Below are 115,343 nucleotides of genomic sequence, written 5' to 3' on the forward strand. Positions count from 1 at the left end.
ACTTGGCTTTTTGGACGTAAAGTTAATGATGGAAGTTGGAGACGAAAATACGTGGTTTACCGAATGCTTACAATGATTTTGCCCACTTCAAAATAATTAATAAATTTGTACGTTGTCTTTCAATATTATAGCTCTTATTTTAATTGTTTCAACGACAAAAATGAATACCTTTAAACTAATTACAGCCATCGCTTTACTACTATGTTTAGCGCCAATGCCCTACGGATATTATATTTTAGTCCGCTACATTGCAACTATTCTATTCGGAATAATGGCATACCAATACTATCGGGAGAAGAAAGAAGCACTGATGATAGTATTCGGTGCTTTGGCAATATTGTTTCAACCAATAGTCAAAATTCCATTGGGACGGGGAATGTGGAACGTGGTAGATGTCGCCATGGCTGTGATTCTTATTATTTCACTTCTGAAAAATAAGAAGACTCCAGAGGAACCCAAAATACAAGAACCTGAAAATAAATTTGATAAATATAGCGATGCAAAAGCAAACAACCCTCGCTTGGCTGATATAGGAAGCAATTTTATAACTTCCATATCAAGATTGCCTTCCATAAAAGAGTTAGCCAATCTGAATATTTTATTGGAATACTTACCCGGATTATCTCTGGATGAACAGTATGTATTGGATGATTATAATCCGTCAAGACCTCGTAGCATTGGGAAAAACTTAAGTCTTTATGCCCGCTTAAAGACTGTGGAGAAGCCTCGTGATATAGATTTCCCAGAAATTTATGATCGGATACATCGTGAGATAGAGATAAGATCGAATTCAAAAGCCAAAGCAGATGAAATGCTTGGCGAAAGAAAACCGTTACCCGAAAGAGAAGACCCTTTCAAGCACATCACTTTGCCTTTTACAGAAGAAGCTATATGGCGAGCCTATTTATTAAAGCAAACCGACCACCTGATAGGAATGTATTGGCACGGTTTATATAATAAAAGAATTTTTATAAACAAAGCTGAAGATATAGACAGCATAAGCCCAATCCACTGCGACTATGAACTGAAGAATCTGGATATAATCAAAGCCGAAGCGAAAAAATGTTGGTCGGATAACATGTGCCCCTTAGTTGTATTAGATGGAGATAAAGCATACGTCAGCCATTATTGGTTCGACCATTGGCACGGGCTGAAGCAAGTGCAATGCTTAGTCAGCTATGACCATACATCGCACACGATTACAGATTTCCAAATAAAAGAATGTGAGCCAATCATACGCTATCACGGCGGAGTATACTATTAAAATCAGGACGTTCCCAAGCACGCCAAACGCTACCCATAGAACGAGTGAGTCTTCCGAATAGAATTACCTGATTCTACCGCAAGAGTTGGTCAACACTAACGGTAGCGTTTTTCGGCATACATCGGTGGTTAAATTTCTTTGCTCCACAGCCTTGCCGCCGCGCTGGGTATGCACCAAGTATTCATGCAGAAAGGCGACATGCGTCTGACTGATTGGGGCGCATTCTAACTGAATATCCTTATCTGTTATACTCCACCCGCGTTTGAACTCCGCATTGCTGTTCAGGTGCGGGTGTTTTATTCTCAGCATATTTGGAAGGAGATACCCCGAACATGTCCATGAAATGCTTGCGGAACGTAGGTAAGTCATTGAAGCCTACCCGTTCGGCAACTTCCGTGACCGACAGGCTGGTTTCCATCAATAGGAAAGCGGCTTGCGTCATACGTATGTGGCGAATCAGCTCTACGGCAGAAAGGTCGGTGTGCTGTTTCAGCTTGCGGTAAAGCGTAGCCTGACTCATGTGTAACTCTCCGGCCAGTACTTTGACGTTGAATTCGGGATTGTTTGCGTTGCTCTCGATACACGACAGCACTTTTTGCATGAACTCACTTTCTGTTCTTTCGGGTTGCTCTGCTGATACGGTAGAAGTATGTAACAATGTGCGGGTATAGATTTGTTTAAGACGGCATCGCATATCAAGCAAATGAGCCACTTTAGCCAACAATATTTCCGGATTAAATGGTTTACGCACATAGTCATCAGCTCCGCGGTAAGAAGCCTCCACGCTGTCCTTGTCTTCCGCTTTAGCCGTAAGCAGCAGAATGGGAATATGGGCTGTTTCTTTCCGTTTGCGCAATGCAGCACAGCAGGTAAAGCCGTCCATAACGGGCATCATCACATCCGACAGAACCAGATCTGGCACTTGTTTTACTGCCATTTTCAGTCCTTCTTCTCCATTCTCCGCTTCAAGTATCCGGTAATGTTTCTTCATCAGGTCTCGCAGATAATTGCGCATATCCGTATTATCTTCTATAATGAGTACTGTTTGACGGGCGGCGGTATGTCCTTCTTCCGTTGTCTGTGGTATCTTTTCCGCTTTTTGCAGCAACATCAGGTTTGGAATACTTTCTCTGACCGTCTCCTCATCGTTTGTCTCGGAGGTTTCATCCCATGTACAGTCGTCTTCTTCAAAATGAGATTTCCCTTCGGGGAGATACACAAAAAACGAAGTACCTTGTTCCGGTTTACTCTCCACGTTTATCCGTCCGTGATGCATTTCTACGATATGTTTTACGATTTTTAGACCTATTCCCATGCGAGTGGACATTGACGGGTCTGTATCGCCGGTCACAAAAGGTTCAAAGATATGCTGCAACAGCCCGGCATCTATTCCTTTTCCGGTATCAGTCACTGAAATACAGCAGAAGAATTTCTGATCGAATTCTTTCCTTTCTACTGAAAGGCTTATTTTCCCTCCTTCAGGCGTATATTTGAAGGCATTGGAAATCAGGTTTTGAATGACTAACGACAGTTTCTCCCGGTCGGCCCATATCGTGACATGCTCCGAACCGTGCATCCATCCATACATTATATGATGTTCGGCAGCTAACGAGTGAAAGCCTTCGGATACGTCTTTCATTAAGGACAGAACGTCTATCTTAGATAAACGTAACTTTACCATGCCTGCTTCTGCTTTTTGAATGTACAGCAGGCGGTCGGTCAGAGTATGTAATCCTTCGGCATACTTGAACATAATGGATAAACGTCCATAGAACGGATGTATGGGCGAGATTCTGGAAAGTATCTCACGCAGCGGAGACAAGATAAGGGTAAGCGGTGTGCGCAACTCATGGGCAGCCATCGTAAAGAAGGCTTCACGCTCTTTGCGAAGTTCCATCTCCTTATTTCGTTCCATATTGACTGTAAATAACTCATGCTCCAGACGTAATTCATACTGTATCCGCTTTTGTTTTAGTCGTAGGCGGTGTACATATATTAATATGATACTGACCAGCCCTGTCGCAATGAGCAGACGGAACCAAAGAGTTTCGCTCCAGTGGGGAGCAATTATCACTGTCAGTGCACTGACATCACCTTCACTCTGATCTTGAAAAATAGTTTTTACTTGAAAAGTATAGCTACCGGCTGGCAGGCGGTCGTATGAGATTTTTTCTCCTTCATTGGCCATAATCCATTCCTTCTGATATGGGTACAAACGGAAAAGGTATTTTTGGAGTTTGGACAGATACAGCAAGTTGGTAAACGATAGTGAGAAATTGCGATTTTCATGCGTCAGATGCAATTTAGAGGTATAAAGCAACGACTGAGGCAATACCACTTGCCCATTAACATTTTGTCCGATTTGTACAGGGCTATGGTTCACTTCCAAGTCTGTGAAAATCACCCTTCCCTTTTCTTTTGGGTAATTAAAACGCAGGTCAGAAGGACGGAAATAAGTCAGCGTACTGTGATTTCCCCAAAAGAGAAAATCCTTTCCGAAAAATACGGAGCGGTTACTCCCTGAAATATAATAATTGTAAAACGATTGCAAATGGCGGCTCAGGCGGGAAATTCCGGAATTGGAACCCACCCAAAGAGAATGGTCACTGTCTTCAACCAATGCAGTTACGAAATTGCTGCATAAACCTTGAGTGGTAGTGTAACAGGTCAGGATGCTGTCTCCTTCCGGGGAATAGGATGCCAAACCATTTCCTGCATATCCCACCCACAATTTTTTGTCTTTTCCCCATAACAAGGCACGGACTTCAATCTCAGTGTCCGGCATACCAGCTTTTGCTTCATATCCGGCATGTGTCTGTAATACCTTGTTGCCACTCAGCCAAAGGCGCAACAATCCTCTGCCGGTTCCTAACCATAAGGTTTGATCATCTCCTGCAACTAATGTACGTACCTGTATATGATCTGGAATTTGTGGATTATTCCAGCTGATGTGCCTTGAAGTTCCTTGTCGAAAATCTACCCAATACAGTCCATTGCTGGTACCTGCCCAGCATTGATCATCCGTAACCATAAGCAAATTCCATATCACAGGAGAAGGCTGTTTGGGTATATCAATTCGCATATCATCCCACTGTTGATTCTTTCCGTAACGGAATATCCTTCCGTCTTTAGTACCAAACCAAAGACTTCCATTCTTATTTAAGGAGCTACAAATGGCAGTTTTCAGTTGGGGAATATGGGGACCAAACGATTCAAACGACAACGGATGTGTCACATCAAAAGGTTGTGTGCTACGTAAGACACCTTTATGAAAAGTAGCTAGCCAGATGTAACCATCACTATCCATTTGGATGCCACAAATCTCATTTGAACGTTTTTGAGCATATTGATGATAAAACGACTGGCGCAAGTCAGAAAATAATACTCCTCCTCCTTCTGTGCCAATCCACAGTAGTCCTTCTTTATCGTAGTAACCCGAAATCATACGGGTTTCGAAATATTGTTTCCCATTATGAAGGAAGGAGTGGAAGTCTCGCAACTCGATTTCCCGTTCTGAAGTAAGACTCAATAGCGTATATCCATTCCAAGTTACAGCCAAGTATTGGGCATTACCTATCGGGAGCAAACGAAATACATCGTTATGAGATAATTGGTTTTCCGTCTTTTCTGAAATATATTGCCAATGGTGTAATTTCCCGTTTGTCAAGTCATAACCATACAATCCGTCGCCTACAGTAGAAATCCAAATAAACGAATTGTCGTTCAGCAAAGAAGATACCCACCAGCTGGACGGTAATTGCCCGTCGCAGACCTTCTGCAATTTCCTTTGTCCGGGTGTAAAACGATAGACTGTTCCCTTCTTGCTTGCACAATATAGCATTTTGCCATCTTCTCCCGTGCACAACACTGTGAACGAATCGTTTTGCAAATTTTTCGCCACATGACGTACAGAAACAAATGCAGTATCCTTTGCAAGGGGAAATGGAAACGTTATCTTTGACAGCTCATTGGAAAATACTCCCCAGCAACTACCATTGGGAGCTGCTATAAAGTCAGAGAACATAATAGGTTGCTTGCTCACAGAATCGCATACGGGAAGGAAGCGTTCGTATTTCTTGTTGAACAGAAACAAATTCTGTTCTGAGCGGATAAGCAAGTAATCTCTATTCAGCGATACCACTTTGTCAATTCTTCGGTAAGAGCTCTCTGATATCCGGAATATTTTAAAAGTACGTCCGTCGTAACGGTTCAGTCCGCCTCCCGTTCCAAACCACATGAATCCTTCGGTATCTTTTGCTACGGAATGGATGTCATTGTCAGATAATCCGTCATTCACATTCAAAACCTGAAAATCTTTTTCAGAAAGCACTTGTGCTTTTATGGGAAAAAAGCGAAGAAATACAAAGAAAAATACAATAAGTTTAGAGTCTATGTTTTTCATACTTGAATCAAGATGTCTATTTTGTCGCAAAGGAACAAAAAAAATATCTAAAAAGTCGGAATACTAGTGAAAAAACGGTTTTTATTCGCAAACTGAGAAGAATACCGACTGTTAATGCAATGTTTACCCACTGCCTCCGAGAAGTTTATTTCGGAGATTTGTGACAAAACAAATACTTCTTTATTATCAATTAAACTAATACTTAAAATCATGAGTCGTATGAAAACACAATTCATTTCTCTGCTCATAGCTTTGCTGGCAGGGCTTTTGCCGCTGTATGCGCAACAAATGAGCATCTCCGGAATTGTTACAGACAAAAAACTGAATGAACCCATCATTGGGGCTTCAGTGGTAATTAAAGGAACCAGTAATGGTTGTATCACTGATTTGGATGGAAACTTCCAGCTTAGCAATGTAGCTGTTGGAAGTACATTAGTAGTATCCTATATTGGCTATCAAACTCAGGAAGTATCTGTACAAAAAGGAAAGACTTCCTATCCGGTGGTTTTATCGGAAGATACTCAGGCACTCGATGAAGTAGTTGTAGTAGGTTTCGGTACGCAGAAAAAAGTAAATCTGACCGGTGCCGTGGCGTCAGTAGACAACAAAAAGTTGGAGTCTCGTCCTGTAACTTCTGTAGGTCAGGCTTTGCAGGGAGTAGTTCCGGGACTGAATGTCAGTACTCCTGATGCCGGAGGTAAACTGGATGCCAATCCTTCTTTTAATATCCGTGGTACAGGGAATTTAGGGACAGGTTCCAGTGCTTCTCCCCTCGTGTTGATTGACGGTGTGGCAGGTGATTTGAACTCATTGAATCCGCAGGATATAGATAACATTTCGGTCTTGATGGATGCAGCTTCTGCTGCGATCTATGGTTCTCGTGCTCCGTTCGGTGTTATTTTAGTTACTACCAAAAAAGGTAAACAGGGTAAGACGAGTATTTCATATTCTAACAATCTGCGTTGGTCTCGTCCGACCAATATCCCCGACATGCTAGACGCTTATACATTTGCGCAGTATTTCAACCGTGCTATTGACAATACCGGTTCTGGTGAAGCGCATTTTTTCTCGGATATTACCATGGAACGTATCCAGCAGTATATGCGCGGTGAGATTACCACTACTGCAGACCCATCTCTTTCACAAAACGGAAACTGTTTTGCCTTTAATCAGAACTCTAATGACAATCAAAACTGGCCTCGTAACTTCATTGACAAGACCGCTTTCGGACAAGAACATAACATCAGTTTGTCTGGTGGTAATGAGAAAATACAATACTATGTATCAGGTGCATTCTTGAGTCAGGACGGACAAATGAACTACGCAAACGATAACAAGAAACGTTACAATGCTAGCGCCCGTATCAGTACTGAAATTACCAAGTGGATGCGCTTGGAATTCAACAGCCGTTTCATTCGTGAAGACATTGGTATGCCGACTTTCTTGAAGCTGTATGGCGATCGTTTCTTCTCAGAAACAACCAAACTTCATCCTAATATGCCGCTTTACGATAACAATGGTCACTATACCCGTAACCCGAAATTGATGCAACTGACTTCCGGTGGGCGTTCCAATACGCAAGATGATACTTACTTCACACAAGGTAGTCTGATTCTTACTCCGATGAAGGGATTGACCATTCACGGTGACTTGGCTTTGCGCACAGGTAGCTTCGAACATTTATACAATGTAGCCAGAGTATATCTTTATGACAAAGACAACAATCCCATTCCTGAGCAGTGGCTTGGCGGAGATGCTGACTTGGCAGCCGGAAAAACATGGGCTTATAGCGAACAACAGCGTGAAACAATGATTACTTCTTCACTCTATGCTGATTATAGCTTCAATTTCCTTGAAAAACATAATTTTAAAGTAATGCTCGGTATAAATAGTGAAAGTTTCCGCTACAATAATGTTTGGGCTAAGCGTTCGGATGTAATGAACGACAATAATCCCGATGTTAATACTTCTACCGGAACACAAAGCAACGGTGCTTATCGTGGAGAATGGTCTTCTTTAGGTTATTTCGGACGTTTGAACTACGACTTTGACGGACGTTATCTGTTTGAATTCAATATTCGTCGTGATGGTTCTTCTCGTTTTCGCGCAGACAATCGTTGGGCTACTTTCCCGTCTGTATCTGTAGGCTGGAATATTGCACGTGAATCTTTTTGGGAACCTTTAAGCAAATGGGTTAATACTTTGAAACCCCGCTTCTCTTATGGTAGTCTCGGTAACCAGAATACTAATTCCTACTATCCTACTTATGCTATTCAGAATGTAACTGTAGGTAGCCCTGATGCAGGTGGACGCTGGCTGCTTGATATGGCCAATAAATCAAATATTGCAAGCACTCCGGGATTAGTAAGTTCTTTGCTGACATGGGAACGTGTGTACAGTTATAACTATGGTGTAGACTTTGGTGCTTTCAATAATCGTTTAAGCGGTTACTTCAACTTCTTTATCCGTGATACGAAAGACATGGTAGGGCCGGCACAGGAAATTTCTCCAATAGTAGGTGCAGATGCTCCTAAACGGAACAATACATCTTTGCGTACCAAAGGATGGGAACTTCAATTGAACTGGCAGGATCGCATTGGTGAATTTAATTACAATGTAGCGTTCAATCTTTCAGATTCACGTACCAAAATTACGGAATATCCGAATGCCAGCAAATCACTCTCCACTTATTACACCGGACAGTATTTGGGAGAAATGTGGGGATATGAATCTATTGGCATGGCCAAGACAGACGAAGAAATGGCTAAGCATTTGGAGGAAGTAGACCAAAACACCATTCCTAATATTACCCTTGCCGCTTCCGGATGGAAGGCCGGTGACATGATGTATGCCGATTTGGATGGTGATGGAAAAATTACAAACGGAGAAAATACAGTGGACAATCCGGGAGACCTTAAAGTAATCGGTAACAGTACTCCACGTTTCCGTTTCGGTTTGAATATTGGTGCTGAATGGAAAGGTTTTGATCTGAGTATTTTTTTCCAAGGCGTAGCTAAGCGTGATTATTTATTAAGTGGCATGATATTTTGGGGAATAAACGGTGATGCATGGTCTTCTACTGGTTACAAGGAACATTGGGATTTCTTCCGTCCAGAAGGTGACCCGTTGGGAGCAAATACCAATGCATATTATCCGCGTCCTCTTTGGAAATCTAACCAGAATCGCCAAAGTCAGTCTCAGTTCGTACAGAATGCAGCCTATATCCGTTTGAAGAATTTGCAAATCGGTTATACCCTGCCTAAAGCATGGACAAATAAAGTTGGATTGGAACGTGTCAGAGTATTCTTCTCTGGTGACAACTTGTGGACGGGTACTTCCATTAATAAAAATTTCGATCCGGAGGCATTATATCAGAACGGTATGACTTACCCGTTGAGTCGTACACTCTCTTGTGGCGTAAATGTAACCTTATAAAACCAATAAAAGCATCTATGATTATGAAACTAAAATATATATTTTTATTTTCGGCTACTTTGCTGATGGGAGCTTCCTGCTCTGACTTTTTGGATAAAGCACCTATTTCAGATAATGTAGATGGTAACTTCTTTACTGCAGAAAACCAGTTAGAACCTTATTGTAACAATATGTACGGCTTATTGCCCGATCATGGTACAGGTACAGGTACTTTCGGATACTTTACTACTGATAATAATAGTGACAATATGACGACAGTCAATCAGGTAGATAATTTTCTTCCCCAGCGTGTTCAAGTACCTTCTAGTGGTAGTTATGGTGGTTTTGCCAACATTCGTAACTGTAACCTTTTTTTAGAACGTACTGAAGAGAATATAAAAAACGGTACATTGACTTCAAGTGACAACGTGATGCATTATATAGGTGAGATGTACTTCTTCCGTGCCTATGCTTACTTCAATTTGCTGAAGGCATACGGTGATCTTCCCATTTTAACTGAAGTGCTGAACGATGGTGACTATGCAGCCAATGTGGAAGCCAACAAACGCAAACCGCGTAACGAGGTAGCTCGCTTTATCTTAAGCGATTTGGATAATGCCATTGAGCGGTTATACCCCAAGACAGAAGGATTTACGGCACATCGTTTGAACCGTGAATGTGCTTTATTGTTCAAATCACGGGTGGCTTTATATGAAGCTACATGGGAAAAATATCATGCAGGTACAGCACGTGTTCCGGGTGGACCGGGATGGCCGGGTGATGCTGCTTCTTTTCATACCGATATGAATAAAGAAATAGAATTCTTCTTAGACGAAGCCATCAAATCCGCCAAAGAAGTAGGGCTTGCTTCTTCATTAGTGCAGGATTATGCCAGCTTGTATAATCAAACCGATCTTTCGGGAGAACGTAACGAAGTTTTGTTATGGCGTATGTATAGCGAAGATGCCAAAGTACAGAATCAGGTAGTAGGAGCCACTCACGGATATGGTGCCATTGACGTGACGACAGGGACTGGAGATGATGCCCGAATAGACACTTACATTTTCGTACATGGTGACAATACCGGGTTTACCCGGTCGTTGGTAGACAGTTATCTGATGGACAACGGTCTGCCCATTTATGCAGCTGGCAATTATTATCAGGGTGACAAGAGCTTAGAGAGTACCATGAAAAACCGTGACCCACGTCTGGTAAGTTCTGTTGCAAAACCGGGTGACAAACTCATCACCTCCAATGGGAAAGACATTATGTATCAGTATCCCGGATTGATTGCTGCCAGTGGTATCCGCGTAACCAGTACAGGTTATATTCCGCGTAAAGGCTGGATGGACAACGACGTGACCTATAACAGCGCCTATCCTTTGGCTCTGCCTATTTTCCGTGCTGCTGAGGCGTATCTGAACTATATCGAAGCCTATTATCTGAGATATAATACGCTGGAAGATGAAACGCTAAATAAGTTTTGGACAGAACTGCGTACCCGTGCTGGCGTAGATGCAGATTATAAAAAGACCATTGAAGCTACCGATTTGACTAAAGAAATCGACTTGGCACGTTATTCAGGTACCGAGTTGGTAGACAAGACACTCTACAACATTCGTCGCGAGCGTCGCAGTGAGTTTATTGCCGAAGGTATGCGTAAGGACGATTTGTATCGTTGGCGTGCATTAGACATGATGCAGAACTATTGGATGGAAGGAATGAACTACTGGGAAGAATTCCATACCAAGTTTGAAGATGCTTGTACAGCTTGTAAACTTGACTATACAGCTCCCAATGAAGCATCCGTCAGTAAATATCTGCGGCCGCAAGGTAAAAACGAACTGGTAAAGAAGTATAACGGATATTGTTTTGAACAAGCTAACTATCTTTCTCCTTTGTCATACGATGTATTCCGTATGTCTACTCCTGAAGAAGGTGGAGACGTTTCTACTTCTGTAGTTTATCAGAATCCGGGATGGCCTGTGAAAGCTGGTAGCTTTGCTAACCAATAATAATAGAACTCTTTTTAATCTATTATAAATGAGGCGTGCCAAAGATGGGGGAATACTTAATCGGAAAATTTAAGCAGGTTCTAAGTATTTTTCCTATCTTTGGTACGTCTCTTTTTTTACATTAGAAACTGAAATCATAAATTAAATAGAAATTTGGTTCTTCCTTAATATGAAGCTGATACAATTCGTTTATACCTCTGCTTTGGGTGTTGTATTTCCGCTTTCGGTATGTTCCCAACCGGAATCCAAGCCTTTGCGTCCCAATCTGGTTTTTATTATGGCCGATCAGTTCAGGGGCGATGCCATGGGATGTATGGGAAAGGAACCTGTGCAAACACCGAACCTTGACCGTCTGGCTTCCGAAGGTATTCTTTTCACTGATGCCGTAAGCAGCTATCCGGTATCTTCGCCTGCGCGAGCCATGCTGATGACGGGGATGTATCCGACTGCCAACGGAGTGACGGGTAACTGCAACTCACAGCACACCCCTTACGGTGTGGAGCTTTCGGAAGATGCTGTCTGTTGGAGTGATGTACTGAAGAAAGAAGGTTATCGCACCGCTTACATCGGTAAATGGCATCTCGATGCCCCTCATCGGCCGTATGTGGATACTTATAACAATCGGGGAGAGATAGCTTGGAACGAATGGTGTCCGCCCGAACGCCGGCATGGTTTCGACAAATGGATTGCTTACGGTACTTACGACAATCATCTGAGACCTATGTATTGGGATACGGAGGCCGGACGAGAGGAGTTTTACTATGTTAACCAGTGGGGACCGGCTTACGAGGCCGATCGCGCCATCGAATTTATCCGTTCTGAAGGCACACTTCCTGACCGTCCCTTTGCTTTGGTGGTATCCATGAATCCCCCGCATACGGGTTATGAGTTAGTGCCCGAATCGTATAAGCGGTTGTATGATTCGATTGATGTGGAGGCATTGGCCCGACAGTTGCCTTACATTCCGGAAAAGGGCACGCCCAAAGGCGATTATTTCCGTGAAAACATCCGCAATTACTACGCTTGTATCACCGGGGTGGATGAACACGTAGGACGTATTATCCAAGCTTTGAAAGATTGCGGTATATATGACAATACCATTATCATTTTTACTTCCGACCACGGTGTATGTATGGGCGGACACGGAGTGGAAGGCAAGGACGTATTTTACGAGGAATCTATGCGTATTCCTATGATTTGTTGCTGGAAGAACAAGCTGCATCCGCAGAAAAGCAATCTGCCTGTGGCGTTTGCCGATCTGTATCCAACCCTGCTTTCGTTGATGGGAATGGAGGCACAGATACCGGCCTGCGTGCAGACACGAAACTGGAAACGACTGCTGCTGGATGAAGAAATTCAGACGCCTGAAGATGCTTTCCAACCTTATTACTACTGCATACCTTCGGATTCCACTTCCGGAAGACGCGGTATTCGAACCTCCCGCTACACGTATGTGACGGAGGTGGAAGAAGGTCGGCCCGTGCGTGTATGGTTGTATGACCGACTTCGTGACCCGAACCAGTTACATAACATTGCGGAAAGCCAACCGGCTCTTTGTGATTCGCTGAAACGAACTCTTTCCTCATGGCTCGAACAGACCCATGACTCATTTGCAAAATACTTGAAACAATGAATATGAAAAAGACATTATTGACTCTGCTGACATTGTTCGCCTTCTGTGCGACAACTATCGTTGCCCGAAATACCGACCATGAGGGGCCCTGTCCGGCTCCCCATCAGCTTAAATGGCATGAAGCCGAACTGGGGGTGGTATTCCATTATGACCTGCACGTGTTCGACGGACTGGTGTATGGACAAGGCAACAACCGTATCAACCCGATTGAAGATTATAACATTTTCCATCCCGACCGGCTCGACACCGACCAGTGGATAAAATCGGCCAAGGCTGCCGGAGCCAAGTTTGCTATTCTCACGGCTACCCACGAAACCGGATTCGGGCTGTGGCAGAGTGACGTAAATCCCTACTGTATGAAAGCATTGAAATGGCGCGACGGAAAGGGAGACATCGTGCGTGACTTTGTGAACTCCTGCCGCAAGTACGGCTTACAGCCGGGCATTTACATCGGTATCCGCTGGAACTCTCTGTTAGGTATCCATAACTTCAAGGCAGAAGGTGAAGGTGAGTTTGCCCGTAACCGTCAGGAGTGGTACAAACACTTGTGTGAAAAGATGGTGACAGAACTCTGTACCCACTACGGAGACCTTTTCATGATTTGGTTTGACGGCGGTGCCGACGATCCGAAGGGGATGGGCCCCGATGTGGAACCCATCGTCAACAAATACCAGCCTGAATGTCTGTTCTATCATAATGTAAACCGCGCCGACCTCCGCTGGGGTGGTTCGGAAAGCGGTACCGTGGGTTATCCCTGCTGGTCGAGCTTTCCTTATCCGTACAGCCACAGTAATGCTACCGATGGAGTGGCCGACCATAACAAGTTGTTGGCACACGGTGACCCTGACGGTAAGTTTTGGGTGCCTGCTATGGCCGACGCGCCCCTGCGCGGATACAACGGGCGGCACGAATGGTTTTGGGAACCGGGTGATGATGACAAGGCCGTTTATCCGCTGGAAAACCTGATGGAGATGTACGAAAAGTCAGTAGGTCGCAACGCTACGCTGATGATAGGTCTTACTCCTAACCCCGACGGACTGATTCCGGATGGAGACGTGCGCCGCCTGCAGGAATGGGGAGCTGAAATATCCCGCCGCTTTGGTCAGCCGCTGGCGCAGACTTCGGCCACGGGCAAAAAGAAAGTGTCGCTTTCAGTCAGCAAGGCACAGCCAGTGAATTACTATCAGATTCAGGAAGACATTACCGGCGGAGAACGTATCCGTGCTTACCGGGTAGAAGCTCTGGTGAATGGCAAGTGGACCACCGTGGCAAAAGGTACTTCCGTAGGGCACAAGCGTATTGAATCTTTTCCTGCCGTAGAATCCAAATCCTTTCGTCTGGTGGTGGAACAGTGTACGGCGGAACCTCTCATCCGAAATTTCAGTATTTATCATGTAAACTCTAAATAGAAACACAGATACCATGAATAAAAAATTATTGGCACTTCTTGGAATAGCTCCCGTGCTTTCTCCATTACATGCCCTGACCGGTGAATGCCCCGATTCGCGTCCGAACATCATTTTCTTTTTGGTGGACGATATGGGATGGCAGGACACTTCGCTTCCTTTCTGGACGGAGAAGACAATGTATAATGAACGTTACGAAACACCTAACATGGAGCGTCTGGCCCGTCAGGGAATGATGTTTACGCAGGCTTACGCTTCGAGCATCAGTTCTCCCACCCGCTGCAGCTTGATGACGGGAGCTAATGCTGCCCGTCACCGCGTGACTAACTGGACTTTGCAGAAAGACAAGACCACCGATGCCTCAAGCGATGTGCTGCAACTGCCTGACTGGAATTACAACGGTATTGCTCAAGTAGAAGGTACGAACCATACTTTTGTAGCCAAGTCGTTTGTGCAATATCTGAAAGACAGCGGCTATCATACGATTCATTGCGGAAAGGCGCATTGGGGAGCTATCGACACTCCGGGAGAAAACCCCTGCCACTTCGGTTTTGAAACGAACATTGCCGGACATGCGGCAGGCGGACTGGCAACTTACCTGAGCGAACAGAGTTACGGACACGATGAGAAAGGCAATCCCACCTCGTTAATGTCGGTGCCGGGACTGGAGAAATACTGGAAAACGGGTACTTTCATCACCGAAGCACTGACAAAAGAAGCCTTGAAAGCTCTTGACAAGGCCAAGAAATATAATCAGCCGTTCTATCTCTATATGTCTCACTATGCCATCCACATCCCGATTGACAAGGACATGCGCTTTTATGACAAATACAAGAAAAAAGGCATGTCGGATAAGGAAGCTGCCTATGCTTCCCTCATCGAAGGCATGGACAAGAGTCTGGGCGACATCATGGATTGGCTGGAAAAGAACGGGGAGGCTGACAATACCATCATCCTGTTCTGCGGTGACAACGGAGGATATGCCACCGGCAGAGAATGGAGGGACGAGCCGCTCTATACGCAGAATGCACCTCTTACCTGCGGGAAAGGTTCGGCTTACGAAGGCGGTATCCGCGAACCGATGATTGTGAGCTGGCCGGGCGTGACACAACCCAACACCCGCTGCGACAAATATGTTATCGTGGAAGACTATTTTCCCAGTATTCTCGAAATGGCGGGTATTACCGACTGGAAGGCACCGCAGACCGTGGACGGCGTGAGCTTTGTTCCTTTGCTTAAGCAGACCGGCGATCCGTCGGAGGGCAGAAGCCTTTATTGGAACTGTCCAAACTTGTGGGGAGAACGAGGACCGGGCATCGGAGCCACCTGCACCGTGCGTCAGGGAAAATGGAAACTGATTTATTTCTATGAAACGGGTAAGAAAGAATTGTATGATATTCCAGCCGACATTAGCGAGAAGCATAATCTTGCCGATCGTTATCCGGAAGTGGTGAAATCTCTTTCAGCCAATCTCGGCGAGTTTCTCCGCAGTTCGGGTGCACAGCGTCCTTCATTCAAAAAAAACGGAAAGCCCTGTCCTTGGCCGGACGAAATATGACCTTGTAGAAAACGTGCTTGCGCTTGGTTTTATGCGTAAGTACATTTCCAAACACACCAAAAACGCTACCCATAGAGTGGCTGAGTCTTTCGAATAGAATTACCTGATTCTACCGCAAGAGTTGGTCAACACTAACGGTAGCGTTTTTCGGTATAAAAGAAAACATTGATATTCGCCGGAAAACTTTTATCTTTGCGTCTGACAAAACGCAATAATCATGGGTAAGCAAAGTGACAAATATGTGTGGATATTGGCGGGTGTCTGTATCCTTTCGTTATTTCTTTTTCTTGGCGAATCGCTGTTCAATACGCGGGGCGAACCGCGGGAGGCGATAGTTGCCTACTCGATGCTGGACAAGGGGAACTGGATTCTTCCGGTGAACAACGGGGTGGATATGGCGTATAAACCGCCTTTGTTCCACTGGTGCATCGCGCTGATTTCTTCCATCGTGGGTGGCGTTACGGAGTACACGTCGCGTATGCCTTCGGCACTGTCGCTGATGGTAATGGTTATGGCGGGCTATGCTTTCTATGCCAAACGGCGGGGGAAGGAGCTTGCCTTCGTCATGGGACTGATTACGTTGACCAACTTCGAGGTTCACCGCGCAGGGACGAACTGTCGGGTGGATATGTTGTTGTCCGCACTCATGGTGTTGGCACTTTATCAGCTCTATAAATGGGGAGAAAAGCGTTTGCAGGGTGTTCCGTGGATAGGTATTCTCTGCCTGAGCGGGGCGTTCCTCACCAAAGGTCCGGTAGGAGCCGTGTTGCCTTGCTTGGTGGTAGCGGTCTTTTTATGGATTCGCGGCATGAAGTTTTGGCGAATCTTCTATTCTTTCTTCGGGGTATTCATTGCCTCGTGTGTGCTTCCGTTCGTATGGTACTGGGCGGCTTACCAGCAAGGAGGCGATAAATTCTTACAGTTGGTTTTGGAAGAAAACGTACTGCGTTTCCTCGGCAAGATGACGTACGAATCGCACGAAAATCCGGCGTATTACAACGTAATTACGGTAGTGGCGGGATATGTTCCTTATACCCTGTTGGTGCTGATATCTTTATTTGCACTGAAATATAAGAAGATACAGGGGAAGCCCCGCGAATGGTGGACGCGCTTCCGCACGTATATCCGACAGATGGACGACGCCCGGCTGTTTTCGCTGCTCAGCATCGTCCTCATCTTTGTGTTCTACTGCATCCCCAAGAGCAAACGCAGCGTGTACCTGCTGCCCATTTATCCGTTCATCGCTTACTTCTTGGCAGAATACATCCTTTACCTGCTGCGCGTGCGCCCGGTGGTGATAAAGGTTTTCGGCAGCATCATGGCTTCGCTGGCAATCATCCTGTTGGCGGTATTTTTCTCGCTCCGTATGGGATGGATACCTGAAACCATTTTTTCAGGACGACATGCGGCAGAGAACGTTGCTTTCATGCGGGCGCTGGGAACGGTTCCTTTGGGATTTGTTTCCTACACCCTGATAGGAATCATGCTCATCGCCATCAAGTCTTTCTTCTCGACGATACGGAACACGAAATTCGACAATACAAGGCATTACGACGTTATAGTTCTGATATTCTCCATCTTCCTGCTGCTCGACGGACTGCTTACTCCTACCGTGCTGAATGTAAAGTCCGACAAGCCGGTGGCGGAACAGATTGCATCGTTCGTACCAGAGGGTACTCTTTATGTTTACATGCCCAACCAAGTAAAAGGCAACCCGATGCGCCCGTTTACGGTGAACTTTTATTTAGGCGACCGCATCGTACCCTTTGAAGATTTCATGCCGGAGGAAGGTTACCTGATAATCGGAGAAGAGAACATCGGAACGTTTACCGAAAATTATGGAGGCTATCAGATAAAAGAGGTTTATAACAGCCATCACCGCAGTTGCGACGACCGCAAAACCATCTGTCTGTATCAGTTCAGAAAGGAATAAGCCATGAGAAACAAACAGTGGATAGGCGAAGCGGTGCGTTTCGGCATTGTGGGCGTGGGGGCGACTGCCCTGCATTACGGCATTTATTACCTCTTACAGCAGGTTATCAACGTAAACGTGGCTTATACGGTGGGTTATGCGGTTTCGTTTGTCGCCAATTTTTACGCCACGTCTTACTTTACGTTCGGCACGTCTCCTTCGTGGAAAAAACTGTTCGGTATGGGAGCTGCCCACGGTGTGAATTACCTGCTTCATATTCTGCTGCTGAATGTTTTTCTTTGGATGGGCATCCCGAAGGTGTGGGCGCCGTTTCCGGTGTTCGCCGTGGTCATCCCGGTAAACTTTCTGCTTGTGAGATTTGTATTTAAACGTAAATAAGATACTATGAAACTGATAATTGTTGTTCCCTGCTATAACGAGGAGGCTGTGTTGGCGGAAACCACTTCGCAGCTGTCGCATGTCATTGCGACGCTGAAAGAGCAACACAGCATCGACAGCGGCATCATCCTTTATGTCGACGACGGGAGCCGCGACCGTACGTGGGAACTTATCGAACGTTTCTCTGCCGAGCACGACTGCGTGGCGGGGCTGAAGCTGGCGCACAACGTGGGACACCAGCAGGCGCTTTGGGCAGGGTTGGAATGGGCTTCGGCTCATGCCGATGCTGCCGTGTCGATTGATGCTGACCTGCAAGACGATGTAAACGCCATTTATCCGATGGTAGACTATTATAACAAGGGCATCGACATTGTTTACGGCGTTCGCAAGGAGCGGAAAACAGATACTTTCTTTAAGAAGAACACGGCATTGGCTTTCTATCGGCTGATGCACGGACTGGGCGGTGAGATTGTTTATAACCATGCCGATTTCCGGTTAATGAGCCGCCGCACGCTTCAGGCGCTTGTTTCCTTTCCGGAGCGTAACCTGTTTTTGCGCGGCATGGTTTCATCGTTGGGATATCCTTCCGCTATGGTGTATTACAACCGTAAGGAGCGGTTTGCCGGCGAATCGAAATACCCGCTGAAGAAGATGATAAGTTTTGCACTCGACGGCATTACATCTTTTTCCGTTCGTCCGCTGCGTTACATTACTTATTTGGGTTTGTTTTTCATATTGGTAGCGATATTCGCCATCGTTTACGGGCTCTGTTCTTATGCCGGAGGAACCACCATACCCGGGTGGACTTCTTTATTGGTCTCTCTCTGGTTTATCGGGGGAGCCATCCTGCTGGCTTGCGGGATAATCGGCGAATACGTGGGTAAGATTTACAAGGAGGTAAAACGCCGTCCGCGTTACTTTGTCGAGCGGGTTACCCCATCGCTTCACTCAGATCTCCCGGCGTAAGGAAAGGCGTGTTCCCTTATTCGGCTGCAATAAAAAAGGCTCGTGTCTCATCAAAAACACGAGCCTTTCTGTATCGTACGCCGTCAAGCGATTATTTCGCTATCAGCAAATAATAGTTTTTCTTTCCGCGCTGAACCAGCAGGTATTTGCCGTCCAACAAATCGGCTGCGGTAATCACTTGGTCGGGAGCAGACAGTTTCTCTTTGTTCAAAGAAACGCCTCCGCCCTGAACCAGTTTGCGCATTTCTCCTTTCGAGGGGAACACGGCAGCCTTTTCGGTAAACAAGTCGATGGCTTTCACGCCGTTTTCGATTTCAGCTTTTGATACTTCGAACTGCGGAACGCCTTCGAATACTGACAGCAGCGTGTCTTCGTCCAGTTTCTTCAACGCTTCTGAAGTAGCATTTCCGAACAGAATACCTGATGCTTCTACGGCTGCATTGTAATCTGCTTCAGAGTGAACCATGATGGTTACTTCCTTAGCCAGACGTTTTTGCAGCGGACGCAAGTGGGGAGCTTCCTTTTGTTCGGCTACCAATGCCTCGATTTCTTCTTTGCTCAGCATGGTAAAGATTTTGATATATCGTTCAGCGTCTTCATCGCTTACGTTCAGCCAGAACTGATAGAACTTATACGGTGATGTATAACGAGGGTCTAACCAGATGTTTCCCGACTCGGTTTTACCGAATTTGCCTCCGTCGGCTTTGGTTATCAGCGGACAGGTCAGCGCGTAGACTTCGCCTCCGTTGGTGCGGCGAATCAGTTCGGCTCCCGTGGTGATGTTACCCCACTGGTCAGAACCACCCATCTGGAGCTTACAGTTTTTAGTTTCGTATAAGTGGAGGAAATCGTAACCCTGCAAAAGCTGATAAGTAAATTCGGTGAATGAAAGACCATCGCGTGCTTCACCGTTCAATCGCTTCTGAACAGAGTCTTTTGCCATCATATAGTTTACGGTGATATGTTTTCCCACCGTACGGGCAAAATCAAGGAAAGTGAAGTCCTTCATCCAATCGTAGTTATTAACCAACTCTGCCTTGTTGGGAGCATCCGATTCAAAATCGAGGAATTTGCTCAACTGTTTTTTGATACATTCTTGGTTGTGGCGCAGGGTTTCTTCGTCCAGCAGGTTACGTTCTGCCGATTTTCCCGACGGGTCACCAATCATACCGGTTGCGCCGCCTACCAAAGCCAACGGCTTATGTCCGCAACGCTGAAAATGTTTCAATATCATCACGCTTACCAAGTGGCCGATATGAAGTGAATCGGCAGTAGGGTCAATACCTACGTAAGCGGTTACCATCTCTTTTTCCAGTAATTCTTCCGTGCCCGGCATCATGGTGTGAACCATTCCGCGCCATCTTAATTCTTCTACAAAGTTCATCGAATGAATTTCTTAGTTTAACAATAAAGGTAGGGGCAAAAGTACGACACTTTATCTGAATAACCAATTTTTAACGGCTAAAAAAGAGGCGATTAATATTTTCGCCGACCAAAGCCGTCAGTTTGTTTGTGTCTATGCCGCGTACTGCCGCCGCCCGGCGGTAAAGCTCGCAGATGTCGACAAGACTGTCATCGGTTTCGAGCAGCAAACGTTCTGTGGCAACCGTTTTCATCGCTTCCGACTGGTATTTTTCTCCGAAAGAGAGGTAGAAGCCTTGCGACTGGAGGCTCAGGGCAAGTTCTTTTTTACCTCGGAATCCATGAATAATCCACGGTTGTTTCGGGCGGTACTCTTTCTTCAGTGCAATAACTTCGTTAAACGACTTGACACAGTGGATAAAAAGAGGAAAGCCGTGTATCTCCGCACGTTCGATAACGCCACGGAATGCTTTGAGCTGGAGGGAGAAAGGTGTATCGCACAACTTGTCTAATCCAGCTTCACCCAATGCCACGGTACGCGGGTCAAGCATCATCTCGTCAAGCCATTGAAACTGCAACATACAATCGTCTTCGGAAAGAAACCACGGATGAATCCCCACGCTAAGAAAACGAGCCGTGGAGATATCTGCATGTCCTTTGTCATCCATGCGGCAGGAAAGAAAGGATAGCCCGGCAGACGAAGCCAAACGATGGGTATGAACATCGAAACATTCCATACGGTTCTGTTTATTGGTTAATAACAGGTCAGGGGACTGGGTCGTAACCCGATCCTCCCCACGGATGGCAACGTAAAAGACGACGGATGGCAAGGTATAATCCTTTTATCGGACCGTGCTTTTTTATTGCTTCAACAGCGTATTGTGAACATGTTGGAGTAAAACGGCAAGAAGGAGGAGTGAACGGTGAGATACAATTCCGGTAAAAGTAGATAGGGAGTAAGAGCAGAAATGTGAATACTTTTCTCATGGCAAGCGTTCGGTAATCAGTTGAAGCAGCTTTCGTACTTTCAAGTCTACCTCTTCGGAGGCATGAAGTTCGTTGTCTAACCAGATAAAAGCTATTGCCAGCTTTGTACCGGTATTTGCCAATGGTTCGGTCAATATCTGTTTGTTTTTCCGGAATGCTTCACGTATCTGGCGCTTCACCCGGTTTCGCTTTACCGCCCGTTTGAAACGCTTCTTAGGTACACTGATAAGTAATGAAACAGGAGGAAGATGATTTCCCTCCACAGGAATATACACCACACGCAAAGGAAAAGCCGGAAACGATTTGCTTCCGCCTGCAAAAAGTTTTTCTATTAAGATACGGCTGTTCAGACGTTCCTTTTTGGGTAAGGTATGTGTGTGGGGAGATTCCATAAAAGTATATTAGGCACGGATAACACATTCGTTACGGTAGAATTATGATTCATGTCCGTAAAAAGCGTGTTATCTGTGCCTATTTTGCTATCTTTACTTATTACGTTCGCGGATAAACATATCCAAAGCTGCTGTCATCGACGGAGCTACGGTAGTGGGAGCTTCCAAATCAAGACGAAGTCCTGCTTCTTTTACAGCTTTTGCCGTAGTAGGACCAAAACAGCCTATGGCTATTTCTTTTTGTTCAAACTGTGGGAAGTTTTTCATTAGCGACTGAATGCCGGCAGGACTGAAGAATACCAGCATGTCGTAATCGAACTTCTCTTCGGGAGTGAAGTCATTACTTACAGTGCGATACATGACTGCCTCCGTATGCTGGATTTTGTTTTTATCCAACAAGTCCTTCACTTCGTCGTTATGAACGTCGGACATCGGAATAAGATATTTCTCTGTATTATGCTTTACTATCAGCGGTAACAGATCGATAAATTTTCCGGTTGCTCCGAAGAACACTTTACGTTTGCGGTATTGCACGTATTTTTGGATATACAACGCAATAGTCTCAGACGTACAGAAATACTTCATCGTTTCTGGAACGGTGATACGCAATTCGGCACAAAGACTAAAGAAATGATCAATAGCATGGCGCGAAGTAAACACAACGGCTGTATGATCTAAAATAGAAATCTTCTGTTGTCTGAATTCTTTAGCAGACAAACTTTCTACTTTTATGAACGGGCGAAAATCTATCTTCACTCCGTACTTCTCAGCAATGTCGAAATAAGGTGACTTTTCCGACGATGGCTTTGGCTGAGAAATAAGTACTTTCTTTATTTTCAATGTACTAAAATTTTAAAATCAATACCTTGTTCATATAAACTATCCCTTTCCACAAAAGTAAATCGGGAACCATTTCGAGGGTGCAAAAGTACAGAATTAAATGTAAAATGCCATGAAAATGATTAAAAAAGTTCCTAATACATTTATAAAATAACAATATTTTAATAAGAAGTAGCGTTATAAGGATTAAAAGACGTGATGGAGAGCCCGACAGATTGAAAAAGACAATGAGCAAAACTGTGGGGAAAAGTAGGAATCCGGTGACGATTATTACATCGAAATAGGCTTCCGTCCAAGCTGTGGTTCGCTCTTTGTCAAAAAAAATCCGGTTCGTAAATGTATATGTCCCCCATTTGTAAAGAACAAGCAAGACAGACGAGAGGATGTAAAATCCGAGAAGCAGATGCGGAGATACGTATTCTGTCAATAGAGGAATGTCGTCTAAAAAATAATCGAACAGGCATACGCCGCTTAAAACGCATGTAACGCCTGTCAGAATCAATACGAATAATGGGGTCGATTCGGTTGCAACGTCATCGAACAGATTGGAACGCTTTTTATTCGAGAAAAAAGTCTTTATGCGCTGGTGCAGGTACTTTTGCCGGCGGTTTATTGAGTAATACAGAAAGAAGAAGCAAAGGAACATCAGGCAGGTTACTGTCCAATCGTTATTCAGGCGGTAGGGCAATAACTCTCCCTCCATGCCCGAAAGCTGTACTTCCTGCATGTGTCTTACGAGCGCACTGTCCAGTCGTTCTTGTTGTTGCGCTTGCAGTTCCTCTATCAGTTTAAATCCTGCCCGGCAAACATCGTTCATACGGCTGCAAATTTACGAATTTCTTTGTTCCAAACAGGAGTTACGTATAATAAATCGACGGCTTCTTCGGGAGTTGAGGCTACCTGCCAGATGTTTTCGTGTTCGCGGCGCATGAAATTTTGTCCGATAGCCTGTTTCAGCAGGGTGAGCAGAGGGTCATAAAATCCGTCGGTATTCAGTATGATGATGGGATTCAGGTAAAGTCCCAGCTGTTTCCAAGTGATGATTTCCAGCAGTTCTTCCATTGTTCCGCATCCGCCGGGGAGTGCGATCACGCCGTCTGAGAGTTCGGCCATCAGTTGTTTGCGCTCGTGCATGGTTTCTGTTTCGATGAGCCGTGTCAGCCCGTGGTGATGCCATCCTTGCTCCACCATGAAGTGGGGGATGACCCCTGTTACGGTTCCTCCGCAGGCAAGTGTGGCGTCGCTTATGCGGCCCATCAGTCCCTGACGCCCGGCCCCGTTAATCAGATTGATGCCCTGTTCGGCTAAGAGTTGCCCCAAACGTTCGGCGGCATCGAAATAAACAGAAGGAATTTTCGTGCTGGATGCACAATACACGCATACGTCTTTTATTACATTATTCATAGATTATCAAAATACGAGAAGAATAAATTTGTTTTTTTAATCGCCTTATTAATGCTGTTTAGGCACGAACCACACAATGCCTGCGTAATTCGTGCCTAATGTTACAGCAAAAAGCCCCTTGTCAGAGTCCGAAAGCAGCTTTTACTTTATCTACGTAATCCAGTTTCTCCCACGTAAAGAGTTCTACTTCTACGTCTTTATTGCCTTCGTAAGCCGATTCGAAGTGTTTTACCACCGTTTTCGGTTCACGTCCCATGTGTCCGTAAGCAGCCGTTTCGCTATAAATCGGGTTACGCAGCTTCAGGCGTTCTTCGATGGCACGCGGACGCATGTCGAAGATTTCGTCTACCTTTTTGGCGATTTCGCCGTCGCTCATTGCCAGATGGCTTCTGCCGTATGTATTCACATAGATGTTTATCGGGCGAGCCACGCCGATGGCGTAAGAAACCTGTACCAACACTTCATCGGCAACACCCGCTGCCACCAAGTTCTTGGCGATGTGGCGGGCTGCATAAGCCGCACTGCGGTCTACCTTGCTGGGGTCTTTGCCAGAGAAAGCTCCTCCACCGTGGGCGCCTGCTCCTCCGTAAGTGTCGACGATGATTTTGCGTCCTGTCAGTCCGGTGTCGCCGTGCGGCCCTCCGATTACGAATTTTCCGGTGGGATTCACAAAGTACTTGATTCCGTCGTTAAACAGTTTCAGAACTTCGGGGTTATGAATTTCGGCAATGACGCGCGGCATCAGGATTTCGATGACATCTTTACGGATTTGTGCCAGCATCTCTTCGTCTGCTTTAAGCTGAGCTTCTTGAGAATCGTCGGCAGGGCGGATGAAATCATCGTGTTGCGTAGAAACCACAATCGTGTCGATGCGCACCGGGCGGCGGTTGTCATCGTATTCGATGGTTACCTGACTCTTTGAGTCGGGGCGCAGATACGTCATGAACTTTCCTTCGCGGCGGATTTCAGCCAATACCATCAGCAGCTTATGTGCCAAGTCGAGCGACAGCGGCATGTAGTTTTCTGTTTCGTTCGTAGCATATCCGAACATCATACCTTGATCGCCGGCGCCCTGATTCATAGGGTCTTCACGCTCTACACCGCGGTTGATGTCGGGGCTTTGTTCATGGATGGCAGAGAAAACACCACATGAATTTCCTTCGAACATATATTCGCTTTTGGTATAACCGATTTTATTGATAACTTCGCGTGCCACACGCTGAAGGTCGATGTACGCTTTTGTTTTTACCTCTCCTGCCAGTACCACTTGTCCGGTTGTCACCAGTGTTTCGCAGGCTACTTTCGAGTTGGGGTCGTAAGCCAACAGTTTGTCAAGTACAGCGTCGGATATTTGGTCCGCCACTTTATCGGGGTGTCCTTCCGACACTGATTCGGATGTGAATAAGTATCCCATAGTTACCTTAAAAAAATTAAATGTTTATATAGATTGTATATATCCGTGTACGGACAGAGTAGGAAGGAATCAACAAGGAATCAAATTTTATGTGTTTTAGCATTTTTTTCCGTGGTTGCAAGCTACTCAAATCTTTCCACTTTTATATCGGCTGCAAAGATAGATATATAAATCGGAATAACGATGCGTATGATGGGTATTTAACATATTTATCCCTGAAAAACGCTACCGTTAGCGTTGCCCGACGCAAGCGGTAGCGTAACCCGACGCTACCCATAGGACTTGCCTGCGCTACGGGTAGAATTTTCAGGGGCATTTTATACATAAAATCAGAGTTCGTTTAGAGCCGGTTTAAATTTGGGCATACGCCGGAGGATATACGTAAAATTTCGTATTTTTGTGCGACGAAAAATAAATCATTCCGAATGAAAAAGATTATTTTAGTAACCGGCGGACAACGTTCCGGGAAAAGCGGCTACGCCGAAAAGCTGGCACATCGCCTTACCGGTTCGCCTGTGTATATTGCCACGGCACGTGTTTGGGACGAGGAATTCCGCCGCCGGGTGGAGCATCACCGGCAAAACCGGGGAGCGGAATGGACCAACATTGAGGAAGAGAAGCTGTTGAGCCGTCACGACATCAGCGGAAGGGTGGCTGTGATTGATTGCGTCACGTTGTGGTGTACCAACTTTTTCATGGAGCAGAACGATGTACGCCTCGCCCTTGAGGAGATAAAGGCGGAGTTCGACCGTTTTACGGCTCAAGATGCTACTTTTATTTTTGTAACGAACGAAATAGGACAGGGAGGCGTTTCGCCCAACCGGCTGCAACGCCAGTTTACCGACCTGCAAGGCTGGACAAACCAATACATCGCTTCGAAAGCCGATGAGGTTATTTTAATGGTAAGCGGTATTCCCGTTAAAATCAAATAAAGATGAAACAGTTTTCCATACAGCGTATCGCCAACGAGCGGTTAGAAAAAATGGTAACCGATAAGATTGACAATCTTACCAAGCCCAAAGGTTCACTGGGGCGTTTGGAGGAATTGGCATTACAGGTCAGTCTTATCCAGCAGACACCTTTCCCCATTCTGAAACATCCTTGTAACATTTTGTTTGCTGCCGATCATGGCATTACTGAGGAGGGGGTCAGCAAATCGCCTAAGTCCATTACGTGGCAACAGCTTTATAACATCCTGCGGGGTGGGGCAGGCATCAACTTTCTATGCCGCCAGCATGACTTCGATTTGCTGGTGGTAGACGCAGGCGTGGATTATGATTTTCCGCCCATGAACGGACTGCTCGACATGAAGATACGTAAGGGAACCCGAAATTTCCTCCACGAAGCAGCCATGACTTCCCAAGAAATGGAGCGTTGCATCACCGTGGGTGCACAGTGCGTAGAGCGCGTACACGTGCAGGGAGGCAATGTAGTGAGCTTCGGCGAGATGGGGATAGGAAATACATCGGCTTCGTCGCTCTGGATGACTTGCCTGACGGGGATTCCCTTGCAGCAATGTGTGGGTGCGGGCAGCGGGTTATCCGACGAAGGAGTAGCCCACAAATACCGTATTCTTCAACAAGCGCTCGACAATTTTCCCGGTACGCATACGCCCGAAGAAATAATATGCCGATTCGGAGGTTACGAAATGGTGATGGCGGTGGGAGGTATGCTCCGTGCTGCCGAATTGCGCATGGTCATCCTTGTCGACGGATTCATTATGACGAACTGCCTACTGGCGGCTTCGCAGTTCTGTCCTGAGGTGACCGATTATGCCATATACGGGCATCAAGGTGAGGAAAGCGGACACAAGCTCCTGTTAGAATATCTTCATGCCCGTCCGTTGCTGAGCCTTAACCTCCGGTTGGGCGAAGGGAGCGGAGCCGTATGTGCTTACCCGATAGTAGACTCTGCGATACGGATGATAAACGAAATGGAAACATTCTCAAACGCATCGGTCACCAAATATTTTTAGTCTCATGAATAACCTGCTTGCTGCCTTGATGTTTTTCACCCGCCTTCCGTTCTGGAAGATAAAGACGGTTCCGGCGGAATGTTTTAAGCATGTGGTAGAGTATTGGAGCCTGACAGGATGGCTTACGGGGGGTACAATGGCGCTGGTGTTCTGGCTGTCTGCACTGGTTTTTCCGGCAGATGTGGCGGTGATGTTTGCGCTTGCGTCGCGATTGCTGCTCACGGGCGGACTTCATGAAGACGGACTTGCCGACTTTTTCGACGGTTTCGGCGGAGGGAAAGACCGTGAGAGTACGTTACGCATCATGAAAGACTCCCATATCGGAAGCTATGGCGTGTTGGGGCTGATTGTTTATTACCTGTTGGGGTATGCGTTGCTTTGTTCGCTCCCTTTGTCGCTGACTCCCGTTGTACTCTTTTGTGGCGATGCGTTTGCCAAGTTTGTTTGCAGTTTTGTAATCAAGCTGTTGCCGTATGCCCGCAGGGAAGAAGACAGTAAAGCGAAAGTGGTTTATACCCCCATGCGGAGCTTGGGGATATTGTTCACAGCTGCGGGCGGACTGATACCGCTGATACCTTTTGTGGTGTTTCTTCCCTCCTTCTATGTTTGGGCGTGTGTGCTTCCTGTGCTGATATTTGCGGAGTTAGTGTATTTGTTCAAACGCCGTATCAACGGATATACCGGCGATTGTTGTGGGGCGTTGTTCCTGTTGTGTGAGCTGGGGTTTTGGACTGGAACTGTTTTTGTCACTTATTATTCACATTAAATAAATGATTGCGTATGAAAGTATATTTGATTCGCCATACTTCGGTAGATGTTCCTGCGGGAACGTGTTACGGACAGACCGATGTTCCTCTTCGCGATAGTTTCGAGGAAGAAGCCGATGCCGTTTTCAATCGTATCGAAGGAATGAAGTTCGATAAAGTATATACCAGCCCCTTGTCGCGCTGTCTGCGTCTGGCTTCATACTGCGGATATACCGATGCCAAGCGCGACCGCCGTTTGAAGGAAATAGATTTCGGTAAATGGGAAATGCAAAAGTTCAGCGAAATCAAGGATGCGCGTATCGAAGAATGGTATGAAGACTTCCTCCACGTACCGGCTACGGGAGGCGAATCGTTTATGGATTTGTACGGACGTGTGGCTTCGTTTCTCGACGAACTGAAGCAGGCTGATTACCGGAGGGTTTTGATTTTTGCCCACGGCGGCGTGCTTATCTGTGCGCAGGCTTATGCCGGAGTAATTGACATCAGCCGGGCTTTTGATGCGCTTTCGCCTTACGGAGGAATGGTGGAGATTGATTTATTATAATACGGAAAGAATGTGTAACTTTGCGTCTGCATTAAACAAGAAAGACAGATGAAGCCACAATTACTTATCGGAGCTATAAATTCAGCGAGTGGGAAAACCGTGCTGACCGCAGGGTTGCTGCGCGCGCTGAAGCATAGGGGATTGCAGGTGCAACCCTTTAAATGTGGTCCCGATTACATCGACCCGCAGTATCATGCGGCTGCTTCCGGACGCGAGTCTGTTAATCTTGATACGTGGCTGGCATCAAAACAACATGTGCAGCAAATCTATAATCAATATGCCGAGAATGCAGACGCTTGCATCGCGGAGGGGATGATGGGGCTTTTCGACGGCTATCGGCGGACGCAAGGCAGCAGTGCAGAGATAGCCAAGCTGTTGAACCTTCCGGTAGTGTTGGTGGTCAATGCCCGTTCGCTCGCCTATTCGGTGGCTCCGATGTTATATGGTTTCAAGCATTTTCATTCTTCCACACGGATTATAGGTGTAATCTTCAGTCAGGTTGCTTCGGCTTCCCACTATTCGTTCCTGAAAGAGGCTTGTGCCGATGCCGGACTGGAAAGTCTGGGATATCTGCCTGCCGACGAGTCATTGCGTATGCCCTCGAAATACACGGCACTGACGCAGGCGGCAAAACAAGAGATGGACGAACTTGCCGAACGTGCCGCCGTCTGGGTGGAGAAACATATCGATATAGACAAATTGCTGAACCTTTGCATCCGTCCTTTTCCTTGTTCTTACCGCTTGCCTTACGTGCAAGACATGCCGGCAGATTGTGCACGTCGCACCGTGCCTCGTCTGCAAATCGCCGTAGCACGCGATGCTGCTTTTAATTTCATCTATCATGAGAATTTAGACCGTTTGCAGGAGGTAGGAAAACTCACCTTTTTCAGTCCGCTGTACAGTAAAGACCTTCCGAAAGCCGACATCGTTTATCTTCCCGGAGGCTATCCCGAACTGTTTGCCCGCCAACTTCACCGCCGCAAGGCAATGATGGAGCAGCTGCGCGACTACGTAGAATCCGGTGGAAAAGTATGGGCCGAAGGTGGGGGAATGACGCTCTTCTCTCGTTCGATAACCACGCAGCGGGGCACTACTTACGAAATGGCAAATATTCTTCCATTGACTTGCACACTGGAGAACGCTCGTCTTCACTTAGGCTATCGGACCGCTGAATATAACGGAGTGGTTTTACGCGGTCATGAATGTCATTATTCCTCTCTCTTAAACTCCGATGCCTTACCTGCTGTCTCACAGCTCTATAATGTACGTGGAATAAAAGTCAACACACCTTTATACCGCTATAAAAATCTGATAGCCGGATATACTCATTGGTATTGGGGAGAAACAGATATTTTAAAGGTGTGGGAATAGTCTTGCCCGACTCAAAAATTTAAGCCGTAGAGTTACACAACGCATCCGCTTGCGTTGAAGCAAACAAGCGGATGCGTTGGCACGTGCTTCCGCATGAATTTTTCAGCGGTCATTATCGCTTATATCCCGGATGACATGACACGGACAACCGGCTGCAAGCACGCCGGCAGGAATGTCTTTGGTTACTACGCTTCCGGCGGCTATTACACTGTTATCCCCGATGGTAACGCCCGGCAGAACGCTTACGCCTGCGCCTATCCATACGTTGTTGCCTATTTTGATGGGGTAAGCATATTCCAATCCCGCATTACGTTGTTTCACATCGAAAGGATGCCCGGCGGTATAGAAACCACAGTTCGGTGCAACGAAAACATTGTCGCCGAAGGTGATGGATGCACCGTCAAGCATGACACAGTTGACGTTTGAATAGAAATTTTCTCCGATGTGAATATTATAACCGTAGTCGCAGTAAAAAGGCTGTTCTACACAAAAATCTTTTCCCGTACTGCCAAACAGCTGACGGATGATTTGTTCGCGCTCTGCTTTTTGTGAGGGGCGTAACCGATTGTAGTCGTAACAAACCTCCTTGCAATGATTGCGCTCTGCCACTAATTCGGTATCATAGTTGGCATCGTAAAGTTTGCCTGCTTTTGCTTTTTGTTTTTCTGTTTCCATTGTATCGTTTTTCTTTTGCGTCGTCTCTTTGTTGGTAGAACAAATTTATGCGTTTTTCGGGATTTTCTCGCTAATTGTCGAAAAGATAACCGTTTATTAAAATATTTTTGTACATTTGAAAGCGTTAACTACTAAAATTATGAAGCGGCTTTTTCTTTTCAGTTTGTGGATATTGAGTGTGATTCTTGTTTCGTCTTGTTCGGAAGAAGAAAGTGGTGGCTTTTCCATTGACATCACGGAGGATGTGGTGTTGACTTCCGAAGAGGGTGCAAGAGCCATCGTGAGCTTTACGAGCAATCTCGGCTGGATGGCAAGTGTATCGGCAGACTGGTTGGAAATCTCACCTGACGAGGGACAGGCCGGCAGCAACGCGATACTTATTACCGCACTGACAGAAAACGATTCAGACAATGCACGCACGGCTACGCTGACGCTGATGTCGGGAGGCGTGCGCCAAGAAATAACCGTAAGACAGGAATCTGTGAACGATATCCAACTGGAGCAGACCCGGTATCAGGTGGGTGCGGAAGGCGGTACGCTTGATATTACTTTCTCGACTGCCATCAGTCTGGACAATTTGACAATTTGGAGTACTGAAAGGTGGGTGAATCAAGATAATCTTCCGTCGCGCTCGCTTACTGACTACCAGCTCATATTAAACGTGGAAGCAAATCCCGATCATCAGAGCCGCAGCGCCTCTGTGATTTTTGCAAAGGAGGAAAACGGTGAACAGACGGTTTTAGATACTGTAACCATCATACAGGAGGGTACATCGGGAATCGAGTCGGAAGACGATTCGGAAGATGGGGTTATAAACGTCCTGCAAGAGGCTACGGTAGGAAACGGTATTCCTATCGTCATCATGGGCGACGGATTTATAGATACCGAGATAACCGACGGTACTTACCTGCAAGTAATGCAGCAAGCCTGCGAGAATTTGTTTACCGAAGAGCCGATAAGCTCGTTACGAGACTATTTCGATGTATATTCGATAACAGCAGTCTCGGCCAACAATCTTTTCGGTAACGGATATGATACGGCATTCGACTGTGAGCTGGAAGGAAACGGCACGACAGGTATCAGTGGAGATGAAAATGCGGTAAGACGTTACGTCAACCGCGTAGCGCAAGCATATAACATCAATGCTGACAAGGCTCTGGCAGTGGTTATACTGAATACCCATGAGTATGCAGGCACTACCTATTTCGGCTACACGAACACCCTGACTCAAAGCGTGATTGATTTCGCCATAGCCTACTGTCCGGTAATCGACAATCTGAATAGCGAATCATTCAGGCAAGTGCTTGTGCATGAGGCTGTAGGTCATGGGTTCGCTAAGTTGGAAGACGAATACGCCTACGAAGAAAATGGTGCGATACCTGCCTCAGAGATAGCCGATGTCCGTTACCTCCAATCCTTAGGATGGGCACAGAATGTTGACTTCACTACTGACAGGTCTGCCGTACTTTGGTCAGAATTCCTCTCCGACGACCGCTATACCTCCGAAGGGTTGGGTATTTACGAAGGATCATGTACCTATATAAAAGGAGCATACCGCCCCACGGAAAACAGCATGATGAACGAAAATACGAATGGATTTAATGCTCCGTCGCGCAGAGCCATCTACAACCGAATCATGGAAGACGGAACAGGAAATACCCCGACTTATGAAGACTTTTTAACATTTGACCAACAGCACCGTTCCCTTCTTTCCCGAGGCTCGGCAAGCACTGAAAAGCGTATTCCTTTCGCTCGCCCACGGTTTGTAGGAAAATCCATATCGGCCTCAGAATAGCTTCTAAGGTGAATTGTCACCCTACTGTGTACATTTGTCCACCGAACCGATTCAGATTCAGTTCGATAAATAACTCGGAGATAGGTAAAAGAGATACACACTGATTTTTATTAAGCGAGCCACAACCCGACTGATTCCGGTGAATCATCTGTCGGGTTCGTGGCTCGCTTTTTATATGCAATTTGTATTCGCCATCCTATGAAAACGCCATAAAAAATCCGTATCTTTGCAATTCCAAATAAAAAGATAATAAACAAGATAGAATAATATAATTATGGCTTTACAATGCGGTATTGTCGGCTTGCCGAACGTAGGCAAATCGACGCTTTTTAATTGCTTATCAAATGCAAAGGCACAGGCTGCCAATTTCCCTTTCTGTACTATCGAACCGAACGTGGGCGTGATTACCGTGCCTGATGAGCGGTTGAATAAATTGGCGGAACTGGTTCATCCGGGACGCATCGTGCCTACAACGGTGGAAATTGTAGACATCGCCGGACTGGTGAAAGGGGCAAGCAAAGGAGAAGGATTGGGTAACAAATTTTTGGCGAATATTCGCGAAACGGATGCGATTATCCACGTTCTCCGTTGTTTTGATGATGATAATGTAACTCATGTCGACGGGACGGTGGACCCTGTGCGCGACAAAGAGATTATCGACACGGAACTTCAACTTAAAGATTTGGAAACCATTGAAAGCCGCATTCAGAAAGTGCAAAAGCAGGCACAGACGGGAGGCGACAAGTTGGCAAAACAGACTTATGAGGTGTTGGTACGGTACAAAGAGGCATTGGAGCAAGGCAAATCGGCTCGTACCGTGCAGTTTGAAACAAAAGACGAACAGAAAATCGCCCATGAACTTTTCCTTCTTACTTCGAAACCGGTGATGTACGTATGCAATGTAGATGAGGCAAGTGCCGTTACAGGTAATCAATACGTAGAGCAGGTGCGTGAGGCTGTGAAAGATGAGAATGCAGAAATATTGATTGTGGCTGCAAAAACCGAAGCTGATATAGCTGAACTGGAAACGTATGAAGACCGCCAGATGTTTTTGCAGGAAGTGGGACTGGAAGAATCGGGTGTTAACCGTCTTATCAAATCGGCATATAAGTTGCTGAATCTGGAAACTTTCCTTACGGCAGGCGAAATGGAAGTGCGTGCATGGACGTATCACAAAGGTTGGAAAGCTCCGCAATGTGCCGGTGTTATTCATACCGATTTTGAGAAAGGTTTCATCCGTGCCGAAGTCATCAAATACGAAGACTACATCAAATATGGCAGCGAGGCTGCTGTGCGCGAAGCCGGAAAACTGAATGTAGAGGGTAAAGATTATGTGGTGCAGGATGGTGACATCATGCACTTCCGGTTTAACGTATAAACCGTTATTCCTTTTATTTTTTTATCTGAATTTGTAAGGAGCTTGTTTTAAGGCTTTTACCTTTTAGCCGGGAGCTTGGAAAATTCTAACGGTAGAACCGGGCGGTTCTATGGGTAGAGTTAGTGAACGCTACCGCATGGATTGGGTAACACTACCCGTAGCGTTTTGGGGGGTATTCCGGCAGGGATTTTCCGCTTGTGCTTTTGTAAGGCAAGACGGTTAAAAGAGGTTCTTTATCATACAGTCGGGCAAGTTGATTGGAACAGATTTCATCTTTTAGGAATTCCTAAAGATGTAATATGCTCTAATCAACTTGCCGATTTTTTATATGCAGGCACATCCGGCCTTTTCTTTTCACCCAATGAAGGGCGAGTTTATGAGAGTATAAACTTTATCCTGTGAGGTTACCGCTTTTATATGTCGTAGAGTTATCTATTATCCGTTTGTCCTCTTTTTCTTTTTTGCGTTTTTATATCTTAAATGTGCTTAAAATCAGAGTATTGATACATATCCCGGCGGGAGATTTTTGAACATCGGAAACTTTTTTTTATCGTCTTGACAGGTCTTGTTTTGGGTAGTTTATCCACCAATAAAGTCCATTTGTCCACCTCCCTTCCCGTTCTATTTACCTAACTTTGAGGCGCTATTAAAAACAGTTTATTACAGTTTATTGCTCATTCACAAATTCTTGACTATGAAAAACAACAAAGGAATGGTTCTTGGTACCATCAGCAGCATTTGTAGGATTCGATTTCCCTCATTTTACACTACTGATGTATGTCGGCGAAAGCGTTTTTGCCCGAAAGAGTTTGCATACGACATCGTTTCAGCAGGCTTTAAAGCGGCAAGAGCGGGCAGATAGTGTTGCATCAGAAAACAAGGCTGAACCTAAGCCGGATATCATGAAGATTAATAGCGACTTTAATTTATTGATAATTTAATTTAATACCTTTGAAAAATGAGAAAGCAATTTATTTTTTCCGCAATGCTTGGCTTGTGTGCCTTTGGCGGTACGGCGGTGTATGTTACACCTGCCATGGCTGCCGTGGCACAGTCACCAACCATCAAGGTCAGCGGTAAGGTTATCGATGAACTTGGCGAACCATTGATGGGTGCTACTATCAGAATTAAGGATGAACAAGGCGGAACGACAACCGATTTAGACGGTAATTTCCAACTGGAAGTGTCCGGTAAGGCCGTCCTTGTGATAAGTTATGTCGGTTACAAAGACCGTGAAGTTGCCATTCGTAACCGTGCCATCCTTGAACCTATCCAGCTCGACCCCGATAACCTAATGCTTGAACAGGTGGTGGTAGTGGGTTACGGTACGCAGAAAAAGGCCGACTTGACCGGTTCTGTGGCAGTAGTGGATGCCGAAGCCTTGAAACAGGTATCCCATTCTAACATTTCCAGTATGCTTGAAGGTAAGGTAGCCGGTGTGCAGATTACCTCCGACGGTCAGCCCGGTGCCGACCCTACTGTACGTATCCGTGGTATCGGGTCGTTTGGTGATACCTCTCCGCTTTATGTCATCGACGGTGTTCCGATGGGAACTTCCATCCGCGACTTCTCTTCTAATGATATTGAAACCATTCAGGTGTTGAAAGATGCCTCGGCAGCAGCCATCTACGGTTCACGTGCTGCCAACGGTGTGATTATCATCACCACCAAACGCGGTCAGAAAGACCAACCGCTGAAAGTAGACTATAACGGATACTTCGGTGTGGATTATATTCCTTCGGGAGTTTACGACGTGATGAACGCCGACCAGTACAGCCAGTATTTGGGTCAGGCAGCATCCAACTCGAATACACCGCTGCCGGGAGGATACAGCCTCGACAGTGCAACAGGTGCTTACCATTTTATGGATAATACCGACACAGATTGGTTTAAAGAAGTGTTTAAGACGGGTATCCGCCAGAACCACAACGTAAACCTTTCGGGTGGCGGTTCCAAAAACACTTATAATGTAGCGTTGGACTACTTCAGCCAGAAAGGAACGTTGGAAGGAGCAGGACCTAATTTCGAACGTTTCACTGCACGTGTCAACAATACCATGGAAACCAAATTCATAAAGTTCCAGACCAGCGTAGTTTATTCGCACTCCGACCAAGATAACATGGCATTGTCTAATGCGAACGAATACGTACAGGGATTGTATGGCGATGTGAGCAACGTATTGCGTTCTACCTTGTTGATGCAGCCTACCATCAAGGCTTACGACTCTTCTACATGGGTGCTCGATGACGTGGTGGGAGCCGCAAGCGATTATAATTACGATGCATACGGCTATGGCGTTTATTATGATAATATTCATGGCGATATTTCGGCTTCCAACCCGCTGTTGGTCAACAACCTGTTGCAGCGTAACACACGTGTAGACCGCTTCGTGGGTACAGGTTCTGCCGATGTAGACCTGCTCAAGATGTTAGGCATCGAAAACAAGAACCACAAGCTGAATTACCGTCTTAACCTTTCGTATAGCAAGACCCATTGCAAAGATTTTACGTGGATTCCCGCATGGATACAGAGTAACCGTGTCTATCTGGCGAAGAGCAACGAACGCTTGGAAAAGGCTTCACGCGACTATTCGGATGCGTTGATTGAAAACATCCTTACGTATGATGGCACCATCGACAAGCATCATATCAATGTAGTAGTCGGTCAGACTTACGAAGAAGAACATACCGAATTGCTGAACGGATGGGGACTTAACTACACCGAGCCGTATTTCCTGCAACTCCAAAACGGTGCGAATACTTATTCTTCCAGCTACGACTACAAACATGCCATTTTCTCTTATATCGGCCGTATCAATTATAACTATGACGACCGCTACTTATTCTCGGCAACAGTTCGTCGGGATGCCAGCTCACGTTTGTCGAAAGACATCCGTTGGGGAACATTCCCTTCAGTTTCTATCGGTTGGCGCTTCGATAAAGAAAGTTTCTTCCCCTTCAACCCCAGCGTGGTAAACATGTTCAAGGTTCGTGCCAGCTACGGTGAATTAGGTAATGAGAACATTGGTGAGTATGTATATCAAGCCGTAATGTCACGTAATAACATGACGTACAGTTTCAACAATTCTGCCGTGACCGGTTCTGCCGTTTCAACGTTTGTTGATAACAACCTGTCTTGGGAAAAGAAGAAGACTTATAACGTAGGTGTTGACCTTGCTTTCTTGGATAACCGCTTGGAATTTACGGCTGAATGGTATAAGAATACAAACAACGACTTGCTGTATGATGTCCCTGTCCCCGAACAGGCAGGTGTATCAAACACGACCGTTACGATGAATGCCGCTTCGATGGACAACTCCGGTTTCGAGTTTGCTGCTACCTATCGTAACCGCGACCATGCGTTCAAATATGAAGTATCGGCTAACCTCAGTACGCTGAAAAACAAAGTAACCTCGTTAGGTTTTACGGATGAAGCATATATCACCGGTGCTTATATCACAGAAGTAGGTCAGGAAATCGGTAAGTTCTACGGCTGGGTATACGAAGGAATCGCACGCACGCAGGAAGACTTGGATAACCATGCTACGCAGCAAGGTGCTAACGTAGGCGACTGCCTCTACAAAGATATAAACGGTGACGGTGTGATTGACGAAAATGACCAGACGGTATTGGGCAGCGGTCTGCCTAAAATCAACTTCGGTTTGAATGCCCGTTTCGAATACAAAGGATTCGACTTGAGCATTGCTACCTTTGGTGCTTTGAACTATCATGTAACCGATGATATCTACAATTCATTGAACTCTTGTTATGGCTATTCCAACAAGGATGTAGCAATATTGGATGCCAACCGCTGGAGCGAAGACGGAAGCACTTATATCTCTAACGTACCGCGTACTTACATTACAAACAGCGCGACATACGCATGGAACGACTTGTTCAGCCAACGTAAGATTCAGAATGCGGCTTATTGGAAGATTGCCAATGTTGAGTTGGGCTACAACTTCCCCGACAAATGGTTCGGCAAATATGTATCGGATGTCCGCTTCTACGTATCTGCACAAAACCTCTACACGTTTACCGGTTATCATGGATATAACGTAGACTATGCAGGAGGCACCTTTACTCCGGGCTATAACTTCTGTTCGTTCCCGACGGCACGTACCTTTATGTGTGGTCTTCATTTCTCATTCTAATTCTAACTGTTAAAAAAATTATTGTATGAAACTACTAAAATATTCACTTGCTTTTCTGTTCGGAGTCGGAGCACTGACTTCTTGCATGGACAATTTGGATGTGGTGAATCCTAACCAGCAAACCACAGCTACTTTTGGCAATACAGTCGATGATTTGGAGGAGTGTGTGATTGCTGCCTATAACCATATTCGTATGGAAGGGTCGTATGCCCGTGTAGGCTATACCATTGATGTATGCCGTGGCGATGAGGTGTGGAACTCTTCGCAAGTATGGTACTTGGAATTTGATGACTTTACCGTATTGGTTACGGGTGATATCGCATGGTGGCCGTGGCGTGAATGGTATTATACCATCAATGTATGTAACTTTATTCTATCGCGCACCGGTGACGATGATTCCCAGCTTTCGGAAAATATGAGACGCATCAAAGGGCAGGCGCTCTTTATCCGTGGACTGGCTTATTACAATTTGGCAGGCTATTATCAGAATCCGCCTCTGATTACGAGTTATGAAACCTATTCTTCACTGGATGGACTTTATGGCGCTAACAGTACGTATGATGAAGTGCTTGACCAAGTGGAAGCCGATTTCCAGCAGGCAATGGAGTTATTGCCTTCGCGTGATGAAGGTAGCGAATGGGCTGGCGGTCGTGCTACCTGTGGTTCTGCGGCAGGCTTTTATGCACGTACACTGATGGTGCGCCATAAGTTTAGCGAAGCGCTTACGGTGTTGGAAGACATCATTAGCGGACGCTATGGCACCTACCGCTTGATGGACAACTATGGTGATAACTTCCGTGAAGGTACAGCATACGAGAACAACGATGAAAGCTTGTTTGAAGTACAGTTCTTGGATTATGCTTCACAAGGTACCGATGATGAATGGACACCGGTGAATACCAGCCCCAATGCTACGCAAGGATCGGCTATCGAAAGTAATTTTGCTCCGGGCGATTTTGGCGGATGGGCCGACCTTTCTGCTACTAACTGGTTATATGATCTCTTTAAGAGCGAACGTACGACAAGCGGTACTCTCGACCCGCGTCTCTATTGGACATTGGGTACTTATGAAGCCGACTGGGAAGGTTTCGAATACGGAAACGTTGCTTACACGGAGACTCTTACGGCTTCCGATACCATTCGGACCAACAACAACTACGGTGGTATTCCTATCGCTAAATATACCAATCTCCGTACCGGTCTGTATAGCACGGTGGTTACCGGTTTGCACGATGGTATCAATGTTCGTTTGATGCGTTATTCGGATGTATTGCTTCGTGCGGCAGAATGTGAAAATGAAGTGAACGGACCGACTCAACGTGCCATTGACTGGATTAACGAAGTGCGTAACCGTGCTGACCTGCCCGACTTGCAACTTTCTGACTTTGCCGGAAATGCCGACAAGCTCTTCGAGCAGATTGCCAATGTGGAACGTCCGAAAGAATTCGGTTGTGAGTTTGGCCGTGGCTTCGACCTTATCCGTTGGGGATTCTTCTACGATGCCGATCGTCTGCAACAGATGAAAGAACACTCTGTAGTTCGTATCACTGCCGATAAAAGTAAAGTGCTGCTTCCTGTCAGCTACAGCGACATCGACTCTGACTCGGAACTGAAAAGTGGATTCGATACTTATGTGGCTGGACATGAGTTCCTGCCTATCCAGCAGCAGCTGACAAACAATAACCCGAATCTGCAAGGTAACTCGGCTAACTATGGTACGGACAATTCTTCTTACTTCCGTGACAACGGTTGGACGGTACGTCCGGTTGTAGATTTGGACGATTAATCATTACTAAAACTAAAAAAGAAACAGTCTCCCTCTCCTGGCAGTTTTGCTCAGGAGAGCGGACGATTTAAAATCAATCATTTTACATTTAAGACTATGAGACATTTCAAGAAAATAGCATCCGTTTGCTGTTCCATTGCTTTGGGAATGTTGGCATTGACCGGTTGCGAAGACGAACATTTCTCTAACATAAATGCACCCGACTGGCTTTCTGAAAAGGTAGACTCCATTGCCAATGCGCAGAAAGGAGACGATGAAGTGTTGGAAGGTATGATGGAAGATGTGTACACCATTGGAAATACGGATTATTCTTCCGGATGGTGGACTGTTTTTTCGAAGTATTACGTGATTCCCGAAGGGAAGAAGTGGAATGCGGTGTTTAATCTTAGCATTAACCCGGCTGCATCTAATACTTATAAGAATTTTGCATTAATCATTTGCAATGATAATGAACGTGAAGGCGAAGGATATTTGGAATATGGAGCAATACGTTACGATAACCAACCTTCAGGTAACTCTGAGTGGGGAGATTATATCGACCGCTCTTATGTTCAGAGTACACTTACTTTCGAGACTGATACCGATGAGGGGATCTCACAATTAGGAGGAAAGGTAACGCTTACCGTCGACAGGTCCGACCCCGAATCGTTCAGAGTCACAATAACCAACGGAACGGTTACCAAAACTTACAATCAGCCAAGTCCTTTGGTTAATCTGAATGCCGATGAAAGCAATACCAACATCCGTTGCTTCTTGGCACCCGAAGGTTCGTACATCAATTTCCAACAGACCAACATCGAACCTATCGGCGGATTGACCTCTGCCGAGGATAAGAACCCATTATCCATGACGTTGCAGGGAGTACCCGATGAGGTGGATTTAGGTGTGCCTCTTGATTCGGCTATGGCGGATGTTACAGCCGTTGTCACGTTCGAGGAGGGGGTAACAAAGACCGTTACGGCTGAAGAACTGAGCTTCTCTTCAATCCCCGACATGGATACCGAAGGCGAAAAGACACTTGTAGCCATCTATAACAAGACCTTTAAGGGCGAGAACTGCGAACAGCCTATTATGGCAAGCGCAACCTTTAGTGTGGTAGAAAAGATTGCTTCCATTGAGGTTACGGCACAGCCTTCACGCAAGAATTACTACTATTATACTTCGCCTGCTACCGAAGGTATGACTGGACGTACATTGGCTTTCGACCCGACGGGTATGGAGGTTACTGCAACCAGCGTGACGGGTACAGAAAGGGTTATGGATAACTCAAAACTTACTTTCTCTACCATTCCTGCAACGGTAGGCGACCACACTGTTACCATTACTGCCGCTGAGGGAGTAACCGCAACGGTAAGCGTCAACGTTTCAGAGTCGGTTGATTCGGAAGTACACAACAGTACCAACATGGTAGGGGCTGAAGATAACAGCACTGCATGGTGGACTGTGTTCTCTGATGATTTTAATGTACCTGCGGGAGAAACAAAATTTATCTCATTTACCAATTATACCAACGGGGTAAACAATTGGAATAACTATTCTGTGGTTCTTCGCAAAGCAGATCTTACAGAATATGCGGTAGTCCGCGCCGATAATTATGGTTGGGGTGCAGGATATGAAGATAATGTAAACCTTCAAACCAGCGGCGGTCAGTCTGATTGGGCTGCTTGGCTTGCCGAAATGAACGGTGCGAAAGTTACGGTTTATGTAACCAACTGCGGTAACGGTACTGCCGATGTGCAGGCTGTTATGCAAGGAGCAGCAGGAACAACCTATACTCAATATTATTTAGGTATCAATACGGTTGATCTTTCTGATCTGAATTTTGCACTGACTATGGAAGGGTGCCATCTTGTTTTCAATGAATAAATAGTTATTTTATCATTCCTGCCGTTTCCTTCCGCGTGAGGGAAACGGGGGAATTTCTAAACCTAATCATCAGATGAAAAAACAATTATCATTTATCTGGATGTCTCTACTGCTCGTCTTGGCGGCTTGCTCCGACGGCTTGGATAACATCGAATATAACAGCGACAGCGGCATAACCGTAGCTGCTCCCGAAGTAACGGAAACAACAGGTACTTCGCTCACTCTTACTGCATCGGCTACCGGTAATGTGGGAGACATCGTGCGGAGAGGATTCTGTTACAGTGCCAATGCACAAACTCCGACCATCAGTGACAACGTGGTGGATGCCGACGAAAATTTTTCTGCCAGTATCTCCGGACTGATGGGAAGTTCAACTTACTATGTACGTGCCTTTGTTTACGGTAACAGCCGTTATACTTACTCCGACCCTATTGAAGCTACCACGGGAGCCATGAGCCTTGACGAACAGCTCGCCAATTACGTAGCTCCCGCTTATCCGGATGATTACTCAAGCATCGCCGACTGGACGAACCGTTCGCAATGGAACTTGAGTAACGTTCATGACCCCACAGTGGTTCTTGCCGACGACGGATATTATTATATGTATCAAACAGATGCTTCGTATGGCAACGCGCACACTGCGGGCGGACATTTCCACGGACGCCGTTCGAAGAACTTGGTAGACTGGGAATACTTGGGCGGAACCATGCAGACGCTGCCCGATTGGGTGATTCCGAAGCTGAACGAAATCCGTACAGCAATGGGCTTGGAAGAAGTCAATCCCAGCGTCGACGATTTCGGTTATTGGGCACCGTGTGTGCGTAAGGTAAACAGCGGACTGTATCGTATGTATTATTCCATCGTATGCCCCGGCACGCTGAGCGGCGACGGCACATGGAGCGAACGCGCATTCATTGGCTTGATGGAGAACTCAGACCCAGCCAACAACAGCGGATGGGTGGATAAAGGTTACGTTATTACCAATGCTTCCGACAAGGGGCTGGACTTCAATGTTCCGGCAAACGATTGGGCTAACTGTTACTACAAGTGGAATGCCATCGACCCCAGCTACATTATTGATGGTGACGGACGCCACTATCTGGCTTACGGCTCTTGGCACAGCGGTATTGCGCTGGTAGAACTTGATGAGGCTACGGGCAAGGTGAAAGCCGAACTGCCTAACCCGTGGGGAACGGATTCAGACATTGCCGCTTACGGTCAGTTGATAGCTACCCGCCAGATGGGTAACCGCTGGCAGGCATCGGAAGGTCCGGAACTCATTTACCACGACGGATATTACTACCTGTTCTTGGCTTACGACGCGCTGGAAGTTCCTTACAACACTCGCGTGGCGCGTGCTACCAACATTGCAGGCCCGTATGTGGGCATGGACGGTACGGATATAACCAACGTGGGAGGTGATATTCTGCCTGTTGTTACTCATCCTTATAAATTCAACGGCAGCGATGGATGGGTAGGAATTTCACACTGCTGTGTGTTCGATGACGGAAACGGCAACTGGTATTTCGCATCGCAGGGCAGATTCCCTGAAAACGTAGCGGGTATCAATGCTTCAAATGCCCTTATGATGGGACATGTACGCAGCATCCGCTGGACAGAGGACGGATGGCCCGTGGTGATGCCTGAACGTTACGGTGCAGTGCCGCAGGTAGATATTACGGAAAGCGAACTGGTAGGCGACTGGGAACACATCGACCTTTCTTATTCGTACGGAAACCAGAAAATATCTTCTACAATGACTCTTTCTGCCGACCATACGGTGAGTGCAGGAAGCTGGGAGGGAGCTACATGGTCGTATGACAGCAGCAATCGCGTTCTTACGTTCGACAACGGTGTTGAACTTTACTTGCAGCGTGAAACCGACTGGGAAGCCTCTCCGCGAACCCATACCATTGTTTACGCCGGATATGGCGATAACTATAAGACTTATTGGGGTAAAAAGGTTAAATAAATCCTGCTATTCGCTGGTGTAGGGGCGTATCGCATACGCCCCGAAAGCATCCGCGCGGATAGATTTGTGCATTCGCGGCAAGGCAAACACGTGAAGCGTGGCGCCGCAAAAGAAAGAATAAGAAGTAAGTTCTGTGTAAAACGTTGGTTTTCCGGAACTTACTTCTTTCTTTTTTACCCTGAAAACGCTACCGCAAGCGTTGGTCGTTCCATGCGGTAGTGTTGACCGGTTCTACCCATAATGTTAACCTGCACTATGGGTAGAATTTTTCACCCCTGTCACATCCCTTTTTTCCGGATGCAGGTTTTCGCTCCATTCCTTGTTGGTTCGTCAATCTTTTTATAACTTGCCACGGTTTTCAGTCAGACCGATTCTTCCGATAAGTCTGCTTATTTCCAAATAAACAAAAGCTCACTACGGGCTTTTTTTATCAACTCAAAAAAACAGTGTAAAATGAAATATTTAGTCGTAGGAACAGGAGGCGTGGGCGGCTCTATTGCCGGATTCCTCGCATTGGCAGGCAAAGAGGTGGCGTGCATTGCCCGTGGCAAACACTTGGAAGCCATACGCCGCAACGGACTTCACCTGAAGTCCGACCTCAAGGGTGAGCATTACCTCCCCGTAAAGGCGTGTACCGCCGAAGAATTCAGCGGGAAAGCTGATGTGATATTTGTATGTGTGAAGGGATATTCCATTGATTCCATCAAAGAAGTGTTAGAGCGTGCTTCTACTCCCGATACGCTGGTTATCCCCATCCTGAACGTTTACGGCACAGGGCCGCGCATCGGACGTTTGGTTCCCTCGGTCACCGTGCTCGACGGGTGTATTTATATCGTAGGCTTTGTTTCGGGTGAAGGCGAGATAACCCAGATGGGAACCATTTTCCGCATGGTGTTTGGCGCACGTCCGGAGCAGGGTGTCTCACCCGCGCGCTTGGAGGGCATTGCGGAAGAACTGCGCAGTTGCGGCATCAAAGTAGACGTTTCCGATGACATCAACCGCGATACATTCATCAAGTGGGCGTTTATTTCGGCAATGGCCTGCACGGGTGCTTATCACGACGTTCCGATGGGAGAAGTGCAACACGAGGGGGAGGTAAGAAACACGTTTATCGGACTTTCTACCGAAAGTGCGGAGATAGGACGCCGCTCCGGTGTGGTATTTCCCGAAGACCCCGTGGCTTATAATCTGAAGGTTATCGACAAACTCGACCCTCACAGTACGGCTTCAATGCAGAAAGACATTGCCCGCGGGCATGAATCGGAAATACAAGGCTTGCTTTTCGATATGATTGAACTTGGCGAACGGTTGGGCGTAGACATGCCCACCTATCATAAAGTGGCACAAAAATTCAGCAAATAATGAAACATACCGTAGACATCAATACATGGGAACGGAAAGATAATTATAACTTCTTTCGAGGGTTTGCCAACTCATGGATTTCCATCACCGGCGAAGTAGACTGTACAGACGCTTATGCTTCGGCTAAGGCTTCGGAGCGTTCGTTTTTCCTGTACTACTTATACGCCATACTGCGTGCCGTAAACGAAATCAAGGAATTGCGTTACCGCTGGGATAAAAACGGACAGGTGGTTTATCACGATACCGTAGATGTTATCTCTCCCATAGCCGTTCCCGGAAAAACTTTCTATACGGTACGCATTCCGTATCAGGAAGATTTCAATGCGTTCTATGCTGAGGCCCGCCGTATCGTAACCTCCATTCCTGCCGACGGCGACCCGTATGGAACGGACAAACAGATAGCCGACCAAGGCGATTTTGATGTATTCTTGCTCAGCGCCACACCGAAACTCTATTTTACTTCGGTAACTTATACCCAGCAATCTGTGGGCCATCCGCTGGACTATCCGCTGATGAATGCCGGAAAAGCGATCAGACGTGACGGGCGGCTGTATATGCCCATCGCCCTGACCGCCAGCCATGCTTTTGCAGACGGAGCCCACATTTCGTTATTCTTTGAAAAAGTTGAGCAATATCTGAAAACCATTTAAGAGGCGGTTTGGATTTTGCTCAGTCCGTACTTTGAGTTTGTATTCGAGGATGTTTCTCCGTTTCCATCCGATAACTGCCATCGCCCTTATCAATGCGGAAAAACATCCCCGAAAACGATTTTTAATCTGAAGCAGAGACAAGGTTCTGCGACAACTCCTCTTATAAGATTCCTAATCTTTTCAAATCCTCGTCTACCGTGTTTATGCCGGATATTCCAAAGTTATCAACCAACACTTTGGCTACGTTCGGAGATAAGAATGCGGGTAAAGTAGGACCTAAATGGATATTCTTCACTCCTAAACTCAGCAGTGCCAGCAGTACGATAACGGCTTTCTGTTCATACCATGCAATGTTATAAGCAATGGGCAGTTCGTTAATGTCGTTCAATCCGAATACCTCCTTTAATTTCAAAGCGATAAGCGCCAGTGAATAGCTGTCGTTACACTGACCGGCATCAAGCACTCTGGGTATGCCGTTGATATCTCCGAGAGGCAGTTTGTTATATCTGTATTTAGCACAACCGGCTGTAAGAATGACACAATCTTGGGGCAAAGATTTGGCAAATTCCGTATAGTAGTCTCTGCTCTTCATTCTTCCGTCGCAGCCCGCCATAACGATAAACTTACGGATATCGCCGTTTTTTACAGCTTCTACTACCTTATCGGCAAGGGCAAAAACCTGTTCGTGTGCAAATCCTCCTACGATGCTTCCTTTTTCTATTTCTTTAGGTGCTTTACAGGTTTTGGCAAGTGCGATGATTTCACTGAAATCCTTTTTCCCGTTCATGTCAGAAACGATGTGTTTCCAGCCCGGATATCCGGTACTGTTGGTCGTATAAACCCGTCCGGAATAAGTAGCCTTCCCTGTGGGAGGTACGATACAGTTTGTGGTAAAAAGAATAGGCCCGTTGAATGTTTCAAATTCTTCGCGTTGCTTCCACCATGCGTTGCCGTAATTCCCCCTCAGATGAGCATATTTTTTAAGACGCGGATAATAATGAGCAGGAAGCATTTCGCCGTGAGTATAAATATCAATGCCACTGTCTTTACTCTGTTCAAGCAACTGTTCGATGTCGTTTAAATCATGTCCGCTTACCAAGATGCCCGGCCGGTTACCTACGGAAATATTAACTTCTGTAATTTCCGGGTTTCCGTAAGCCGTCGTATTCGCCTTATCCAAAAGCGCCATCGCTTTTACACCCCATTCGCCGGTTGTAAGCGCAAGTGCAGTAAGCGAAGTTGCATCTTCGTTAAGAACCAATTCGCTTAAAGCATAAAGAATGAAATCATTGATTTCTGTTTCAACCAGTCCTAACCGTGCGGCATGTTCCAAATACGCCGCCATCCCTTTAAGACCATACATGGTAAGTTCTTTAAGCGAGCGGATATCTTCGTCTTTGCAGCTTAACACCCCTACCGTTTGGGCTTTCTCATCGTATTCAGTCCGGTTTCCATTCCAAGTAAGCACATCTATGTCGGGGATAGCCACCCCCTTTTCTTTTATCCGACTGATTAACTGGTTGCGCAGTACTATGGCTTCATCTATTCTTTTGTAAATGCTCTCCTTGTCGAAATTCGCATTCGTTATGGTACAGAATAGCGAATCGTTTACAAAATTATATACATCAGCTCTCTTTGAGCAGCAACATGGTTTTGATTTACAGAGACTAACGGCTACTCCGATTCCTTTTAAAAGATATATCAAAAGGTCTTGAGCTTTAGCTACTTCCGGCTTCTTGCCACATACGCCGATGATTTTGCATCCGATACCATTGGCTGTTTCCTGACACTGATAACAAAACATATTTTTTTCCATATTCGTAAACTGTTGTTTTAATTAGAATCGGATGCAAAAATATGCCTGTAAAAATTGGAATGCCGTAACAAATGTTACGCGCTAAATATAAGGAAGCAGACGTTAATCTTTTTTAAGGATAATCTTGTTCGACAGGTTGATGACGGTTCCTTCGTTTCTTAGTTCGGATAACACTCTTGATAAAGAAGGTCTAGCTACTCCCAATATGCGTGCCACCCATTGTACATTATCTATTTTCCCGTGTTTATGAAGGTATTCGATAACGCGCTCTTTTAATGATTGCAGGTTTTCTTCGCGAATCCTTTCCGACAGGCGATAACAACGGTCTGACAATATCTTGATAAAGTTCGTCATTAACATCTTGTCGTTATGCAATAGGTTTAAGAACGCTGATTTATCAATAAAGAGAAACGTGCAGTCCGTTTTTGTCACGATATTGACAGGAAATGAATTAACTTCTCCATAAACAAAAGCCGGTGCCAATACCAGTGGAGCTGTGATGGTTTCGATTATTACCTCCTTGTCATTATTTATCATGCTGGTATATACACAACCCTCGATAAGAATGATAATATCGTTACACGTATCTCCCATGTGGGCTACGTAATAATCCGCAGTCCGTCTGCGCAGGCGGTAATAAGTAGTTGATAAAAATGTTTCTATCTGTAATTTACTACAACCTTTAAAGAGAGGTGCCCTGATTAATAAATCCGTCAGATTCATAAAGATGGTTGGTCTTTTATTAATTGATAATCCTTGAAAGCATCAGTCGGTCAGCATCAGTCCTATACCTTTTACTGTTTTGATTTGCACAGTCTCATCGGCAGCCAATAGTTTGCGGAGCCGTGATATGAAAACATCAAGGCTGCGCGAGGCGAAATAATCTTCTTCCGTATCCCATAGTTGGGCGAGGATTGCTTCGCGCTTTACTACCTCTCCTTTATTTTCACAAAGCAGTTGCAAGAGGCGGGCTTCGCGTTCGGTTAAAGTTTTGTCGGGTTCGTTCCGGTGATGTAGCAAAGCATGAGCCGCATCGAATGAGAATAGCTTGCCGATGGGATACAGTGTATGTGTGTCGCGTGCTTTTATGCCTTTCGTCAAGCGAATCAATGCCGTGATATGCGCATTCAGCTCTTCTGCCAGAAAAGGCTTTTTGATGTAGTTATTAATACCCAGTTCATAACCTTCTACCACGTCTTTCGGCGATACACGTCCGGAGGTGAACAGAATCGGTGTCGTACCGTCGGTTTCACGGATGCGGCGCACCATTTCATAACCGTCCATTACCGGCATTTCGATATCAGACACGATGACATCCGGATTCCACTCCTGCCATAAGCGTAATCCCTCTTTGCCGTCGGTTGCCGTTTTTACTTCATAACCGCCTATCATGTCTTCCAAGCCTCCCCGGATGATGTAACACAAATTGGCATCGTCTTCCACTAACAATAACTTTATCATATCTTTTCTTTTTCTGCTTTTTCTTTAGATGGCAACAGCAGCGTAAAAACGCTGTATTCGCCTTCGATGCTTTCTACCGTTATTTGTCCGTCGTGTGCTTCGGCTACTCGGAATACGTAGTTCAGTCCCAGTCCGAAGCCCGTTGCGCCTCCTTTGCGGTTACGTTCGGTAGCCGAGGCACGTTCATACTTCTCGAATATCTTCGACTGCTCTTTCAGCGGGATGCCGAAACCATTGTCGCGGATGCTGATATAGTCTGTTCCGTCTGCCCGTGTCCCCGATGAGAGAATGATTTCCACCTCCTCGCCCGAATATTTCACGGCATTGTCTATCAGGTTGCTCAGTGCCTCTTTTAAGAACTCATGGTCTGCGTATACGGTTTCTGTTGTCAGATTCCATACATAGGTTACTTTCTTCGGAGCATTGGCTTTGTATTTCTCTGCCAAATCCTCCAATAGAGGACGTAGCGGGCAGTCGGTCTTAGTCAGCTTCAGCCGATGGTTTTCCAGCTTCGAGAGCGTCAGCACCTTGTTAGTCAGCGCCAGCAAGTGTTCGCTTTCTTCCCTCAGGATGCGGAAGTACCGGGCTTTCTTTTCCGGCTGACTGTCTAATCGTCCGGTTTCGAGTATCTGCGTTCCCATCAGTATGGAGCTGAGCGGGGTTTTCATATCGTGAATCATGGCGTATGAGAAGTCTTCGCGCAGCTTGGCTATCTTGTCTTGCCGGATGATGATGCGTATCTGGTAAACGATACACCCGATGACGAGTACCATTATCAGTGCCGTGGCTATCAGCAGCATGGTCATCCGCTGTACGATCAGCCAGTAGGGATTGGTGATGATGCCTTGCAGGAATCGGCTCTTTTCGAAGTTAATGGGTACGGGACTGGTCTTTAATGTTCCGTGGGCATTGATGTCTGTTTTGCCGGAGCTGCGGATAACATTTCCCGAAGAATCTATGACGCACGAGAATACCTTTGCATGAATATCAATCGAGTCGAGTATATGGGTATAGATGGAATCCAAATCGGTTAGAGATACTTCCATCTTCAGTTCCTTTAACACGGCTTTCTGGAAAGCGATATGCAGGCTTGACATGAGCCATTGGTTTGCGCGGTTTTTCATCATATCCGCTGAAAGCGTATCGGGGTCTTCTTCAAGATATATGGTAAACGTGGTATCTTTGGAAGACATCATCTTTTTGTATTTCTCCATGCGGCAGAACACTTCCTGCAAAGCTGCATCTTTAAACAGTGCGTCGCTTTTCATCAGCAGGCTTTCTTCCGTCAGTTTATAGGTATTGGTCAGCCAGACATATTGTAACTCGATTATTGCCAGTAGTCCGATAACGGCAATCCAGCGGATGTGTTTTATCTTTCCCATATTAACCTAACATTAACCTCGCGTTAACCATGAAAGCAAAAGCTGCTTTCTATCTTTGCGAAGTCAAAGATAAAGAAAATATTAAAAACGAATTGATATGAAAAGATATTTTTTGATGAGCATCTTGTTATTGGCTGGTGTGTTGACGAGCCTGAGCATGGCACAAACGTTGTCGGGGAAAGTGACAGACAGCCGGGAACGACCGATTGACGGTGCTACGGTGGTGCTCCAGCGTATCGATTCAACGTTTGTTGATGCTGCCGTGACAGACACTGCCGGATTCTTTTCTTTGAATCAGGTGCCGGAGCATTATCGTTTGATTTTCCAGCATATTCTGTACGACACGGTGGAAAAAGAAGGTAAGGGAAGCGATGCCGGCGTAACGGTGCTGAAGGAAAAAGATTATGCGCTGGGCGAAGTGGTGGTGAAGGCAGACCGCCCGCTGGTAAAGGTGGAGGGCAGCCGGCTGACTTACGACATGCCGCAACTTACTGCCAATAAGCTCGTAACGAATGCTTATGAAGCGATAAAGGAGCTTCCGGGCGTGATGGAACAGAACGACGTACTGACACTTGCCGGAACTTCTTCGCTGAGCATCATATTAAACGGGAAACCGTCGTCGATGACTTACGAACAACTGACAACTCTCTTAAAGGCGATGCCGGCTTCGCGCGTGGAGCGGGCGGAAGTGATGTATAGCGCTCCTCCGCAGTACCACGTGCGCGGCGCGGCTATCAATCTCGTGCTGAAAGGTTATAAGGAAGGCGAAGGAGGTTTGCAGGGCGAAGTGAACGGCAGCTACGTGCAGTTGGATGAGGCGGGTGGAAACGGCGGTGTAACGTTGGCCTATACCTCGCCTAAGTTTGATGTCGACTTTATGTATAATCTTAACGACCGTTACAGCCGTCAGTCGATGGAGTTTGACGCACTGCATACGGTAGCTGGCGAAACGCATGAGATTCACCTGTCGGACAACGGCGAAGGTAGGGGCATCAGCCACTTGTTCCGCTTGGGAGGCGCCTATAAGTTCAGTGAAGGAAATCAGCTTGATTTGAATTACACCACAAACTTTACGCCCAACGGTACTAACGATTTACGGGCATGGGGAAATATTTCCAACTCGCGGAATTACCACGAAAGCGACGAACAGATGCACAATGCCGCGTTGAGCTATACATCCGACTTCGGGCTGAAAGCGGGTGCCGACTATACATTTTATAAGAATAAAGATACGCAAGATTTCTCCGATACGGGAACAGACGGGCAGGAGTCTGCATTTGTCAGTAACTCCGAGCAGCGTATCGACCGATGGAAGGTGTACGCCGACCACAGCCTGATGCTTCCGAAAGACTGGACACTGAATTATGGAACATCATTTACTTACGTCAACGACCGGAACATGCAGCGTTACAATCTGCTCGAAATGAGCAGCGATAACACCGACAGCCGCATCGACGAATATACCTATAATGCGTATGTGGGTTTCGACAAGAGTTTCAATCCACGGTGGAGTCTTAGCGCGTCTGCCGCCGTAGAGTATTACAAGATGGAAGATTACGAAAAGTGGGCGGTTTATCCCACGATGCAGTTGAGTTACGTGCCGTCTCCGTCGCATATCCTTCAGCTTTCTTTCAGCTCGGATAAAACTTACCCCGACTATTGGACGCTGAGCGGAACGGTGGGCTACCTCAACGGTTATCAGCAGTCGGTGGGAAACGCCTATCTGAAACCCTATACCGATTACAGCGCTGCGCTGACATACATCCTCAAGAGTAAGTATATCTTTCAGGTGAGTTACGATTATCAGCCCGATTATTTTATGCAGATGGTGTATCTTGATTCCGAACGCCTGCGGTCTGTGTATAACTACCAGAACTGGGATTACAACAACCAGTTGATTCTGACAGCCGTTATTCCGTTCAAGGTAGGCGGGTGGTGGGACAGCCGATTGACGCTGAATGCCCTGTTCGGACATGCCAAAGCGAGTCATTACTACGATGCACCCTTCGATAACCGGCAGTGGACCGGCATCGGTTCGTGGACGAATACATTCATCCTCAGCCAAAAGCCGAACATTAAGTTCGAAGTCACCGCTTTTGGTCAAACCAAAGCCTTGCAAGGCAGTTACCGTATTCAGCCGATAGGTTCTGTCAATGCAACCCTGCGCTATACCTTTGCCGGAGACAAAGCCATGATTCAACTGAAAGGAACCGATATTTTTAATGGATATAACCATTTCAATATGAAAGTGCGCAACGGGGCGCAGCATCTCGACATGGGTGTGGCAAACTATCAGCGCGGTATTACCCTGTCGTTCAGCTACAAGTTCGGCGGATATACCAAGAAAGAATCAAAAAATGTAGACACCTCCCGGTTTGGTTTGTAACGGTCTGTTTGGCGGTGAAAAATTCTACCCATAGAACCGGCCAACGCTATGGGTAGAATCGGTCAACGCTACCGCATGAGATGACCAACGCTTGCGGTAGCGTTTTGAGGGGGATGAGCGTAGACGATATTCCTTTGGAAATGAATCAAAAGCAAAATACTCATGTTTAGGTATTGCGCCTGCCCGAAATCACCTTTTAATACCTAAAAGTGGGTATTGCCGCAGCTGTGGGCGATTCGTACTTTTGTAAACCAAATAAAGGATGAGATGGTTTGCAAAAGTATATACGTACTTCTTTGGTTCATAACATTGGGTAATGTATCTTTTTTATGGGGGCAGACATTTGCGTTTAGAGGTGTTGTGTTAGATAAACAGACCCATCAAACGTTAGATTATGCAACGGTTCAGTTATTTGTTGGGAAACAAATTGCTTATGGAGGCATTACAGATGCGAACGGGCGTTTTGAGCTCCCCCACATCCGGCCCGAAACTTATCGGGTGGTTGTTTCGTATTTAGGATATGATACCGTAGAAAAAGAAGTAAAGGTTGTTCAGGATATTTCAGAAACGTTTTATTTAAAGTCTTCGGCAACGGCGCTGAACGAGGTTGTTGTAACCGCTTCCGAGTCGAAGTACGCCGCCAGTGCATCCATAATCGACCGCACGGCGATGAAACACCTTCAGCCCAGCAGTTTCAGCGACTTGATGGAATTGGTACCCGGAGGTAAGTCGGCCGACCCCCAGATGGGGCAGGCAAACCTGATTCGTATCCGCGAAACCGGTCAGACATCGACGCTTTCTTCGTTGGGCGTGGGGTTTTTCGTCGACGGTGTGTCCCTGAATACAGATGCCAACCTGCAATACATGCCGGGCAGCACTTCCAGCGTAAACGCCACCAGCACGATGGCGAAAGGAGTGGATATGCGTACCCTTTCCACCGACAATATCGAGAAGGTGGAGATTATCCGAGGTATTCCTTCTGTGGCGTACGGAAACGTGTCGAACGGCGCAGTGATTATCCAGCGCAAAACCAGCGAAAGTCCCTTGTCTGCACGCTTCAAAGCCGATAAAACCAGCAAACTGTTTTCGGTAGGTAAAGGAATCAGGCTGGACGGCAACGGACGTTATATTTTAAATGCCGATGTCAATTATCTGGATGCAAAGATTGACCCGCGCAACAGTGTGAAAAACTATACGCGCTTCACGGCGTCTGCCCGTCTGGATAGCAAGTGGCTGTGGAACGAGCGTAACATCCACTGGAATATCAGTACCGATTATACCGGTTCGTTCGACGATGCAAAACGTGACAAGGATGCCACCGTAAAAGAAGACGCTTACAAGTCGGATTTCAACAGCCTGAAGGTGGCAGGCAAATGGAATATGAAGTTTCCCGACCGTTCATGGATTCGGGAGATAAACCTGACCACCTCCGTCAGCCAGCAATGGGAGAAAATGCGTGAAACGAAATCGGTCTCCCTCAACCGTCCGGCAGCCATATCCATTCAGAAAGAAGAAGGAGAATCTGACGGTATCTATTTACCATACAATTACGTGGCACAAATGGAAATCGACGGTAAGCCCTTATACGTTACGGCTGCGGCACGTACCCGCTTGGCTTTTCCTGTCGGCATGTTGCGTAACGAGACGAACATGGGCGTGGAGTGGAATTATCAGAAGAATTTGGGCGAAGGACAAGTGTTCGACGTCACGCGCCCCATCAGTGAAAGCATGAGTACCCGTCCGCGTCGTTTTAAAGACGTGCCGGGGCTGCAACCTTTTGCCTTCTATGCCGAAGAGGTTTTACATCTTCCCGTACAAAGCCATAAACTGTCTCTTACGGCGGGTGTCCGCTTGCAGTCGCTGTTGGGGCTTGACAGCCAATACGAGATGAAAGGCAAGGTATATCCCGACCTCCGTCTGGATTTGCAATGGCGTTTGCCTGCATTCAATGGATGGAATATCACTTTTTCCGGCGGTTTGGGATGGATAAGCCGTATGCCTACCATTTCGCAGCTTTACCCCGACCTGAAGTATGTCGATTTGATTCAGTTGAATTATTATCATACCAATCCCGATTACCGTCGCATCAACATGATGACGTATAAGTGGGACAATACCAATTATCAGTTAGAGCCGGCACGTAACCGGAAGTGGGAGGTTCGCGCCGATATAGGCTATAAAGGGAATCGCTTGTCTGTTACTTACTTCCGCGAGCGGATGAACAACGGTTTCGGCGACCTGACATATTACAAATCGCTGGCTTATAAACTCTATGACCCGTCGAGTATTGACGGCTCTACGCTGACTGCTCCTCCCGAACTGTCGGAACTGGCTTATACCGACGAATATAATCTTGACGTATATTCTACCGTGGGCAACGTGATGAAAATGGAGAAAGAAGGCGTGGAGTTTCAATTCTCATCCAAACGAATCGAACTGCTGAAAACCCGCGTTACGGTGTATGGGGCGTGGATAAAAAACATTTATAGCTCAGACGTTCCGAAATATAAGGCTTCCTCCATTTTGCTGGATAATAAGCAGTTGGAATACGTTGGATTATACGAGGGCGAAGAAGGAACAGAAAGTCAGGCGTTTAATACCAACTTTATGTTTGACACCTATCTCCAGCGTTTGGGCTTGACCTTTTCAACTTCACTGCAATGTACATGGTACACTAATCGCCGTAATCTGTGGAACGACGGTATGCCGGTAAGTTACATCGACCAGTCGGGCGAAACCTATCCTTTCCGTGCCGAAGATGCAGAAAATATCCAGTTGCAGCATCTGGTAGAAAAGTATTCGGCTACCTATTTCGAACGTACCACCGTGCCTTTCTACATGGATGTCAACTTAAAGGCAAGCAAGCGAATCGGTAAATACCTGAATCTGTCGTTTTACGTAAACCGCATCTTGGGCATTTATCCCGATTACACCTTGAGGGGAGTATTGCAACGCCGGACACCGGAATCGCCTTATTTCGGCATGGAAATGAACTTGACTTTTTAATAATCTAAAATAAAAGAGTAATGAATATGAAAAAAAATCAATTAGCTCTGGCTGTTCTCTTTGCGGCAGCATTGGGATTCAGCGCATGTAGTGACGACGAAGGAGTAAGCATGTCCGACGTAAGTATTTCTGCCACTGTAAATACAACAATCGAGGGGTTGCAGATAACCTCCGGTACTTATACATTCGAGAACGTGAATACATCTGCTAAGACCGATGTAAGTTATCCTACCAGCCTTATTCAGTTAGCGGATGGATTATATAACGTTACTTTCATCGGGAAGGGGACGTATTCGCAGAACGGAACTTCGGTAGAGGTAAACGTGCAGGGAGTACAGCAGAACGTGACAGTTTCAGGCGGTTCGTGCAAGCTGGACTTGACGGCACACGTGGTGAATACAGGCGATGCCGACTTCGTGATTGCCGAAATATTCCTCCCCGGAACTTATAACGAGGCCGGAAAGCAGTATAACGGAGACCAATACGTGCGCATCTACAACAACTCAGATACGGTTCTGTATGCAGACGGACTGGTATTCATGGAATCGCAATTCACCACCACACAGAAATATCAGTCGGTAGACCCGGATATCATGAACGAAGCGATTGCGGTAGGTTCTGTGGTAGTAGTACCGGGTAACGGAACAGATTATCCGGTACAACCGGGAGAGTCTTTTATTATCTGCGATAACGCCATCAACCACAAAGAGGCTAACCCGAACTCCATCGACCTGAGCAATGCCAACTTTGAATGGTACATCGAATCGAAACAAGACGTAGACAATCCGGCTGTTCCCAATATGGATATCTATTATTGCTATACCAAGACCATCTGGATACTGAACAAGCAGGGTAACCGTGCTTATGCCATCGGCAGACTGCCCGAAGGAATGACGAAAGAACAGTATATCGCAGATTATACTTACGACTACACGTATGTATTGCAAAGCGGAACGGTAAGCAAGCCTCAGAGCAAATATAAATTCCCTAACGAATGGGTGATAGACGCTGTGAATATCGGTGCTACCAATGAATGGCAGTGGAATGTTACGGCTACCGAACTGGATATGGGGCATACCTATATCGGCGTAAATAACACCGTGGCAGAAAACATCGGCAAGTGCGTAATGCGTAAGGTGGCTTATACGGATAATGACCGCGAGGTACTGCAAGACACGAACAACTCTACCGTTGATTTCACGCCGGCTGCCACTCCGAGTTTGTTTGCCGAATAATCAGAAACGTTTTTGTTGACATAATAAATCTTTGTTGTTTGTTTTATGATACGAATCCGGATGCGAATAGTTATAACGTTATTGGTTGCTTTCATTGGGACGAATGTGCAGAAAACCGTCGGACAAACGGTTGCCGATACGCTTTCATTACCTGATAAGGTAAGCCGTATGGGCTCGTTCGCAACCGGATTTCGCGGTGAAGTATGGCAGAATCCGGCACTGTATTATTATTACACTCCGTATACGTGGACAAGTGTGGATGTAAACGCCGTCCGTCATGATAAGGGCAGGGCAGCTTTGAAGCAAGAAGGCGATAACGATGCTCACGTCGGAGTAGATGTACATTCGTTTGTTATTCTGTCGGAGCATAATCGGGTGTTTGGGTCTGCCGGATACCGAAGCCGGAAACAAGACAATGTATTGTGGAACGAGAACATCGACTGGGAGTTGGTGGCTCCTTATGTAACAGGCGATTCAATAGGTGGTTTCCTGAAGGGAGAGACTTATTATTTCAATGGTGGATATGCCGATGAATCGGGGCGTTGGACATGGGGGCTGACCGGAGGTTACAGAGCTTCTCATAATTATCGGGATAAAGACCCACGTCCGCGCAATACGGCTTCCGATCTTTCTTTCTCCGCAGGAGGAGGCTATCGTTTGGGTACGTATCGTATAGGAGTATCCGCCGATTTCCGGTACTACCAGCAGAACAGTGAGATTTCGTTTCTTGCCGACAAAGGTTCTACTTCAGTATACCATGTATTGGGGCTGGGGATGGATTATGCGCGTTTTGCAGGGAATCAGACCGGAACAAAATATCAAGGTATGCAGTGGAAAGGAAGTGTGGGCATCCTGCCGGCAGATGCGGAACAGGGAATATCTGCCGTGGTTTCAATGGGACACATGGCTCTGGATAAGAAACTGAGCAGTGCCAATAATCTCACATTGCTGGAGCTGGGTACTACAAACTTGGATGGGAATGTGAGTTGGCTGCGGACTTCTTGGAAGGGAAATACTTTCGGTGTAAAGCTGAAAGCGAAATATACAGTCCGTAAGGGAACGGAAAATCTCTACGGTGAGGCTGGCGGGAGTTCGTACGGAACACTGATTAGTACCTCGCCGGGGATAAAGATTGCCGACAGCAGGATTTCGGCAGAGGGACTGTGGGAAAAACTTCCGTATGGTGAACGGACATGGGGCGGAGCAATCATCCCTAACGTTACTTGTCATCGGTGGAGGGCCGATTACAACACGGTGTCTCGTTTCGTCCATCTGTCGGCATTGTCCGGTTCGTTGCGTGCCCGTTTGCACTATCAGATAAACCGTTTGCAGTTGGCGGCAGAAGCCAACGGCGGTTATTACGCCAACCTCTCGGCTGAATATGCTTTGCCGGGATTGGATACTTCGAAATCATCGGCACAAACCTTGTTGGCGAATATCACTTACTTGTCCGACAGTTACGGCTGGACAGGAGTCCGCTTGCAGGGAAACTATCCGATAAAGAAATACAGTTTGTCGTTGTCATTCCAATGGCAGGGCACTTATTATAAAAAATGCGGAACGGCCCGGTATGCCGCTTGTTCACTGGGCGTCTTTTTCTAAAACTAAAAATGATAATGTATGAAAACTAAATTGATGGTTGCTGCCGCTTTTATGGCAGCTATGGTAATGATTACCTCTTGTGGAAACAGTAATAAGCAAAGTCAGTCTGAACAAACGGAACAGGCTGCTCCGTCGGCGTTAAGCATTGATGATTTGCTCTCGGATGCCGATTCGCTGGTAAACAAGGAGGTAACGATTGAGGGGATTTGTACACACACTTGCAAGCATGGCGCTACGAAAATGTTTTTGATGGGCAGCGACGATACTAAGACGATCCGGGTAGAAGCCGGTCCGTTAGGCTCGTTTGATACCCGTTGCGTCAATGCCATTGTCACGGTTACCGGAACATTGAAAGAGCAGCGCGTTGATGAGGCTTATCTGCAAAACTGGGAAAGCCGGCTGAAAGCGCAGACCGAAAAATCTCATGGCGAAACGGCTGCCGGATGTGATTCGGAGAAGAAAGCACGCGGCGAAACAGCGAATACTCCCGAAGCACGCATTGCCGATTTCCGTGCGAAGATAGCTGAAAGAAAAACAGCTACTGGAAAAGATTACCTGTCGTTCTATTACTTGGAAGCAAGTTCTTATGAAATTCAAGAGTAAAGGAGCGGCGTTTCGCAAATGGAGTAGGACGGTTCATCGCGAACTGTCATTCTTCTTTGCCGGAATGATTCTGATTTATGCTGTCTCAGGTCTCGTAATGAACCATCGGGATAGCATAAATCCTCATTATACGGTTACGCGGAAAGAGTATAAGGTAACAGCGGACTTGTCTGACAAAAACAAGGTGAATGACAAGGTGATTCTGGCATTGCTGGAACCGTTGGGCGAAGCGGAGAATTTCACCAAATATTATTACCCGAAACCGGATAGGATAAAAGTTTTCCTGAAAGGAGGCTCCAGCTTGGTGATTGACACCCGGACGAACGATGCGGTGTATGAAGGATTGAAGCGCCGTCCGCTCATCTCCCCGATGGTGCAGCTTCATTTTAATCCCGGCAAATGGTGGACTTGGTTTGCCGATGCTTTTGCTGTCTGCCTGATTTTAATCACCCTCAGCGGCATTGTGATGATTAAAGGGCCGAAGGGATTATGGGGCAGGGGAGGTATAGAACTGGTCATCGGTATTCTAATACCGGTCATCTTCCTTGCGTGTTTTTAAAACTTGTTGATAATCAGGGCGCCAGCTGTGACGGTTAGTCCTGTAAAATTCATGCGGTAGAATTGGTCGGTTCTATGGGTAGAATTCATCAGTTCTATGGGTAGAGTTGGTTCGTCCTATGGGTAGAATTTTTCAAGGTATCAAAAAACGGAAAAAGATATAAAGAATGAGTGCAATAATAGAATGTAAAAACCTGACTCATTATTACGGCAAACGTAAAATTTATGAGAACCTGAGCTTCGATGTACCTCAGGGACGTATTTTAGGACTGCTGGGTAAGAATGGTACAGGGAAAACAACAACTATCAATATTTTGAGCGGTTATCTTCAACCGCGTTCAGGGGTGTGTCGCATATTCGGAGAGAATATTCAAACCATGAATCCCGCCCTGCGCCGGAACATCGGTTTGCTGCTGGAAGGGCATGTTCAGTATCAGTTTATGAACATTACACAGATAGAGAAGTTTTATGCTTCTTTCTATCCGGGGCAATGGAAAAAGGAGGCATATTACGACTTGATGAATAAGCTGAAAGTGGCTCCGGGGCAGCGCATCTCGCGCATGTCGAACGGGCAGCGTTCGCAAGTGGCGTTGGGGCTGATTCTTGCCCAAGACCCTGAACTTTTGATTTTAGACGATTTCTCTTTAGGGCTTGACCCCGGCTATCGTCGGCTTTTTGTTGACTATCTGCGCGATTATGCCCGCTCTGAAAATAAAACCGTTTTCCTGACTTCTCATATTATTCAGGATATGGAGCGGCTGATTGATGACTGTATCATTATGGACTACGGTTCTATCCTTATCCAGCAGCCTGTTGAAACATTGATGAAGAACCTCCGACGATATACTTGTACCGTACCCGAAGGCTATCAGCCTCACTTGCCGGAGAGCTGTTATCATCCGGCGGTGATTCGGCAGACATTGGAAACCCATTCTTTCCTTCCGCCTGCCGAAATGGAGGGACTTTTGAAACAGTCGCAAGTCCCCTATACCGATTTGCGGTACGAACACGTAAGTCTGGAGGACGCCTTCATCGGGCTTACCGGAAAGTATTAACATTAAACAGAAAAAGAGAAACGTATGATACAAGCCATATTTTATAAAGAGTGGATAAAAACACGCTGGTATTTGCTGTTGGCCACCCTGTTCATGATAGGAATCACGGGATACTCCATGCTTCGCGTCAGTCGCGTGATAGCCATGCAGGGAATCGACCATCTGTGGGTGGTTATGGTTCAGAAAGATGCCATATTTGTTGATTTGTTGCAATATGTTCCGCTGCTTACCGGTATCCTGCTGGCAGCCGTACAGTTTTTTCCCGAAATGCAACGCAAGTGCTTGAAGCTGACTTTGCATCTGCCTTACTCGCAGAAGAAGATGATTCTGGCTATTCTGGCTTTCGGGCTGCTTGCGCTGGCTGCATGTTTCGCCACGAGTTTCATCATCATGGGCATTTACCTGCCCCAGCACTTTACGGGCGAGTTGGTTCGGCACATTCTGCTGTCGGCAGTTCCGTGGTTTCTGGCAGGTGGTGCAGGCTATTTGTTCGTGGCGTGGATTTGTCTGGAACCCACATGGAAACGCCGGGTGCTGAATCTGATTATTGCCGCATTGATTTGCCGCATCTACTTCTTGGCTCCGGCACCCGAGGCCTATAACAGCTTCCTGCCCGTGCTGACCCTGTACACGCTGCTCATCGCTTCGCTTTCATGGATTTCCGTGGTGCGGTTTAAAGCCGGTAAACAAGACTGATTAATGATTAAAAAATGAAACAAAGATGATTCGATTCAGTAAAATATTTCTTTATCTCACCGTGGCGGTTCTGCTGGTATGGCAGTTGCCGTGGTGTTACGCATTCTTTACAGCCAAACCGGTGAAAACCCCGTTTACGATGTACAGCTCGGTTTTGGGCGATTTCATATTCATTCAGACGGACGCGAACAAGCAAATCCGACGCAGCGATACAAAGGGAAACACCTATACGCAGCAACAGGTAGACAGCCTGCTTCCTTCGTTTTATGTGCGTCAGCTTACGGCAGACGAGCGTTTTCCCGATACCATCTGCGGCAAAGCAGTCAGCCCGAAAGACATTCAAATGACGAACTTTACCTTTAAAAGTGTGCCGTCGGCAATCAACGCTCCCCAAACGGGAATTTATTTCCTGATGGAATCGATGTCCAAGCGGGTGGAGCTGAAGATGCCCGATGACGCTTTCCGTTTTACCGGTAAAGGCATTGAGTTTATCCGCATGGAGACAAACCGGATAGACGAACCGAAAAGCAAGCAGTTTACCGACATGTTGCTCCAAAAAGGTTTTGTTTTTCCCGCCAGCTATGCTTCGGGCAATCCTACCACCCGTAAAGATTACGACGAAGGATACTTGGTGCTGGACGCTAACCACCAACTGTTTCACTTGAAATGTACGAAAGGCCGTCCGTATGTAAAAGCCATTCGGCTGCCCGACAATGTGCGTCCGGAATACGTCTTCATCACCGAATTCCGCAGCCGTCAGACGTTAGGATACATGGTAGACAGCCGACATCATTTCTATGTGATTCAGAGCGACGGGAGTGTCATCAAATCTGCCATTCCCGCTTTTGACCCCACAAAAGATGAATTGACCATTTTCGGAAACATGTTTGATTGGACTGTGAAACGTTCGACAGACAAAGATGATTACTACTATGCCTTAGATGCCACCGACTATTCGCTGATAAAAGAATATGCTTATAAAGACATACGTCGTTCGGTTCCGGGGCTGTCGTTTACATCTCCTGATGATAAGTTCGTAAAACCCCGGTTTTGACAGGCATACTTCTGTTTCTACGGTTTGTTTTTTAGTCGGAGAGTCAGTAGCACTATTTTCTGCTGCTGACTTTCTTTGTTTATGTGAATTTGATTTTATTTGATTTACGGACATAAAAAAAGGAGTACCGCTGTACTCCAACCTTTGTTAACCTTAAAATCTAATACTATGAAAAACACAATGCAAAGATACGGACTTTTGGGTAATAGGCAAACGTTTCGTTCAAGAAAGTGTGTTTTATAACATAGTTTAAGAGTTGGCTCGTTGTCGTTTAGAGCCTTTTGTCTATTTGTACGACACGCTCTAAGACTTTTGAGATAATTTCTGACGATTGCACTTGACAGGCTGTTAAAAGTAACGCGGACTTCCACGATTGACGGTTTGTCGACCTGTGAAAGCCCGCGTTTAAATGAGCTATTAATAGCAAGAGAAAAATGTTTATTATAACTTCTTAAATTTGTAGACAGCAAAAGTCATTGCGCCGATTTCGGTATTCAAAGTATTTCCTTCGATGTTTACGGCAGATTCTTTCGGCACGATAGCATTCGGATTGTCTAACGTGTTTTCAGCATCAAGGTTGTCTGAGTGAAGCGTAATCAGTTTGCCTTCGCCTAATTTCTCTGACTTTTTCAAACCTTTAAATTCCAGATTGATGGCTTGAGCTTTGTCGGAGGTATTGGCTATTTTGACAATGTAAGTCTGGGTAGGTTCATCCCACACGGCGCTTGCAAACAGTCCGTTCTGACCTTCCTGACCGCTTACTGCCTGTTTGTTCATGGTGAGCGGAACAACGTTAGTTCCCTTGTTGTGTCCGTATAATGACTGTACGTACCAGCTGCAAGAGCGTACAGAACGCAGGTTGTCGAACCAAATCAAGTCCGGACGCCATTGCCATCCTTCTACATGAGCCAGCAGCGGAGCGTAAGTAGCCATGTGAACTACATCGGCATTGCGTTCAACCCCTGTAAGGAAAGCAGCTTCGAGCAGTGAGGCATGGAAATGATTCCATTTCTTTCCGTCGCCGTGGCAAGCATATTCACCGGCAAATACTTTCGGCCCTTTCCGGTCGTAATTATCATAGCGGTTTCCTGATTTCAAGAACCAGCTTTCCGGACGGTAGAAGTGTTCGTCTACAAGGTCTACTTTGAGTTTCTTCATTTCCGGCCACAAGTAATCGAAATCTTCGCCTTCAGACTGTGGACCGGATGAACCGATAATTTTCATATCAGGATAAGCCTTGCGGATGGCTTCGACAAACAGTTTCAAGCGTTCCGGATATTCAGGTCCCCATTGTTCGTTACCTATTCCGATGAATTTCAGGTTAAATGGAGCCGGGTGTCCCATGTCGGCACGCAGTTTACCCCATTTCGTATTGGTGTCGCCGTTTGCAAATTCGATGAGGTCGAGTGCATCTTGGATATAACTGTCTAATTGGTCTACGGGCACATGCGCTTTCGGATCATCGTTCTGATATTGGCAAGACAAGCCGCAGTTCAGTACCGGAAGCGGTTCGGCGCCCATGTCTTCGGCAAGTAAGAACAGTTCATAGAATCCCATGCCGTAAGTCTGGAAATAATCCGGGTAAAAGCGGTGTGGGAACGTATAATGCCAGCGGTTTTCGTTAATCGGTCGGTTTTCTACCGGTCCTACCGAGTTTTTCCAGTTATATCGTGTAGCCAAGTCTGTACCTTCAACGATACATCCGCCGGGGAAACGGAATACTCCCGGTTTGGTATCAGCCAAAGCCTGTACGAGATCTTTGCGCAAGCCGTTTTCGCGTCCTTTCCAAGTATCTACCGGGAATAAAGAAACATGTTCCAAATCTACGCTGCCCGGCGATGCAAGGAATATGCGCAGGTGAGCCTTTTCTTGTGTTTCGCCCGGAGTAAGGATTACTTCGTATTTTTTCCACTCTTTCGAGTTGATGGCAACGTCTTGCGAAGTGATCACCTGAGTTTCTCCCATCGAAGCATTGTTAATCAGCTCTACCTTGATTTTTTGATTCTCGCCGCGTGCCCACACCGTAAAACGGTATTTTTCGTTTGCTTTGATACCGATTCCGAAGAAGCCTTCGTTTTCGATACCCGTACGTTTGTGAGCATGTCCCGGGTCGGAAAGACGTACATAGTGCGGATTACGTTCAAACGGTCCGTCGTTTTGAAGAGTTACTTTTCCGAAGATGTCCCATCCCATGAAGTTCTGCGGAAAGTCGAACGAACGGTTTTTTACCAGTTCGGCATACAAACCTCCGTCTGCGCCGTAATTAATGTCTTCAAAAAAGTGTCCATACATGGTCGGTTGGATTTCTGCCCCGATTTTGTTGGCTTGAATGACCATGTTATTTGCGTTTTGCGCATTCAGGTTCATGCCGGCTGATAACGCTAACGCCGATAAAAATGCTAAGTGTTTGTTCATGGTTAGTAATTATTGATTATAGTGCGTGACAAATATAATAAAAAAATTATTTAAAAACTCCTTCTGTTGTCATCTGAATGCGCTTGATTGTGCCATCCGGATTATATTCTAACAGGTCGGCACAAACGGCACGGCGGAATCCGCATCCGTGAGGGTTGATGCTTCCGTTGTGATAGATGAAATAAGTCTTTCCTTTGAACTCGATAATTGCTTGATGATTGGTATTCGAGTTTCCTGCCAGTTCGTTCAATATTCCCTTATATTCCCACGGGCCGTTGATGTTTTTGCTCATGGCGTAACAGAGTTTTTCCGGAAACTCGGAAGCAAAAGACAGATAATACCATTCACCGTGCTTGTGTATCCATGGGGCTTCTGTATAGCGCGGAAGGTTAATCGGCATGATGGGACCGTCTAACTCAATCATGTTTTCTTTCAGCTTGGCATAATAACATTGTGTATTGCCCCAGAAAAGATAAGCTTGTCCGTCATCATCGATAAACACTGTGGGGTCGATGTCGTCCCACGGAATGGAAGTGTATTGGGTAGTCATGTCGTTTGTAATCAAAGCTGAACCGCGTGCATCCTTAAACGGTCCTGTTGGCGAGTCGGCCACAGCCACACCGATGGATTTTCCGGGGATGGTGGCATGTTCTACGGTAACATACCAATAGAATTTGCCGTTGCGTTCGATGACCTGACTTGCCCATGCTTCGCCTTTTGCCCATTTAAATTCTTTGGCTTTAAACGTATAGGCATGTTCGGTAAAGGTCTTCATGTCTTTGGTAGACAGGATGCACCATTCGTTCATCAGGTAATACTGTTCGGGTGCAGGGCACTCATCATGTCCGGCATAAATATATACTGTACCGTCGTATACCATAGCAGCAGGGTCGCCTAAATATTTGTAACTTACAATCGGATTGCCGGTGGCAACAAAGGTGGTGTCTTTCTCCGCAGCAGAAATGGCGGAAGTAACGGCTGTCAAAGCCAAGAAGCATAAAAGTTTTTTCAGTGTGTTAAACATGTTTTTCATTCTTTTTTTGATTTCTGTATGTAACACAGACAAGCATCATGATACTTGTCTGTGTCTATACAATTAACTAACCTCTTTCTATAAACCGGTATGAGTGGCTTATTACGGATGCAAAAATAGAGGGCAACTGGTGTTGGGAGGTGGACATTTAATTTTCTTTGGTGGACTTTTAGCTCATTGTCTGTATTTTCCTTAGATTGGATTTGTTCTGATGATTGGGAAGAATTATATTTGTTGACGGAATGAATAAAGTTGTAATATGAAAACCCACATCTTGTCGTTGTTGTTATTGATTGTATTTTCTTTTGGAATGAAAATGCCGGTTTCCTCTCAGAATGGAGACGGGCGTTATCTTTTTATGCATTTGACAATGGACGATGGCTTGCCCCAGAATTATGTGGAAGATCTGATGAAAGATAGTCAGGGCTTTCTTTGGGTTTCAACCGGCGGCGATGGGGTTACGCGCTACGATGGTTACGAGTTTGTTACTTTTAATACCTTTTCGGGAGAGACGAGGTTAAAGAATAATTTTGTCAGGAAATTCTGTGAAGACCGTTACGGACGCATTTGGATGGTGGGTGAACGGGGGCTGGATATTTTGGATGTGAAGAGTCTTCATAAAGTGGAGCCGCAAAATTTAGGAGAGAAATTCGCCGCATTCCATATCAGATATTCCACTTTTGTTTATTGTTCGGAAGCAGGGAATATTTGGATGGGGGCAGACAATGGATTGTATAAAATATCTTTCCAGCCTGACGGAAAGGTTGATGCCATCGTAAAGATTTGCGACCTTTATTTATATAACCGCAGTCTCGCTTTTTGTGAAACAAACGGATATATCTGGTTCGACTATTTAGGGCGTCTTTGCTTGGTAAAAGAGTCTTCTTCCATGCCTCAGCAGCCTTTACCCTGTCCGGAATCATTGTCTTTGCCGGTCAATACAGTAATGCTTTGTATGTTTTATTGGCAGAATGATATGTGGATAGGTACGAATACCGGTTTGTATCGGTATAGTGTCAATTCGGGAGTTATGAAAACGTATCAGTACGAGGAGAATAATCCTTATTCTTTGTCGCAGAATTATATTACAGATATAAATCTTACTCCGGACGGCATGTTGGTTGTAGCCACACTGAAAGGTCTTAATTTATATAATGCTGTAACAGATGATTTTATTAGAATCCAGCAGTCGGAGGCAGGGAATGATGTATCCGGATTGAATTGTAATTTCATCAACTGCCTGTTGGTTGACGACAACATGGTATGGGTAGGTACGGAAATCGGAGGTTTGAATAAAATGATTCCTTCACGCTTGCAAATACGTAATTATCGCCATTCGCAACTGGATAAGAGCAGCCTGTCAGGGAATCTGATAAATGCAGTTCTTGAAGAAAAAGACGGTACTCTTTGGGTCGGAACGGTAGAAAGGGGGTTGAATGTACGCCGTCCGGATACAAAGGGCTTCGAGCACTATACTACGGCATCGCCTGCGCATTTGAGTCATAATTCGGTAAGTGCATTGGCTTCTGACGGGCAAGCGCGTCTTTATATCGGAACATGGGGAGGAGGATTCGGATGGGTGAATAGTAAGAATCTGGCAGATAAAAGTTTTCATCATATAACCGTGCCCGAAACTCCCGGGTTAGAACAGTCATTTATCGGTGTCTTGCTTTTCGATTCTATCAATCGTTTATTATGGATAGGGACGAGTAATGAAATTTTGGTTTACGATCCTCAAACAGAAAAAGTAAGCGATCCGTTTGGCGGAAAACGCAAGGAAAATATTTTTGGTGCCTTAGGCGGATGTATCACTCGGGAAGGAGTGTTATGGATGGGAACATCGGCCGGGCTTTATAAAATCGATTTACATTCTTATAAGAAAGGTACGCTTGATTATGTGCTGTACGACCATAAACTGGATGAACCTTCGGTGGCGGTTGTCGAGCGTATTACGTCTGTTTTTCAGAGTAAAGACGGTAACGTATGGGTAGGGACAAACGGAAATGGTTTTTATCAGGTTACCGAAGACAAGAACAGTTGTCGGTTTAAGGCATATCGTGTTAGCGATGGACTGATAAACAATAGCGTGCGTGGCATTTGGGAAGATAATGAAAACCATCTTTGGCTGGCGACTAACAACGGATTGTCTTGTTTTTCTCCCAAAGAAGTTTCGTTCCAGAATTATACGAAACATGACGGACTTCTTTGTAACCAGTTTTATTGGAATGCTACCGGGGGCTCGTGTAACGGGGCTGTTTATGCGGGAAGCATTGAAGGGCTGTCGGAAATTCGTTTGATGCCGAGGGTAGAAGAGGCTGTGGCTTCTCCTTTGGTATTTACAAATCTGCATAGCTTCGATCGGAAACTCTCTTTGGATGAGGGTAAGCTATGCCTCCATGAACGTGACAAGTCGATTTCCATCAGTTTCGCATCGTTGGATTATAACCCTTCCACGTTAGCATGTTACACCTATCGTTTAGAGGGATTTAATGATAACTGGATTACTATGCCTGCCGGTCAGCACGCGGTCACATATACGAATCTGCGTCCGGGTAAATACACTTTCCAGTTGCGTTACTCCTCGGATGGGAAAAACTTTGTTTCTCCTGTTCGCGAACTTTCCATCGTGGTGCAGCCTTATTTTTATAAGACAATCTGGTTCAATCTGATTGTAGCATTCATCTTGCTGTTTTTCTTGTATTGGCGTTATCGCGCATTAAAGAATCAGCAGAAGTTGCTCCATACGATGGTTGAAGAGCGTACACATGAATTGGAAGAACAGAAAAAGTTACTTTCCGACCAGACTTTGGCTTTGTCTCGGCAGAACGATTTGCTGCGCGACTCGAATGCAAAGATAACGACTCAGAAAAACAAAATATTGGAGATGTCTCGTAAGCTGGAAGCGATGACGGTAGACAAATTGGCCTTTTTTACGAATATCACTCATGAGTTTCGTACTCCGCTTACGCTGATAGTGGGACCTATTGAGCGTGCGCTGAAGTTGAGTTATAATCCGCAGGTTATCGAACAGTTGCAGTTGGTAGAACGTAATTCGAAATATCTTTTGTCGCTGATAAACCAGTTGATGGACTTCCGCAAACTGGAGGAGGGACGGATGAAAATAGCCGTAAACCACGGCAATCTGAACCGTTTCTTGCAGGAATTGATGCCTTCGTTTACCGATTATGCCTTGAATCGGGAAATTGATTTGCAGTTTTATGTACGTTTGCATAATCCGTATATGATGTTTGCCGAAGATGTCATGCGCAAGGTGCTGACCAATCTTATCAGTAATGCACTGAAGTTTACTCCCAAAGGAGGGCGTATCGGAGTCTACGTGGCGGAACTGAGCGGTTCGGGAGATGCAGGGCGACTGTTTATCAGCGTGCGCGATACAGGTAAGGGGATTCCTCCTGCCGACATCCATTTAGTCTTCGACCGTTTTTACCAAGCGGACAACCAAAGTCTTGATTCGATAAGCGGACAGAGCGGCACAGGTATCGGGCTGTATCTCTGTAAGCGGTTGGTGGAATTGCTGGATGGCAGTATTTCAGTGAAAAACAACCGGAGGCATGGAGCTACATTTAGAGTGATGCTACCGATTACACGCGCTACCGACGAATCATTTAAGGAAGAAGATGAGGAAAGTGGAGAACCTCGTTTCGATATTCCGCGCAACAGTAAACTCACCATGTTGGTTGTAGAAGATAATAAGGATATGCGCGGTTATATCCGTTCGATTCTGACGGAATATTATAATGTATTAGAGGCTTCGCAAGGGGAAGAGGCGTTGCAGGTATTGAAATCGTATGATGTCGATTTCATTATCAGCGACCTGATGATGCCTGTCATGGACGGTATGGAACTTTCGCGCCGTGTAAAAGGTGATTTTGCCATCTCGCATATTCCTTTCCTGATGCTGACGGCGAAAACATCAGATGAAGCGCGCTTGGAGAGTTACAAGATGGGGGTTGACGCTTATCTGCTGAAGCCTTTCGACGAGAATATGTTGTTGGCGCGTATCTCGAATATCCTTGAAAACCGTAAGCGGTTGCAGCAGCGGTTCTCAATCGAAATGGATGCCGACCGGTTGGGGATTGAAGAAGGGTCGGGTGATAAGAAGTTCCTTGATAAAGCAATGAAAGTGGTAAAAGGGAACTATAAGAATCCGGAGTTCGAGGTAGGCGATTTCATCCGTGAGATGGGTATCAGCAAGAGCCTGCTGAATAAGAAGATGCAGAGTCTTACGGGGCAGTCGGCAGGTCAGTTTATGCGAAATTACCGGCTGAATCTTGCACGTGAACTTTTGCTGAAAAATAAGGTGAACCGTACGATGAACATTTCTGAGATTGCATACGAAGTGGGATTCAATGACCCGAAATATTTCACGCGGTGCTTTACCAAGCACTTCAACGTTACGCCCAGCAGCCTGCTGGAAGAGTAGTTTATGTATGCTGAAAACGCTTGCGGAAGCAAGGAATATTTCTATTCGGAAGGTTAAGTAACTTATGCGGTAAGACTGACCGGTTCTATGGGTAGTATTTTCCGGCGGGAATACGTTTGTCCACCCTTTTCGTTCTTTTTATCTACTTCGCGAGGGGTGAAAACTTTTAAATTTGTAGACAAAGAATCGATAACCGATTAGAAATTAATTCATTCTTAATATTTTACCATTATGAAGCATAACTTACTACTATCTGCGTGCTTGCTGGTTGCAGTAAACGCTGCGTACGCCGATACTCCGGTAAAAACGGCAGTTCCTTCGCGAGAGATTCCGATAGAGCAGGTCATGACACACGACCCGGTACTTGCACGGCAGGGAGATCGATTTTATCTTTTCGCCACGGGCGAGGGGGTTTCGGTCATGTCATCGTCCGATTTGAAGACTTGGAAGTTTGAGAAGCCGGTTTTTGAGGAAGCTCCTCAATGGGCGGTAGATGCCATAAAGGGGTATCACGGACATACGTGGGCACCGGATATTATTTATCACAACGGCTTGTATCACCTTTTTTATTCTTGTTCGGCTTTTGCCAAGAATACTTCGGCTATCGGCCATGCCACTAATCCTACGCTCGACCCTTCTGATGCACGGTTTAAATGGACGGATCAAGGAAAAATCATCCAGTCTGTACCTAACCGGGATATGTGGAATGCCATCGACCCTAATATCATTATAGACGAGGCTGGCACACCGTGGATGAGTTTCGGCTCGTTTTGGGATGGTATCAAAATGGTGAGGCTGACAGACGATTTGGCACGAGTTGCACAACCCGAAGAATGGTATTCGCTGAGTCGTCGCGAGCGTTCGTTTGAGTTAGACGATAAAGATCCGGGCGACGGAGCGGTGGAAGCTCCTTTCATCATGAAGCATGGCGATTATTACTACCTTTTTGTTTCGTTCGATTACTGTTGTAGGGGGATGAAGAGCAACTACAAAGTAGTAGTAGGACGTTCGAAAACTGTTACGGGTCCCTATCTGGATAAAGATGGGAAGTCAATGGCTCAGGGAGGCGGTTCATTAGTGATTCAAGGAAATACTGATTACGTAGGAGTGGGACATAATGCAGCCTACCATTTTGATGGAAAGGATTATTTTATCTGTCACGCTTACTCTGCGAAAGAAGACGGTGCTCCTAAACTGATTATCCGCGAAATGACATGGACACCCGACGGATGGCCTATCGTAGCGTGGTAAACATAACAATCCCCCTTCCCGATGTTTAGGCATGGAGAAGGGGGATTGTTTCAGGAAAATATTCAAATATCCTGATCGGAGAGGGTTATATCGAATCGGCGGCACGGCGGATACGATTGGATAAATCGTATAACGCCTCACGGAGTTGTTGTTTGTTCATCGTGATTCCTGTTTTATTATTCATTGGATTTGGGAGAAAGTTCTTTCAGTGGTTTGCCGAACAGCGGGTGGATTTCGTTTCCGGCTATTTCTATAAGAGGAAGCATTACGAAGTCTCGTTCCGTCATGAGAGGATGAGGCAACGTCAGCTCAGGCGTCTTGACTATGCAGTTGTCGTACATCAGTAGGTCGATGTCTATCAATCGGTCGCAGTATGTTCCGTTTACCGATTTAGTAGTACGTCCCAATGTCCGTTCTATTTCTTGGGTAAGCCGTAATACTTCAAGCGGCGAGTATGAGGTTTCCACCTCCGCCGCAGCATTAAGGAAATCGTTATCAGACGTAAATCCCCACGGAGCCGTTTCATAGAAAGATGATTGCGATATAACTTTCCCTATTTTTTCGTTTATCAGTTTGATAGCCTGTGTCAGGTTGTCCGGTTTGTTTCCTAAATTTGTTCCTAATCCTAAATATACTTTCGGCATACGTTATTACGTAAAAACAAGGGCGGGTCAACCCCGCCCCACATATAATGATGCTTAGAGCCTGTTTAAATTTTCCGATTAAGTATTTTCATCCGCCCCTTTTTGAGTTTGTTTCCGGTTTGTTTCCCCGTTTTTACTCGTCAGATAGCCCGCTATCCTCCTCGTAAAAGCCGAAAAACATCCTCGAAAACAATTCTCAAACCGCAGGCAGAGCAAAATTTAAACAGGCTCTTAGTAGATGGTTGCTCCCGAAAATTTACTTTTCCAGAATCAGCATGGCGTCGCCGTAAGTACCAAAACGGTAATCTTCTTTCAGCGCCGTCTGATAAGCGTCCATAATCAGTTCATAACCACCGTAAGAACATACCAACATGAGCATGGTAGAAAGCGGCATGTGGAAATTGCTTATCATGGCGTTTGCTACCGAGAAGTCGTAAGGCGGGAAAATGAATTTGTTCGTCCATCCTTCGAATTCTTTCAGGTGTCCGTCTGTACCTACGGCTGTTTCGATGGTACGCATTACGCTGGTGCCTACGGCGCAGACCTTGTTTCCACGGTCTTTTGCTTCGTTTACGATGCGGCAGGCTTCAGCATCCACAAACATTTGTTCAGAGTCCATTTTATGTTTAGTCAGGTCTTCCACGTCGATGTCGCGGAAATTACCTAACCCGCAGTGCATGGTGATAAAAGCAAAGTTGATTCCTTTTATTTCCATACGTTTCATTAGTTCGCGGCTGAAATGCAGTCCGGCGGCAGGAACGGTTACAGCACCTTCGTTTTTCGCATAGATGGTTTGGAAACGCTCTTCGTCTATCGGTTCTGCCGGACGGTGGATAAACGGAGGAAGAGGCGGTTCGCCCAGCGCATAAAGTGCTTTCTTGAACTCGTCGTGCGGTCCGTCATAAAGGAAGCGGAGCGTACGTCCCCTCGAAGTGGTATTGTCAATGACCTCTGCCACCATCGAGTCGTCTTCACCGAAATAAAGTTTGTTTCCTATACGGATTTTACGTGCCGGATCTACCAAAACATCCCAAAGGCGAAGCTCTTCGTTCAGTTCGCGCAAGAGGAATACCTCGATGCGCGCACCGGTTTTTTCCTTGTTTCCGTATAAACGTGCCGGAAATACTTTGGTGTCATTAAAGATAAACGCATCTTGATCATCGAAGTAGTTCAATATATCTTTGAACATAACGTGCTCTATCTCCCCGGTAGCTTTGTGTACCACCATCAGGCGAGACTCATCTCTGTACTTGGCCGGATAGAGTGCAATTTTCTCTTCCGGCAATTTGAATTTGAATTGTGACAGTTTCATCTTCTTCCTTTCTTTCCTTAATCGTTTATAACATCAATATCTTGTTTCTCAAGCCATGCTTCAAAGCCGTCAACCTGCATACAGTCTGCCAGTTTCACATCGCCCACACGGGTGCGGATAAGTCCGGTAAGGTGTGCTCCGCTGTGGAGTGCTTCGCCGATGTCGCGTGCCAATGCCCGGATGTACGTACCTTTGCTGCAAACCACCCGTATTTTAATTTCCGGCAGGTTACACTCCAGCAGCTCTATTTCGTCGATGACGAGTGTTTTCGGTTTCAGTTCCACCTCTCCGCCTCGCCGTGCAAGGTCGTAAGCGCGTTTGCCGTCTACTTTGCAAGCCGAAAAAGCCGGAGGTATTTGTTCGATTGTACCGACAAATTTCTTTAAAACGTCCTCTACCATTTCAGGAGTGATGTGTTCGGTAGGGTAAGTTGCATCGATTTCTTTTTCAAGGTCGAACGATGGCGTAGTGGCTCCCAACTGCAGTGTGGCGATGTACTCCTTGGTATGATATTGGAACTCCTCTATACGTTTTGTTGCCTTTCCGGTGCAGATAATCATAACCCCCGTAGCCAACGGGTCGAGTGTTCCGGCGTGTCCCACCTTTATTTTCTTAACTCCCAGCTTGCGACTGATGTGATATCTTATTTTGTTGACTACCGCGAACGATGTCCATCGCAACGGTTTGTCGAAATATAAAACTTCTCCTTCTTTAAAGTTCATCAAGCCAATTCCAAATTATAACCTAAAAACGACATTATCAAAATAATAGCCCCAACGATAATCCGATACCATCCGAAAGCCTTGAATCCGTATTTCGTAACGAAATTGATAAAGAATTTGATGGCAAGCAGTGCCACGATAAAGGCTACGATGTTTCCAACAATCAGCGGGGTAAGATTGTTTGCTATGATTTCCGTTCCGCCTTCCATGAACAGCTTTGCCATTTTATATACGGTAGCGGCAAACATGGTGGGCACGGCAAGAAAGAACGAAAATTCGGCTGCTGCCTTGCGGGTGAGCTTCTGTGCCATACCTCCTACGATGGTTGCCATTGAGCGCGATACTCCGGGAATCATGGAAATACATTGAAACAGTCCGATAACGAATGCCCGTTTTTCCGTCATTGGCGTATCCTCGCGTCCTGTACCGAAAATGCGGTCGCAGAACAACATGAATATACCTCCTACAATCAGCATCACAGCCACTACGGTTACGCTTTCCAGCATGGCATCAATGGCATCGCTGAACAGCAGGCCCAAAACGGCTGCCGGAATGAATGCTACCAGCAACTTCCAGTAGAAATCAAACTTATGTATAAACCGTTTTACGGCAGAAGCACCTTCGGGAGCCGGTTTGTGATTCAGACGGAAAAAGCGTTTCCAATACAGGCATACCACCGAAAGAATGGCTCCGAACTGTATGATGAAGGTGAAAGCCTTGACAAATTCCGTACTTTCTACTCCCAAGACGTGTTGTGCGATAATCATGTGTCCGGTAGAAGAAACCGGAAGGAATTCGGTAAGACCTTCTACTATCGCGATGATAATCGTTTGAAATAAGTTTAAATCTCCCGCCATTAGTGTTCGTTTTTAGAAGTTGAGTCATCGGCCGGTTTGCGCAGGATGCCGTAAATCATGAAGATAAATCCGGCAAAACATACGATGGGGGCTACTTTGACCCGCCGTACGCTGAATATGTCCGGGTTGAACGCCGTTTCCGACGAACCGGAACCACTCATCAGCAAGAAGCCGATGATGATAACTACCATGCCGATGGCAAGCAATAGAAAGTTGGTCTTATCAAAAGCAAAGTGTTTTTTATCCATAATGGTAATAAAAAAGTTTAGTGAATATCCGTTACATACAATATAATTCGTTGACTTTCATCCTCAGGTATCTGTTGATGGAAATCAGGGCACAAAGTCCGGTGATGGTAACTCCGAATATGAAGACGGCACCCATGACCACCGCCATGACAGTAGGTGTGATGATTTCTACCAAGTCGGGCTCGTATCTGACAAGGAAGTACGCCATTCCCATGAGCAGGGCGTCTGCCAGTGCAGCAGCCAAGATGCCCACCCAGATATTACGCACAAGGAAAGGTCGCCGGATGAATCCCCATCCTGCGCCTACCAGCTTCATGGTATGGATGAGGAAACGCTTTGAGTAAATGGTCAGGCGGATGGTATTGTTGATTAAGGCAAACGAAATGAGTGTCAACAGCGCCGCCAGCCCCAGTAATACCACACTTATTTTCTGTAAGTTGCGGTTCACCGAGTCAATCAAGTTTTGCGGGTAGTTTACCTCAATAATATTTTTATTGTCCATCAGTTTCTCCTGAATCCAGCTCAGGCTGTCAGAGTTGATGTATTCTGCTTTGAGCTTTACTTCGATGGAAGCCTCGAAAGGATTATACCCCAGAAATTCGGCAGGGTCTGTCCCCATGGCGCGCGTCTGCTCCTGCAATGCCTGTTTCTTGGAAATGTAGAAAGTCTGTTTTACAAAAGGTTCGGAGTTTAATTTTTCTTGAAACCCGATAATCTCCTGTTCTTTTATCTGGTCATCGAACACGATGGAAAACGTAATGTTTTCGCGTACGTACGCCGAAAGGTTTCCGGCAGCCAGTACGAAAAACACCACCATCCCCAATAAGAGCAACACCAACATGGTGCTGATGGCAGAGGTGATAAACTGCATATCGAAGAACGAACCCGTTTTTTTTTCCATCGTAATCATTGTTTTTTTCTGAAGACATAAATCATCGAGCTGCTCCGGTCTTTTTTCGCAAGAGAGGCAGCCCATGCTTTTGCTCCGGTTATCATTCCTTTCAGCACGTAGCATGGCGTCTTTTTATACTTTTCCGTAAGCATCGATACGTAGAACGCATCGAAAGGCATGGGGCGCCGCTGGGTTAAGATAAACCCATGTTTGGCCCCGAACTGCTGCATGGTGGAAGGCGTAAAATGCCATAAGTGGCGTGGAACATCGTATGCTGCCCACATTTCCTTATATTTTTGTGCGTCAAACGAATCTGCATTGGGTACGGCTATAATCAAAACGCCACGGTCTTTCAAAATGCGCCCCAGTGTTTCCCACGTTTCGTTCAGATGCTCCAAATGTTCCATCACGTGCCAAAGCGTAATGGCATCAAACGACTTGTCGGGATATGTGCCGAGCGTTTCGGGCGTATCAATGTCTAAGCCGAAATGTTCCTTTGCGAAAGCGCGTGCCTGCGGGCTTTTTTCAATGGCAGATACCCGCCAGCCTTTTTTCTGCATGAAGTGGGGGAAATATCCTGTACCCGTACCGATATCCAATAAATATCCGCGGCTCAATCCGCAGCTATGTTTGATAAGGCGGCTTTTCCTGCCCAACATGTAGCGACGAACATAATGGTAAACGCGGTTCATCAGCCCTTTGTGGGTATCAGTATGCGAAATGTAGTCCGGGCTTTCGTAATAACGTCCGATTTCGTTTTCCGCCGGAACCGATTGGGTGAATAAGAAACCACATGTCCGGCAGCGGCATATCTCGAACGGTTCTCCCGTTGCATAATGATCCTTACAGGTCATTACCGACTCAAACTGGTCTTTTCCGCAGAGCGGACATTTATTTATCTTAAATACGTTCACTTTAAACCCTAATTTGGTGCAAAATAACAAATAAATCAGGGATGGCACGATTTTCTTTAAACGTTTTTAAGAGTTAAAGGTTGAAAAGCGGGCAAACAGTGATGAAATAGGCGACTGAAAGGAGGGTATTGCCCGCCAGAGACGGGTGGCGGACGGCATTGATTTGCTAAGTTTTCGGTATGAAATTTATAACTCGGCAGGCTGGGTTGTACGACCCGCCTTAGTGAGTTATATAACCCGGCAAGGTGAGTTGTATAACTCTCCATGCCGGGTTATAAAATTTGTGCTTATGCTTTTATAAATCCATTTCGGAAAGTGCGGTTTCCTTATGGAATGCACCGGTATTGGTTTGCGGCGAAAAACGGTATTACCATTTTACCGGTTCGTTTAAGATGCATCCGTCGGCCGCATCTTCGGGTGTAAACGTATTGCCTTTATATTGTACGCAGAGCATGATGAGCGGCGATGTTCCGTTGTTGCGTACGGAGCGTTTTCCGTCCGGTGCCACACGTACTACGCTGCCCTCCTGTATCGGGAATACCTGTCCGTCTACCTGAAATTCTCCCGTACCGCTCAAGAAGAAATACAATTCTTCGTGTGTTTTGTGGGTGTGGAGGAAACCGGTTTCTGTGCCGGGTTGAAACATTTGGAATGAAAACTCTCCGCCTGTGGCTTGCAGTGCCGTGCCGCCGAATATTTTTCCGGGGATTTTTACATCCGGTCCTAATTCCAATACATAATTGTTCAGTTCGTTTAATTTGCCGATGTTGATGGCACTAAAATTCGCAGCTGTTGCGATTGGTTCAATCTGTTTCATAATCTTCTTGTTTTTATAGGTTGGTTATTCGCTTTGTATTGTATTCTTACTCTCTTTTCGATACTACAAAGGTATGTTTCATTTATCTAATAAACAAGAGGTTACAAAAGTGTGTGTTAGTTACCTCAATCTCACTTTTGCAGAAAAACAGCAGGTTATTCCGGTAAAAAAGATGAAAAAAATTTTTCCTTCCGTGCTTCTTTCGGAAAGGCTTGTGCAGAGGAAACGGGGGAATATTCGCTGCGCCGTACACGTTTATCTTTTCTTCCTTGATAAACTTTAAGACAATGAACGCTTTTCAGTAGTAATATCTTTACTATCTTTGCGGCTATTGAACAAAAAACAAGCATTTAATAATGAAACAGTACAACAAGATTAACAATCTGGTAGGTTGGTTAGCCTTTGTCATAGCGGCGGTGACGTACTGCATGACCATCGAGCCTACTGCCAGTTTCTGGGATTGCCCGGAGTTTATCACTACAGGCTATAAGCTGGAAGTCGGACATCCGCCCGGCGCACCGTTTTTTATGTTGACGGCTAATCTGTTTAGCCAGTTTGCATCCGACCCTTCGCACGTGGCGATGATGGTTAACATAATGAGTGCACTCATGAGTGCGGCGTGTATTCTTTTCCTCTTTTGGAGCATCACGTACTTGGCAAAAAAACTGATTTGTCCGAACGATGCCGACCTGACCACAGGAAAAGTTATAGCCATTATGGGTTCGGGCTTGGTAGGAGCATTGGCTTATACGTGGAGCGATACGTTCTGGTTCAGTGCCGTAGAGGGTGAAGTATATGCCTACTCCAGTTTGTTTACGGCATTGGTATTCTGGCTCATCCTGAAGTGGGATAACCGTGCAGACGAACCTCACAGCGACCGCTGGCTGATTCTGATAGCTTACCTTACGGGGCTTTCTATCGGTGTCCATCTGTTGAACTTGTTGTGTATCCCTGCCATCGTATTGGTTTATTATTATAAGAAGCATCCCCATGCCACGCTGAAAGGCAGTCTTGCGGCACTTGTAGGTTCAATGGTGCTGGTGGCTGTGGTGCTGTATGGCATTGTTCCGGGAATCGTGAAGGTAGGCGGATGGTTCGAACTGCTGTTTGTCAACGATTTCGGGCTGCCGTTTAATACCGGACTGATTATTTACATCATTATCCTTGCGGCAAGCATTATATGGGGAGTTTACGAGAGCTACACCGTGCGCAGCCGTAAACGTATGAACATCTCTTTCCTCACCACGGTAGGACTGTTGGGCATTCCTTTTTATGGTCATGGATGGGGAAGCGTGCTTATCGGTGTCATCGTATTGGCTGTTCTTGCCATTTACCTGTTCGCCAACCTGAATGAGAAATACCGCGTCAGTGCCCGTACCATGAATACCAGCTTGCTCGCGCTGATGATGATTGTGGTAGGTTATTCTTCGTATGCGGTTATCGTGATTCGTTCGTCTGCCAATACGCCGATGGACCAGAATTCTCCCGAAGACATCTTCACGCTGGGCGAATATTTAGGACGTGAGCAATACGGAACCCGCCCGCTGTTCTACGGGCAGACGTATGCTTCCAAACCTGCTCTGAAAGAAGTAGACGGGGGATGTATGTACGATGTCGTAGAAGGCGCTCCCGTTTACCAGCGTAAGGAAAAAGAATCGTCCGATGAAAAAGACAGCTACGAAGTGGTACGTAACAAGACGGAATACAGATATGCGCAGAATATGTTATTCCCGCGTATGTGGAGCGATGCGCCCGGACATCCGCAGGCATACGAGGACTGGCTGGGAGGCATCGACGGAAAAGAAGTGCCCTACGACCAGTGCGGAACCATGATGACGGTAAAAGTGCCTACCCAGTGGGATAATATCCGCTTCTTCTTTATCTACCAGTTGAATTACATGTACTGGCGTTACTTTATGTGGAACTTTGCAGGACGTCAGAATGATATACAGGGACAAGGCGAAATCGAACACGGAAACTGGATTACCGGTATTCCGTTTATCGACAATGCCTTGATCGGCGACCAATCCTTACTGCCCGACGAGCTGAAAAATAACAAAGGACACAACGTGTTCTTCTGCTTGCCGCTGATATTGGGACTCATCGGACTGTTCTGGCAGGCCTATCGCGGCGAACGGGGCATCCAGCAATTCTGGATTGTATTCTTCTTGTTCTTCATGACCGGATTGGCCATTGTGCTGTATTTGAATCAGGCTCCTCAGCAGGTACGTGAGCGTGACTACGCTTATGCCGGTTCGTTCTACGGGTTCGCTATCTGGATAGGTCTGGGCGTTGCTGCCATTGCCGAATTCCTCCGGAAGAAGATGGGCGAGAAGCCGGCAGCTGCATTGGCAAGTGTGGTTTGCTTGTGCGTTCCGATACAGATGGTAAGCCAGACATGGGACGACCACGACCGCAGCGGGCGTTATACTTGCCGTGACTTCGGACAGAACTATCTGAACTCTGTGCCCGATAAAGGAAACCCCATCTTGTTTACCAACGGCGATAACGATACTTTCCCCTTGTGGTATAATCAGGAAACCGAAGGTGTGCGTACGGATGTACGGGTTTGTAACCTGAGCTACCTGCAAACCGACTGGTATATCGACCAGATGCGCCGTCCGGCATACGACTCGCCTTCTGTACCTATCGACTGGGAACGTATCGATTACGTGTCCGGACACAACGAGGCAGTCTATGTGCGTCCCGAAGCAATGGAAACCATCAACAACTATTACAAGCAGAATCCGGAAGAGGCAAAGAAAGAATTCGGTGACAATCCCTACGAACTGAAGAATATCCTGAAGTATTGGGTACGTAATCCGAAGGACAGCGAATTGCAGATGATTCCTACCGACAGCCTCGTGATTAAGCTGGATAAGGAAGCCATCAAGCGTTCGGGCATGATGACTCCTGATTCCATTCCCGATTACATGCACATCTCACTGAAAGGCAAACGTGTGCTTTATAAGAGCGAACTCATGATGCTTGAAATGCTTGCCAACACCAACTGGGAGCGTCCGCTGTACATGGCGATAACCGTAGGCTCGGATAATCACCTGAACCTGACAAACAACTTCCTGCAAGAAGGATTGGCTTATCGCATTACGCCGTTCGATAACACGAAGACAGGACGACGTGTTGATTCGGAAAAAATGTATGAGAACCTGATGAAGAAGTTCAAGTTCGGCGGCATCGATAACCCGGACATTTATTTGGATGAAACCACACTCCGCATGTGCGATACCCATCGCCGCATGTTCGTGGTATTGGCAAGCCAGCTTATCCGCGAGGGCAAGAACGACAAAGCGCTCGAAGTGCTTGATTACTGCGAAAAAGTAATCCCCGGCACTACCGTTCCTCACGATTATATCATGAGCAGTTCGAAAGAAATGGCTGATGACTATATTAAGCTGGGACATCCGGAAAAGGCAATGACTATCTTGGAACATCTGGCTAAAAATTCTACTGAATATATCCGGTGGTATTTGAGTTTGGATGATGTGCGTTTCGCTGCCTCATACGAGAATTGTATGCGTCATTTTTACATTCTGGATGATGTATGTAAGAGCATGGCTAATGTGAAATCAGACAAGGGAGGAGAAGAAAACCATCCTTCGTCATTGCGTTATACGAAGACGTTCGAGAATCTGTACAAGCAGCTCGAACAGCGCGTAGGCAAATAACCGGATGCTATATACTTTCCTTACGGGAAGTCTGTGCAACAAATAATGAAATCATAAAATTGCAGGGGCGGGAGTTTTCCGTCCGAAACATTCGTCTTAATCGGTGTGTTCGGGCGGAAATCTCGCCCCTGCAATCGTTTTAATGGATAAATTTACGTGAGTTCGGTATAATCACCTTATGCAATAAGCCTGCTTTTATCAATGATGTCAATATTGAGTGACGGTTTCTTAGGAAGCAGGTTGTATGCGATAAGCCCTGCAATCAGGTTGGAAGCAAAGCCGTCAATGCTGCGGTGCCTGGTATGTTCAATGTAGCAGACGTTCTTGAGTTCGTCGTTTACTGTTTCAATGAGCGCCCTTTTCCGCAGCAGGATTTTGTCGTGCAGGTCCATGAGCGAGTTCTTCATGTTCTTCTTGAGTTTGGTCACAAGGTGTATGTCGTCAATGAAAAGCTTTTCAAAAAGCTCCTGGCTTATGTATCCCCTGTCGGCAAAAATCTTGCCGAAAAGCCTTTGCGTAAAGTCCTTGTCCTTCAATGGCTCACGGTCGTCCACGTTCCCGGGCGTGAGCGTCCATTGTATTATCTCGCCACGGTCGTTTATCACTATATGCAGCTTGAACCCGTAGAACCATCCCATCGTACACTTGCCCTTGGCTGCCCATCCCTTCATCGTCCTGTGGCTGTGCGCACGCTTTATATTGCATGACTTCAACGGGGTGGAGTCGATGATGGATATTCCCGTACATTTACCCAACGCACATGTCTGCAGGAACAGCAAAAGATGGAGTCCTACCTTGGCCTGACGTTCTACGAAGCGGTTGTACGACAGGCGGTGTGGAAACTCCTTGCGCATGTGGTTGCACACGTAACCGAGGTAGAACGACTTGAGGTCGCGCTGGCGCATGGTATGGAAGAGTACGAGAATGGTCATTACCTCGCTGTCGGACATGAGGCACGGGCGGTTGCGGCGGCGTTTGCCGCAGGTGTCAAGCGTGTGTTTTTTCAGTTCAGGAGTAAAATATTTGCAGAACTCATCGAGAATACAGAAAATTTCTATTATATTTGCATCAGTCATGGGAATGGATGTTTTTATGTAACTTATTGATTGTCAGCTATAAAGATACTAAAAATATTTCATTCCCACAACTTTTTCAATAGTTTTCTTATACCGAACTCACGTTAAATTTACAATTATAACAGAATTATGCTTATTGAACAACCGCCCGCGCTGTTGCGGTTTCTTTATCCGCGAGCTTTGTGGCGAATGGATAAAACGGTAAAAGCTGTTTATTTGACTTTCGATGACGGACCGATTCCTCGTGTTACGCCGTGGGTGCTGGATGTGTTAGACAAATATGGCATCCGGGCCACTTTTTTCATGGTGGGCGATAACGTGCGCAAGCATCCCGAAGAGTACCGGATGGTGGTAGAGCGTGGACATCGTGTGGGCAACCATACGTTTAACCACATCCGGGGCTTTGAGTATTCAAGTGACAATTATTTGGCGAATACCGATAAGGCAAACGACTATTTACATACTGATTTGTTCCGTCCGCCTCACGGACATTTGGGCTGGGGGCAGTACCGCACGCTCCGCAAAAAATACCGTATCGTGATGTGGGATTTGGTAACCCGCGATTACAGCAAGCGGATGAACGGGATGCAAGTGCTTGAGAATGTAAAAAAATATGCGCGTAACGGTTCGATAATCACTTTTCATGATTCGTTGAAGTCGGAACAGAATCTGAAGTACGCCTTGCCCCGCGCCATCGAGTGGTTGCTTTCGCAAGGATATGAGTTTAAAGTGTTTTAAATTCTATTCAGACCGCCTGTGAAGTGAATTTTCGCCGGAAAAGGTTATCTTTGTTTTCATAATAACCAACTTCTTTTTAACATGAACACATATACTACTACGCAGCTTGTTTTTTTCTCGCCCACTCATACCTCTGCCAAGATAGCGCGTGCCGTGGGCGAAGGCATTGGAATGGGGCGGCGCATCGAAACCGATCTCACGCTGGATGAAGACCTGACACCCATCGAAATAAGAGATGCCCTGACGGTGATAGCTGTCCCGGTTTACGGCGGACGAGTAGCACCCGTGGCGCTGCAACGCTTGAAACGTTTGCGGGGAATCAATGCTCCCGCTATATTGATAACTGTTTACGGTAATCGCGACTATGAAGACGCGCTGTTAGAACTGCGTGACACGGCGGTAGAACTTGGTTTCATGCCCCTCTCGGCTGCTGCTTTCATTGGCGAGCACAGTTACAGCACACCTGCCCGCCCGATTGCATCCGGACGTCCCGACGCTTCCGATTTGCAAAAGGCCGAATGCTTTGGTCAAGACAGTTGGAAAAAACTCTGTGAGGTTTCCTCTTTGCCGGAACTGTTCGTAAAAGGAAATACTCCATACAAAGAACTCAAAGCCGGACAGCCTGCATGTCCCGTCTGTACGGAAAATTGTTTCGTATGCGGAGAGTGCGTTGAGGTATGTCCAACTCATGCCATTCGGGTGAGTGAAGATGGAAGCCGTATTGAAACCGATGTGAACCGCTGCATTAAATGCTGTGCGTGTGTAAAGGTATGTCCGAACGAAGCCCGGATATTTGATAATCCTTTCGCCGCTATTTTGCATGAACGGTTTAATGTACGTCGCGAGCCGGAATTATTTTTATAAAGTATGAAAGAAAAAGAAAAAAGAGTATTGGTGGGGATGAGCGGCGGAATAGACAGTTCCGCCGTTTGCATCCTGCTGCAAGAACAAGGCTATGAAGTAGTAGGAGTTACCATGCGTACGTGGGATGTTCCTTCTCATTTCTCTACACCCGGTCAGGAACAACCGGATGATGTATTGGAGGCGCAACGGTTGGCTGCCCGCCTCGGTATCGAACACCATGTAGCAGATGTGCGGAAGGAGTTCCGCCAAGTAATTGTACAGTATTTTATAGATGAATATATGAGAGGGCGCACGCCTAATCCCTGCGTAATGTGTAATCCTTTGTTCAAAGAGCGGATTCTCTGTGAATGGGCCGACCGTACAAACTGTGCATATATCGCTACGGGGCATTACTGCCGTTTGGAAGACCGCAACGGCTATCGTTACATTGTTACCGGCGATGATTCGACAAAAGACCAGTCTTATTTTCTGTGGAAACTTCCTCAAGAAATTTTGCGCCGCATGATGTTCCCGCTGGGTGGAATGACCAAAGCATCCGTGCGCGATTACCTCGCTTCGAAAGGATTTGAGGCCAAAGCAAGGGGAGGGGAGAGCATGGAAATTTGTTTTATAGATAAAGATTATCGTGAATTTCTACGCGAACATTGTCCCGATATTGATGAGCGTATCGGTGAAGGATGGTTCGTCGACAGCAAAGGAATCAAACTGGGCAAGCACAAAGGTTTTGCCTATTATACCATCGGTCAGCGCAAGGGACTTGAAATCGCTTTGGGTAAACCTGCGTATGTGCTGAAAATCAATCCGGAAAAGAATACGGTTATGTTAGGCGATGCCGAACAGTTGAGAACCCGCTACATGTTGGTGGAAGATGTCAACGTAGCCGATCGTGAAGAGTTGACAGCATGTCCCGACCTGTCTGTACGCATCCGCTATCGTAGTCGCCCTATATCCTGTCGTGTTCTTTGGCTTGAAGACGGCAGACTGTTAGTAAAGTTTGCTGAAGAAGCCTCTGCCATAGCACCCGGACAGTCGGCTGTATTCTATGAAGGTAATCGCGTGTTAGGTGGAGGATTTATAGCCTCCCAACAAGGAATAAAGAAGATAGCGGCAGAAAAAGAAATGCTTTTTCAGAATTCTTTTTGATAAAATGTAATCATTTTACTTGATTATTGTGATAAATTGTTATTTGTAACGTATGTATAGATGCAAATGTTAACCAATCGTTCCATGTAAGATATTTTGTGTATCGCCTTTTTGCTTTTCTCTTTTGTCTTTAGAAAGTTATATTCTATTTTTGCAATCAAACTGTTATTGATTAGTAGTAATAAGAAGATAAAAGAAAGCAAACACCAATGAAAAGTAGTAATTTTATTAGAGAGGAAAGTAAAGGCAAGGCTACGGGTTCGCAACGTACATTAGGATTGTATGATGCTGCGAACGAACACGATGCCTGTGGTGTGGGCATGATAGTGGACATCCACGGAAATAAGTCACACGAATTGGTAGATTCGGCACTGAAAGTATTGGAAAACCTGAAGCACCGTGGCGCTGAAGGTGCAGATAACAAGACGGGCGACGGTGCGGGCATCATGTTACAAATACCGCATGAATTTATTTTGCTGCAAGGTATCCCCGTCCCCGAAAAGGGGAAATACGGAACGGGGCTGGTATTTCTTCCTAAATCGTCCTCCGAACAGTCTTCCATTTTGCGTGTGCTGATAGAGGAGATCGAACGTGAGGGTTTGGTGTTGATGCATCTTCGCTCAGTTCCGGTAAATAGTTCGGTATTGGGTGCGAGTGCTGCCGAGACGGAACCGGACATCAAGCAAGTGTTTATTACGGGTGCATCGGCCACGGAGAACCTTGAGCGTACGCTCTATCGGGTGCGCAAACGGATAGAGCGGAGGGTTACGCACAAGGATTTTTATATCGTGTCGCTGTCAAGCCGTACGCTGGTGTATAAGGGGATGCTCTCATCGGTTCAGCTGCGGACGTATTTTTCTGACCTGACACATCCTTATCTGACAAGCGGCCTTGCCATCGTGCACTCGCGTTTCAGTACGAACACGTTTCCCACGTGGAGCCTTGCGCAGCCTTTCCGCCTGTTGGCGCATAACGGTGAAATAAACACGATACGGGGCAACCGGGGGTGGATAGAGGCGCGTGAGGGGGTGCTCTCCACGCCGCTGCTGGGTGATGTGAGGGATATACGCCCCATTGTGCAACCGGGGATGAGCGACAGCGCGTCGCTTGATAACGTGTTGGAGTTTCTGGTGATGTCGGGGCTAGACCTGCCGCACGCCATGGCGATGCTTGTGCCGGAATCGTTCAACGACAAGAATCCCATCAGCGAAGACCTGAAGGCGTTTTACGAGTATCATTCCATTTTGATGGAGCCGTGGGACGGGCCGGCGGCGCTGCTCTTCAGCGACGGGCGTTACGCGGGGGGGATGTTGGACCGTAATGGCCTGCGTCCGGCGCGTTACCTGATTACGAAAGACGGTATGATGGTGGTGGCGAGCGAGGCAGGGGTGATAAACTTCGACCCGGAGGCCATCAGCGCGAAGGGACGCCTGCAGCCGGGGAAGATGTTGCTGGTGGATACGCAGCAGGGATGTATTTATTATGACGAACAGATAAAGGAGGCTCTTGCCTCGGCAAAGCCTTACCGTCGGTGGCTGGCGGCGAACCGCATTGAGCTGGACACGCTGAAAAGCGGGCGGAAGGTGGAAAACGGGGTGGATGATTGTGCCCGCAGGTTGCGTGCGTTCGGCTTTACGCGCGAGGACGTGGAGCGCACCGTGGCGCCCATGTGTACGACGGGTGCCGAGCCTGTGGCGTCAATGGGTAACGATACGCCGCTGGCGGTGCTGTCGGGCTTGCCACAGCTTTTGTTTGGTTATTTCAGACAGCAGTTTGCGCAGGTCACTAATCCGCCGGTCGACCCCATCCGCGAGGCGCTTGTGATGTCGCTCACCGAGTATATCGGGGCGGTGGGAAACAACATCCTGCTGCCCGACGAGAGCCACTGCAAGATGGTGCGTCTGCCCCATCCGATACTGACGAATACGCAGCTTGACATCTTGTGCAACATCCGTTACAAGGGATTCAAGACGGTGAAGCTGCCCATGCTCTTCGAAGCGGGAAGCGGCGAGGAGGGGCTGCGTGAGGCGGTGGCGGACTTATGTAAGGGGGCGGAAGCGGCTGTGGACGCGGGTGCTAACTACATTATCCTGTCCGACCGTGGCGTGGATGCGGGACATGTGGCGGTTCCGTCGTTGCTGGCGGTAAGCGCCGTGCACCATCATCTGATATCGGTGCAGAAGCGGGTGCAGACGGCGCTGGTAGTAGAGAGTGGTGAAATTCGAGAGGTGATGCACGCGGCGCTGCTCTTGGGCTACGGGGCAAGCGCACTTAACCCGTACATGGCTTTTGCGGTGATAGACGGTTTGGTGAAGGGGGGCGACATCCAGTTGAACTACGAGACGGCGGAACGCAACTACATACAGGCGCTATGCAAAGGGCTTTACAAGGTGATGAGTAAAATGGGCATCAGCACCATCCGTTCGTATCGCGGGGCGAAGATTTTCGAGGCGGTAGGCTTGGGCGAGGGGCTGCTGAAGACGTATTTCGGCACGCCGTGTTCCACCGTGGGAGGCATCGGGCTGAAGGAGATTGCCCGCGATTACGAGACTTTCCATCGTCGGGGGTATGCTGCCGGCGAGGTGGAGGGGCTGTTGCCTCACGCCGGGTTGTCGGTTTACCGCAAGGACGGGGAGCGGCACGCTTGGAACCCGGAGACCATCGCCACGCTACAGCTTGCCACACGCACGGGTAGCTACGCGCGCTTCAAGGAGTTTACGGCGAAGGCAGACACGGAAGGAAATCCGGTTTTCCTGCGCGACTTTTTCCGCTTCAGGAAGAATCCTATCGATATTAGCAAGGTGGAGCCGGTGGAGGAGATCGTGCGTCATTTCGTGACGGGTGCTATTTCGTTCGGGGCAATCAGCAAGGAGGCTCACGAGGCGCTGGCGCTGGCGATGAACAAATTGGGGGCGCGCAGCAATACGGGCGAGGGAGGAGAGGACTCCGCGCGTTTCCATGCCACATACGACGGCATACCACTGTCGAGCAAAACCAAGCAGGTGGCTTCGGGACGCTTCGGTGTGACGGCGGAATATCTTGTCAACGCCGAGGAGATACAGATCAAGGTGGCGCAGGGTGCCAAGCCGGGTGAGGGCGGGCAGTTGCCGGGCTTCAAGGTGGATGAGGTGATAGCCCGCACGCGCCACTCCATCCCGGGCATCTCGCTGATTTCGCCCCCGCCCCATCATGACATTTATTCGATAGAGGACCTCGCACAGCTTGTCTTCGACCTGAAGAACGTGAACCCGAAGGCGTACATCAGCGTGAAGTTGGTGGCGGAAAGCGGAGTGGGAACGATTGCCGCGGGCGTGGCAAAGGCGAAGGCAGACCTGATCGTGATTTCGGGTGCGGAGGGAGGCACGGGGGCTTCTCCGGCTTCTTCGGTGCGTTATGCCGGCATCCCGCCCGAAATAGGACTAAGCGAGACGCAGCAGACGCTGGTGATGAACGGGCTGCGCGGACAGGTGCGTCTGCAGACCGACGGGCAGCTGAAGACGGGGCGCGATGTGATTTGCATGGCGCTGCTGGGGGCGGACGAGTTTGCTTTCGGCACGGCGGCGCTCATCGTGCTGGGCTGTGTGATGATGCGCAAGTGTCATGCCAACACGTGCCCGGTGGGGGTGGCCACGCAGGACGAACGCCTGCGCCGCCGTTTCAGGGGACATTACGAGTATGTGGTGAACTATTTCCGTTTCCTTGCCCAAGAGGTGCGCGAGTATCTGGCGGAGATGGGCTTTACGAGGCTGGAAGACATCGTGGGCCGTACCGACCTGATCGACATTGCGCCGGCGAAGGGTGGGAAGGCTGCGCTGCTTGATTTCAGCCGCTTGCTGCACAAGGTGGATAACGGTTCGGCGCTCCACCACGTGACGGACCAGCACCACGACATCGACCATGTGATGGACGTGGGCATGATTGCCGCCGCTAAGGAGGCTCTGGAACACGGCAAGGAGGTTTCGCTGGAGTATGCGATAGCCAATACCGACCGCTCGGTGGGAGCCATGCTGTCGGGGGAGGTAGCTGCAAGGTATGGCAACGCGGGACTGCCCGACCAGACCATCAGCGTGAAGTTCAAGGGCTCGGCAGGACAGAGCTTCGGGGCGTTTCTGGCTCATGGCATCAGTTTCAGGCTGGAAGGCGAGGCGAATGATTATTTAGGCAAGGGACTGAGCGGCGGACGCATCTCGGTACAGCCTCCCGTGCGCAGCGGATTCGTAGCAGAGGAAAATACGATAGTAGGAAACACGCTGCTGTATGGTGCCACCGGCGGGGAGGTTTACATCAACGGCCGTGCGGGCGAACGTTTTGCCGTCCGTAACTCGGGAGCCATCGCCGTGGTGGAAGGCGTGGGAGACCACTGCTGCGAGTACATGACGGGCGGAAGGGTAGTCGTTCTGGGCGGAACGGGACGCAATTTCGCGGCGGGAATGAGTGGCGGAGTGGCTTACGTTTGGGACAAGAACCGCAACTTCGATTATTTCTGCAACATGGAAATGGTGGAATTGTCGCTCCTTGAAGATGCTTCCTCACGCAAGGAACTTCACGAGCTGGTGCGTCAGCATTACCTGTACACGGGCTCGCAGCTTGCACGCACGATGCTCGACAACTGGAATCGCTACATCGACGAGTTCATTCAGGTTACGCCCATCGAATATAAGAAGGTGCTGGCAGAAGAGCAGATGCGCAAGTTGCAGGAAAAGATTGCCGAAGTGCAGCGCGATTATTAACCGTGTGAATGACTTAAAAATCAAATCAAGATATGGGAAACCCAAAAGCATTCTTAACTATACCGCGGCAGGAAGCGGGTTACCGCCCTGTCCACGACCGTATCGCCGACTTTGGCGAGGTAGAGCAAACATTAAACAGCGGGGAACGCCGCCTGCAAGCCTCGCGCTGCATGGATTGCGGAGTGCCGTTTTGCCATTGGGCATGTCCGCTGGGCAACCGTCCTCCTGAATTTCAGGATGCACTCTGGCGGGGGAAATGGCGCGAGGCGTATGAGATACTGAGCCTTACGAACGATTTCCCGGAGTTTACGGGACGCATCTGTCCGGCACTGTGCGAGAAGAGTTGTGTGCTTCAGCTCAGCATGGGAGAGCCGGTCACCATCCGCGAAGACGAGGCGGCGATTATCGAGGCTGCCTTCCGCGAGGGATTCATCCGTCCCGGCAGTTATCCGCGCAACGGGAAGCGGGTGGCGGTTATCGGATCGGGACCGGCGGGACTTGCGGCTGCCAACCAGCTAAACCGGAGGGGCTATGAGGTGACTGTGTTCGAGAAGCTGGAGTACATTGGCGGGCTGCTGCGTTTCGGCATCCCTAACTTCAAGCTCCACAAACCGATAATCGACCGGCGTCTGCACCTGATGGAACAGGAAGGCATCACATTCAAGGTTAATTCGGAAATCGACCTGAATTGCCTGCCCGAAGGTTTCGACGCTTACTGCGTATGTACCGGAACGCCGCAGGCACGCGATCTCTCCATTCCGGGACGGGAACTGAAAGGAATTCACTTTGCGATGGAGATGCTTGCCCAGCAGAACCGCGTGCTTGCCGGACAGACTTTCACGAAAGACGAACGCATCTCGGCACGGGGAAAACACGTGCTGGTAATCGGCGGCGGCGATACGGGCAGTGACTGTATCGGTACGAGCAACCGTCAGGGAGCACTGAGCGTAACCCAGATTGAAATCATGCCCAAGCCTCCCGTGGGCGAGAATCCCGATACGCCATGGCCACAGTATCCGCGGGTACTGAAAACAAGCAGCAGCCACGAAGAGGGATGTGCGCGCCGCTGGAGCTTGTCGTCCGTCCGTTTCTTGGGAAAAGGTGGACACGTTTCGGGTGTGGAAGTGGAGGAGGTGGAATGGATTCCCGATCCCGCCGGCGGACGTCCGATGATGACTCCCACGGGACGGAAGGAAACCCTTAAAGCCGACCTCGTACTGCTGGCAATGGGATTTCTGAAACCCGAACTCCCGCCGCTGCCCGAAAACGCTTTTGTGGCGGGCGACGCAGCCACGGGAGCCAGTTTGGTGGTAAGGTGCATCGCATCCGGACGCAAGGCAGCCGGAGACATCGACCGCTATTTGAGAGAATAAGATACACGATACGAAGATATACAACATACAAATACAACGATTAAAATCATGTGTGGGATAGCAGCAATATTCAACATTAAGGAACAGACACCCGCACTCCGGAACAAGGCGCTGGCGATGGCTAAGAAGATACGTCACCGCGGTCCCGACTGGAGCGGAATCTATTGTGGCGGCTCCGCCATACTTGCTCACGAGCGGCTTTCGATAGTCGACCCGCAGAGCGGCGGACAGCCCCTTTATTCACCCGACCGCCGGCAGATTCTTGCCGTGAACGGTGAGATATACAACCACCGCGACATCCGCCGCCGCTACGAAGGACGGTACGACTTCCGTACCGGGAGCGATTGTGAGGTCATCTTGGCGCTTTACCGCGACAAGGGGATACGCTTTCTGGAAGAACTGAACGGTATATTCGCTTTCGCCCTTTACGACGAGGAGCGCGACGAGTTTCTCATCGCACGCGACCCGATAGGCGTCATTCCCCTTTATATCGGCTACGATGCCGACGGTACGGTGTACTGCGCCAGCGAGCTGAAAGCACTGGAAGGCTTCTGCGAGCGTTACGAGCCTTTCCTGCCCGGACACTACTATTCGAGCCGCGAGGGGAAGATGGTGCGCTGGTATCGGCGCGACTGGTTTGAATACGATGGAGTGGATACCGGCGGTGCAGACGAGCCCCGCGCTGCCTCCTTCCGCATCAGGGAAGCTCTCGAAGACGCCGTGCGCCGCCAGCTCATGAGCGACGTGCCCTACGGCGTACTGCTTTCGGGCGGGCTCGACAGCTCCGTCATCTCCGCCATCGCCAAGAAATATGCGTCGTGCAGGGTAGAGACCGACGGGCGGAAAGAAGCATGGTGGCCCCGCCTGCACTCGTTTGCCATCGGGCTGAAAGGTGCCCCCGACTTGGAGAAGGCGCGCGAGGTGGCCGACTTCATCGGCACCGTCCACCACGAAATCCATTACACCATCGACGAGGGACTCGACGCCCTGCGCGATGTCATCTATTATATTGAGACTTACGATGTCACCACCGTGCGTGCGTCTACCCCGATGTACCTGCTGGCGCGTGTCATCCGCAGCATGGGCATCAAAATGGTGCTGAGCGGCGAGGGAGCTGACGAGGTGTTCGGCGGATACCTCTACTTCCACAAGGCGCCCGATGCCCGCGCCTTCCACGAAGAAACCGTGCGCAAGCTCTCCAAACTCTACCAGTACGACTGCCTGCGCGCCAACAAGTCGCTTGCCGCATGGGGCGTCGAAGGGCGCGTTCCCTTCCTCGACAAGGAGTTCCTTGACGTGGCGATGCACACCGACCCCCGCCTCAAGATGTGTCCGGGCAGCGTGATAGAAAAGAAAATCGTGCGCGAGGCGTTTGCTGACATGCTTCCTCCCGGCGTGGCGTGGCGGCAGAAAGAACAGTTCAGCGACGGGGTGGGATACAGCTGGATAGACACCCTCAAGGAAGTGACCGCGCGCGCCGTGACCGACGACGAGATGGCACACGCCGCCCTCCGCTTCCCCATCAATCCGCCTCGCAACAAAGAAGAATACTACTACCGCAGCATCTTCGAGGAATACTTCCCCTCGCGCAGCGCCGCCCTCAGTGTGCCCAGCGTGCCCAGCGTGGCGTGCTCCACGGCAGAAGCCCTCGCATGGGATGCGTCATTTAAGAACATGAATGAGCCGAGCGGACGCGCCGTGACGGGCGTACACGCTGACGCTTATACCCAAACCCCTGCTGCCCATGAAAGTTAAGTTTACTAAAATGCACGGGGCGGGAAACGACTACATCTACGTCGACACCCTGCGCTATCCCATCGCCGACCCCCGCCGCGCCGCCATCGAGTGGAGCCGCCCCCATACGGGCATCGGCAGCGACGGGCTGGTGCTGATAGGCGCTTCATCGGTTGCCGACTTCAGTATGCGCATTTTCAATGCCGACGGCTCCGAGGCGATGATGTGCGGAAACGCCAGCCGCTGTATTGGCAAGTACCTCTACGAGCGCGGGCTGACGGATAAGACCGAAATCAGGCTTGAAACGCTTTCGGGCGTGAAAACGCTCCACCTCCACGTCTCCCCCCAAAGGCAGGTAGACGCCGTGACGGTCGACATGGGCGTTCCCACGCTCATCCGCCGCGTGGAGCTGGGCGCGGGCTACCCCTTCGGCGAAGGTATCGCCCTGTCAATGGGCAATCCCCACTTGGTGATATTCGTTGACGATGCCGAAAGCGTCGACCTGCCCGGAGTGGGTCCGCTGCTGGAGCACCATCCCCTGTTCCCCCACCGCGTGAACGTGGAGTTCGCCCAAATAACCGGCGATGCCGAAATCCGGATGCGCGTGTGGGAGCGCGGTTCGGGCATCACCCAAGCCTGCGGCACGGGCGCCTGTGCCACCGCTGTGGCGGCAGCCTTCACCCACCGTTCGCCTCGCCGTTCGGCAGTGCGGATGGACGGCGGCACGCTGCTGATTCACTGGAGCGAGGCCGACGGTACCGTGCGCATGACCGGGCCTGCCGTGAGCGTGTTCGACGGCGAAATCTCCCTCCCCGGATAAGCCCTTCGCAGCGTACCGTTACGCTACCGCAAGCGATGCCTTGCGCTACCCATAGCGCAGGCCTGCACTACGGGTAGCGTAACGATGCGCTTCGGGTAGCGTTCCGGCACTCCCGCCGGGACATACCGTCACAAATAAAAAACAGCAAGATCATATCAGTAAAACCGGCAAGACGGCGGCATGTCAGCCGCCGGCCTGCAAAAGAAATACACCTATGTCAACAGTAAACCCCCATTACCTGAAACTCTCAGCGAGTTACCTTTTTTCTGAAATAGCACACCGCGTAGACCAATACCTTGCGCAGAACCCCGGCAGCAGGCTCATCCGTCTGGGCATCGGCGACGTGACCCGTCCCCTGCCCGCCGCCTCCATCGAGGCGATGCACCGCGCCGTCGACGAGCTGGCATCTGCCGACACTTTCCACGGCTACGGTCCCGAACAGGGCTACGGCTTCCTGCGTGAGGCCATCGTCCGCCATGACTTCGCCCCGCTGGGCGTGAACCTCTCGCCCGACGAAGTGTTTGTGAGCGACGGTGCCAAGAGCGACACTGCCAACATCGGCGAGCTGCTCGACACCCCCGCCACCATCGCCGTGACTGACCCCGTCTACCCCGTCTACGTCGATACCAACGTGATGGCGGGCCGTGCCGGTGAACCCTGTCCCGACGGCCGCTGGAGTCGCATCACTTACCTGTCCTCCACGGCTGAAAACGGCTTCGTGCCCGATCTGCCCCGCCGCCGTCCCGACCTCATTTACCTCTGCTACCCCAACAACCCCACCGGTACCACGCTCACCCGCGCCGAACTGAAACGGTGGGTTGACTATGCGCTTGAGAACGATTCGCTCATCGTGTTCGACGCCGCTTACGAGGCATACATCACTCATCCCGACATTCCCCACACCATCTACGAGATACCGGGCGCCGAGCGCGTGGCGGTAGAAATACGCAGCTTCTCGAAGACCGCCGGCTTTACGGGCGTGCGCTGCGGTTACACCGTGGTGCCCCACGGCGTGACACTCTCTGCCCCCGGCGGCGGCCGCGTGTCGCTCAACCCCTTGTGGAACCGCCGCCAGACTACCAAGTTCAACGGCGCGAGCTACATCGCCCAACGCGGTGCCGAAGCCGTCTACACCCCCGAAGGCCGTCAGCAGGTGCGCCAAGCTGTGGGCTACTACATGGAAAACGCCCGCCTCATGCTCGCCGCCCTGCGCTCCGCCGGCCTTGAGGTGTACGGCGGCACGGATGCCCCCTACCTCTGGCTCAAAGCTCCCGGCGGGCAAACCTCATGGCAGTTCTTCGACCACCTGCTGCGCTGTGCCGGCATCGTCACCACCCCCGGCTCCGGCTTCGGTCCGTCGGGCGAGGGCTACCTGCGGCTCACTGCCTTCGGTAAACGCGACGACTGCGCCGAAGCCATGCGCCGCTTGCAGGCAGGGCTGTAGTCCTACCCCCTTTTGCGGTAACTCGCCACCGCCCACGTGCCCAGCACCGCGGCAAATCCCGCCATCACAGCAAGGTTTGCCGCCACATCGGTCACCCCTCCGCCCTTGAGATACACCGTGCGCATCACCTCCATGAAGTAACGCAGTGGGTTCAGGTAGGTAACGGCCTGCGCCCACGGCGGCATACTGGCAATGGGCGTAAACAGCCCGCTCATGAGGATGAACACCAACATGCAGAACCACATGACGAACATCGCCTGCTGCATGGTGGCAGAATGGTTCGAGATGACCAGCCCCAGCCCCGACATCACCAGCACGAACACCCCTGCCGCGAGAAACACTGTGGCAGGGCTTCCCGCCGGGCTGATGCCGTACATCGCCCGCGCCAGCCCCATGCACAGCGTCAGCACCACCGCGCCCATCGCCCAATAAGGCAGCAGCTTGGCAAGGGTGAATGCCGTGCGTCCCACGGGCGTAACGTTCATCTGCTCCATGGTGCCCGCCTCCTTCTCGCTCACCACGTTCAGCGCCGGCAGAAATCCGCACAGCATTACCAGCACAAGTGCCATCAGTGCCGGAACCATGAACACCTTGTAGTCTGAGTGCGGGTTGAAACGGTAGCGCACTGACGGGACAGGGGAGGACGTATCCATCAAAATTTGCGTGAGATACGAGCTGCCTAATGCTCCTTTCGTGCCGTTTACGGTGTTTACCGCCACCATCACTTCGGCAGTCCTTCCGTTTATTTGCTCCTTCTCAAATCCGCGCGGAATCTCCAATATCAGGTCTGCGCGGTCTTTCTCAATGGCTTCCAGCCCCGCACGATACGAAGACGGCAACTCTGCCAGCTTGAAGTAGCGCGATGCCCCGATGCGGTGTACCAACCGTGTCGACATCTCGCTGTGGTCATTGTCGATGACAGCCACACGCAGGTTTTCGATTTCCATTGTGGCAGCCCACGGCATGACGAGCATCACCATACACGGAAACAGCAGAATCAGCCTCGGCAAGAAACTGTTTCGGCGCAGTTGCCGGAACTCTTTTTCGATAAGGTAACGTAATATCATAACATGCCTCCTTTCGTGTTAATCCAATCGTTTTTTAAACAGGCGCGCTGTCAGTGCCACTAATGCCAGCGCCATGACGGTAAGCACTGCCACCTCTGTTGCCACGTATGCAGGCGGCACACCCTCTATCATGAGCCGGCGTACCGCTCCTATGTACCACCGCGCAGGTATGGCGCAAGCCACCGCTTGCAGTACGGGTGGCATACTTTCTACCGGGAATATCAGACCCGACAACAATACCGTGGGCAACAGCAGCAACAACGCCGACGCCAGCAACGCCGCCACTTGCGTACGTACCACGCACGAAATGAGCAGGCCCAGCGCCAGCGAAACAAAAATAAACAGCAGCGATACCCCTATCAGCGCAGCGAGGCTTCCTGCTATGGGAACGTCTAACACCAGCACAGCCAACAGCAGGATGGTGGTCAGGTTGACGAGCGACAACACAAGGTAGGGGACAGATTTGGAGAGGATAATGAACAGCGCTCCGGCAGGAGAAACAAGCAGCACCTCCATCGTGCTTGTTTCTTTCTCGCGGACAATGGAGATTGAAGTCATCATGGCACAAATCAGCATCAGTATCAGTCCCATTACTCCCGGTACAAAGTTGTACGCGCTCTTCATTTGCGGGTTGTAAAGCAATTTGGTCGTGACCTTCAGATGCGGTTCACCCGCTTCGGCAGACAGGTTGGCAGTAAGAGATTGACGTATAGCCGACAATACGTTTTGGGCGTATGCAGTCCGCGTCAGTGCCAGATTGGGGTCGGTGGCATCCACTATCAGTTGAACGCTCTCGCTGTCAAAACGCCCCCGTTGCAAGTCATCAGGCAAGACCACAGCCAGTTCTATCCGGTTTTGTCTGAATAATCGCTCTACTTCTTTTACAGAGCCGGTTACGTATTTTACGGAAAAATACTCTCCGGCATCGAGCCGGTCGATAAGATAATGCGCGTCTGCATTGAGATTCGGTGCTACTACCGCCGTCTTTATGTCTTTCACTTCGGTAGAGATGGCAAAACCGAATAGAATAATTTGTACGATGGGCATACCGATAAGTATCAGCATCGTGCGGCGGTCTCGCAAGATGTGATGAAATTCTTTCCAGACGAATGCAAAGAATTGTTTCATGGCTCTCAGTATCTTTATCTGTTATATACTTATTTATACTAATGACACTCAAAATCCCCGTGCCAGTTTCCTGAACACTTCGTCCATGTCTTTGGCTTCAAACTGCTTTTTCAGTTCATCGGGAGTTCCGATGGCTCGTATTCGTCCGTCTACCATCATCGATATACGGTCGCAGTATTCAGCTTCGTCCATGCAGTGCGTGGTAACGAAAAAGGTAATACCTCGGGCGGATGCTTGGTAAATCAACTCCCAGAATTGTCGGCGCGTGGCAGGATCGACACCACCCGTAGGTTCGTCGAGGAACACAAGGTGCGGGTTATGAATAACTGCTACGCCGAATGCCAGCCGTTGTTTCCATCCCGGCGGAAGTTTGCGCACTAAGGTGTCACGCTCTTCATACAGCCCGATGCTGTGTAACATCGTTTCGATTCGGGAAGCAATTTCGTTGGAAGGAACGCCGTAAATACCGGCAAACAAACGCATGTTTTCCCATACTTTCAAATCTTCGTACAGTGAAAATTTCTGGCTCATGTATCCGATGTTCTTTTTTATCTCTTCGCTTTGAGTACGTACGTCGAACCCCAAAACCTTCGCTTCTCCTCCGGAAGGTATGCTCAAACCACAGAGGATACGCATGGCGGTTGTTTTTCCGGCTCCATTGGCTCCGAGGAATCCGAGCACTTCCCCGCGTTCCACCTCAAATGAAATTCCGTCGACGGCGGTAAACGTACCGAATCGTTTTACCAGCCCTTTCACGCTAATGGCAAGTTGGTTTTCTGCTGCAGGAGGATTTCTCTCCAGTTTAGGCGGACAAAGAATTTCTTTGAATCTTTCCAGTATTTCCGGAGGTGTTCCAATGCCTCGGATATGTCCCTCATGAATAAATGCGATGCGGTGACACATGCTTGCCTCGTCCATAAAGGGCGTAGACACCACAATGGTAATTCCCTGTTTGCTTAATCTCTCCAGTATTGTCCAAAACTCTCTGCGCGATACCGGATCTACTCCCGTGGTAGGTTCGTCGAGCAGCAACACTTCCGGGCTGTGAACCAAAGCGCAGCAAAGTGCGAGTTTCTGTTTCATCCCGCCGGATAGTGCTCCCGCCCGCCGTTTGCGAAACGGTTCTATCTGCCGGTAGATGTCATTTATCAGTTCGCGGTGTGCCGCCACGGAGGTACCGAACAGTGTGGCAAAAAAGTTCAGGTTTTCTTCTACCGTCAAATCTTGATACAGCGAAAACTTTCCGGGCATGTATCCTGTGCGTCTACGGATAGCCTTATACTCTTTTTCTGTATCAAATCCGCATACATACGTCGTACCCTTTTCGGCAGAAACCAGCGTGGCAATGATGCGGAAGAGAGTCGTTTTCCCGGCTCCGTCCGGACCTATCAATCCGAATATCTCTCCCCGCTTTACGTGGAAAGACACATCGCTCAGTGCTTCGGTCACCCCGTAGTGTTTGGTAATATGATTTACTTCGATGATACTTTCCATATCCGTTCGTTTTTTGCTTATTGCTGCGTTTCGTTGTTAAACTTTACTTCGCCGTACATGCCCAGTTTGATGAATCCGTCATTGTGTACTGCTATTTTCACGGCATATACTTGGTGAGAGCGTTCATCGTTGGTAAGGATGGTTTTAGGTGTAAATTCGGCTTCGTCGGCAATCCATGTTACTGTGCCTTCGTATGGAATACGGTTGTCGTCACCAAAATCGGCGAATACTTTTACTTTGCTTCCTAATTTTATTTGCGACAACTGGGTGGATGTTATGTAAGCGCGTAGGAAAACATGCTCCATATCGGCTATTTTAAACAACGGCTTGCCGATGGATGCCACTTCGCCCGGCTCGGCATATTTGGCAAGTACCGTTCCGCTGATGGGAGCAAGGACATGGCATTTGCGCAACTGGTCTTCGATTTGGGCGACTTGGATGGCTACCGACGAACTTTGCTCGTTGAGGCTTGTCGTACTGTTGGTCAGCGTAGAAAGTTGAGCGTCCAACTGTCGGCGCAGGACGGCGAGTTGCGAATCCCAGTCGTCTAACTGCTTGCGGTTGGCAGCGTTGGCTTTCAACAGATTTGCCACACGTTCCCGTTCGCGTTCCGCTTTAGCGATTTGTTCTTGCGTAGAGGCAATTTGCTTGCGGATGTCAGGCCGTTGGCTTTTTACGGATTTCATGTTTGCCTCTAATTGCAATTTCTTCAAGTAAAGCTGTACGGTATCTATCAGTCCTACCTCTTCATGTTGTTTCAGTACGGTTCCTTCTTCCGCGTTGAGTTGAAACAGTCTTCCGTTGGCTTCTGCCGATACGATGATTTCAGTCGCTTCGAATGTCCCCGTGGCATCAAAATCCTCATTGGAGCGGCAAGCCGACAGGCCTGTCGCTATGATAGTGGCAAGGAGTAAATGTAAGCGTCTCATAAATGTATATTTTTAGGTTATCTTTAATTGGTTAAGTGCTTTTGTTCGTAAATCTCCATCAGTAACTGTATTTCGTGTTGCGCTTTTGTTTGCCGGGCAAGATTTTCGGCAGTCAGTTCCCGAAGCATCTCAGTTACAGTCAGTGTCCCGTTGGCTACTTTGGCTTCGGCTGAGCGGCGTATGTTGGACCGCAGGCGAATAATTTCATCGTCTTTTTCCATTTGTTGGCGTAAAGCATGGATGGCTCCCTCCTGTTCGGCAAGCTGCAAGTGGGTATTCAGTAAGAACACGTCGCGTTTGCTTGCTATTTGTAGCTGTTCGGTATCGAGTTTCCGTCTGTCATTCTTCAAGGTATACAGGCTTCCGAAATTCCAATTCATCCGTGCCCCTACGATGTAGTAAGCCTCGAATTTGTCTTTCAGCATGTTCAATCCCGGATTGCCGTAACCTCCTTGTGCGAACAGACTGAGTCGCGGCAAATATCCTGTGCGCAAATGTTGGCGGCGAATGTCGAGCGTATGTTCTTGCGCGTCGTATAGCGATAATTCCGGACGCCGGATAACGAGAGCTGATTCTTCGGCTGGCAGAACGGGACGTTCTAAAAGGATATCGGGCGAAAGCTCTTTTCCCGTGAGCAGCGCAAGCATCCGTACGTAAGACCGTCGGTTGGTTTCGAGAGTGATTCGCTGTTGTTTATTGTTGAGAATCTCTACGTTTACGGCATCCACATCCGCATCGTTTGCCGTACCGTTGTCGCGGTAAGCCGAAACGTTTTGCAAATTTCTTTCGAGTTCTTCGTGGAATAAGGCGTTTTGTTTCAGTTGCTCATCTATCAGTAAGATGCCGAAGAAAATCCGATTCACCTGTTCGTTGAGCGCATACATGCTTACGTCCAACTGGCGGGCTGCTTCGTCCGATTCGGCTTCTACTTGACGTTTCCGGTTTCGTATCTCTCCGCCGTCCCAAATGTTCTGGCGCACTTCCGCCACTATCTGGTACTGGTCTTTAGGCAGTCCGTGAAAGTCTACTTCGGGAATCGAAAACGGCAAAGTGGTCGCATCGCTTTGGTAAGAGGCTTTTCCGCTTATCGAAAATTGAGGCAAGTTTCCCCGTGTGGCATTCGAGAGGGTGTATTGTTCCGATAAGCGAATCAGGTCGTATTGCCTTGCCAGCGGGTAATTTTGTTGTGCGGCAGCCCGACATTCGTCCAAAGTCACCTGTCCGAAAGTAGAAAGGCAGAAGCCACAAAACAGCATCAATAAACAGGTTCGTATCATAAATAAGTCGATTTTGAGGTTCTTTTTGCAAATATAGATTGTTCTGTCCATATTAAGAAGTTCCATTGTTTGCTTTGAATGTTCTGTTTGTTTGATTTTGCACCTGACATCTCTTGTTTTTGTTGCGAATAATTATCTTTGCGGGAAGTAATATTAAAATATAGAATATGGAACAGAATGGCCTTTTTCTGCTTGCTTTGCAGCAGATACACGATTTCCCCTTTACGCGGCGTAATGAAAGTCGTTTCATTACCCCCGAACTGGGTTTTGTGCGTTCGGTAGAGGGGATGGAAGAGATTTCGGAATCTATACTGATACCGGGAAAACCCTATCGGCTGACCGAAGGAAGGATTGTTTATATCCGGTCGGGGCATATCCGTGTCCGTATTAATCTGCGTGAGGTGATTGTTTCATCAAACCAGTTAGTGGTCACATCGCCGGGAGCTGTGCTTGAGTTTGTGGAGATGCCTAAAAACATAGATGTTACCATGCTGACTTTTGTTGATGATTTTATGGAAGGTTGGCAGAAAGAGCCTTTGCTGCACGCTTACTTGCAAGGAGGAATTTTCTTTGTTGTCGATTTGAATGAAAAGGAGCGGAAGCGGTTGGTTATGTTCTTGGATTTGATTTGGGACGTGTTACACGACGAGCCTTTCCCGCGCGATACTGTCCGGAGTCTTATTTCCGCTTTGTTTCGTCAGATGGAAGTGTGTTATCATCGCGATGCTACGGTGTCGCGTCAGGAACATACCCGTCGGGAAAAACTTTTCAACAGGTTTATCAACCTTGTTAATAAGTATGCCGTTTCTGAACGGAACGTATCGTTTTATGCAGATAATCTGTATCTTACACCTCGCTATCTGAGTACGGTGATTCGGGATACCAGCGGAAAAACCGTGATGGACTGGGTGAATGAAGCTGTTATCCAAGAAGCCAAGTTGCAACTTTGTTACACCGATAAGTTGGTTTATCAGATAGCAGACGACTTGAATTTTCCGAACGCTTCGTTCTTTTGCAAGTTTTTCCGCCGCATAACCGGAAAAACGCCTTACGAGTATAGAAAAGAGAGGTCTAAATAAGGTGAAAAACGCTACCCATAGAACGGAGTAATTCTATGGGTAGAACCGGTTAACGCTACCGCATGGGATGAGTAACGCTAACGGTTGCGTTTTCCGGGGGTAATCCGAGCACTTCCGCTACCTCTGTCTGGGCTTGGAAAACGTTTCGGCTATCTCTTTACGCAGGCTGCGCCAACCGGGTATCTGTTTTAATTCGCGGCGTATGGGGGCATCGTATAGCAAAAATAAAAGAAACAGCAAGATGCAGCCGTAGATAGCCCAACCGTAAATCTGTTTGACGCTGATTTCCATCATTTGTGAGATGAATCTCTCTATGTAATCGCCGGATATGAAAGCGTTTTTCCCTAACGAAGTATGATTGATTGCCGCCCCGTAACGGGAAATGTTGTCGGATACGTAATACGACAGTCCGCGGGTGTACAGGGCAGCTCCCATTACGCCGCCTACTATCATGTGCAGCATGTTGAATACGCTTAGGGCTTGGAAGAAATGCTGAAAAGTCATGATTTCTTCCAGAAACGTCATGAAAGTTGCGCTCAAAATGGCGTACGCAAAGCCGCGGCACAAGGTAGGAAGGTAAAGTTGAGACAAATGGATGTCTGATGACACGGTGAAATAATACCCTATTAAGTAACAGCCTATACCCGCTATCCCGACAATGATAAGACGCAGGTAATTAAACCGTTTTACGTGCATCCACCAGTAGGCAAACAGGCATCCGCCGATTACGCCGATGAGCATCATCCAATCTAACTGCACGCTGACGGTTTCCTCGTATCGCATTACATCAGAGTAAAACACTTCTTCCAATACATGTTCGGTGGCGAGCAATCCTTCGACCACCGTTATCAGGAGCAGTACAGGGATTAAATGCCGATATGTCCACATCTTTGGCTCGAAAAAAGGATGACGGATGGAGCACATCCGCCCCACGCAAACCGTCAGTGTAAGCACGATGATTACGGCAAGCCGGCAGATAACCGGACTGTTCCACCAGTCGTACCAATCGGCGTAGTTGAAGAAATACGCCACTTCCAATAAAAAAGCAGACCAAAGCACTGCACCCAACCAGTCGATGCCGAATAGCGGAAACTTCTTGATAATACGGAAATGGCGGATACAGGTATGCAGTACCAGCAAATCGATTACCATGATTCCGGCAATAAACCAGTGCATGTAACTCCAGTGGAAATAATACATCAGATACACCGAACAGAGGTCGGACGCTTGCATACTGCCCAATATAATAATGTGAAGCATGGGAAAGAATACGGTGAAGTCTCGCTTCGGCGTCATCCAAAGCTGGATATTCGACATACATTCGAAAGTTCCCTGAATTTTGCAGATACCCTCCACGAAACATATCGCCCACAAAAGCGGCAGAAACCTGACGTGTGGAGCTATCAGGTTGCAACATAATACTCCCGTTGCCGCGGCTATCAGTAACGTTTTGTTCGTAAAGCGGAACTTCATGCGGAACAATAACGGAAAGTAGATTGCCATTCCCGCCAAATTTGCATAAAGACACATCATCAGGTCTTCACGCATCAAGGCAGTTTCTCCCATCATTTGGTTCAGTGTGCCCAGATACAATCCCCCCGAAAGCTGGAAAGTAATAGCAAAAAAGACATAAATCCACGGCTGAATCTTGCGAGGCACGAATGAGCGGAACATCGGCATCGTAAAAGGGCCGTTTAATACAGGCGCTCCCATACGTGTACTTAATATTTAACTTTACATTCTACATTAAATCCGGCACGCAAGCGTTTCAGCAAGGCGGCATCGTTGTTCTTCAGACTGATGCGCACCGGAACGCGCTGTTCTACCTTTACGAAATTGCCGGTGGCGTTATCTTGAGGAATCATCGAAAAGGCAGCTCCCGTAGCGTCCGAGATAGATTCTACTGTGCCTGTGTAAGTCACACCCGGAACGGCGTCGGCAGTCAGCTCTACTTCAGCCCCCTCCTTGATATGCGAGAGTTGTGTCTCCCGGTAGTTGGCAATAACCCAAAGGTCGTTGCTGTCCACAATGTCCAGCATGGTTTGTCCGGGTTGTACCAACTGACCTTCGTGGATGTCTTTATGTCCTGTTACGCCGTCGCACGTAGCAAGGATGACCGTATACGAAAGGTTCAGCCGCGCCAACTCGACGGCCGCCTGAGCCAGCCGTATGCCTGCTTCGTTTTGTTCCAACCGGTGGGCCTGTTCATCTTTAATCAGCGACGTAGACCGTTTGGCGCGCGAAAGCTGTTCGTAGCGTGCTTGGGTGGCTTCGTACGCAGTCTTCACATTGTCGTACTGCTGACGGGTTACGGCATCTTCCTCCAACAGCTTTTTGTAACGTGACAGCTCGCGCTGCGCATTCTCCATCCTTACGCGGACTTCCTCGATGCTTGCATCGCTTACGCTTAAATTATTCTGCGTGGTAGCGATGCCTACCGTTGTGGCTTGCCGTCCCGACAGCGCATTGGCCAAGTCAGCTTCCGCTTGCGCCAACCGTAATTTAAATTCGGTATCCTCAATGATGAGCAAAGTATCTCCTTTCTTTACCGGCCGGTATTCGTCAAAATAGATTTTCTTTATAAAACCCGCTATCCGGGTATTGATAGGAGTGATGTGTTGTTTTACTTGAGCATTATCGGTATACTCTACTCCCGGATGGATGAAACGCGAACATACATAAATCAGTCCGATTGCCAGCAAACAGATGATGATGCTATTGTAAGTCAGTTTTTGAATCTTTCTCGTAGTCATGGTTTGTTGTTTTTTAGTTTATAGCGTATGGGTAATGTATTTCATTTTATAATAGTGATAAATAACATTGATGCGTGCGTTGACCAATCCGAGGTCGGCACTTAGTTTGGCGTTGCTCGCATCAAGCATATCCGTAAGCAGGGCAAGTTCGTTCTGATACCGGTTATTGGTTACGCTGTAATTCTCGTTGGCAAGTTCCACACGCTTTTCCTGCGTCCGCAGGTCGGAATACGCCGTTTGCAGGTTCGTATAATTTGCCTGCACCGCGTTTTCTACCTGTTCTATGGTGAGCCGGTGTGTTTCTTGCGCTTTGCGTACGTTCAAACGGGCTTGCTTTAACTTCCGGTTGTTCTTAAATAATGATGAAATATTGTATTTCACCCCTATGCCTACATACCAATAGTTGAAGTTATTATCCAATACGGGCACTTCAATGGTTATCGGCCCGTCTAAATGTTCGGCTGCCACGAGTGCTATTTGCGGTAATCGTTCCGACCGCTCCTGCTTAACTTTCTGTTCGTTGATTTGGACTCCCGTTTGTGTCTGCTGCAAAGTCAGATTGCTTTTGCCTGCCATGTCCTGCCATTGCTGTTCGCTCAGCGTTTGTATGGGAATGTTGACGAGTGTTGAGTCTGGTATGATTTTAGTCTCACGGGGCAGATGCAGGGTTGTAACCAACTGATGGTTCAGAATCTTACATGCGTCTTTTACTTGCGTGAGCTGCTGCTTCAGTGTCTCTTTTTGCAGTTCATAGCGGGTAATGTCGTTTTTAAGCGCCGTACCCTGCTCGCGGCGTGCCATCATGTTTGCGATAACTTGGTCGGTCAGCTCGATATTCTTTTCCAACACATAGCCCTGATTCTTTAATTTGTAGAGGTCTAGATAATATCCTACTAACAGAAAACGAATATCCTGCCGGTTCTTTTGTTGGTCGAGTTCGGCTATCAGTTTGTTTAGTTCAGCCAACTCGATGCCACTGTTAATGGCGCCTCCGGCGTAAATGACCTGTTGGGCTTCGAGTGCGAAATTATTGCCGAAGTGAGGCATCTCAATTTTCGTTGCATTGCCGAAGTCCCTGTCCCACAGCCTGCCGTTCCCCCAATAGCTGGCAGAAACAGACAGGTTGATGTCAGGCAACCGTTGTGCTTTGGCAGCTTTCAACTGTTCATCGGCGGCCTCTTTGCCCGTTTTGTAAATCCGGATACTCTCACTGTTTTCGTCGGCAAGACGAAACATCTCTTCAATGCCCATCACACGGGGCTGGGCATACAAATACAAACTGCATAATGCTGTGTAACATAGCATTATGAGTCGCTTTTTCTTGCTCATAAATAAAAATAAAAAGTAAGTGTTACAGAAAAAATAACTTGATGTATGTACAGACAGGATGCCGATAAGCTGGGACATGAACCCCCTTCCGGAAGAAATTTCTCCGAAGTGCGTATCATACAAAACGCCCGACCAGTGCAGGCTTTTTGCATCCTATCAAATGTATGAAAAAAGAAACCGGTGGCAGATTAAATTTGAGCCGATGCTCCCCATGCGTGGAAGTCATGGATTTTGTTTTTGTACACTATTTGATAGTCGTAGTTATACGTTTTCATGGTTTCTTGTATTGTATTTCCGACTGCAAAGTTAGAATTTCGACCGATAAGTTGTAATCTTTAGGCTTGCTTGTTTTATTACTTTTTAACATACAGCCTCTGAAATATATGGGGAAATTCCCCTCCGGTTTGCCCCTAAAAACGCAACCGTTAGTGTTGACCAACTCTTGCGGTAGAATCAGGTAATTCTATTCGAAAGACTCAGCCACTCTATGGGTAGCGTTTTCGTTTTTTTCAAACTTCCTCTTTTACAGGCTTTTACAGGAATGCTTTCTTTGTAACAAGAAATGCGCTATCTTTGCACCTCGGCTATTTGCCGGAAACTTTGTTGTCGATTGATTTATGGAGAAAAGAACTTTACATCCGCTGATGCTTGCCGGAACGGGTAGCGATGTGGGAAAGAGTGTGCTGGCGGCAGCTCTGTGTCGTATATTCAGGCAAGACGGATACCGTCCTGCACCGTTTAAGGCGCAAAACATGGCGTTGAACTCATACGTTACGCCCGAAGGCTTGGAGATAGGCAGGGCACAGGCGGTACAGGCTGAGGCGGCGGGTATTCCCTGTCATACGGATATGAATCCGATTCTGTTGAAACCTTCGTCGGACAAAACAGCGCAAGTGGTGCTGAACGGACGCCCCATCGGAAACCGCGATGCTTACGATTATTTCCGTGTAGAAGGCAGGGAGCAGTTACGCCGTGAGGTTCATGCCGCTTTCGACCGCCTTAACACCCGGTATAACCCCATCGTGATGGAGGGGGCGGGAAGCATATCCGAAATCAACCTGCGCGATACGGATTTGGTGAATATGCCGATGGCTCGTTACGCCGGTGCGGATGTATTATTGGTGGCAGACATCGACCGTGGCGGCGTATTTGCCAGTGCATACGGTTCGGTGGCTCTTCAAACTCCCGAAGACCGCCGGCGGATAAAAGGAATCATCGTCAATAAATTTCGGGGAGATTTGCGCTTGTTTGAGTCAGGCGTAAAGATGATGGAAGACATTTGCGGCATCCCTGTCTTGGGAGTCATCCCCTACTACAAGGATATTTATATCGAGGAAGAAGATGCGTTAGACCTCCAAACGAAACAGTTGAATGCCGTACAAGGGAAAGTCAACGTGGCTGTGGTGCTGTTGCGTCATTTGTCAAACTTCACCGATTTCAACGTGCTGGAGCGTGACGAACGTGTAAACCTTTACTACACCAACAATACAGACGAATTGGCGAAAGCCGATATCATCCTGCTGCCCGGTACGAAAAGCACCCTCGATGATTTGTACGAACTGCGCCGCAACGGGGTAGCCCACGCCATTTTGGAAGCACGCCGTAACGGAGCCACCGTGATGGGTATCTGCGGCGGATACCAGATGATGGGGCAGGTGGTTAGCGACCCTGAAGGAATAGAAGGAAGCCTCCGCTCGTTGCCGGGCTTAGGCCTGCTGCCCGTTGAAACGGTGATGGAAGGAGAAAAGGTTACGCGCCGGGTGAACTTCGCATTTCCGGCAGGTGCGGATAACCGCTGTACAGGTTATGAAATCCATCAGGGAAGAACCGTTCCGGCAGAAGGAGAGGAGCAAAGAACCTTTATACAAACATCGGAAGGACGGAAAGACGGCTGGATGGCAGACCGGAAGTGTTTCGGAACATATATTCACGGCATCTTGGATAATCAGGCAGTCATCGACTGGCTGTTGGAACCGTATGCCGATAAACTTCAGAAGACCGTTTTAGACTATTCTGCCTATAAAGAAGAACAATACGACAAGTTGGCGGCTCACGTGCGGAGCCATCTCAATCTGTCTCTTTTATACCAAATACTGACAACCCATGATTAACGGACACGGAGACGATATTTACGCTTATCCCGGCATAACTTCTAACTTCAGTTCGAACGTACCGGGCGGAGTGAACCACGACGGACTGAATCGTTATCTTTATGAGAATCTTTCTTGCATCCGTTCTTATCCGGAACCGGAACCGCGCTCGCTGGAACGGGAGTTGGCTTCGTTTCACGGCGTTATGCCGGAAAATGTATGTGCAACTAACGGGGCGACGGAGGCAATCTACCTGATAGCCCAAGCCTACCGTAACAGTACGTCGGTGATTCTTGCGCCTACTTTCAGCGAGTATGCCGATGCATGTAGGCTTCATCTCCATACGGTGCGTTCCCTGTTTTCGCCCGACACCCTTCCGGCCGAAGCTGCATTGGTCTGGCTTTGTAACCCAAACAACCCGACGGGTGAGGTTATCGACCTCCGGCGGCTACGGAAATGGATAGAGACGCATCCCCGTCATCTGTTTGTTATTGACCAGTCTTACGAAGCCTTTACCGATAAACCGCTCTTCTCGGCAAAGGAAGCGGCAGATTATCCCAACGTACTGTTGCTTCACTCCTTGACGAAGCGTTTCGCCGTGCCGGGACTGCGCATCGGCTACGTAACGGCTCATCCGCTGCTGATTGACAAACTGCGCAGTAACCGGATGCCGTGGTCGGTCAATGCGCTTGCCATTGCCGCCGGACATTATTTGCTGCATCGTGCCGAGGGAGATTACGCACTCGATGTATCTGCATTGTTAAGCGAGCGGAAGCGGGTGGCGGAAGCCTTGCTCAGCGTTGGAGGTATGGACGTGTGGGAATCGGATACTCCCTACATGTTGATATGCTTGCGCAGCGGGAAGGCAGCCGCCTTGAAAGAGTTTTTGGCGTTAAACCACGGCATCCTGATTCGCGACGCTTCTAATTTCGAAGGGCTGGACGAGCGTTTCTTCCGCATTGCCGTACAGACTCCTGAAGAAAATGACCGACTTGTTAATTGCATAAAGGAATGGATGTATACTTATTAAATACGTTGCTTCCGCTGATAGCCGGATGGGTGTTGGATAAACTTTTGGGTGACCCGGCGTGGTTGCCTCATCCGGTGGTGGGTTTCGGAAAGCTGATTTCATGGTTTGAACGGCGGTGGAATCGTGGAAAACAGAGAAAAACGAAAGGGGCGGTTGCGGCTTGCCTGCTGATTGCCGGTACATTCTTTGCCGTAGCGGTGCTGCTTCATGCCTGTTTCTCATGGAATCGGTGGGCGGGAATCTTGGTTTCTGCCGTGGGTGTGTTTTATTGCTTGGCGGGAAAGACGTTGGCAGACGAAGTGCGGATGGTGTTTGTGGCAGCCGACCGCTCGGTGGAAGACGGGCGGAAGCAGGTGGCTCGCATCGTGGGACGCGACACAGCCACCCTGACAGGACAGGAAGTGCGTACGGCTGCTCTTGAAACCTTGTCGGAGAACCTGAGCGACGGCGTTATCGCTCCGCTGTTCTGGTATTTGGTATTGGGGCTTCCGGGGATGTTGGCATATAAGATGGTGAATACGCTTGATTCGATGATCGGATACAAGAACGAGCGGTACCGCGACTTCGGTTGTTTTGCCGCCCATGCGGATGACGTGGCGAATTACTTGCCTGCACGACTTACCGCACTGCTGATGGTTGTGGCTTCAGGAAGGCTTTCTCTTGTGAACTTTGTGCGGAAGTACGGAAATAAACATGCCAGTCCCAATTCCGGTTTTCCGGAGTCGGCACTGGCAGGAATATTGGATTGCCGTTTCGGTGGTCCTCACGACTATTTCGGCGAAACGGTATATAAGCCTTTCATAGGTGAGCATGAACGCACGCTTACTACTGCCGATATGCGCCTTGCCATTCGTATTAACCGCCGGGCAGAAGGGATGATGATAGCCTTCATGGTGGCAGTGTACGCTGTTCTCCGGCTCGGCTTCGGTCAGTAAGACGCTCCCGCGTTGATGCCTGCCTCTTTCAGCAAACCCACGATTCGGTCAAGCTCCTCGTGCGATGCCTTTTTGAGCGACAAGTCGGGCGTTTCACGGTCGATGGTGTAAATCATTACCTGACGGGGCGCAATTTCTTTCACCGCCTCCAGCCACGGCAATACATACTTGTCTGATGTATTATCCACGTCTTCCCCTTCGTCGGTCGTCCCCTTTAAGAACATGGTCTGGATGATGAGATTGCCTTTAAAAGCCTTCATCCCTTCTATGATGCTGCTTACATCGTAGCCACCTGTTGGACGATCTACTTTACGGATATAGTCGATGTCTACCGTGTCCAGTTTTAAGATGTTATTGTCTATCTTGTTCAGCGCATCAAATACCGCAGGCTTGTGGATAAAGGTAGAGTTACTTAACACACTCACTTTGGCATTCGGGAAATACTTGTCGCGCAGTGCCAGCGTGTCGTCGATAATCTCCGGGAAATGCGGATGCGCGGTAGGCTCCCCGTTGCCGGCAAACGTCAGTACGTCGGGCGCCACACCTTCAGCCTTCATGCTCGCCAGCCGGTGTTCCAATGCTTCGCTCACCTCTTCGCGGGTGGGCAGTTTCATCTTCGGGCGATGGTCTTTGTTATATCCACACTCGCAGTAAATGCAATCGAACGTACAAAACTTTCCGTCTGCCGGAAGAAGATTGATACCTAACGAAATCCCCAGTCTCCGGCTGTGTATCGGGCCGAATATGGGGGAAGGATAAATAACAGTTGACATAATATTTGTTTTTTGAATTGACAGTTTATTTACTGAGTTCGCGCGAGCGTTCGCCCAAATACCCCCCGTGGTGACGTTTGCTGTACTCTTCGATGGTAAATCCGGTACGTTTCATGGTCTCTACCACCAGTATGTCGCCGATAACGGTCATTACCGTAGTCGAGGTGGTAGGCGTCATACCCAGTGCGCAAACCTCGTCGGGATGTCCCGTAGCCAGACAGATGTCGGCAGCGTGAGCCAGCGGACTGTCCGGATTTCCGGTGATGACTATCTTTTTCAGCGTAGCGTCCAGATGTTGGGCAAGCTCGGTCAGTTCAACGATTTCGCGCGTTTTTCCCGAATTGGAAATAAGCAGAAGCAAGTCATTCTCTTGCAAGATGCCCAAATCTCCGTGTTGCGCCTCGCTGGGATGCAGGAAAACGGCAGGAATACCCGTCGAACAGAAAGTCGTGGCAATGTTCATGGCAATTTGTCCTGCCTTACCCATTCCGCTAGTCACCAGTTTCCCCTTTTTACGGTGTACTTGTTCCACTATCAGCTCTACGGCCTGTTCGTAAGCCTCCGTTACCGGAATGTTTAATACAGCCTGCGCTTCCCGCTGCAACAATTCTTTAATGGATGAAATCATATCGTTTTCTATTTAGTAAAGTGGTCAGTTAATTGATATAGTGAATTTTCTCTTACTTTTTAATGCTTTGAATTATAGTTGGTTAGCTTTTTAGGGTAAACAGGTAAAACGCAACCGTTAGTGTTACCCGGTTTTACCGCATGTTTTGCTTGACGCATCCGCTTAGGTTGTATCATTCTAACCGAAGCGTTTTTTAAAGGTTTTCAAGGCATGTCTGGTCTTGCAGTTTTTATTTGTCGAGCATACCGGTAAGCTCTTCGAAACTGTTTGCTGTCTGGAAGAAATTCGATAAAGGCCGATGGGCAAAATGTTGCGATTCCAAGCCTTTTAAGAAATCAAGTAATCCGTTCCAAAAGCCGCCGATATTATAAAATATTACTTTCTTGCTGTGATATCCGATGGTAGCGGAAGCGATGACATGGAATACCTCGTCCAGCGTACCTACTCCGCCCGGCAGCGCAACCAGTATCTCCGATTCCTGCAACATCAAGTCTTTGCGGTCGCTCAGGTTTACGGTGTGGAACGTTACGTCCAGTAATTCGCTTACAGCCCCTTTCTCTTCCAGTTTGGTGGGCACGATACCCATAATCATTCCGCCTTTTTCCTTTGCTGCACGCGCCGTAGCCTCCATCAAACCGCAGTTCGAGCCGCCGTAAATCAGCCATTTCCGATGTTCTCCCATCCATGCGCCCAGCTCTTTTGCCTTTTCCATGAATAGGGGGGCGATGTCATCGGAAGCCGAGCAGAATATTCCTATTTTATTCATAAGCGTTCGGGTTTATTTGTTTTTGCGAACAAATTCGTATACGCTGCAAATATCTGCATTTTTAATAAAAAGACAATACTTATTTATGTAATTTTGCCGTCGCGAATACAATTCAGAGAAAAACGATGGCATATAATACATTTACCTTTTCTAACGGGTTGCGGTTAATCCATGCTCCGAGTCCGACTAACGTGGCATATTGCGGCTTTGCCGTAGATGCGGGTACGCGCGATGAGTGGTCGGGCGAGCAGGGAATGGCACACTTCGTAGAGCATCTTATTTTTAAAGGTACGAAGAAACGCCGTGCGTGGCATATCCTTAACCGCATGGAAAACGTGGGCGGCGACCTGAATGCTTACACCAATAAAGAAGAAACGGTAGTGTACAGCGCGTTTCTGAAAGAACATTTCGCCCGCGCCGTGGAATTGCTTGCCGACATCGTGTTCCACAGCACGTTCCCGCAGCAGGAGATAGACAAGGAAGTAGAAGTAATCATCGACGAGATTCAGAGCTACGAAGACAGTCCGGCGGAACTTATCTTCGACGATTTTGAAGAACTCATCTACCCTGACCATGCGCTGGGGCGGAACATCCTCGGCAAGCCCGAACTGTTGCGCCGTTTCCGCAGCGAAGATGCCTTGCGTTTCGTAAACCGTTACTATAAGCCTACGAACATGGTGTTCTTTGTGCAGGGCGACATCGACTTCCGCACGGTAGTCCGTACCGTGGAACGTGCCGTATCGGATATTCCTTATGCCGAGGTGGAAAACTACATCCGTCAGCGCCCGTTGCCTTATTCTCCCCGCTCGCTGACCCTCGAAAAAGATACCCATCAGGCACACGTGATGATAGGCGGACGCGGATACGATGCCTACGACGAACGTCGCACAGGACTTTATCTGCTGAATAATATTTTGGGAGGCCCCGGAATGAACAGCCGTCTGAATGTAGCCTTGCGCGAGCGTCGAGGCTTGGTGTATACGGTAGAGTCGAATCTTACGGCATATACCGATACGGGGACTTTCTGCATTTATTTCGGTTGCGATACGGCAGATGCCGACCGCTGTATCGACTTGGTGCATAAAGAACTGAAGAAACTGTGCGATTGCTCGCTGACATCGGCACAGCTTGCGGCGGCAAAGAAACAAATCATCGGACAAATCGGTGTGGCAAGCGATAACTTCGAAAACAACGCCCTCGACATGGGGAAATGTTTCCTTCACTATAAAAAATACGAAGACAAGACAGAGGTCTTTAATCGCATCGACAGTCTTACCTCCTCTCAGTTATTGGAAATAGCCAATCAGGTTTTTTCCGATTCGTACTTGTCTACACTTGTCTATAGATAAAAAATAATCCATTTAGTATCAAATTTTAGACGGATATCCCTTGTTGGGTTATATATAATCCGTTTTTTCGTACTCTCTACTTTGTATTTTTTCTTTTTAATCCCTTTTTTTGTAATAGATTATGATGTTGAATATTCGTAAATCGGTTTGAAAAATAATAAATGTACGAATTGAAAAATATACGAATAGACAAATATCGTAATCGGTAGCTGCCTTAACTTTAGGACAAGATAAACACAAAGTAAATTATGGAGAAACTATTTTATACGATGGAAGTCGTATCAGGTGTCGTTTGCTTGGTTTTGGCTTTATTTTTACATTTCTCCAAAGTTCCTGAAGGGGAAATGTGCAAGCGCAACAAGCGAGGACGGGTTTATATTGAAGTGGCTTATGTCTTTTTAGGTATCGCTTCATTGATTGTAGCAGGTATTGACAGTGGACAAATATCGTCTATGGAATACATGAAAACCTTTTTTATTCAGGGGATAGCTCCTCTGCAGGTATTACTGTTCGCATGGGCGTTTATTTATCCTATTAGTGCCAGTAAGCAGATAAGGCGCTTTATGCAAAAACAATTTGCATTTACTTTATTGCTTCTTATCGCTAATCTCATTTACTACTTTTCGTTGGGCGGGAAGCCTTATACGTGGCCCGCTTACGTGTTGTTGGGTTGTTATATTGTTCTGGCAACGGTTTATATACGGATATTCATGCGGGTTTCAAAGCGATGGCTCACACGTCATCCCGACCGCGAATCCATTATGCGGAAAGATGTTTATCCGCTGTGGACAGGTATTTGCGTTTTAGCCGGACTTGGGGTCGGGATCTGTTTATATCCCGACGTAATTCTTCAATTTGTTTTTACGGCGATTTATACGGCATTTTATGTGATGCTGGCTTTGCAATATCACAATTATGCTATATCTAATTTCCAATATCCCAAAGAAAATGTAACCCTTAAACCGACAAAAGAAATCTATTCCTCAGAAGAAAAACCGATAATCCAATTAACAATAGATTCAGATACTATGGATAGCCAAAAG

General features: G+C 47.7%; 85 protein-coding genes (1 of these 85 running past the window's edge). 48 read left to right on the forward strand and 37 right to left on the reverse strand.

Features of this window, described 5'->3' with window-relative positions; genetic code table 11:
- Positions 1-160 precede the first annotated feature (160 nt).
- A complete protein-coding gene (locus H9626_RS12405; protein ID WP_191710680.1) occupies positions 161-1,264 on the forward strand; it encodes a DUF6804 family protein in 1,104 nt (367 codons plus the stop codon).
- A 238-nt stretch (positions 1,265-1,502) separates the two neighbouring features.
- Here the strand turns inward: H9626_RS12405 and H9626_RS12410 are convergent, their stop codons facing one another.
- On the reverse strand, positions 1,503-5,561 hold the full coding sequence (locus tag H9626_RS12410; RefSeq protein WP_368735177.1) for a hybrid sensor histidine kinase/response regulator transcription factor: 4,059 nt from the start codon (positions 5,559-5,561) through the stop codon (positions 1,503-1,505).
- Positions 5,562-5,885: 324 nt separating this feature from the next.
- Here H9626_RS12410 and H9626_RS12415 point away from each other — a divergent pair, with 324 nt between their 5' ends.
- From H9626_RS12415 to H9626_RS12450, 8 genes are all read left to right on the forward strand, one after another.
- Positions 5,886-9,101 (forward strand): SusC/RagA family TonB-linked outer membrane protein, encoded by a 3,216-nt coding sequence (locus H9626_RS12415; protein WP_191710682.1) that lies wholly within the window; start codon positions 5,886-5,888, stop codon positions 9,099-9,101.
- 23 nt (positions 9,102-9,124) lie between these two features.
- Complete coding sequence (locus H9626_RS12420) at positions 9,125-11,095, forward strand: RagB/SusD family nutrient uptake outer membrane protein (protein WP_191710683.1); 1,971 nt, start codon at positions 9,125-9,127, stop codon at positions 11,093-11,095.
- 178 nt (positions 11,096-11,273) lie between these two features.
- Entirely contained in the window at positions 11,274-12,728 is a 1,455-nt protein-coding gene (locus tag H9626_RS12425; protein WP_438616948.1) for a sulfatase family protein, read from the forward strand.
- Positions 12,725-14,137: an alpha-L-fucosidase gene (locus H9626_RS12430; RefSeq protein WP_438616946.1), complete on the forward strand. Its 1,413-nt coding sequence runs from the start codon at positions 12,725-12,727 to the stop codon at positions 14,135-14,137. Before H9626_RS12425 ends, H9626_RS12430 begins: the two co-directional genes overlap by 4 nt.
- Before the next feature lie 13 nt (positions 14,138-14,150).
- Positions 14,151-15,692 (forward strand): sulfatase, encoded by a 1,542-nt coding sequence (locus H9626_RS12435; protein ID WP_191710685.1) that lies wholly within the window; start codon positions 14,151-14,153, stop codon positions 15,690-15,692.
- 217 nt (positions 15,693-15,909) lie between these two features.
- Positions 15,910-17,625: an ArnT family glycosyltransferase gene (locus H9626_RS12440; RefSeq protein ID WP_191710686.1), complete on the forward strand. Its 1,716-nt coding sequence runs from the start codon at positions 15,910-15,912 to the stop codon at positions 17,623-17,625.
- Positions 17,626-17,628: 3 nt separating this feature from the next.
- The gene (locus H9626_RS12445) at positions 17,629-18,003 is read left to right on the forward strand and encodes a GtrA family protein (RefSeq protein ID WP_178257527.1); all 375 of its coding nucleotides are present in this window, start codon (positions 17,629-17,631) and stop codon (positions 18,001-18,003) included.
- 6 nt (positions 18,004-18,009) lie between these two features.
- A complete protein-coding gene (locus H9626_RS12450; RefSeq protein WP_178257528.1) occupies positions 18,010-18,969 on the forward strand; it encodes a glycosyltransferase family 2 protein in 960 nt (319 codons plus the stop codon).
- Between the two features lie 91 nt (positions 18,970-19,060).
- On the opposite strand, the gene tyrS is transcribed toward H9626_RS12450, so the two are convergent.
- The 8 genes from tyrS to metK form a co-directional block, all read right to left on the reverse strand.
- The gene (tyrS, locus tag H9626_RS12455) at positions 19,061-20,353 is read right to left on the reverse strand and encodes a tyrosine--tRNA ligase (protein ID WP_191710687.1); all 1,293 of its coding nucleotides are present in this window, start codon (positions 20,351-20,353) and stop codon (positions 19,061-19,063) included.
- A gap of 70 nt (positions 20,354-20,423) precedes the next feature.
- On the reverse strand, positions 20,424-21,068 hold the full coding sequence (locus H9626_RS12460; protein WP_191710688.1) for a TatD family hydrolase: 645 nt from the start codon (positions 21,066-21,068) through the stop codon (positions 20,424-20,426).
- Between the two features lie 28 nt (positions 21,069-21,096).
- Positions 21,097-21,318: a membrane protein insertion efficiency factor YidD gene (gene yidD / locus H9626_RS12465; RefSeq protein WP_178257531.1), complete on the reverse strand. Its 222-nt coding sequence runs from the start codon at positions 21,316-21,318 to the stop codon at positions 21,097-21,099.
- A complete protein-coding gene (gene rnpA, locus H9626_RS12470) occupies positions 21,315-21,710 on the reverse strand; it encodes a ribonuclease P protein component (RefSeq protein ID WP_191710689.1) in 396 nt (131 codons plus the stop codon). Before rnpA ends, yidD begins: the two co-directional genes overlap by 4 nt.
- Before the next feature lie 93 nt (positions 21,711-21,803).
- A complete protein-coding gene (locus tag H9626_RS12475; protein WP_191710690.1) occupies positions 21,804-22,550 on the reverse strand; it encodes a uroporphyrinogen-III synthase in 747 nt (248 codons plus the stop codon).
- A 4-nt stretch (positions 22,551-22,554) separates the two neighbouring features.
- Positions 22,555-23,367 carry a DUF4271 domain-containing protein gene (locus H9626_RS12480; RefSeq protein WP_178257079.1) on the reverse strand — a complete coding sequence of 271 codons (813 nt, stop codon included), beginning with the start codon at positions 23,365-23,367 and terminating at the stop codon, positions 22,555-22,557.
- On the reverse strand, positions 23,364-23,954 hold the full coding sequence (locus H9626_RS12485) for an LOG family protein (protein WP_191710691.1): 591 nt from the start codon (positions 23,952-23,954) through the stop codon (positions 23,364-23,366). The genes H9626_RS12480 and H9626_RS12485 overlap by 4 nt, the downstream gene beginning before the upstream one ends.
- Positions 23,955-24,075: 121 nt before the next feature.
- Positions 24,076-25,368 (reverse strand): methionine adenosyltransferase, encoded by a 1,293-nt coding sequence (metK, locus tag H9626_RS12490; RefSeq protein WP_191710692.1) that lies wholly within the window; start codon positions 25,366-25,368, stop codon positions 24,076-24,078.
- Positions 25,369-25,793: 425 nt separating this feature from the next.
- Between metK and cobU the strand changes: the two genes are divergently transcribed.
- The 5 genes from cobU to H9626_RS12515 are packed head-to-tail and all read left to right on the forward strand — an operon-like array spanning position 25,794 to position 30,025.
- Positions 25,794-26,300: a bifunctional adenosylcobinamide kinase/adenosylcobinamide-phosphate guanylyltransferase gene (gene cobU, locus H9626_RS12495; protein WP_178257076.1), complete on the forward strand. Its 507-nt coding sequence runs from the start codon at positions 25,794-25,796 to the stop codon at positions 26,298-26,300.
- A gap of 2 nt (positions 26,301-26,302) precedes the next feature.
- Positions 26,303-27,343 carry a nicotinate-nucleotide--dimethylbenzimidazole phosphoribosyltransferase gene (gene cobT, locus H9626_RS12500; RefSeq protein WP_178257075.1) on the forward strand — a complete coding sequence of 347 codons (1,041 nt, stop codon included), beginning with the start codon at positions 26,303-26,305 and terminating at the stop codon, positions 27,341-27,343.
- Positions 27,344-27,347: 4 nt separating this feature from the next.
- Positions 27,348-28,109, forward strand: coding sequence for an adenosylcobinamide-GDP ribazoletransferase (locus H9626_RS12505; protein WP_191710693.1), 762 nt, complete (start codon positions 27,348-27,350; stop codon positions 28,107-28,109).
- Positions 28,110-28,123: 14 nt separating this feature from the next.
- A complete protein-coding gene (gene cobC, locus H9626_RS12510) occupies positions 28,124-28,654 on the forward strand; it encodes an alpha-ribazole phosphatase (RefSeq protein ID WP_191710694.1) in 531 nt (176 codons plus the stop codon).
- A 48-nt stretch (positions 28,655-28,702) separates the two neighbouring features.
- Complete coding sequence (locus H9626_RS12515) at positions 28,703-30,025, forward strand: cobyrinic acid a,c-diamide synthase CobB (RefSeq protein ID WP_191710695.1); 1,323 nt, start codon at positions 28,703-28,705, stop codon at positions 30,023-30,025.
- A gap of 102 nt (positions 30,026-30,127) precedes the next feature.
- Here the strand turns inward: H9626_RS12515 and H9626_RS12520 are convergent, their stop codons facing one another.
- Positions 30,128-30,700 carry a sugar O-acetyltransferase gene (locus H9626_RS12520; RefSeq protein ID WP_178257071.1) on the reverse strand — a complete coding sequence of 191 codons (573 nt, stop codon included), beginning with the start codon at positions 30,698-30,700 and terminating at the stop codon, positions 30,128-30,130.
- 139 nt (positions 30,701-30,839) lie between these two features.
- Here H9626_RS12520 and H9626_RS12525 point away from each other — a divergent pair, with 139 nt between their 5' ends.
- The 8 genes from H9626_RS12525 to H9626_RS12560 all read left to right on the forward strand — a co-directional run bounded on the left by H9626_RS12525 (position 30,840) and on the right by H9626_RS12560 (position 45,662).
- Positions 30,840-32,495 (forward strand): M64 family metallopeptidase, encoded by a 1,656-nt coding sequence (locus H9626_RS12525; RefSeq protein WP_191710696.1) that lies wholly within the window; start codon positions 30,840-30,842, stop codon positions 32,493-32,495.
- A 274-nt stretch (positions 32,496-32,769) separates the two neighbouring features.
- Positions 32,770-33,873: a redox-regulated ATPase YchF gene (gene ychF / locus H9626_RS12530; protein ID WP_178257069.1), complete on the forward strand. Its 1,104-nt coding sequence runs from the start codon at positions 32,770-32,772 to the stop codon at positions 33,871-33,873.
- A gap of 958 nt (positions 33,874-34,831) precedes the next feature.
- Positions 34,832-38,026: a SusC/RagA family TonB-linked outer membrane protein gene (locus tag H9626_RS12535; protein ID WP_191710697.1), complete on the forward strand. Its 3,195-nt coding sequence runs from the start codon at positions 34,832-34,834 to the stop codon at positions 38,024-38,026.
- A gap of 25 nt (positions 38,027-38,051) precedes the next feature.
- A complete protein-coding gene (locus H9626_RS12540; RefSeq protein WP_191710698.1) occupies positions 38,052-39,812 on the forward strand; it encodes a RagB/SusD family nutrient uptake outer membrane protein in 1,761 nt (586 codons plus the stop codon).
- A gap of 96 nt (positions 39,813-39,908) precedes the next feature.
- Positions 39,909-41,678: a hypothetical protein gene (locus tag H9626_RS12545; RefSeq protein ID WP_191710699.1), complete on the forward strand. Its 1,770-nt coding sequence runs from the start codon at positions 39,909-39,911 to the stop codon at positions 41,676-41,678.
- A gap of 73 nt (positions 41,679-41,751) precedes the next feature.
- Positions 41,752-43,650, forward strand: a complete 1,899-nt coding sequence (locus H9626_RS12550; protein ID WP_191710700.1) for an arabinan endo-1,5-alpha-L-arabinosidase — start codon at positions 41,752-41,754, stop codon at positions 43,648-43,650.
- Positions 43,651-44,103: 453 nt separating this feature from the next.
- Positions 44,104-45,012, forward strand: coding sequence for a ketopantoate reductase family protein (locus H9626_RS12555; RefSeq protein ID WP_191710701.1), 909 nt, complete (start codon positions 44,104-44,106; stop codon positions 45,010-45,012).
- Positions 45,012-45,662, forward strand: coding sequence for a chloramphenicol acetyltransferase (locus H9626_RS12560; protein ID WP_178257063.1), 651 nt, complete (start codon positions 45,012-45,014; stop codon positions 45,660-45,662). The genes H9626_RS12555 and H9626_RS12560 overlap by 1 nt, the downstream gene beginning before the upstream one ends.
- Positions 45,663-45,822: 160 nt before the next feature.
- On the opposite strand, the gene hcp is transcribed toward H9626_RS12560, so the two are convergent.
- The 4 genes from hcp to H9626_RS12580 form a co-directional block, all read right to left on the reverse strand.
- A complete protein-coding gene (gene hcp / locus H9626_RS12565; protein ID WP_191710702.1) occupies positions 45,823-47,478 on the reverse strand; it encodes a hydroxylamine reductase in 1,656 nt (551 codons plus the stop codon).
- Positions 47,479-47,580: 102 nt separating this feature from the next.
- A complete protein-coding gene (locus tag H9626_RS12570; RefSeq protein ID WP_191710703.1) occupies positions 47,581-48,201 on the reverse strand; it encodes a Crp/Fnr family transcriptional regulator in 621 nt (206 codons plus the stop codon).
- A gap of 42 nt (positions 48,202-48,243) precedes the next feature.
- Positions 48,244-48,939: a response regulator transcription factor gene (locus H9626_RS12575; RefSeq protein ID WP_191710704.1), complete on the reverse strand. Its 696-nt coding sequence runs from the start codon at positions 48,937-48,939 to the stop codon at positions 48,244-48,246.
- Complete coding sequence (locus tag H9626_RS12580; protein WP_191710705.1) at positions 48,936-50,321, reverse strand: sensor histidine kinase; 1,386 nt, start codon at positions 50,319-50,321, stop codon at positions 48,936-48,938. Before H9626_RS12580 ends, H9626_RS12575 begins: the two co-directional genes overlap by 4 nt.
- A gap of 97 nt (positions 50,322-50,418) precedes the next feature.
- Here H9626_RS12580 and H9626_RS12585 point away from each other — a divergent pair, with 97 nt between their 5' ends.
- The 9 genes from H9626_RS12585 (at position 50,419) to H9626_RS12625 (ending at position 62,516) form a co-directional block, all read left to right on the forward strand.
- Complete coding sequence (locus tag H9626_RS12585; RefSeq protein WP_191710706.1) at positions 50,419-52,707, forward strand: outer membrane beta-barrel family protein; 2,289 nt, start codon at positions 50,419-50,421, stop codon at positions 52,705-52,707.
- Between the two features lie 267 nt (positions 52,708-52,974).
- The gene (locus H9626_RS12590) at positions 52,975-55,713 is read left to right on the forward strand and encodes a TonB-dependent receptor (RefSeq protein WP_191710707.1); all 2,739 of its coding nucleotides are present in this window, start codon (positions 52,975-52,977) and stop codon (positions 55,711-55,713) included.
- A gap of 20 nt (positions 55,714-55,733) precedes the next feature.
- Positions 55,734-56,948 carry a DUF4876 domain-containing protein gene (locus H9626_RS12595; protein WP_191710708.1) on the forward strand — a complete coding sequence of 405 codons (1,215 nt, stop codon included), beginning with the start codon at positions 55,734-55,736 and terminating at the stop codon, positions 56,946-56,948.
- Between the two features lie 60 nt (positions 56,949-57,008).
- Positions 57,009-58,550: a DUF6850 family outer membrane beta-barrel protein gene (locus tag H9626_RS12600; RefSeq protein ID WP_438616947.1), complete on the forward strand. Its 1,542-nt coding sequence runs from the start codon at positions 57,009-57,011 to the stop codon at positions 58,548-58,550.
- Positions 58,551-58,568: 18 nt separating this feature from the next.
- Positions 58,569-59,153: a hypothetical protein gene (locus H9626_RS12605; protein ID WP_191710710.1), complete on the forward strand. Its 585-nt coding sequence runs from the start codon at positions 58,569-58,571 to the stop codon at positions 59,151-59,153.
- The gene (locus H9626_RS12610; protein WP_191710711.1) at positions 59,137-59,712 is read left to right on the forward strand and encodes a PepSY-associated TM helix domain-containing protein; all 576 of its coding nucleotides are present in this window, start codon (positions 59,137-59,139) and stop codon (positions 59,710-59,712) included. Before H9626_RS12605 ends, H9626_RS12610 begins: the two co-directional genes overlap by 17 nt.
- Positions 59,713-59,878: 166 nt before the next feature.
- The gene (locus H9626_RS12615) at positions 59,879-60,766 is read left to right on the forward strand and encodes an ABC transporter ATP-binding protein (RefSeq protein WP_072546072.1); all 888 of its coding nucleotides are present in this window, start codon (positions 59,879-59,881) and stop codon (positions 60,764-60,766) included.
- A gap of 24 nt (positions 60,767-60,790) precedes the next feature.
- Entirely contained in the window at positions 60,791-61,462 is a 672-nt protein-coding gene (locus H9626_RS12620; RefSeq protein ID WP_072546071.1) for a hypothetical protein, read from the forward strand.
- A 25-nt stretch (positions 61,463-61,487) separates the two neighbouring features.
- Complete coding sequence (locus H9626_RS12625) at positions 61,488-62,516, forward strand: DUF4857 domain-containing protein (protein WP_191710712.1); 1,029 nt, start codon at positions 61,488-61,490, stop codon at positions 62,514-62,516.
- A 441-nt stretch (positions 62,517-62,957) separates the two neighbouring features.
- Here the strand turns inward: H9626_RS12625 and H9626_RS12630 are convergent, their stop codons facing one another.
- On the reverse strand, positions 62,958-64,931 hold the full coding sequence (locus tag H9626_RS12630; protein WP_191710713.1) for an alpha-L-arabinofuranosidase family protein: 1,974 nt from the start codon (positions 64,929-64,931) through the stop codon (positions 62,958-62,960).
- Between the two features lie 46 nt (positions 64,932-64,977).
- A complete protein-coding gene (locus H9626_RS12635; RefSeq protein ID WP_410554400.1) occupies positions 64,978-65,964 on the reverse strand; it encodes a glycoside hydrolase family 43 protein in 987 nt (328 codons plus the stop codon).
- Positions 65,965-66,223: 259 nt separating this feature from the next.
- Here H9626_RS12635 and H9626_RS12640 point away from each other — a divergent pair, with 259 nt between their 5' ends.
- On the forward strand, positions 66,224-70,408 hold the full coding sequence (locus tag H9626_RS12640) for a hybrid sensor histidine kinase/response regulator transcription factor (protein ID WP_191710714.1): 4,185 nt from the start codon (positions 66,224-66,226) through the stop codon (positions 70,406-70,408).
- Positions 70,409-70,639: 231 nt separating this feature from the next.
- Positions 70,640-71,659 (forward strand): arabinan endo-1,5-alpha-L-arabinosidase, encoded by a 1,020-nt coding sequence (locus tag H9626_RS12645; protein ID WP_191710715.1) that lies wholly within the window; start codon positions 70,640-70,642, stop codon positions 71,657-71,659.
- A gap of 85 nt (positions 71,660-71,744) precedes the next feature.
- Here H9626_RS12645 and H9626_RS15605 read toward each other — a convergent pair whose 3' ends face one another.
- The 9 genes from H9626_RS15605 to H9626_RS12690 all read right to left on the reverse strand — a co-directional run bounded on the left by H9626_RS15605 (position 71,745) and on the right by H9626_RS12690 (position 78,065).
- Complete coding sequence (locus tag H9626_RS15605) at positions 71,745-71,843, reverse strand: DUF5053 domain-containing protein (RefSeq protein WP_497801154.1); 99 nt, start codon at positions 71,841-71,843, stop codon at positions 71,745-71,747.
- Positions 71,836-72,303: a 2-amino-4-hydroxy-6-hydroxymethyldihydropteridine diphosphokinase gene (gene folK, locus H9626_RS12655; RefSeq protein ID WP_178256800.1), complete on the reverse strand. Its 468-nt coding sequence runs from the start codon at positions 72,301-72,303 to the stop codon at positions 71,836-71,838. The genes H9626_RS15605 and folK overlap by 8 nt, the downstream gene beginning before the upstream one ends.
- A 256-nt stretch (positions 72,304-72,559) precedes the next feature.
- The gene (gene queA / locus H9626_RS12660; RefSeq protein ID WP_178256799.1) at positions 72,560-73,615 is read right to left on the reverse strand and encodes a tRNA preQ1(34) S-adenosylmethionine ribosyltransferase-isomerase QueA; all 1,056 of its coding nucleotides are present in this window, start codon (positions 73,613-73,615) and stop codon (positions 72,560-72,562) included.
- Positions 73,616-73,632: 17 nt separating this feature from the next.
- Positions 73,633-74,337 (reverse strand): tRNA pseudouridine(55) synthase TruB, encoded by a 705-nt coding sequence (truB, locus tag H9626_RS12665; RefSeq protein WP_178256798.1) that lies wholly within the window; start codon positions 74,335-74,337, stop codon positions 73,633-73,635.
- Positions 74,337-75,194, reverse strand: coding sequence for an undecaprenyl-diphosphate phosphatase (locus H9626_RS12670; RefSeq protein ID WP_178256797.1), 858 nt, complete (start codon positions 75,192-75,194; stop codon positions 74,337-74,339). Before H9626_RS12670 ends, truB begins: the two co-directional genes overlap by 1 nt.
- Complete coding sequence (locus H9626_RS12675; protein WP_178256796.1) at positions 75,194-75,442, reverse strand: DUF3098 domain-containing protein; 249 nt, start codon at positions 75,440-75,442, stop codon at positions 75,194-75,196. The genes H9626_RS12670 and H9626_RS12675 overlap by 1 nt, the downstream gene beginning before the upstream one ends.
- A 31-nt stretch (positions 75,443-75,473) precedes the next feature.
- Complete coding sequence (locus H9626_RS12680) at positions 75,474-76,343, reverse strand: cell division protein FtsX (protein WP_191710716.1); 870 nt, start codon at positions 76,341-76,343, stop codon at positions 75,474-75,476.
- Positions 76,344-76,348: 5 nt separating this feature from the next.
- Positions 76,349-77,248 (reverse strand): class I SAM-dependent methyltransferase, encoded by a 900-nt coding sequence (locus tag H9626_RS12685; RefSeq protein WP_249052693.1) that lies wholly within the window; start codon positions 77,246-77,248, stop codon positions 76,349-76,351.
- A 367-nt stretch (positions 77,249-77,615) separates the two neighbouring features.
- Complete coding sequence (locus tag H9626_RS12690) at positions 77,616-78,065, reverse strand: cupin domain-containing protein (protein ID WP_178256794.1); 450 nt, start codon at positions 78,063-78,065, stop codon at positions 77,616-77,618.
- 356 nt (positions 78,066-78,421) lie between these two features.
- Between H9626_RS12690 and H9626_RS12695 the strand changes: the two genes are divergently transcribed.
- On the forward strand, positions 78,422-81,751 hold the full coding sequence (locus H9626_RS12695; RefSeq protein WP_191710717.1) for a glycosyltransferase family 117 protein: 3,330 nt from the start codon (positions 78,422-78,424) through the stop codon (positions 81,749-81,751).
- A 176-nt stretch (positions 81,752-81,927) separates the two neighbouring features.
- Here H9626_RS12695 and H9626_RS12700 read toward each other — a convergent pair whose 3' ends face one another.
- Positions 81,928-82,827 (reverse strand): IS982 family transposase, encoded by a 900-nt coding sequence (locus H9626_RS12700; RefSeq protein WP_191710718.1) that lies wholly within the window; start codon positions 82,825-82,827, stop codon positions 81,928-81,930.
- 129 nt (positions 82,828-82,956) lie between these two features.
- On the opposite strand from H9626_RS12700, the gene H9626_RS12705 reads away from it, so the two are divergent.
- The 8 genes from H9626_RS12705 (at position 82,957) to H9626_RS12740 (ending at position 95,673) form a co-directional block, all read left to right on the forward strand.
- Complete coding sequence (locus H9626_RS12705) at positions 82,957-83,565, forward strand: polysaccharide deacetylase family protein (RefSeq protein ID WP_178256792.1); 609 nt, start codon at positions 82,957-82,959, stop codon at positions 83,563-83,565.
- 81 nt (positions 83,566-83,646) lie between these two features.
- Positions 83,647-84,429, forward strand: coding sequence for a 4Fe-4S binding protein (locus tag H9626_RS12710; RefSeq protein WP_191710719.1), 783 nt, complete (start codon positions 83,647-83,649; stop codon positions 84,427-84,429).
- A 3-nt stretch (positions 84,430-84,432) separates the two neighbouring features.
- Entirely contained in the window at positions 84,433-85,572 is a 1,140-nt protein-coding gene (mnmA, locus tag H9626_RS12715; protein WP_191710720.1) for a tRNA 2-thiouridine(34) synthase MnmA, read from the forward strand.
- Between the two features lie 209 nt (positions 85,573-85,781).
- Positions 85,782-90,302, forward strand: coding sequence for a glutamate synthase large subunit (gltB, locus tag H9626_RS12720; protein WP_191710721.1), 4,521 nt, complete (start codon positions 85,782-85,784; stop codon positions 90,300-90,302).
- Positions 90,303-90,334: 32 nt separating this feature from the next.
- Positions 90,335-91,675 carry a glutamate synthase subunit beta gene (locus tag H9626_RS12725; RefSeq protein ID WP_191710722.1) on the forward strand — a complete coding sequence of 447 codons (1,341 nt, stop codon included), beginning with the start codon at positions 90,335-90,337 and terminating at the stop codon, positions 91,673-91,675.
- Positions 91,676-91,723: 48 nt separating this feature from the next.
- Positions 91,724-93,430 (forward strand): asparagine synthase B, encoded by a 1,707-nt coding sequence (gene asnB, locus H9626_RS12730; protein WP_191710723.1) that lies wholly within the window; start codon positions 91,724-91,726, stop codon positions 93,428-93,430.
- Entirely contained in the window at positions 93,414-94,229 is an 816-nt protein-coding gene (gene dapF / locus H9626_RS12735) for a diaminopimelate epimerase (protein ID WP_288732976.1), read from the forward strand. The genes asnB and dapF overlap by 17 nt, the downstream gene beginning before the upstream one ends.
- 214 nt (positions 94,230-94,443) lie before the next feature.
- On the forward strand, positions 94,444-95,673 hold the full coding sequence (locus tag H9626_RS12740) for an LL-diaminopimelate aminotransferase (protein WP_178256785.1): 1,230 nt from the start codon (positions 94,444-94,446) through the stop codon (positions 95,671-95,673).
- A gap of 2 nt (positions 95,674-95,675) precedes the next feature.
- On the opposite strand, the gene H9626_RS12745 is transcribed toward H9626_RS12740, so the two are convergent.
- From H9626_RS12745 to H9626_RS12765, 5 genes are read right to left on the reverse strand one after another with little or no spacing between them, the layout of a single operon-like run.
- Positions 95,676-96,737 (reverse strand): ABC transporter permease, encoded by a 1,062-nt coding sequence (locus H9626_RS12745; protein ID WP_191710786.1) that lies wholly within the window; start codon positions 96,735-96,737, stop codon positions 95,676-95,678.
- A gap of 21 nt (positions 96,738-96,758) precedes the next feature.
- Positions 96,759-97,868, reverse strand: a complete 1,110-nt coding sequence (locus H9626_RS12750) for an ABC transporter permease (protein ID WP_191710724.1) — start codon at positions 97,866-97,868, stop codon at positions 96,759-96,761.
- A gap of 48 nt (positions 97,869-97,916) precedes the next feature.
- Positions 97,917-99,362 (reverse strand): ATP-binding cassette domain-containing protein, encoded by a 1,446-nt coding sequence (locus H9626_RS12755; protein ID WP_191710725.1) that lies wholly within the window; start codon positions 99,360-99,362, stop codon positions 97,917-97,919.
- A 17-nt stretch (positions 99,363-99,379) separates the two neighbouring features.
- Positions 99,380-100,291 carry an HlyD family secretion protein gene (locus tag H9626_RS12760; RefSeq protein WP_178256782.1) on the reverse strand — a complete coding sequence of 304 codons (912 nt, stop codon included), beginning with the start codon at positions 100,289-100,291 and terminating at the stop codon, positions 99,380-99,382.
- Between the two features lie 23 nt (positions 100,292-100,314).
- A complete protein-coding gene (locus H9626_RS12765) occupies positions 100,315-101,568 on the reverse strand; it encodes a TolC family protein (protein WP_191710726.1) in 1,254 nt (417 codons plus the stop codon).
- Between the two features lie 167 nt (positions 101,569-101,735).
- On the opposite strand from H9626_RS12765, the gene H9626_RS12770 reads away from it, so the two are divergent.
- The gene (locus H9626_RS12770; protein ID WP_191710727.1) at positions 101,736-102,647 is read left to right on the forward strand and encodes a helix-turn-helix domain-containing protein; all 912 of its coding nucleotides are present in this window, start codon (positions 101,736-101,738) and stop codon (positions 102,645-102,647) included.
- A gap of 117 nt (positions 102,648-102,764) precedes the next feature.
- Here H9626_RS12770 and H9626_RS12775 read toward each other — a convergent pair whose 3' ends face one another.
- From H9626_RS12775 to H9626_RS12785, 3 genes are read right to left on the reverse strand one after another with little or no spacing between them, the layout of a single operon-like run.
- Positions 102,765-104,360 carry a hypothetical protein gene (locus tag H9626_RS12775; RefSeq protein ID WP_191710728.1) on the reverse strand — a complete coding sequence of 532 codons (1,596 nt, stop codon included), beginning with the start codon at positions 104,358-104,360 and terminating at the stop codon, positions 102,765-102,767.
- Positions 104,361-104,368: 8 nt separating this feature from the next.
- Positions 104,369-105,400, reverse strand: a complete 1,032-nt coding sequence (locus H9626_RS12780) for an HlyD family secretion protein (protein WP_191710729.1) — start codon at positions 105,398-105,400, stop codon at positions 104,369-104,371.
- Positions 105,401-105,418: 18 nt separating this feature from the next.
- A complete protein-coding gene (locus tag H9626_RS12785; RefSeq protein WP_191710730.1) occupies positions 105,419-106,729 on the reverse strand; it encodes a TolC family protein in 1,311 nt (436 codons plus the stop codon).
- A 617-nt stretch (positions 106,730-107,346) separates the two neighbouring features.
- On the opposite strand from H9626_RS12785, the gene H9626_RS12790 reads away from it, so the two are divergent.
- The 3 genes from H9626_RS12790 to cbiB are packed head-to-tail and all read left to right on the forward strand — an operon-like array spanning position 107,347 to position 110,784.
- Complete coding sequence (locus tag H9626_RS12790) at positions 107,347-108,840, forward strand: cobyric acid synthase (RefSeq protein ID WP_225230995.1); 1,494 nt, start codon at positions 107,347-107,349, stop codon at positions 108,838-108,840.
- On the forward strand, positions 108,833-109,849 hold the full coding sequence (locus H9626_RS12795) for a threonine-phosphate decarboxylase (protein WP_191710731.1): 1,017 nt from the start codon (positions 108,833-108,835) through the stop codon (positions 109,847-109,849). Before H9626_RS12790 ends, H9626_RS12795 begins: the two co-directional genes overlap by 8 nt.
- A complete protein-coding gene (gene cbiB, locus H9626_RS12800) occupies positions 109,831-110,784 on the forward strand; it encodes an adenosylcobinamide-phosphate synthase CbiB (protein WP_191710732.1) in 954 nt (317 codons plus the stop codon). Before H9626_RS12795 ends, cbiB begins: the two co-directional genes overlap by 19 nt.
- Here the strand turns inward: cbiB and H9626_RS12805 are convergent.
- From H9626_RS12805 to H9626_RS12815, 3 genes are all read right to left on the reverse strand, one after another.
- Entirely contained in the window at positions 110,778-111,557 is a 780-nt protein-coding gene (locus H9626_RS12805) for a radical SAM protein (protein ID WP_178257481.1), read from the reverse strand. The two genes, cbiB and H9626_RS12805, sit on opposite strands and share 7 nt — an antisense overlap.
- Positions 111,558-111,582: 25 nt before the next feature.
- A complete protein-coding gene (locus H9626_RS12810) occupies positions 111,583-112,185 on the reverse strand; it encodes an SIS domain-containing protein (protein WP_178257482.1) in 603 nt (200 codons plus the stop codon).
- Positions 112,186-112,414: 229 nt separating this feature from the next.
- Complete coding sequence (locus tag H9626_RS12815) at positions 112,415-112,951, reverse strand: LOG family protein (RefSeq protein ID WP_191710733.1); 537 nt, start codon at positions 112,949-112,951, stop codon at positions 112,415-112,417.
- Between the two features lie 125 nt (positions 112,952-113,076).
- Here H9626_RS12815 and H9626_RS12820 point away from each other — a divergent pair, with 125 nt between their 5' ends.
- Both H9626_RS12820 and H9626_RS14940 read left to right on the forward strand, forming a co-directional pair.
- Entirely contained in the window at positions 113,077-114,300 is a 1,224-nt protein-coding gene (locus tag H9626_RS12820) for a M16 family metallopeptidase (protein WP_191710734.1), read from the forward strand.
- Positions 114,301-114,548: 248 nt separating this feature from the next.
- A protein-coding gene (locus H9626_RS14940; RefSeq protein WP_225230996.1) for a helix-turn-helix domain-containing protein crosses the window boundary here: on the forward strand, positions 114,549-115,343 show its 5' portion. It continues 360 nt past the right edge of the window; only the first 795 of its 1,155 coding nucleotides appear in the window; the start codon lies at positions 114,549-114,551; its stop codon lies beyond the right edge, outside the window.

The sequence above is a fragment of the Phocaeicola faecium genome (assembly GCF_014837055.1).
Lineage (GTDB): Bacteria > Bacteroidota > Bacteroidia > Bacteroidales > Bacteroidaceae > Phocaeicola > Phocaeicola gallinarum.

Bases quoted from the DNA above. Each gene is read 5' to 3' on its own strand.
- H9626_RS12405 (WP_191710680.1), top strand. From the start codon at position 161: ATGAATACCTTTAAACTAATTACAGCCATCGCTTTACTACTATGTTTA.
- H9626_RS12415 (WP_191710682.1), top strand. From the start codon at position 5,886: ATGAAAACACAATTCATTTCTCTGCTCATAGCTTTGCTGGCAGGGCTT.
- H9626_RS12420 (WP_191710683.1), top strand. From the start codon at position 9,125: ATGAAACTAAAATATATATTTTTATTTTCGGCTACTTTGCTGATGGGA.
- H9626_RS12430 (WP_438616946.1), top strand. From the start codon at position 12,725: ATGAATATGAAAAAGACATTATTGACTCTGCTGACATTGTTCGCCTTC.
- H9626_RS12435 (WP_191710685.1), top strand. From the start codon at position 14,151: ATGAATAAAAAATTATTGGCACTTCTTGGAATAGCTCCCGTGCTTTCT.
- H9626_RS12440 (WP_191710686.1), top strand. From the start codon at position 15,910: ATGGGTAAGCAAAGTGACAAATATGTGTGGATATTGGCGGGTGTCTGT.
- H9626_RS12445 (WP_178257527.1), top strand. From the start codon at position 17,629: ATGAGAAACAAACAGTGGATAGGCGAAGCGGTGCGTTTCGGCATTGTG.
- H9626_RS12450 (WP_178257528.1), top strand. From the start codon at position 18,010: ATGAAACTGATAATTGTTGTTCCCTGCTATAACGAGGAGGCTGTGTTG.
- tyrS (WP_191710687.1), bottom strand. From the start codon at position 20,353: ATGAACTTTGTAGAAGAATTAAGATGGCGCGGAATGGTTCACACCATG.
- H9626_RS12460 (WP_191710688.1), bottom strand. From the start codon at position 21,068: ATGGAATGTTTCGATGTTCATACCCATCGTTTGGCTTCGTCTGCCGGG.
- yidD (WP_178257531.1), bottom strand. From the start codon at position 21,318: ATGAGAAAAGTATTCACATTTCTGCTCTTACTCCCTATCTACTTTTAC.
- rnpA (WP_191710689.1), bottom strand. From the start codon at position 21,710: ATGGAATCTCCCCACACACATACCTTACCCAAAAAGGAACGTCTGAAC.
- H9626_RS12480 (WP_178257079.1), bottom strand. From the start codon at position 23,367: ATGAACGATGTTTGCCGGGCAGGATTTAAACTGATAGAGGAACTGCAA.
- H9626_RS12485 (WP_191710691.1), bottom strand. From the start codon at position 23,954: ATGAATAATGTAATAAAAGACGTATGCGTGTATTGTGCATCCAGCACG.
- metK (WP_191710692.1), bottom strand. From the start codon at position 25,368: ATGGGATACTTATTCACATCCGAATCAGTGTCGGAAGGACACCCCGAT.
- cobU (WP_178257076.1), top strand. From the start codon at position 25,794: ATGAAAAAGATTATTTTAGTAACCGGCGGACAACGTTCCGGGAAAAGC.
- cobT (WP_178257075.1), top strand. From the start codon at position 26,303: ATGAAACAGTTTTCCATACAGCGTATCGCCAACGAGCGGTTAGAAAAA.
- H9626_RS12505 (WP_191710693.1), top strand. From the start codon at position 27,348: ATGAATAACCTGCTTGCTGCCTTGATGTTTTTCACCCGCCTTCCGTTC.
- cobC (WP_191710694.1), top strand. From the start codon at position 28,124: ATGAAAGTATATTTGATTCGCCATACTTCGGTAGATGTTCCTGCGGGA.
- H9626_RS12515 (WP_191710695.1), top strand. From the start codon at position 28,703: ATGAAGCCACAATTACTTATCGGAGCTATAAATTCAGCGAGTGGGAAA.
- H9626_RS12520 (WP_178257071.1), bottom strand. From the start codon at position 30,700: ATGGAAACAGAAAAACAAAAAGCAAAAGCAGGCAAACTTTACGATGCC.
- H9626_RS12525 (WP_191710696.1), top strand. From the start codon at position 30,840: ATGAAGCGGCTTTTTCTTTTCAGTTTGTGGATATTGAGTGTGATTCTT.
- ychF (WP_178257069.1), top strand. From the start codon at position 32,770: ATGGCTTTACAATGCGGTATTGTCGGCTTGCCGAACGTAGGCAAATCG.
- H9626_RS12535 (WP_191710697.1), top strand. From the start codon at position 34,832: ATGAGAAAGCAATTTATTTTTTCCGCAATGCTTGGCTTGTGTGCCTTT.
- H9626_RS12540 (WP_191710698.1), top strand. From the start codon at position 38,052: ATGAAACTACTAAAATATTCACTTGCTTTTCTGTTCGGAGTCGGAGCA.
- H9626_RS12545 (WP_191710699.1), top strand. From the start codon at position 39,909: ATGAGACATTTCAAGAAAATAGCATCCGTTTGCTGTTCCATTGCTTTG.
- H9626_RS12550 (WP_191710700.1), top strand. From the start codon at position 41,752: ATGAAAAAACAATTATCATTTATCTGGATGTCTCTACTGCTCGTCTTG.
- H9626_RS12555 (WP_191710701.1), top strand. From the start codon at position 44,104: ATGAAATATTTAGTCGTAGGAACAGGAGGCGTGGGCGGCTCTATTGCC.
- H9626_RS12560 (WP_178257063.1), top strand. From the start codon at position 45,012: ATGAAACATACCGTAGACATCAATACATGGGAACGGAAAGATAATTAT.
- hcp (WP_191710702.1), bottom strand. From the start codon at position 47,478: ATGGAAAAAAATATGTTTTGTTATCAGTGTCAGGAAACAGCCAATGGT.
- H9626_RS12570 (WP_191710703.1), bottom strand. From the start codon at position 48,201: ATGAATCTGACGGATTTATTAATCAGGGCACCTCTCTTTAAAGGTTGT.
- H9626_RS12575 (WP_191710704.1), bottom strand. From the start codon at position 48,939: ATGATAAAGTTATTGTTAGTGGAAGACGATGCCAATTTGTGTTACATC.
- H9626_RS12580 (WP_191710705.1), bottom strand. From the start codon at position 50,321: ATGGGAAAGATAAAACACATCCGCTGGATTGCCGTTATCGGACTACTG.
- H9626_RS12585 (WP_191710706.1), top strand. From the start codon at position 50,419: ATGAAAAGATATTTTTTGATGAGCATCTTGTTATTGGCTGGTGTGTTG.
- H9626_RS12590 (WP_191710707.1), top strand. From the start codon at position 52,975: ATGGTTTGCAAAAGTATATACGTACTTCTTTGGTTCATAACATTGGGT.
- H9626_RS12595 (WP_191710708.1), top strand. From the start codon at position 55,734: ATGAATATGAAAAAAAATCAATTAGCTCTGGCTGTTCTCTTTGCGGCA.
- H9626_RS12600 (WP_438616947.1), top strand. From the start codon at position 57,009: ATGCGAATAGTTATAACGTTATTGGTTGCTTTCATTGGGACGAATGTG.
- H9626_RS12605 (WP_191710710.1), top strand. From the start codon at position 58,569: ATGAAAACTAAATTGATGGTTGCTGCCGCTTTTATGGCAGCTATGGTA.
- H9626_RS12610 (WP_191710711.1), top strand. From the start codon at position 59,137: ATGAAATTCAAGAGTAAAGGAGCGGCGTTTCGCAAATGGAGTAGGACG.
- H9626_RS12615 (WP_072546072.1), top strand. From the start codon at position 59,879: ATGAGTGCAATAATAGAATGTAAAAACCTGACTCATTATTACGGCAAA.
- H9626_RS12620 (WP_072546071.1), top strand. From the start codon at position 60,791: ATGATACAAGCCATATTTTATAAAGAGTGGATAAAAACACGCTGGTAT.
- H9626_RS12625 (WP_191710712.1), top strand. From the start codon at position 61,488: ATGATTCGATTCAGTAAAATATTTCTTTATCTCACCGTGGCGGTTCTG.
- H9626_RS12630 (WP_191710713.1), bottom strand. From the start codon at position 64,931: ATGAACAAACACTTAGCATTTTTATCGGCGTTAGCGTTATCAGCCGGC.
- H9626_RS12635 (WP_410554400.1), bottom strand. From the start codon at position 65,964: ATGAAAAACATGTTTAACACACTGAAAAAACTTTTATGCTTCTTGGCT.
- H9626_RS12640 (WP_191710714.1), top strand. From the start codon at position 66,224: ATGAAAACCCACATCTTGTCGTTGTTGTTATTGATTGTATTTTCTTTT.
- H9626_RS12645 (WP_191710715.1), top strand. From the start codon at position 70,640: ATGAAGCATAACTTACTACTATCTGCGTGCTTGCTGGTTGCAGTAAAC.
- H9626_RS15605 (WP_497801154.1), bottom strand. From the start codon at position 71,843: ATGAATAATAAAACAGGAATCACGATGAACAAACAACAACTCCGTGAG.
- folK (WP_178256800.1), bottom strand. From the start codon at position 72,303: ATGCCGAAAGTATATTTAGGATTAGGAACAAATTTAGGAAACAAACCG.
- queA (WP_178256799.1), bottom strand. From the start codon at position 73,615: ATGAAACTGTCACAATTCAAATTCAAATTGCCGGAAGAGAAAATTGCA.
- truB (WP_178256798.1), bottom strand. From the start codon at position 74,337: ATGAACTTTAAAGAAGGAGAAGTTTTATATTTCGACAAACCGTTGCGA.
- H9626_RS12670 (WP_178256797.1), bottom strand. From the start codon at position 75,194: ATGGCGGGAGATTTAAACTTATTTCAAACGATTATCATCGCGATAGTA.
- H9626_RS12675 (WP_178256796.1), bottom strand. From the start codon at position 75,442: ATGGATAAAAAACACTTTGCTTTTGATAAGACCAACTTTCTATTGCTT.
- H9626_RS12680 (WP_191710716.1), bottom strand. From the start codon at position 76,343: ATGGAAAAAAAAACGGGTTCGTTCTTCGATATGCAGTTTATCACCTCT.
- H9626_RS12690 (WP_178256794.1), bottom strand. From the start codon at position 78,065: ATGAAACAGATTGAACCAATCGCAACAGCTGCGAATTTTAGTGCCATC.
- H9626_RS12695 (WP_191710717.1), top strand. From the start codon at position 78,422: ATGAAACAGTACAACAAGATTAACAATCTGGTAGGTTGGTTAGCCTTT.
- H9626_RS12700 (WP_191710718.1), bottom strand. From the start codon at position 82,827: ATGACTGATGCAAATATAATAGAAATTTTCTGTATTCTCGATGAGTTC.
- H9626_RS12705 (WP_178256792.1), top strand. From the start codon at position 82,957: ATGCTTATTGAACAACCGCCCGCGCTGTTGCGGTTTCTTTATCCGCGA.
- H9626_RS12710 (WP_191710719.1), top strand. From the start codon at position 83,647: ATGAACACATATACTACTACGCAGCTTGTTTTTTTCTCGCCCACTCAT.
- mnmA (WP_191710720.1), top strand. From the start codon at position 84,433: ATGAAAGAAAAAGAAAAAAGAGTATTGGTGGGGATGAGCGGCGGAATA.
- gltB (WP_191710721.1), top strand. From the start codon at position 85,782: ATGAAAAGTAGTAATTTTATTAGAGAGGAAAGTAAAGGCAAGGCTACG.
- H9626_RS12725 (WP_191710722.1), top strand. From the start codon at position 90,335: ATGGGAAACCCAAAAGCATTCTTAACTATACCGCGGCAGGAAGCGGGT.
- asnB (WP_191710723.1), top strand. From the start codon at position 91,724: ATGTGTGGGATAGCAGCAATATTCAACATTAAGGAACAGACACCCGCA.
- H9626_RS12740 (WP_178256785.1), top strand. From the start codon at position 94,444: ATGTCAACAGTAAACCCCCATTACCTGAAACTCTCAGCGAGTTACCTT.
- H9626_RS12750 (WP_191710724.1), bottom strand. From the start codon at position 97,868: ATGAAACAATTCTTTGCATTCGTCTGGAAAGAATTTCATCACATCTTG.
- H9626_RS12755 (WP_191710725.1), bottom strand. From the start codon at position 99,362: ATGGAAAGTATCATCGAAGTAAATCATATTACCAAACACTACGGGGTG.
- H9626_RS12760 (WP_178256782.1), bottom strand. From the start codon at position 100,291: ATGAGACGCTTACATTTACTCCTTGCCACTATCATAGCGACAGGCCTG.
- H9626_RS12765 (WP_191710726.1), bottom strand. From the start codon at position 101,568: ATGATACGAACCTGTTTATTGATGCTGTTTTGTGGCTTCTGCCTTTCT.
- H9626_RS12770 (WP_191710727.1), top strand. From the start codon at position 101,736: ATGGAACAGAATGGCCTTTTTCTGCTTGCTTTGCAGCAGATACACGAT.
- H9626_RS12775 (WP_191710728.1), bottom strand. From the start codon at position 104,360: ATGGGAGCGCCTGTATTAAACGGCCCTTTTACGATGCCGATGTTCCGC.
- H9626_RS12780 (WP_191710729.1), bottom strand. From the start codon at position 105,400: ATGACTACGAGAAAGATTCAAAAACTGACTTACAATAGCATCATCATC.
- H9626_RS12785 (WP_191710730.1), bottom strand. From the start codon at position 106,729: ATGAGCAAGAAAAAGCGACTCATAATGCTATGTTACACAGCATTATGC.
- H9626_RS12790 (WP_225230995.1), top strand. From the start codon at position 107,347: ATGGAGAAAAGAACTTTACATCCGCTGATGCTTGCCGGAACGGGTAGC.
- H9626_RS12795 (WP_191710731.1), top strand. From the start codon at position 108,833: ATGATTAACGGACACGGAGACGATATTTACGCTTATCCCGGCATAACT.
- cbiB (WP_191710732.1), top strand. From the start codon at position 109,831: ATGGATGTATACTTATTAAATACGTTGCTTCCGCTGATAGCCGGATGG.
- H9626_RS12805 (WP_178257481.1), bottom strand. From the start codon at position 111,557: ATGTCAACTGTTATTTATCCTTCCCCCATATTCGGCCCGATACACAGC.
- H9626_RS12810 (WP_178257482.1), bottom strand. From the start codon at position 112,185: ATGATTTCATCCATTAAAGAATTGTTGCAGCGGGAAGCGCAGGCTGTA.
- H9626_RS12815 (WP_191710733.1), bottom strand. From the start codon at position 112,951: ATGAATAAAATAGGAATATTCTGCTCGGCTTCCGATGACATCGCCCCC.
- H9626_RS12820 (WP_191710734.1), top strand. From the start codon at position 113,077: ATGGCATATAATACATTTACCTTTTCTAACGGGTTGCGGTTAATCCAT.